An 87,263-nucleotide genomic window follows, 5' to 3' on the forward strand; every position below is an offset into this window, starting at 1 on the left:
GCCAAACTTACCTGATTCCACACAGTCGAAATTTTTTGCTCTCTTATATAGATAACCGGCCATATACGTATCCCCGCATCCGGTTGCATCGACAACCTGATTAGGCTCGTAAGCGGGGATTTCGTAAAAGACGCCCCCTGTGTAAATCAACGACCCCTTACTTCCCAGCGTGACAATCACCTCATTGACGCCAAGCGCAGCGATGATCATGGCGCCCTCCCATATATCGTCGCAACTGGTAAGCACTGCCAGTTCAGCGTCATTGGCTTTCAGAATATCGACGAAGGGTAGTGCTTCGTTCTTTTCCGACCAATCAGTAGCCAGCACAGTCTCATCCTGAACAAGCCTTAGAAATCCCTGCACGTCGAGAGACACAATACCTTTCGCCGATAAGTACTTGATCAAAGAAAGCGGTATATCATCGCCCAACAGAGGACCCAGGTGATACATTCCGGCATCCACATCCAAAAAGGAGTTCATATCAAACGGATCTGCCTTTTGCAGTACCCGTTGTTTCCGGTTATCCTGATTGGTATCGTAAATATTCTCGAAATAGACGGTATGTCTGCTCGAAAGTGCGCTCACACTAATTCCTGCTGCCCGTAATTCGGACACAATATGCATTTCCGATTCCGCGATACCAGTAACCAGACTGTATCGGACATCAAGATTAGCCATTGCGTGCGAGAAGTAAAATGATGTTCCACCCGGCATGTGAACCTGGCCCGAGGGATTGACGACTTTATCCAGTGTAATGTGCCCAATACAGCAAATATCAATCATGTGCTTTCTTTATATCAAAAGGCTGTAAATGTAAGGATAAACTTATATCTAAAGACACCTCCTTAGCCTTCGAGGTTCCTGCGAATGTTCTCCCCTGCAAGAACAATGTCGCTACCGCTGGGAGCCTGGAAAATCTCCAGCTCAAAATGCTTCGCCGCTGCAAAAAGATGGTCGAATATATCCGACTGTATACCTTCATATTCTGCCCAGACAACAGTCGCCGTGAAACAGTACACTTCGATAGGAACGCCCCTGTCATCAGGCGGAAGTTGACGCACCATCAGCGTCATGTCTTTTCGAATATTTTTATGGTGGTTGAGGAAAGCTTGAGTATAGTGCCTGAATACACCGATATTGGTCATCCTTCGCCCGTTTATCAGCTCCGAAGTATCCACATCATGTTCCCTGTTAAATGTTGCGATCTCTTCCTCACGGCGTTCTATAAAGTCCTTGATCAAATAATATTTTTTGAAACGTTCACGCATTTCCGGATTGACAAACTTGATAGAGCGAATGTTGATATGCAGCGCACGCTTTATCCGCCGGCCGCCGCTTTCCTGCATGCCGCGCCAGTTTTTAAAGCTATCGGTTATAAAATAATATGTAGGAACCGAGGTCACGGTTTTATCCCAGTTACTTATCTTAACCGTGTTCAGGTTCATCGCTATCACACTTCCGTCGGCATTAAACTTGGGCATTTCCACCCAATCGCCAACCCTCACCATATCATTCGCGGAGATCTGCACACTCGCAACCAGGCCCAGTATGGTATCCTTAAAGATCAGCAGCACAATAGCCGTCATCGCACCAAACGCACTCAGGAAATAAACTGGAGACTTACCCATCAGAGTGGAGAGCATCAATATGCCAACAGCAATATAAATGACGATTCGAGCCAGTTGAAAATAACTCGCAATAGGTTTGCTTTTGAACAGGGGAGAGCTGGAAAGGATAAACTCCAGCGCTTTCAAAACAGACAAAATAACCTTTGTAATTACCAGGATAATAATAAGATCCAGCAGGATGATCACGCCCGGCAGCGCCTCGGGGAAATTGACAAACACCGCAGGAGTTAGACTTTTTACGATCAGCACGGGAATCAATTGTACCAGGTTGCTGAGTAGCTTAAACTCGATAATGATATCATCCCATTTAGTCGAGGTACGCTTGAAGAAGGAATGAATAAGGTTCTTCGTTATCCACTTCGCTATATACATAAACAAGAAGGCCAAAAGAACAATGATCACCAGGTTGCTGAATATTGCGATATAAGGAACGAACTGTCTCCCGACGCCCGAACGGATAAGAAATATTTCGAAGTAATGTTGCAGATCTCTCATTTTTTAACGGTAATGTATCCCATAAAATGCGTGCAAGTTACCCATTTTATGCTAAAGAGGCGGGGTGAAGGGGCCTTAGCATCAGCGGAGACCTCATCCGGTCAAAATTAATTTACTAATACTGAATAGCTTAAATGTTATTTAAAAAAAAGCAATAAAAGCAATTTGCAAATGAAGCGACTATTTGTACTTTTGTCGCGGAGAGTTGGCAGAGTGGTCGATTGCGGCAGTCTTGAAAACTGTTGACTGTAACAGGTCCTGGGGTTCGAATCCCTAACTCTCCGCAAAAAAAGCCTGTATTGTTGAAAAATGATACAGGCTTTTTTGTTTGGTATTTGATGAAGCCCCCGAACTATCCATACGACATTAGAATTTCGTTGTCAATGGTCCTATTAGAGAAGATCCTGACTAGAAAGCATCCCCTTTTATATGCAGGCGTATTTAAGGAGCCATGCAGCCCAGATGAAACAGGGTTTGCCAGTCCGCTTTCCTAAGTCTGCAGGTCAGCCACAGTGTATGCCGGGATGCAGACGGGAATCTGGAAGTAAGCTTGGGCGGGCTCAAGCCCAAACAAGATGTGAAAAAGGCTGTAGAATATCCTACAAGCGCATCAAATACCGGATACGCCTCATGGTGGTAGCCTTGCATTTCGGGAGGAATATCTGGTGTATCTCTGGATATTAGGATCTGGATGTGCACCGGACAATGGCGGCCAAACCTCTCCGCCTCATCAAAGAGGCTTACCCGAATCGCTCTATGAAGATGCAGGAGATGGGGTATGATGGGAACAGCTTGCTAAGGAACTTGAGCAAACTAATAGAGAAGCAACCAGAGCACCTTAGAAAGAGCACAACGCCGAAGGCAACGCCACCGATTTCCCGGCGACAAAAGATCTTTTTTAATCTCCAGATATAAATTTTCGCCGAGAATACTTATTATTGTTGATTACGACATGCCTATTGAATGAATAACACCTTCGTTGACCTGAACAATTGCAACATTGAGCCGATCCGTATACCAGGTCAGATACAGTCGCACGGGTTCCTAATTGTCATTGATCAAAATCAAATAATTCGTTTCTATAGCGAAAACATACACAATTATCTGAAGCTCCCGGGCGTTGCCCTGCTAGGACAACCCATTAGTTCAATCGAGCCGATTATCGGCAAAAACGAACCGCCTAATTTCATCAACCAGTTAATCGTATTTGGCCGTATAAACGGTTTTGATCAAACAAACCCATTTCAAACTGATATTCAGGGACAGGCATTTCATCTGATCGTCTCACAATCAGAAGAATATTTTCTTTTGGAATTTGAGCCATCTCATTCTGATTTGAGACTTGACATTCAGAAAATGGTGGGCAGATCTATTTCTGAGATGCTGGCGGATAAAAACCTGCAAAATCTGCTGAATAATACGGCGCAGCAGATCAAGAGCATAATCAACTATGACCGCGTAATGATCTATAAGTTCGCGGAAGACGGACATGGAGAAGTCGTGGCAGAAGCCAGGAACACTGACCTGGCTCCCTGGCTGGGATTACACTATCCTGCATCCGATATACCTCAGCAAGCAAGAGAATTATATAAGGTTAATTTAACAAGAATTATTGCTGACGTTCATGCAGAACCTTCTAAAATTCTCGGCGAGGAGCTTGATTCAGAAAAGAGTCTTGACCTCAGTAGCTCACAATTACGGGCAGTCTCGCCAATACACATACAGTACCTGAAAAACATGGGCGTATGCTCGAGCTTTAGCATATCTTTGATTTATCACAAAGAATTATGGGGCTTGATTGCCTGCCATAATTACAGTCCCCGCTTTATTAATTACAAGTCGCGGGAGTCGGCAAAACTTATCGGGCAGATCTTATCATCTGCACTTGAATTCAGACAGGACGAAGAAAACCAGAGCACCTACGAAAGGTACAAGGCAGCAGTTAGTGAGTTGTCCCGAAATATGTTGCAAAGCATGAGTATCGAAGACGCCCTGACGATCAGCGACATTACACTCATGGATGTGGCCGATGTAACCGGGGCAGTTCTTGTTTATGAAAATAATATTACAAAGCTTGGGGTAACCCCCGATACTGAGCGGTTGAGCAACCTGATCTCCTGGATCAATGAGACGGTTAAGGAACCGATCTACTACACTCAGGAGTTGTCGAAATTGTATCCGGAGGCCACAGCCTATAAACAGATGGCCAGCGGAATGTTTGTTTATACGATATCCAAAGAGCTGAGTGAATATGTCATATGGTTTAAACCGGAGCAACTGCAAACGATTCAGTGGGCGGGCAATCCCGAGAAGCCTGCAGAGGTTGATGTCCGAGATGGCTTACTCACCATCTCTCCGCGCAAGTCATTTGAAAATTGGGCGGAAACGGTGGTAGGAACATCAACGTCCTGGAGTAATTCAGAGATTAAATCCATACTTAGACTAAAAGGGGAGATTACCTACGCTATTAACCAGAAAGCGAGCGAGATAAGGATGTTAAATGAAAAGCTCAAGCAAGCCTACGAAGAGCTTGATACATTCAGCTTTACGATTTCTCATGATCTTAAGAATCCGCTGACGACTATCAAAAGCTACTCGCAGATTTTAATGCGCGACAAAAGTATGTCTCCAGAGTCTTTGAAGATCCTGGACCGGATAAACGCTTCTTCAGACAAGATGGATCAGATGATCAGAGAGGTCCTGGAATATTCGAGAATCGGCAAATCCGCGTTGACGAAAGTGCCTATCGATATTCAGACGCTGGTCGAAGAACAGGTTAGAGATCTCTCTGTAGCGTATGAAGCTTGTGATCTGGAAACAACCATCGGTGAAACCCCTGTTCTGCAAGGGGATCCGGTAATGATATCGCAGGTATTTTCTAATCTCCTGAGCAATGCTATTAAGTATTCACGCCGGTCAAATCCCGCGAAGATAAGTATTCATGGCAGCATTACGGATACAGAGATCGTTTACAGTATTACTGACAACGGGATCGGTATAGATATTAAACAGCTTCCAACGGTATTTGAACTATTCAAGCGAATGGATAATGCCAAGGACATCGAGGGTACCGGGGTTGGCCTTGCCATAGTGAAACGGATCGTCGAGAAGCACCAGGGCAAGGTATGGGTGGACAGTGAACTGGACAGAGGCTCTACTTTTTATCTTGCCTTTCGGCGCTAAGAAGTTGTTTTTAACCCAATCCAGCTCTTGAATTTTTTAAATGTATCGTTTGCGGTCTGGATGACAATGGCTTGTTCTTCTTGCCTGTCAACCTGCCGATCTATATTTGACTTGAATGCGTTCCACATTTCCTCTGTTTTTTCGCCATAACCGTCGAAGAATGACATGGATTCACCATCTCTCAGGTTGAGCTGTTTCGCGATCATTTTGCTGATGTAGAGTCCGCCTAGAGTAGAACCCTCCATGACGTATAAAGCGCCGATCGCCTGAAGCTTATCGTTCATTTCCGGAAGATATCGATCCGGTGTCAGTGCGGGTAGTGTCCCGCCGAGAGATAGAATGTCATTGGCAATGGCTTCTTTTTTTCTGCGCAGGTGGTGATCTGGAAGGTGCAGATCAGTTACGGCCTCCACCTTGGCTTCCAATCCACCAAAATAACTGTAAAATAGTTCGAGAATCCGGATGTAATCTCCTGAAGCGCGAATGTCTTTGATCATGGGGATCATCACCTTTTCAAGTGCCGCGTGCAGGTCTTTTGTTTCTTCTTTGAGCGTTATAGATAGCATGGTACAAAGATAAAAATTGTCGGTTGGTATCAAGAAACAAACCTTATTGTTACTTTAATAGACCTTATTAGCAGATTCTAAATCGTAAGTTTGACGCAGATGATGAATTTATCACATAACAGGATTTGGAAGGGCATTTTTTTAATGCTCTTCGCGATGTTCTCATTGTCTCCTTGTTCGGCAAAGCAAAGCGTTCTTCAAACGTTTGACTTAGAGTTTGGTAGAAACGCAAACAAGACTAAAGCGACCGGTAATATGATCAACGGTTGCAGCATTGTAAAGCACTCACGTGGCAAGGCGTTGGTAAATCCATCTGTCATTAAATTATTGCCGCATCACCAATCAGATCATGACACCGTGGAGCGGTCCGAAAGTGCTGTTATAGGTATTTTAGTTAATAACAGTGTCGGCATCAAAACAGCGGGCAGACTACCCCAATATATTCTATTTAAGCGATTTAAGGTTCATCTGGCATAGTAATCCTACGAGCTGATCATACTTTTAATCATTATTACAATAGAATTTCATGAGCAAATCTAGTTTTGCTGGCGGGCCTGCGGAGATGGCCGGCCTATTCACCTTATCGATTCGCCTGGTTATAGGCTGGACCTATTTTTCTGCTTTTTGGCGCAGGCTGATTCTCGACAATAAGCTTATACCTGACGAAGCAGGATATATCGGCGAAAAGTTCAACCATTTTCTGCCGAATGCTTTAGGCATAAAGCCGCTGATAGAATACCTGGTAACGCATCCCGAGGCGCTGCATAAGTCTATGGTGGCGTTTACCATTATTGAGGCGATCGTTGGGCTGTTGATTATTCTGGGAGTATTTACACGACTGATGTCTTTGGGGATATTCGCACTCGCAATGGGAATTCTTCTTGGCTCGGGCTGGCTGGGTACTACCTGCTTGGACGAATGGCAGATCGGGGTACTGGGTATTGCGGGCGGTTTTACCTTGTTCTTAACCGGAAGCGGTTCTTACTCGTTAGACAACTATCTTCTCAGGAACAAAGAAGGACTGCGAGCCAAACGCTGGTTTTCCTGGTTAGGCTCGGGAAATTTCCCGATCGCCAAGGTCAAGCCCTTTGTTTTGACCGTATCGCTGCTGATCTTTGGGCTCACGCTCTATACCAATCAGTTTTTCCATGGAGGTGTTTGGGGGCCTCTCCACAATAAGTCGGTTAAACCAAAGCTGGAAATATCAAACGTATCTTTAAGTAACAATGAACTTCGCTTTGAGGTCTACCGGACGGAGGGTGCAGATGTTTACGGCTCGTTCCTCATCGGCATAGAACTGATAAACGAGAGGGCTGAAGTATTGAAATCCTGGAATAATGTGGAGCTTTCCAGGTTTCCGGAAGCCGATATTCACAATCACTACGTTGCGAAAATTAAGCCTGGCAAACACGCTCTGATTATCCCTCTGGGGGCGAAAGCGGACCTCACACTAAATACTGCAGACATTGCTGACGAAATGGGCAAGGTACAGACACTTAAATTGGTGGATGTTAGCGGAATAGAATGGACAGCCAGGCTGAAATAATATTCATTTTTTTATTTAGATTAGCGTACAAACTAACCCATTCACAAATAACGCCATGCTGAAATCATTCATCTCCTTAGTCGGGATTACTACACTGGTACTGGGCACGCTCACCGGAAGCGGTGATAAAGATAGAGCAGCTCGTCCAGCTAAGTGTCCGGTTCCTGCAATGCCATCTTTTTCATCTCTGACAGCCAATGCCAAGTTGCCCGATCCTTTTTTGTTTATGAATGGTTCCAGGATGAAGAAGAGGAAAGACTGGGATTGCCGACGAGCGGAGATTGCAGGACTAGCACAGGAGTTTGTGTACGGATACAAGCCGGAGACGGCTTATGCCGCTACCACCGGATCATTTGCTGAAGACAAGATCACCGTAAATGTCAATGACAACGGCAAAACGATAGCATTTACTTGCTCAATAACTTATCCGAAGACGGGAAGTCAACCTTACCCGGCGATGATAGGAATGGGTGCCTCCAATCTCAATAACTCGGAGCTTCTCAAAATGGGAGTGGCTATTATCAATTTCCCGAACAATAAGATTGCGGAACAACTGAACGGAGGCTCGAGAGGGAAGGGTTTGTTTTATGAAATGTACGGTAGTGATCATTCCGCCTCGGCGATAATGGCCTGGGCCTGGGGGGTAAGTCGTCTGATCGATGCGCTGGAGAAAACGCCTGCGGCCGGGATAGATCCGGCAAGGCTTGGCGTTACGGGATGTTCAAGGAACGGAAAAGGTGCGTTGGCTGCCGGCGCTTTCGAGCAACGGATCAAACTGACGGTTCCGCAGGAGCCGGGTGCCGGGGGTGCTGCCAGCTGGCGTGTTTCTGATGCACAGAAGGCTGCAGGGAAAAATGTTCAGACACTTTCTCAGATAGTGGGGGAGAACGTTTGGTTCAGATCGGAATTCGGACTATTCGGGAAAGTGTCGGACAAGCTTCCGCTTGATCAGCATATGATAGCGGCGCTTTGCGCGCCAAGGGCTCTTTTGTTTCTGGAAAATACATCCATGGAATGGCTGAGCCCTGCGAGTTCCTGGATAACGGCGAATGCCGCACATAAGGTTTGGGAAGCACTAGGTATTCCGGACCGGATGGGATTTTCGCAGATCGGCGGTCATAATCATTGCGCCCTTCCGGATTCGCAAATGCCTGAGTTGAGAGCCTATGTCATGAAGTTTATGATAGGTAACAGCAGTGACGATACTGTTGTTATGAAAACAGATAGTGACGTTTCGCTGGATGATGGGAGATGGCTGGACTGGAGCGTGCCAAAGTTGAAGTGATATTGAGATTCAAGGAGGTATATTACTTAACTTTCCTCAGAATAGCGTGAGCCTTATCCAGTTGTTTATCTTTTCCCTTTCGAATACTTGAGATATCTGGCTTCACATATACGTCGATTTTAACTCCCACGCGCTGAGCACATATGCCATCCGGATAGTAAACTCCCAGACCCGAAAAAGACGCTGTGATTGCGCCCGGCAGATCGATACTGGTAGTGTTACCGTCCGCGCCTGCTGTCTGACTACCCAGGATGGTAACATTGGCAGCGCTCTGCAGAGCCATAACAACAAATTCTGAATTGCTTTGTGTGTATTCATCCACCAGAACAATTACTCTTCCTGAATAATGTTCGCCTTCGACGCTACCAATTTCTGTGGAGGGCTCAAGCAAGAAAGCGCCGGGTTTGAGCAGTGTTCCATGAGTGAACCGGACAAAAGGTGATACTCCTGACTTAATGTAATTTACAAGGGACTTTGTACGTCCGTTCGAGTCGTAGGTCAATTCGTCTGACGGATATCCTCTAAGGTCGATGATGAGGCCCTTGGTTTTTCCTAAACGATCAACCAGGTCGCGCAACTCTGATGCCTTGAAACTAGGTCCATGCACATAACCAATATTTCCCGGCATCACGAGCAATGTTGAGTCGTAGAAATTATGACTAAAATCAGTACTATACCAGTTCGTCAATGAGTATAGCTTTCCTTGCTGCCTTATAGTTTTGTACTTGCCACTACGTTTAGTTTTAACAACAAACCCGCTATCATTACTTCTCAACAGATAATCTCTTATCATATCTCTGAATCCGGCAGCGCTATTTGACGCAGGAACACGGTCGGAATATGTGTTAATCAGCTTCTTTATTTTTATTCCATTAATGGCAACGATTTCATCCCCCGGTTTAATTTTCTTCCCTAAGCCAAGCGTATCAGAATAAAACCCGGTAACGATCATCTTTCTTTTCAGCATCCGCGCTTTTACAGGGAATATATACTTGCCTTTAATCGCGTCGAGGACTCCGCTACTTATAAAAGCATGAGAATCTCCTGTTTTAGCTACTAATTTGGTCATCGCAATCGTGTATTTATTTACATCAGCTGCAGCAATTATTTCTGGCATATGTTGTCTCAGTGCGGATACCCATGCTTCAGACATTAAATCTCTATAGGGGAAAAAGTATTGGATAGCCGCCCAATACCTGCAAAGCGCCAGATATCGGAGACCTGCGTCGGGGTATATGGAGTTAAAGCTTTCTTCGTGGACGAAACGAGGACTTGGTCCATGAAGATTTACATAATAGTGATTGTCGCCGCAAGGTCTGGACCATGTCCTCAGTTTTTCCTTTAAATCAGCGGATAAGATCGTATTGGTAAATAAAGTACCGTAATCGGATGCAATGAGAACGCGGTCTCCATCGATTTTGAGTTCTTGTGTACAGGGACTTATCGCCTGTAAACCCCCGACCCATTTTTCAAGGACCTGAGACACTTCGGCCTGGCTTGTTGCTTGAATAACCAGAGGCAACGTACGTATCAGCTCATTGTCCCAATTATAACGACCCCTAGCTACCGCCGGATGATGATATTTGAGGTAGCCCCATAATTGACAAAGCACGTCAAGAGATGCAAGCGTGCGTTCATCTGTTGGTATAAAATCTATCTTTGACCCGCGTCTGAATTCAGTGTCTTTCCGGCTGGCAGTTGGGGGGATAACCCGGGCTTTATTAATAGGGGTATTATCTATATAGAGTCGTAAACTGTCTATCCAAATCTTTCCCTGCCCATTTAAGATAACGTGTGTGGATATACTACTACCGCCCACATCGTACGGAACACTAAGCATGTATTCCTTCCAGTCGGTCGTACCACCGGGTCCGTCGGCACCCAGGTCCTGCGAAACAATAACCTCTCTATTTTCGCCATTGATACTCAGATGAATGGTTACGCGACCTCTAACATCCTCTGTTTTGATATTAGCAATGAACATGAGCGACTTGCCTTCAAACTGTTGGCCTATATGACGATACAGATGGGCCTCTCCTGTAACCGCAGCTTTGCTTTCTATTCTAACACTATACTTGCCTTGCTTTCTCGTTAGACTATCAACCGCAATATTGTATTCTTTATGGTTGTCGTGGTATGACCAGCCGACAGGGACTTTATTTTCAGTAAGGACTTCCAGATTGCCATTAAAGTCAAATTGACACTGTGCCTCTACTACCCAAAAACACAAGACGACTAAGAAGTTGATTTTCATGTTACTAAAGATAGCTGCAAAACGAATGCGGCTCTTAATTTTAACATCCATTAACTAAAGGAGAAGGTTTAAGATTAGGTTTAGATGAAGATTGGCTTAGATGATCTTGGTTTAAACAAAAAATGCCACCTTTTTGAGGTAGCATTTTTTTGCGGAGAGTTAGGGATTCGAACCCCAGGACCTGTTACAGTCAACAGTTTTCAAGACTGCCGCAATCGACCACTCTGCCAACTCTCCGCGACAAAAGTACAAATAGTCACTTCATTTGCAAACTGAAACAGGGTAATTTTCGGCCTTTTTAATTAAACCATTAAAAATTAGCGCATTAATTTTCAATGGTGCCAGGGGAGTATTAGAACGTTAGTTTTTTAGGGTCTTTTCGAGCTTCATTTTCGCGATAATATAATCATAAGCTACATTCAGGTAATTATTCTTCTCGAGCTGGTAAGCATAGCTGCTTCGGGCAAGGTCTCCGATCAAGAGCCTGCCGTTATTATATTGTTCTTGAACGATCCGATAGGTGTCGGATGCCAGATCGTAGTTCTCCTTTGAACGGCGATATTTATTCCCCAGGAAAAGAATCTCGCGTTCGGCTTCCAGTCTATCCAATTGATTTTTGTTTTGCTGGGATTGATAGGCCAGACGGTTCGCCTCGGTTTGTAAACGGATTTCGGTTAGCTTTTTTGATCTTTCAATGCTTTCCGTAATGGGCAGACGAACGCCAAGGCTGATGAAACTATTCCCGTACCAGTTATCCCCTTTGAAGATCTCCAAATTATTGTCGAAGTAGCTTGCTCCGTAGTAGCCTCTCAAACTTATGGTCGGAAGAAAACCCTCCTTCGTGTTTCTGATCTGGGACTGTAAAAGATTTTCTTCCTGGCGGAGCTTTTTCAATGTTATGCTTTGAGCCTCAGATGTCGCGTTTCCTTGATAAAATGAATACAAGCTTTCTATGCTGTCTGTTAATTCGATGGAGATAACATCTGAGGGCTCGTATCCCATCAAAAGCATGAGTTCTGCCCTGGTTTGCTGCAAGATTTTCTGAGCTTCCTCGAAACGGTTGAATGCGTTATTGCGATCGGCTTTAACCTGATTCAAGTCCGCCTGGAATAGCCTGCCTGCTTCAAACTGCTCGATACTCATCTTCCACACATCATGAGTGGCCAGTGTATCGTACGCAGCGAGTTTCAGCTGCTCTGTAGCGATTACCGTTGCCGCATAAGCTTGATCCAGGCTATAGCGCAGATCGTTTTCCTCCAATTCCTTTTCCGTCTTTCGTATCTCAGCCTGGAGGCGGGATTCCGCATAGTCAGCGCGCTTCTGGGGGTTGAAGATATCTACGTCGGCGTTTAGGCCTGTATTTGATGTCCACTTTGTAGTGAACCGGAGGGGTATCAACTCGCCTGGAACTGCGTCAGGACGGAAGGCATTAGCAGGGACCGGAGTGACCGGAATGATCAGATTCCGCTGTGTATTGAAGTCGCCGTAAATCTGAGGAATGCGTCTCGATCTTGTTTGTGCGACCTGCGTATCAGCTATGCGAATATCAAGATCTTTGATTTTCAAATCAGGGTTATTTTCCGCTGCAATCTTTCGTGCTTCTTCAAGAGATATCCTGAGAATCGTCGGGGAGGTCTGAGCGTATATAAATGCAGACAAAAATAACGCCGCTAATGTGAATATTTTTTCTTTCATCTGTCTAAACTAAAATATGGAAGCAGGCTCCAGACGACTGATTTTGATAACTGCGAAGAGTGAACCTCCGACCGACATAAACAAGGTAAAGCCGAATAGCAGCAGGGAAAGTGGCCAGTCGAACTCCAGCGTTAGGCTTGAATTGGAAACGGCAGCTTTGAATATCAGCAACAAAGCGAAGGCAATACTAAATCCGATGACGGCGAAGAGGAATGCCTGCGTCAGGATGAGCTTGCTGACGTAACCATTAGTTGCGCCGATTGCTTTCAGTGTTCCGTAGTCGACTAGCCTGTCTAACGCTGAAGAATAAAGAGTAAGGCCGATGATGAAGAAGCCGCTTACGGTTGCGAATATGATTAGCGAGCCAAAGCTGACTCCCATATTCGAGGAGATCAGAATTTCGGAGTATGTCGCTTTTTTCAGATCCTCCGCGTTCCATGCTCTTACTCCATAGAAGGTTGCATTTATACGGTTAATAACCATTGCAGGATCCGCGTCGGCTTTTATTTTGACGACGATGGCATTGACCTTATCTGAAGGAAGATCAGAGAAGTAGCGTACGTTGTCGATACTGGTGTACATATTGTCGCCGCCAAAGCGCTGCGCATTGCGGGTTATCAATCTGGATATGGCCTGTTTTTTATTTAGCTCGAAAGTCTGCCCCTTTTCCGGAGGGATACCAAAGGTTTTGGCGTTGAAATATTCAAGAGTTACAGCGCTGCTTTGAGTCAGATCGGTCAAACTTCCCTCGAGAATCTTTGAAGGGCGGGGACCTGCGATGAAGGCAGGACCGTCGCTTCCAATCAAATTGACCGCCCCGGTTTTACCGTTAGGCAGGGTGATGCTTGCGTTTGCAACAAGAATGCTGTGGCTACTTTCAACGCCATCGATGCTTTTTACCTGCTGAGCAATTCGGCTGTCTATGCGACTCAATACATTTACATTTTGAGTGATGTTGTCAATTACCCAGATATCGCGGGGACCTGCATTGGAGTTCTCAACTAACGCAGTCATCAGGCCGGTCAGAAACCGTAACGTAGCCAACTGCTGACCGATCAAAAAAATACTAATTACGATACCTACCAAGATGCCGACGCTCTTGGGACGATCAAATTTCATGAATTTAAAAGCGGTGATGATCATGTGATGCCGGGATTTACATGGATACTGCATTCCACTTTGTGATTGATCAACAAGGGAACGGCAGAGTCAAACTCGACTTTGAATTCGCGCACGCGCCTGTCCTGTGCCTCCGCAGTGGACTCGTAAAGGATGGACTTATCGGACAAAACAGGAGACAAATACGTCACGCGACCTTGCCCAATCGTATCCTTAACACCTATATACCGGATGGTTACCGCCTGACCGAGTGCTACCCGGCCGGAAAACATTTCGTCGATCTCACCATGAAGGACGAGTTTCCCTTTTGGCGCCAGTGTAGCGAATGACTCAAAAGCCTGTATTGATGCACCGGGCTTCGCGTCCATTCGGGTTATTATTCCATCCTGCTGCGCTTTAATCGTCTTATTGTCAGAGATAACTTGCGATTGGCGCAGTTGTGTTTGAAGTGTAAGAATTTGGCTGCGACTTGCTTTTGCCTTGTTTCTGGCGCTCTGCAAGTTCGCCAGAATAACGTCGCGCTCTTTTTTCTTTTCTGCCACATTCTGCCTTGTCTCTGCTCCGGTCAGGGCAAGACGTTCGCTTGTAAGCAAATCGCGTTCCTTTTCTTCGAGTTCGGCAATGAACTGTTTGACGCTAGCTTCCTCAGCTGCTGCCTGCGACCGTTGGGTAACCATTTCCCGCCTGATGACATCACCCGAGAGAAGCTCGTCTTCAGCATCGAGTAGCAGAATTACTTCGCCTTTTTTTACCGTATCTCCTTCAGATTTTTTTATCGAGACAACATTTCCGGCTACAGAGGAAGATAAGTCGATCAGCCCTGATTCAGGTTCCACTTTAGCAATAGCAGAAACGACAGAGACATTTTCGGGTCGGGCAAGGGAGTCCAGCATAGCTTTCTCTTGTTCCTCGCTCTCTTTTTTGTTTGCGCCACAGGACGACAGAACGAAGACTCCGGTCAGCAATATGGCGTATTTGAACATAAAATTATTTGTAAGCTTCTTCATCTTTTAATTTATCAGATACTTTTCCTTCTTCGACGTAAATAATCCGGTCAGCGAAAGGTCTCAACCGCAAATCATGGGTCACCACTACAACAGCTTTCCCGCCAGCGGCAAGTTGTTTAAGGTCTTCCATTACCAGCGCTGCGCTTTTCGCGTCAAGGGAGGCTGTTGGTTCATCGCATAATATAATGGCCGCATCGCTAACCAATGCTCTGGCAATAGCCACGCGCTGCTTCTGGCCACCGCTCAATTTCTTTGGCAAGTTGTTCTTTCGGTCGAGCATATTTACTTTTTCCAGCGCTTTAAGCGCCTCCTCTCTTGCCCGCCGTTTCGGCTCACCCTTTAACGCAAGCGGCTGCATCACGTTTTCTAAAGCGGTAAGGGGGTTCAACAGATTGAAGTGCTGAAATACAAAACCAATGCTGTTCAGGCGTATGTCGGCCAGTTTTTTCTCAGGCAGATCGGTTACATCTCTATCAAGGATAAAGACACGTCCGCTCGTAGGATATATAACACAGCCTATTAAAGACAGCAGCGTAGTTTTACCCGAACCGGAGGGTCCCATTATGAGCGTCAGCTGGTTGTTCTGAATTTCGATGGATGTCGTATCCAATGCTACGATCGTGGTATCACCAGTCTTGTATTCCTTTTTTACATCTTTAAGTGAAGCAACTACTTCCATGAAAAATTCGGTATATTTAGTAAGCAAACACTGAACAGGCAGCAGAAGTTTCAGCTCCCGCTGTTGGCTTAATGTAAAGCAATTATTACCTCAGTAACCAATTGGCAACCTTCGCTTAACAATGGCTTAACATATGACCTCTAATTTAGCGATTATTAAGATGATCACATGAAACAGCTGCTCGGAGCAATATTACTAATTTTTCTCTCTGCCTGCGGTGGCGAGAACCGCGCGATTAAAGTCAAGGGGTCGGACACGGAAGTAAACCTTGCCGTAAGCCTGGCAGAAGCTTTTTACAAAGTAAACGACGACTTTAGTCTGGCTATCTCCGGAGGAGGATCAGGACTTGGAATTGCCTCGATTATTAACGGACAGGCAGACATTGCCAATTCGTCGCGACCGCTCAGTAAATCTGAAATAGCCTTATTTGAAGAAAAAGGAATTAAGATACGAACGGTAGTTTTCGCAGAAGACGCTACTGCTATAATCGTCAACAAAGATTTTCCGATGGACTCGATAGATGTGGTCACGCTTGGTAAAATCTTTGACGGAACGTACAAAAGCTGGAAGTCAGTAACAGGTCAGGACATGCCGATAACGCTATACGGAAGGCAGAGCAATTCAGGAACGCATTCTTTTATTAAGAAAAAACTGGATATACGCTTCAGTCCCGACGCCAAAGAAATGAACGGCAGCGCCCAGATAATGGGTAGCGTAAAGAGTGATAAGACTGGGATAGGATACATCGGTGCGGGATATTTGCTCCAGAATACCGAGCAACTAACGGTTAAAGCACTTAAGATATATGAGAAGGCAGGAGACGCTGCTGTGTCGCCCATGGACAGAAAGGCAATATTAGAAGGGCGATATTTTCTCCAGAGACCGCTTTATCAGTTCGTTCCGGAAGAATCATGGGAGAAGGTTTCTGCATTTATCGCATTTGAAAAAGGCCTGACAGGGCAAGAAATAATCGAGGATTCAGGCTATTATATTGTAAATGACTAAGCACTCTTTATGAAATTATTACAACGTGAACGGATTGACTTTGCAATGAAACTGATATTCCAGGTAACCGGTTTGCTGGTCATTGCCGTTCTTGGAGGGATTTTCTTTATGCTGATTTGGAACAGCAGCGCCTTCTTTTCGGAAGTAAAACCATGGGATTTCATTACAGGAACTCAGTGGAACCCTTCGGGCGACCCCATCCGGTATGGTATTTTACCTCTTTTGGTCAGTACTTTCCTGGTAACACTTGGAGCAATGATTATTGCGATACCCATAGGCATTGGAACCGCCGCGTTTATGTCTGAGTATGCAGGAAGCCGAATAAAGAATATCATGAAGCCCGCGATTGAGATGCTGGCAGCAATACCCTCAGTTGCGATAGGGTTTCTCGGAATCGTGGTGTTGAGTCCCGGGTTGGCAAGTATCGCTGGGCTATCTAACGGTTTAAATGCACTGAATGGCGCTATTTTATTGGCTGTCATGGCATTACCTACCATTATTACAGTAACAGAAGACGCACTACAGGGTGTTCCTCATTCTTTTAAAGAAGCCAGTTACGGTGTTGGCGCCAGTAAGTGGGAAACATTGACGAAGGTTGTGATTCCATCTGCAGCGCCGGGTATTCTGGCAGCGGTCATGTTGGGCGTGGGTCGTGCCATCGGGGAGACGATGACTGTGTTAATGGCCACAGGCAATGCGGCTGCGTTTCCTCAGGGCTTCTTTCATTCTGTCAGAACGATGACTGCTACAATTGCTATTGAAATGGGAGAAGTCCCTTTCCAGACGACTCACTATTTTGCCTTATTTGCCATAGCTTCGGTGTTATTTCTCATCACGCTAATCGTGAATGTGATCGGCGAGTACTTTGTAAATAAATTCAGAAAATTCCATTCATCATGATGAAGAGACTAACACCTGTAATTGAATGGGGAACGCTGCTGCTGAGTACCGGAATTGTCGTATTCTTCCTGGTTGTTATTCTGCTTGATCTGACCATTAAGGGTATGCCCGCATTATCGTGGGAGTTTATCAGTACTTTTCCAACCGAAGGAATGACAAAAGGCGGAATCCTTCCTGCAATCATTGGCACCGTGCTTCTGACCCTGATCACCGCTGCGGCAGCTGCACCTTTTGGAATCTGTTGCGCCATTTACCTGAATGAATATGCGGCTGAAACCTGGATTACCAAGCTCATACGGGCATCTATACGGAACCTTGCCGGTATCCCCTCAATTATTTACGGTCTATTCGGCCTGGCTTTGTTCGTGCAGGGCCTGGGAATGGGTACCTCATTACTTTCGGCAGGGCTGACGCTTGGTTTGCTGTCTTTACCCTATATCATTACAACCACGGAAGAAGCACTGCGCCGTATTCCTAACAGTACCAGGGAGGCCGCTTTAGCCGTCGGGGCCACGCAGTTTGAGTCGATCCGCGACGTCGTTCTTCCATCCGCATTACCAGGAATCCTGACCGGACTCGTGTTGACGCTGTCAAGGGCGGCCGGAGAAACTGCACCGATCCTTTTTACTGGGGTGGCATTTTACATAAACAACCCGACGGGCTATCTGAATCAGGAGTTCATGGCACTACCTTACCATCTGTATATGCTATCTACGCAGCATCATTCTATCGAAGAAGTGAGGCCGCTTGCCTACGGCACTGCGCTCGTACTGCTTTGCGTGGTATTTTTCCTGAACCTAACGGCCTTTTATATACGCTATAAACATAATAAGAATGGACCAAGAGCACATTAAGTTATCTGCCGAAGGGGTAAACCTATCGTTTGGCAGTAAGCAGGTATTGAAGAACATTGATATCGCTTTCCCTGAGCATCAGATCACCGCTCTTATCGGACCTTCAGGATGCGGGAAAAGCTCCTTACTGAGGGCGTTTAACAGGATGCATGACCTTTCTTCCAACGCGCGGATCGAGGGGAAGTTTAATCTGGAGGACCAGGATCTTTACGAAAAGAACATCTCGGTTACACGTGTTCGGAGTCGAATCGGAATGGTTTTTCAAAAGGCGAACCCCTTTCCGAAGAGTATTTATGAAAACATCAACTACGGCCTCAAGATAAATGGCATACCTAAAGATCAGCGGCCGGGGATTATTGAGAAAGCGCTCAAAGAAAGCTACCTATGGGATGAAGTAAAGGATGAATTGCACAAGCCGGCGATAACACTATCGGGCGGACAGCAGCAACGTCTATGTATCGCACGTACCGTAGCTCTGCGTCCGGAGGTGATCCTGATGGATGAGCCCTGTTCGGCGCTTGATCCATTAAGTACCCTCAAGATTGAGGATCTGATACTGAAGCTTAAAAAGAAATACACGATTGTTATCGTGACGCATAATATGCAGCAGGCACAGCGTATTGCGGACAAGACAGTTTTCATGTATCTTGGGGAGATCATTGAGCAGGGAGATACAGGAGACGTGTTTAACAACCCTAAGAATGAACTTACGGGAAATTACGTACGTGGCCGATTTGGCTAAGCCTGCAAATTTGTGCAGTACTATTTAAGTAAGATGAAGAGAAGAGACTTTTTCAAGAACACATCCCTTACTGCTCTCGGAGCAGCATTTCTTTCTCCGGCTGAGTTATTCGCGTTCAATAGAACTAGAGAGACTGCGGGATCAGGGAAAATAGCCAAAAATATCATTTTTTTGGTCAGTGACGGAATGAGTATGGGGACGCTCACCCTGGCCAATCTCCTGTTGCAACGCAAGGAAGGCAGAAAAAGCAAGTGGATTGAAATGTACGAGCAAAACCGCGTCAGTCGTGCCCTCATGGACACCGCTTCCGCCGATGCTCTGGTAACAGATTCCGCAGCGGCGAGCTCCTCCTGGGGCGGAGGGGTACGCGTTAACAACGGTTCTCTGAACGTAGGTCCACAGGGACAACAATATAAGCCGATCCTGCAGAAGTTTAAATCAGCGGGAAAGTCTGTCGGCTGCGTGACCACAGTTCCGATAACCCATGCTACACCCGCAGGCTTTAGTATTAACTCCGACAAAAGATCCGCACAGGAAGACATTGCTTTGCAATACTTGTCACTAAGGTTCGATGTCATGCTGGGAGGTGGCCTGGAATATTTTTCCGCGCATAAAAGGAAAGACAAGAAGGATCTACTTGCTAATTATAGACAAAGTGGATTCTCTGTTCTGAGAGACAGATCTCAGCTTGCAGATGGTTTAGGTTGGGGGAAAAGACCGGTTATAGGAGTATTCCATGAAGATGGCTTGCCATATTCGCTTGACCGGGAGCAGGATCCGGCACTTGTTGCATCGATACCCACGCTGGCCGAAATGACGACGCAAGCGATAAACCATCTCAGCAAAAATAAAAAAGGTTTTGTGATGCAGGTTGAGGCAGGCAAGGTTGACTGGGCTGCACATGCGAATGATGCAGCTGCTTTGATATATGATCAAATCGCATTCGACGATGCCGTTAAGGCAGCAATTGATTTCGCTGAAAAAGACGGGGAGACGCTGGTGATCATAACCACGGATCATGGAAACGCCAACCCCGGATTATTTGGAGCAGATAGTAATTTTGACAAGCTACATCACTTTAAGCAAACGAACGACTGGCTGCTTAAAGGTATCGACCGAAGTTTCAGCGCGTCGAAAATAATTGAGCGAATGGAGGCAGCGCAGGGGATAGTTATTACAAAGGATGAGGCGGCTTCTCTCCTGAAGCCTTATGAGACAATGGATTCAGATAGTCTTTACAATCCTTACAAACTACCCTTTAAAGAACTGGCAGACATACAGTCGAAATATACCTCTATCGGTTGGGGAGGCATGAACCATTCTGCGGATCATGTTGAACTGGCAATGTTTGGACCTGGAAGTGAGCGATTGAAGCCTTTCGTTAAGAATACCGAGTTACATAACTTTATGCTTGAGGTAGCGGGAATAGACCCGAAAAAAACTGTCTAGAACGAACGAAAGATCAGCCTTATTTGGGCTGATTTTTTTTGTGTATATGAACGGTAGCTTCTTCGTCGCGAAAAGTATTGAATCGGGGTCTGACGATCTTGATGCTTCTTTTTGATAGATCGATACTTGCATTTAATTCAAAGCCAATCAATATGATCAGGGAGTTTAGAAACATCCAGATCATGATCACGATGAGTGTACCGATAGACCCGTATAACTTATTGTAGTTCCCGAAGTTATTGATGTAGTAAGTAAAGCCCCAGGAAATTAAAATAGTCAGCAGCGTTGCAAGCCATGCACCAGGACTAAACAACTTCCATTTTTTTGGATTAGCGGGGGCATATCTGTATATCACGCTGATCGTAAGGAAGTAAACGACCATAAGAATGAGCCATCTTGTTCCGGCGATGACGTAGACCCAGATCCAATCGGTACCCTCGAAAGATAGTTGGGATTGTACCTTTGCTATGATGAATTCGCCTACCGTGATGATCGACAGCCCGGAAACAAGGCCGAGGACAATAACAAAAGTCAGGGTTATAGCCACTATACGCTGTTTTACCCATCCGCGCGTTTCCATCTGCAGCGATGATTTATTAAACGCCGCCATGAGATTGGTTACTCCGTTGGTAGCAAAGAATAAAGCCGCAAAGAAACCGAAGGACAATAATCCGCCGTTCTGCTTTTTGATGATATCTTCGAGGGTAGACTGAACTGCAAGATAAGCTGTTGAGGGCAATATCATCTCGATCAATGACAGCAGTTTTTCCTGAAAGCCCTCTATAGGAATATATGGGATCAGCGTGAATAAAAATATTATCCCCGGAAATATGGCCAGCATGAAATTGTAGGCGAGAGCGGAGGCTTTGTTGACCAGTGAATCCCGCCCGATCTCTTGAAAGAAAAAACTGCCAATAGTATAAATAGGCAAAGGACTGAAAACGGGAAAAACAGCGGATTTCGTCCACTCGATAAACCTGTTGTAAGGCTTGAATTTCAGTAGAAAACGCTGAATGCCTGCCATGTTAATTAATCAAAAAAGGGTTTCATCTTTGACTGAAAATCTTCAGGCGGCATGCATGGACGATTTCTTTTCATATCGACGAATGCCAGCGTGGTTTCTCCCAGATGAATATACTCGTTCTGTTCGTTGAAAAACTCATATTTGAATTCAATACGCACTCCGGGCATCTTTGACACGATGGTTTTGATCAGTAACTCCTCATCGTAACGGGCCGGTTTGATATATTTGGCGTGCATTTCAAGGACGGGCATCATAATTCCTGATTCTTCCATTGAACGATATGTCATCCCTAAACTCCGGAGCATTTCCACACGTGCGACCTCATAAAACTCCGCGTAATTTCCATAATACATGTAACCCATCTGATCTGTTTCCCCATATCGTACCCTTACTCTGGTTTCGTGTATAAACATTATCTTTTGATATTGCGTTCGTTTAAAGCTTGCTGGAACCGTCTGGCATTCGCCTGATGCTCGGCTACCGTCACTGCAAAGTTATGATATCCTGAAAAGTCTTCTTTTGCGCACATATAAATATAATTATGCGTTTCATAATTAAGAACTGCATCTATTGCATTGATACTGGGCATCATTATAGGACCAGGAGGCAGGCCCTTATAAACATAAGTGTTGTATGGGGAGTCTTTAGTAAGATGTCTATTCAGGACGCGACGAATGGTAAAGTCGTTGTTGGCGTAGATCACGGTGGGATCAGCCTGTAGTTTAATGCCCTTCCGTAACCTGTTCAGGTAAAGGCCTGCAATAGTAGGCATTTCCTTATCATGCAACGCTTCAGCATCTACAATTGCGGCAAGTGTACTAACCTGTATGGGGTCAAGACCTACAGCCTTAGCTTTAGCGAGCCTTTCCTTTGTCCAGAACTTTTGATATTCATCATACATGCGTTTAAAAAAAGTGTCGGTACTGATGTTCCAATACATGTTGTATGTATTGGGAATAAACATGGCGTAGACATTATCCTTGTTAAAACCATACTTACTGATAAACGCTATTGAGTCGAGCAAATTCACCAGGGAAGCAGAATCGGGTTCAATCTGTTTTGACACATATGACGCGAAATCCTGTTTCAGGCGGTAGCCGCGGAAACGCATACTTACTTCTTCCTGGTTTCCAGCTTTCAACATGTTAATCAGCGCCCGATTGCTCATGCCTTCCTGAAGTCTGTATTTACCAGGCTTAACGGCAAGAGGGTAATCCATATTTTGGGCTACCCAAAGAAAAACGATTGAATCTCCAACGATTTCTTTCTCGCGAATGGTTCGGTAGACGTCGTCGAAAGAGGAGCCTGTATTGATGTAGAGGTACTTTTCGTTATTTGTGACACTCTTACCCATATATCGTAAATAGTAGTTGAAGACGGTTATGCCCAAAATAACTACTATGACCAATGCAAAGGCAATTAGAAACTTTCTGAAGGGAGAGAGCCCTTTCTTTTTCTCTTCTGTCATTTTATAGGAATGCTTAAAAATTAGTATGAGTTCATTGTTTAAGGGATGGGAGCCGGGTCGTTCGAAAGAATGATGTCGACCGAAGTTCCAATTGCCACCTTATACAAAGAATCGCTTAGGGCCGGATATTGTTTGATGATCCGGGCATTTGCAGTGTCTGTGACCGTTCCTTCGTAGTAAATCGACCCCGGGGTCAGCGAAGAGCCCTTCAGTGAAAATATGGCTTCGGGAAGCGAAAGTCCCACGAGATTTGGTAGATCAACTTCGGAGGCGCCTTTTCCGTCACCAAGAACCATGGAGACAGAGGAGCCTTTGGGAATGGGATCGCCTTTTTGAAGCGATTTGCCCTTGTATGATACCTGCAGAACCCTGTCGCGCATGATATCGGAGGTATAGCTGGTGTCGGCTATTTTAATACCGTAGTTGCTTAGCACGGCCCGCGCTTCGAGGTAGCTGGTATTAAAGATATCTGGAAAACCTACATCAGGTGCATTCAGCGTAATAATGGTAAGATAGATTGTTCTATTCAGCTTAACATTAGTGCCTTCGTCGGGATCCTGTTCGACCACTAAGCCCGGAGCCTTATCCATCTGGTAGACGGAGTCGATCTGGTAGCGGAGTCCTTGTTCTTCCAGAAGAGCGATAGCCTGACCAACAGGCAGACCCTTTAGCTTGGGAACGGCAACACCCTCACCATGACGCGTATAGAATCGGAGACAGAAAAATATCAGAAGTAGAAAGGCGACGACTGATACAATTGCGATAATCAGGTTTTTACGAAATGTGTTTGTCTTAAGGTATGATAAAAACTTACTCATGGATCAAAATCTTTGGCAAAGATGGCTAAACTTAAATAAAAAATGGGATTTTAAAATATATTTGGACCATGAAGAATACCATTGCCCTCGTTACCGGAGGTTTTACCGGTGAATCTTATGTATCGTTCAAAAGCGCAGAAGTAATCGAAAAAAATATAGATCGGGATAGGTTTGATGTTTATACTATTGTGATAACTCGTGAGAGCTGGTATCATGTTGACGCAAATGCAGTAAAGCATCCGGTTGACAAGAACGATTTTTCGATTGTGTTAAACGATTCTGTTATTCGCTTTGACACCGTATTTATCGGCTTGCATGGTTCCCCGGGTGAAGACGGGAAGTTGCAGGGATATTTCGATATGATCGGCCTGCCTTATACTACATGTGACGCGCTGACATCGGCGATCACGATGAATAAGGGTTATACGAAGGCGATAACAGAGGGGATTGAGGATCTGCATGTCGCCAGGTCACTGCAGCTGTTTTCTCATAATGCACTTTCTTCCGAAAGCATCCTTGCACAGCTTAACCTTCCACTGTTCATCAAACCGAATAACGGTGGAAGCAGTATCGGCATGAGCAAAGTTAAGACTGCCGAAGAATTGCCGGAAGCACTTGAGCGCGCGTTTCATGAAGACACCCAGGTGTTGGTTGAAGAGTTTATTTCAGGCCGTGAATTTTCTATCGGTGTATTTAACGGGAAAGATGGGGTGCAAGTTCTACCTGCAACCGAAATTGTCACCACGCGGGAATTTTTCGATTTCGAGGCCAAGTATACTCCGGGTGCAACAGAAGAAATTACTCCTGGCAGAATGACAGAGGAGGAGAAGGAGCGAGTCGAAGCAATTGTTAAGGCCGTTTATGAAAAGTTAAACTGCCGTGGAGTAATCCGAATCGATTACTTCCTGGAAGAAGGTACCCGAAAATTTTTCTTCATAGAGATTAACACAGTTCCGGGGCAGACTGAAACGAGTTTCATCCCTCAACAAGTACGGGCGGCTGGTAGAACCATTCAGGATTTCTATACTGAGCTCATTGAGGTGTCGCTGGAAGGCCCTAAATAGAATAACGTTCGATCATTTCGGGCGTGACCCTGGCGCTACGTCCTGATTTAATTTCGATCAGGACGTAGTCGAACCAGCCATCGGAACATATCTTATTTGTTTTCTTATTCACTATAGTAAAGATGACCTTACATCCGCGCTCCTGAAGTTCGCTTATACCCGTTTCGACGACGAAAGAATCGCCCAGGGTTAAGGGCCGTTTATAGTCGACATAGGCTGTCTTTACTACCCAGCCGAACCCCTGACTAAGGAATTCTTCCATCGACATGCCGTAATGAGCTTCCATCTGCTCGTATCGAGCGGCAAGAACATAATCAAAATAGGTGCTGTTGTGGACGTGATTAAACATGTCTATATCATCCGGCCGGACTTTAAATTCAGTTTTAAATCTACTGTAGGATCGGTTGCTGTTCATTAGCGGAATTATATCTCTGCAAAATTGCTTTAAAATATTGGTTTTAGGGATATATAATCTTATCTTTGCAAGATTATTCACAAAAATTTAAACGCTTTAATATTATTCAGGTAATGTATTTAAGTAAAGAAAACAAGGCAGAGATTTTTGCCAAACATGGAAAAGGAGCAACTGACACAGGTTCAGCTGAAGGACAGGTTGCATTATTTACTACTCGTATTGCTCATTTAACCGGGCATTTGAAGAAAAACAGAAAAGATTTTTCTACTCAGCTAGCTCTTCAAAAACTTGTAGGAAAGCGTCGCGCATTACTTGCTTATTTATTTAAGAAAGATATTAACCGTTACCGTGCGATTATCAAAGCTCTTGAATTAAGAGATATCATCAAATAATTCATCATCCAAAAATTAAAAAGCCGTTCGCTGATGTGAATGGCTTTTTTTATTTTATTTTTGCATCAAATAAAATAAATACATTCGAATGTACTTTAAAGAGGACGAGTACATTGCAATGACGACAAAATGAGTTACAATCTAATTAAAAAGTCTTTCGATTTAGGCGATGGTCGCATAATCGAAATTGAATCCGGTAAACTAGCCAAGCAAGCCGACGGTTCTGTAGTAGTAAAGATGGGTAATACCATGTTATTAGCTACTGTAGTTTCTTCAAAAACAGCGAAAGAAGGTGTTGACTTTCTTCCATTATCTGTAGATTATCAGGAAAAATATGCTGCTACGGGACGCATTCCAGGAGGTTTCCTGCGTCGTGAAGCACGTTTGTCTGATTATGAAGTTCTGATCTCCCGTTTGGTAGATCGTGCCTTACGCCCGATGTTCCCGGAAGACTATCACGCAGACACTCAGGTGATGATCTCTTTGATCTCCGCTGATACGAATATTTTACCGGATTGCCTCGCAGGTCTTGCTGCTTCGGCTGCTCTTTCTGTTTCAGACATTCCGTTTAACGGGCCTATTTCAGAAGTGCGCGTAGCGAAGATTGATGGCCAGTTGGTTATCAACCCCTATCTAAGCGATCTGACCCGCGCGTCTCTTGACTTTATCGTTGCAGGTTCTGAGAATGACATTACGATGGTTGAGGGAGAAGCTAACGAAATCTCTGAGGAAGAGATGATCGAAGCGATCGAGTTCGCTCACCGTGCGATCAAAGTTCAGGTTCAGGCGCAAAAAGAGATGACTGTTGAGGCAGGAAAAACTGAAAAACGTGCTTACTCTCATGAACACAGCAACCCTGAGTTGAGAGAACGTGTTTTTGCTGAAACATACGAAAAAGTGTATGCTGTTGCAAAATCAGGTGTTTCCAAACATGAGCGCTCTGACAAGTTTTCTGAGATTCAAGATGCGTTTATCGTTTCTCTTGGCGAAGGTGTAGATGATATTACGAAATCACTCGCTAAAAAATATTTCCATGATGTACAATACGATGCAGTACGTAACCTCATCCTTGATGAAGGTATTCGTTTGGATGGCCGTGATGTACGTACCGTTCGCCCGATCTGGAGCGAAGTAGGATATCTTCCTGCAGCACATGGTTCGGCTGTATTCACACGTGGAGAGACGCAAGCGCTTACATCTGTAACATTGGGTACAAAGCTTGATGAGCAGATGATTGATGGTGCTTTCTTTAACGGTTATCAGAAGTTTATCCTTCATTATAACTTCCCTGGATTCTCGACAGGTGAGGTGAGACCTAATCGCGGCGCTGGACGTCGTGAGATCGGTCACGGTAACCTGGCTCAGCGCTCGTTAAAAAAGATGATGCCTGCTGACGAGGAGAATCCATACACAGTTCGTGTAGTTTCGGATATTCTTGAATCTAACGGTTCTTCTTCTATGGCAACTGTTTGTGCGGCTACGCTGGCACTGATGGATGCGGGTGTGAAGTTGAAGTCGCCGGTTTCAGGTATCGCAATGGGTTTAATCACGGATGAGAAGACCGGTAAATACGCGGTTCTTTCTGATATCCTTGGAGATGAGGATCATTTGGGTGATATGGACTTCAAGGTTACTGGTACCGATAAGGGTATTGTGGCTTGTCAGATGGACTTAAAAATCAACGGACTAAGATGGGAAGTATTAAGTGCTGCTTTAGCGCAGTCTAAGGAAGGCCGTCTTCACATTCTTAACGAAATTAAGAAAACGCTTGCAGAGCCTAATCCTGAGCTTAAACCACATGCTCCTAGAATTGAAGTACTGAGAATTGATAAAGAATTCATTGGTGCAGTAATCGGACCCGGTGGAAAGATCATTCAGGAAATGCAACGCGAAACAAATACCACGATCACTATTGAAGAGAAAGACAATCAAGGTGTTATCAGTATTTTCGCTCCGGGAAAAGATGCGATCGATAAAGCTGTTAAGCGTATAAAGAGTATTGTCGCTAAGCCAGATGTAGGCGAGATCTACGAAGGTAAGGTAAAGTCAATCATGCCGTTCGGTGCTTTCGTTGAGATCATGCCGGGTAAGGATGGTTTGCTCCATATTTCAGAGATAGACTGGAAACGTTACGAGTCTATGGATGGTATTTTCCAGGTAGGTGATGAAGTAAGAGTAAAACTTCTCGAAGTTGATAAACAAGGTAAATTGAAACTTTCAAGAAAAGCTTTGTTGCCTCGTCCTCCGAGAGAGGATAAGAAGCCTGCTTCTGAATAACCTCAGTAATAGAATAAAAAAAAGCCGCTTATAAAGCGGCTTTTTTTATGCTAGGATGGGAGCACAAGAAAATCAAGTACTCCTTTCAACATTTCTATTTTCAATTCTTGACCTTTTTCCATGAAGATCAGATTATCGTCTATGTGGGCAAGTTTGCCTTCCCATTTAAAGGTGACATTCTTTGCCTTAATAAGCGTTACATTCAAAATTCCCTCTTTACCTTGCTGCTTGTCTTCTATATAAGAGATAAACTCCTTCTTCTGTTTATCGGTTATCAATATCAGTTCAAAAAAGCCGTCTCCAGGATCAGCCATTGGGGCTAAGACCAGATTAGGTCCAATTGACGCGATATTCATGAGTTCTACCATCAGGTATTTTCCCGAATAATCACGCCCATCAGCTTCGATATCGCAATGTTTTGCTTCATAGGTTTGTACGATCTCATGAAGTTTCTCCCGTGCAACCTTCAGGCTCTTTTTTGGTGTATCGATAAGAGAACTATCAACCTCGTTCATGTCTTTAATAAGGCGGGGGAACACACCAAAGCCCATTCCTTCGACGAAGAAATTCGCTGCATCAAAATCTTCGATCTTTCCTACATCAAGCTGACGGACATTTCTTCTCGCCCAGGACCGGATAATCGTTTCCTGATCCGCATGTAATCCGAGGCTTTGGGAAATGTTATTCGCCGTTCCCATCGGCAACACAGCGATGGGATACTTTTTCTCCAGGAGGCCCCGTTGCAACATCTTCTGGACAACGGTACGAACAGTTCCATCTCCCCCTGCCACGACAAGAAAATCGACTTCTTTCTCAATTTCCTTGAGAAATTTTTTGTCCTTTGAGGATGTATATATACAGTCAAATCCTTCTGACTCAATTGTTTTAATAAGCTTTTTCTTGCTGTGGGACTCATCCCCGGCGTCCGGATTATGAACTAGTTTTGCTGTCTTCATGTATGGATTTCGTGCGAATTGTATCTTATTAAAACATGACTGAGGTTTTTTGGTTGGCACTTAGGAGGAATATTTACACTATGAGGATTTTAATAACCAATGATGACGGGATATACAGTCCTGGAATCGCCGCACTGGCACGTATTGCACAGAAGTTTGGAGAGGTCAGGGTTGTTGCACCAGACGTGGAACAATCCTCCATGGGACATGCCGTTACTCATTCCAGGCCTTTAAGCTATAAAAAGTCACCAATCGAATTTCCGGGTATAGAGGCTTATAGGGTGAATGGCACACCCGCAGACTGTGTTGCTTTAGGGACACATCTCTGGTCGAAAACTGATGTTGTTTTGTCGGGCATTAACATGGGTCCGAACCTTGGAAACGGTATGTGGCATTCAGGAACACTGGCGGCGGCAAAGCAAGCAGTACTCTTCGGAATTAAAGGTATTGCACTAAGCACACCTGTAGGTAAAACTGAGCCTGACTTTAAAAAGCTGGAATCGTTCGTCGAGAAGACCCTGGCGCTGCTTTTAGAAGATTCAAAACTCTCGCTTTATAACGTAAACTTTCCTGAGAATCCGGAGGGAATGAGATACACGAGACAGTCGGTCCGTTTATATGATGGAACTATCATACCAGGGCAGGACCCCTTAGGAAGAAAACACTACTGGTTCACCGTATCACCGCTTGAACCAGCTGAAGAGGGAACCGACCGCTGGGCAGTAGAAAACAACTTGGTCTCCATCACGCCCTTGCGGTTGGATCTAACCAACGAGGCAGAACTGGCAAAAGCACTTCAGAGCAATGATTTGGCGATCTGATAATTGAACGACTGAATTCTAAAGTCGTGGCATACACAATTGATACATTTAGTTCTTTTTTCTGTACAATCGTGTATGTCCTTCAGGAATGGACAAGGCGACTCTAAGGGTTTCTTCCAAGCAAGGTGAACGAGGGTACTGTTTGAAAAACTGGCATACATCTTGGTTAGTGTTAGTCATTATGGGAAAGCGAATATTGGCGATAGATGATAACCCTGCAATTCTGGACGTATTGAACGAGATATTATCTTTTGAGGGGTATGAGGTGGTAACCATATCTGATGGGAGGAAAGTGTTTGATACAGTGGAGCAAGTGCACCCTGATTTAATTCTACTCGATGTGATGCTGGATAATCTTGACGGGAGAGAAATTTGTCGTGCGCTCAAGAATAACCGTATGTTTAGTGGAATCCCGGTGATTATGATCTCTGCTACACATGATCTCAAGAGTTTGCTTGATCAGCCAGGAGCGCCTGATGATTTCATTGCAAAGCCTTTTGATATATACTATCTGATCTCAAAAGTAAACCATCAACTTGCTGCATGATTATGAGGCAGTATAATATTCCTCGGTATCAGTTGTATGTAATTTAATGATTCCAGATAGCACAAGGGTCACGAGCAGCCTTTGAGTTCTTCTTCTGGGGAGATTCAAAAGTTTACTTGAGTCGCGGGCAGAGATACGCTCGTTCTCATCGAGATACTGAAGAAGCGTTCTTTCTTTTTCCGAATACTCGATCAAAACACCGGCTTCGCCCTGGCTAGCCTTAAGCACATCGACAACGATCTTACTTGCCAGCAAGCTCTTATCTTTTACTCTGACATACACCCACCATTTTTTATCGTCTCCAAGGGAATAATGAGGCTTGGTGTCACTTTCCTTGACGTCGGCAACCAAAACGAGTTTATTATCAACATATACTTCTTCGAAACCGACCTCTACCATAGGTCTGCAAAAATAGGTTGCAGCTTTAGTAAGCATATATTTTTCTTCTTCTTCGGACCTGACGCCCTTAATGGTGCCGTTATCAGCCACACCAATCAAGAGCTTACCGCCCTTGTTATTAGCAAAAGCTACCAGCGTTTTAGAGATTTTCGAGCAGGAGGTGATCGTTTTTTTAAAGTCTACGAGCATATTCTCACCTCCAAAAATCATTTGCTTTATATTTTGTGGTCTAAGTCTGTTCATAGTTTTGGGTGGTTTATGATCGAATCGAGATTCCTAATATATACCAGATTGGAGATGCGTGCGGTTACATCGCCCTCTCTGTCTGTTATATCCAGTATGCAACGATGCTCCGCTTTTCCATCCGTTTCTATCAGAGAACAGATGTGATCTATTTCTTCAACGCTTATATTGATTTTAAAATATAGGTCTGATCTTCCGGGTTTCAGAAAAGATATCTCAGCCGCCTTTTGCCAAACAATCACCCGGTAGCCTCTTCGAAGCATCAGCTGGTAAAAAAGAACCGCATAGAAGGGGTCGGCAGCCGCGTAAATGGTACCACCAAAGACGGATCTGTTGTAGTTGATATTGAAAATACTCTTAAATACTTTTACTTCCACACCCATAAAGTCGGGATGGAATCTCTTAACCCAAATCCGCTGAAACAGCATCGGCGGATAGAATCGCATCGCCCATTTGAGCATATTTTCGGATATAAGCATTTAGACGAATATCAGAAATTTTGGCAAACTGAGCGTAATCTGTGTGAATAGATGTTAAAGATCTGAACCAAGATTCTTTTGTTAAAAGTCAAAATTAATCTATCTTGTATTAAATACTGAATCATAAAAAACCAGAAAAGCAATGAAAAAGACAAAGGTTCTAGGCTTATTCACTTTTGCGGTATGCGCATTATTATTTTCCTTAAAGGACGTTAACGGACAGGCTAAGCCAGTAGCAAGTCCGGCTGACAGTGTCACCGCCAAGGTTGGAAAGGCCACGATTGAAATTAAATATAGCAGTCCGTCCGTAAAGGGACGTAAGATCTGGGGAGAACTTGTTCCGTTTGACAAAGTTTGGAGGGCAGGAGCTAATAAAGCCACAATTTTCACGACCAGTGAGGACATCCGTGTTGAGGGTAAGCCCCTAGCGGCAGGAAGCTATGCTCTTTTTATGATTCCTACCGCGCTTAATTGGACTGTGATATTCAACAAAGCTTCGGATCAATGGGGGGCTTACAAATACGAGGAAGGCCAGGATGCATTGCGCGTAACTGTAAAACCGAAGAAAGTATCCGCTTCCAAAGAACGGCTGGGCTATACGATCAGCAAGAATGGATTTGTGCTTCATTGGGAGAACATAGAAGTTCCTGTCGGCATTAAATAGGCCGGATCTGCAATTATAGTTTTAAATTTGTCTCGTTGTGCTAGTTGTAACATTCAAATTTAAATAAGCAAGAAATGACGAAAGAAGAGATTTCCGCCCAATACCAGATTATTCAAAACGAAATTTGTGAGGGTCTGGAACTTCTTGATACATCAGGAAAATTCGAAGAAGAAGTATGGTCGCGCCAAGGGGGCGGGGGAGGAAGAACCCGGATCATGCAGAACGGTACCGTCATAGAAAAAGGTGGAGTAAACTTCTCTGCAGTGTTCGGACAACTACCAGAAGTTGTAAAAGCCTCTCTGAAGGTGGATTCCAGCGACTTTTTTGCTACAGGTGTATCCATCGTCATACATCCGAATCACCCATTGATACCGATCATCCACATGAACATCAGGTATTTTGAGATGAACGACGACATCCGCTGGTTTGGTGGGGGAATAGACGTTACACCGCATTATGTCTATCAAGACGATGCCAGATTTTTCCACGGATACATCAAGGAAGTGTGCGACCGCTTTAGCCAGGAGTTTTATTATAAATTCAAAACCTGGGCTGACAACTATTTTCACATCAAGCACAGAGATGAAACGAGGGGTATAGGCGGCATTTTTTATGACCGTTTGAATCCTGAAAACACCGGTATTAGCTGGGAATCTATATTTGAATTTTCGAAGGCCGTTGGCCGTGCATTCGTGCCTATTTACACTGAATTAGTGGAACGGCATCGGCATGAGGCGTTTACTGAGCAGCAAAAGCAATGGCAATACATACGCCGAGGACGCTATGCAGAATTTAACCTTGTGTACGATGCAGGTACAAAGTTTGGGCTGGAAACAAATGGCCGTATAGAATCAATTTTAATGAGCCTGCCCCCGCAGGCAAACTGGGCATATCACCACATTCCGGAGCAAGGATCTGAGGAGGAAAAGACCCTTAAGTATTTGAAAAAAGGAATTAACTGGACATTTTAGTGAAGGCTTCTGAAATTTGCATTCATTATCAATATTTTGCTTCAGTTTCAGTCTGAAAACGGCTCATTTTCCCGCCTAAAGGCGTGTAATCTGCAATAATTTCTTATCTTCGCAAGTCGCAATTTATTACGACTGTACATTTCAAAAACCAACTATCATACGATGGCTGAAGAAACAGAAAACGAAAACTTAGAACCCACCCACGATCGCATTATTCCCATAAACATCGAACAAGAAATGAGGTCTGCATACATTGATTATTCAATGTCTGTAATTGTCTCTCGTGCGCTTCCAGATGTAAGGGATGGTATGAAACCCGTTCACCGCCGTGTGCTTTACGGTATGCTGGACCTTGGCGTTACAAGCGGGAGACCCCATAAAAAATCTGCCCGTATTGTCGGCGATGTATTAGGAAAGTACCACCCACATGGTGATTCATCTGTTTACGGAACAATGGTACGTATGGCTCAGGACTGGAGCCTTCGATATCCTCTTGTTGACGGGCAGGGAAACTTTGGGTCTATCGATGGGGACAGCCCGGCAGCAATGCGTTATACAGAGGCTCGTCTGAAAAAGATAGCCGAAGAAATGCTGGCTGATATTAACAAAGATACTATTGATTATCAGCTAAACTTTGATGATTCGCTAGAGGAGCCCTCTGTTCTTCCTTCGAAGATACCCAACTTGTTAGTAAACGGAGCATCTGGTATCGCCGTAGGTATGGCGACTAACATGGCGCCCCATAATCTTGATGAAGTTATTGATGCAACAATTGCATTCATTGACAACACAGATATTGAGATTTCGGAATTGATGCATCACATCAAAGCTCCAGATTTTCCAACCGGCGGAACCATCTATGGTCATGCAGGAGTGAAAGATGCTTACGAAACAGGCCGCGGCCGTGTAGTTGTAAGGGCAAAAGCGGAAATTGAGAGCTACGGAAATGACAGAGAGCGAATCATCGTTAGTGAGATACCGTACCTGGTAAATAAGGCTACGATGATCGAGCGGACAGCAGAACTCATCAACGAGAAAAAGCTGGAAGGAATCTCAGAAATCCGAGATGAATCTGACCGTGACGGAATGCGTGTGGTTTACGAGATTAAGCGTGACGCCAATTCATCGGTAGTTTTAAATAATCTTTATAAGTACACAGCTCTACAGACACCATTCAGCATTAACAACATTGCGCTTGTAAAAGGCCGTCCGATGCTGCTGAACCTGAAAGATCTGATCAAACATTTCGTTGACCACCGCCATGAGGTGGTGATCCGACGTACCCGATTCGAACTTGCTGAAGCAGAAAAGCGGGCGCATGTGCTTGAAGGTTTATTAATCGCCCTTGATCATATAGAGGAAGTAATACGCCTTATCCGTTCATCAAATACTCCTGATGAAGCGAGGACTGGTTTGATGGAGACGTTTGGCTTATCGGACATTCAGGCACGCGCTATTCTGGATATGACGCTTCGTCGCTTGACAGGTCTGGAGCGGGATAAAATAAAGGATGAATATGATGAGCTGATGAAGTCCATCGAATATCTGAAGTCGGTACTTGCTGATGAAGGTTTGCGTATGGAGATCATCAAAGACGAATTGCGCGAGGTTAAGGAAAAATATGGCGACGCAAGAAGAACATCGATAGTTCATTCAGCCGAAGACATGTCAATGGAAGATTTTATTGATGATGAGGAAGTTGTAATAACTATCTCTTACGAGGGTTACATTAAGCGTACTCCGCTTACTGAGTACCGTACTCAGGGAAGAGGAGGAAAAGGCTCTATCGGCTCTAACTCCAGAGATAAGGATTTTATTGAGCATATTATCATTGCTTCGGCACATAATTATATGCTCTTCTTCACGGAAGCAGGTCGGTGTTTCTGGCTGCGTGTGTTTGAAATCCCTGAAGGGTCGAGAACGAGCAAGGGTAGAGCTATTCAGAATATTATCAATATTCCAAAAGAAGAAAAGATTAAGGCCTATATCAAGGTTAAGAATCTAAAAGATCAGGAATATTTAGAGAACAACTTTATCATTATGTGCACGGCCAAGGGAACGATCAAAAAGACCTCCCTTATGGCTTATTCTCGCCCGCGTGCTAATGGTATCAACGCAATAAATATCAATGACGGTGACCAGCTGTTAGAGGCAAACCTGACAGATGGTAGCAGCGAGATCATTATGGCGTTGCGTTCGGGTCGGGCTATACGCTTTAACGAGAGCACGGTTCGGCCGATGGGCAGAACTGCAACGGGTGTGCGTGGAGTAACACTGGCCAATGAGAAAGACGCTGTTATTGGGATGCTTAGCATTAACAATCCTGAATCAACCATCTTGGTGGTGTCTGAAAAAGGCTATGGAAAGCGTACGGATTTGGAAGACTATCGCGTTACAAATCGGGGTGGAAAAGGAGTGAAGACGCTTAACGTAACAGATAAGACCGGGGAACTTGTGGCGATTAAAGACGTTACGGATACCGACGACTTGATGATTATTAACAAATCAGGTATTGTTATAAGAATTGCCATTGCCGAACTTCGCGTGATGGGTCGTGCTACTCAGGGTGTAAGATTGATTTCACTTAAAGGTGACGATGCAATCGCTTCGATTGCGAAAGTCGAGCATGAAGAGGAAGCAGAAAAGGCGGAAATTCTGAATGAACCTGGTGATGAGGCCGATTCGGAAGCAGAGCCACTGGACGATGAGGCAGGTGAAGATGAAGTGAGCGACGAAGAAGAATCAACTGATGACGCTAATACGAATCCTGAAGACGATACGTTAGAAGATTAATGTCAGCAATGAAAAGGCAAATCATACTAATCACAGTTTTGTGTTGTGCAGGAAGTTATCTTTCTGCACAAACACTTACTAAGGAAGCGATGAATAACTTTGCCCTCTACACATCGACGGCACAGTTTACACATCTGGAAAAAGCCAGAAGCGCAATAGACGGCGCATACAAAACCAAAAAGGATTCCTTTAGTTACAAGAACAATCTAATCAGAAGTCTTGTTTATTCATCACTCGCTTACGCGGATTCGACCAGAAAGTTGAAATATGTTAAAGACCCGATCGAGGAAACAAAATTTTCGTTTGGCAGACTTAAAAGCTCTAAACTCAATGATGAAAACAAACCTGAACTCGACTTTGTGCTCAATCAACTGAGCAAAGCTTATCTCGTTATCGCAAATAAAGCTTCTGCGGCTGAAAAATTCAATGAAGCATTTAATGCCTATCTATCGGTAGACTCCCTTGATAAAACCAATTATTTTGTCAAACATAATCTGGCCATTCTGAGTGAAAGGTTGGGTTATAACAATCGTGCTATTTACTATTATGAGCAGTTAATTGATGACAAAAAGCGCTCATTACCTGCCTATTACCTGGCTTTATCTAACTTATACGATTTTAAAAACAGTAACAGATCTCTTGAAGTGGTCAGAGAGGGTAGAGCACTATTTCCGGGAAATAAAGATCTTCTTTTCAAGGAAATAAATATCTACGTGGAGAATGGCGCTTTTGGTGAAGTTGAAAAGATCGTTGGCGCAGCATTAGAGCTCGATCCTGAAAATGTGAGTCTTAATTATCTTGCCGGGTTCTCCTACGAGACTATGGACAAGAAAGACAAGGCAGTCGGATATTACGAAAAAGTTATCGCTCTAGAACCGAACAACTATGAAGGGAATTATGCCCTTGGACTTTTTTATCTTAATTCATACATCAACCCAAGCAATAACCAAGAATCGAGTCTGAGTCTGGCGAAAAAGTATCTTATCGCAGCTGGCGAAATTAATCCTAACTCAGTTAATGTTTTAAAATCTCTAGCCGTTCTATATAATAATACCGGGGATATGGTAGAACTGGAAAGGGTTAATGAGAAACTGAAACAGTTTATTCTTACAAATTGAAATATATGAAAACCAAGTCTCTTTTACTTGCATTAGCTGTCTCAGGCATATCTGCCACAGCGTTTGCACAAAAATCCGCAGTGAATACTGCAAAATCTGAATATGATAGTTATGCGACGCTTAAGGCAGCTAGCCCTCAACTTGCCACTCCTAAGATTACAGCAGCCAAAGAAGCTGTAGACAAAGCCGTTGCACATGAGAAAACCGCAGCGGATCCAACTGCATGGACGTATAAAGCGTTAATATACGCTGACCTCGCTACGAGCGATACTACCAGTGCATCTGCGACACTTGCAGCTGAAGCTGTGACAGCTTTGGCTAAAGCTAAAGAGTTAGATAAGGAAGGAAAAAATAAGGAAAATATTGGTAAAGTAAACAATTTACTATATATCAGCCAGTTTTCAGCCGGAAAACGTTTCCTGGATAAAGGAGACTATTCAAACGCTTACACTGAGTTTACCAAAGGCCTGGATTACGCACCCGGTGATACCTTATTAAACTATGCTGCCGGAATTTCTGCTATGAACGGCAAGGACTATCCAAGTGCTATTAAAAGGTTTACGGAATTGCTTCCAACGAATTATTCTGCTTTAGAGAATGTCTATTCGAACCTTTCAGTACTTTATGCCGCAACTAAGGACACGGCAAGTGCGATCCGGATAGCAGGAGAGGGCGCAGCAAAGTTTCCAGCTAGTTCAGATCTTGCAACTAGAGAAATTGAGTTTAGTTTAATGACCGGAAAGCAGAAGGAGGTAATTGAAAAAATTACTGCCCAGGCTGCAAAGGATCCGAGCAACAAGCTATTTCCATTTTACTTAGGAATTGCATATAATTCTTTGGAAGAGAACGTTAAAGCTGAGGAGGCTTACAAAAAAGCAATCGAGCTCGATCCATCGTATACAGATGCCTATATTAACATAGGCGGCCTGATTATGAACAATGGTATTGTGATTTACAACAAGGCAAACAAGCTGCCAGCTAACAAGCAGGCAGAATATACAGCGACAATGAAGAAAGCCCAGGAGGAATTTGACCGCGCTTTACCGTATTTGACTAAAGCAGTGGAATTAAACCCTAAGTCTGAGTTATCGTTAAAAAACCTGAAGACTTATTATACAATTAAAAATAATAAAGCGAAGATTGACGAAATCGACGCTAAGATTAATGCACTTTAAAATTCAGCAGTGCCACATTAAAGAAAAGCCAGCGCCTATTGACGCTGGCTTTTTTATTGACGATGTTTGATTTACGCACCTTTTCTTGATCCGCTCAGGCTCTGCATCAATTGGTCATAAAGATCATCACCTGCAGCTTTTTGTGGTTTAAGCTTTTTAATGGTGGGACGTTTGCCTTTTGATTTAGCCTTGATGATTCTTAAAAGCTCGTTATGGTAGTCGTCTTTAAATTTTGTTATATCGAATTTGCTGCTATACTGGTTGATGAGCGCCAATCCCATATCCAGCTCTTTCTTACCGATGGTAAGTTCTTTTCCTTCAGCAGGGATAAGCTCGTCGGAAGACCGGATTTCTTCGGCAAATCTGATCTTCGTAATTACTATTATCTGGTCTACCGGATGGATAACACAAAGATTTTCAGTGCTCCTCAATACAAATCGGGCTAGTCCAGCCTTCTTAGATTTCTGAAGTGATTTTAGTAGGAGGGTATAGGCTTTACGTCCCTGAGTTTCAGGCTGCGCGTAGTAAGATGTTTCATAATACATCGGGTTGATTTCATCAGCCTCTACAAAGTTTTCGATCTCTATTATTTTCGTTTTCTCCGGACTCGCGTCCTCGAAATCTTTGTCTTCCAATATGATGTACTGCTCGTCCATCATATATCCCTTAACTATCTTATCATAAGGAACTTCCTTCTTAGTCTTTTCATTAACGCGCTGATATTTGATTCTGGAGTGATCCCTGGAATCAAGCATATCCAGGTTAAGACCGCTGCTTTGAACCGCCGAGAATAGCTTAACCGGAATATTTACCAGCCCAAATCCTATCGAGCCTTTCCATATTGATCTCATCCGAAAAATCTCCTATAAGCTTGGGTCTTTTTTAAACATATCAAAGTAACGCTTGTCAAGTTCAAGAAACGTTTCGTTGATCTTTAAGCGGGGCTCCATCAGGAAAGATTTAAGTGCAGTATCATAGAGAATTTCACCCTGTAAAACGTCGTCAAACGCATCGAGGGCAGCTTGATCGGCGTTGCGGCAGCTTTCCAATATGTTCTGATCCGTATTGGATGTCAGGGATGCTTTTAAGTTCATCCATCCCCGATGAAGTGCGCCAAGGGCGTCCTCATGATCATCAGGAGTATAGCCGAACTCGGCCATTTTAGCGCCCATCTGGTTAACCAAGACTGCGCGTTCAGAGGCGATTTTTTCAAACAGTATTTTTAGGTCAGGAGACTTTACATGCTCAGCGGCTTCTGTATAACCTTTATGTCCATCCTGAAGAATTCTATAGAGACGTTGTAATTGCTTGTTGTAATTTTCTGAGTAATCCATGGTATCTAATTATACGGACTAAACGAATGACACCAAAAATAGTTTTATGAGCTACAAGAAGGGGCAAGATGACAAGTTCTATTTAACATAATACTAATTATGAAACAAGTCATTTGCCTCTTCTAATGGGCTGAAAATCAATGTTTTTCTAGGTTATTATTTCATGAAAACATCCGCAATGAAATAATAAATCGCTTTATAGATTCCCCGTCTATCTAGTGATACACATCATTTTCTCATCTCGTTGCTATGATGGATTATTGTAGCTGTAAGTGTTCTTTGACATTCGATAAAAATAATTAAGCATCAAAATGATGCTGTGCACTTACATTTTAAACTTATCCTTATGACACTTATTCTTAAAAAAAAGCGCATGACTAAAGCGCAGCTAAAACGGCTCGCTTCATACTTGGAACTTCTCCGTCTTGACATACGGATACCAGACGAGTTTGCACTCAGACACCTGAGCGAACGAAAACAAAAAAAAATTACATTGAACTTTAGGAATTACATTCATTCACTAAACGTTATCGAACATTATGTATTCTCGCATATCCCCGAAAAAAACGTGAAGTATGCTGAACGTCCAAATTTTCGAATCACCAAAGATGCGTTTGTTCTTCATAACGAAATCATCAAAGAGCGTGAAAAAATATCGTCAAGTTCAAAAAGCAAAAAATCTAAAAAATGCGACCGACCTATAATGCAATTGCAAAAGTCGGAAATGAAAAATTTGTCAAGTATCGCAAAATCAATAACATCAGGCATTTCCGTGAATTCTTACTAAAGAATTTTCCAGATTTCAGATACTGTAATTATTACGATTCCAGAACCCGAACGCTCGTGGGTTCTTTTACAAAAAACACCAGGTACATCTAGTCATTCAGTTGGCTACATGTACCGACCTTCCCTCAAAAAACATGACAGTACTAGGCCGTTTTGCCTCTTCTGTTTGTGCCTCCTCCACAGTTTTAACAGTTGTACCAATTAATGAAGCAGATCAAAAGGTTGTTATTTCCTTTTTATCTGCTTTGATTGTACAGGTATGTATCAAGGGCTGGGAGTATATGCAAAAGAAGAGACGTATAAAACGAATTAACCGAACCAAATGAAAGATACAGATAGCAATTCTAAAGTTGTGGCTATTGGCCAACTACGTTATAAACGTACAGTTTATAAAGATCCTCGTATAGTCCGTTTGTATATGGACAAAAAAATGTACTTCGACCTTAACACACTTTCACATTATGCACAAATGACCCCGGATGAACTTATACGGGAGGTTCTAGGGGACTGGATTAAAGAACAAAATGGAAAACCCGGTCTTCAGTAATCAGTCCATTGTCAAGTTTGCACAAATGAAGCTAACGGTAAAACAATGCTTCGTACAGAATGACCAATGGTACTATAAGCTTTACGGATTTTATAAAACGTCCTCTATCACATTGGAGGTTTCCGAAAGTTCACTTTTGGAATATAACTAACACTTAACTTTCTAAACTTATCTTATGAACATTGAAAAAATAGCCTACTATCTAGTTTTAACGGCTGGAATTATTCAGGCTCTAATCATCATCAAAATCATTTTTTTCTAATGGCAAAAAAACCTAAATACAGGGTTGGCAACGAAGTCTTATATCGTGGCAACAAGTACAGCGTAGGCGCTCATATCCCCTCTCCTGTCGGACATTATTACTCCCTAGAGGGTAGACTTGGCCTAGTCGATGAAATCGAATTAACGACAGTTAAAATGGTTCTTACAGGCAATCAAAAAAAGGCTTCATAATTCCTCCTGCAAAATCATAAAACGCAAAAACAAAAAATGGTGTGAAGCTTATAACATACACCAAACTATCCCGTCACTGGGACTCACTTCAACTTTATTCACTTCACTTCACGTAAACATCAAAAACAAAAAATGGCATTCAGACGAAGCTATCGGAAATTTCGCTCCCGTTTTTCGGGCGGAACCTCCAAAGTAAAAAAACAGCTTAGCAGAGCAAAACGCTACGCAAGTAACAACAAAAAGAAAGCTGCAACGATGACGACAATCGTCATGGCATTAGGTGCCTACGTTGCGTATGATAAATTCATTAAAAAATAACACAATGTTCGGACGTAGAAACAACTTCTTTATGTATGCAGCAATCGCAGCTGTAGCAGGTTACTTTTTCAAAGACAAATTACCTGCATCCCTCCAATCAATTTATCAAAAAATCGAAGACAAACTAAAATCCTAAACAATGATTATCAGAGTAGACGAAACAAGAAAACAAACCATTACAGGTAAAACGATTAACGGCTTTTATCTTTCAGTTTTATTATTACATTCTCGCGCAAATGTTTTGATTCCTAAAACACAGTACGGTACAGGATTGGGTTTTGATGCATCGCAGGTGAATTTGAAAGCAACACTTAAACGAGACGGTAAACTTTATTCCTTCTTCAATAACAACTTAGGAATTCTAGGGCATTATAATAGCCTGCTTTCTGGTACAAAAAACTGGCTTTTAGGAACTGATTATGTAAGGCCGACGGCTGAAAACAAACACAGAAATGTAAGAACGCTATTCGTCGAGCTGGGCGGTCATGTCAATTTAAGAGGGACAGATGAAATTGAATTTGAAGTAACGGTAGGTAGAAATACTTTTAATGCTACACATTTAGATCAGTCTGTTTGCTACATTGACGTTAACCCATCTTATTCAATCGGGAAAGAAGTCGGCATTTTTAGCACGTACAGCGAAACTATACAGGCTGGAACGACTTCAGACCGGTTTAACTTGGGCGACAACGTTACAAAAATCGCTCTTGTTAATTTCGATGATACGGACGAAACGCAGCAGATTGTTCAAAATATGCAGATCAGTTCTGACCGTTTTGATCAGTCTTACAATTTGGCCGAACTGATTAACAGACATAATAGAAATTTTGGTAAGGCTGCGTTTAACTATCCGTTTCCTCCTAATCAGCCTGGCAATATTTTAGAAACTTATCGCCCCGCTTACGCACAAAGTTTCGTAGTTCTTAATGATGAGGAAATTGATCAGGCGATTGTAGACTTAACCTTTGACGGTTCAAAGGTCACAAGCAGTAAGAATTACCTTGTGTATACATCTTTTGTCACTTCACTTGAAATCATTCAACGGTCACAGGCTTTAGAGGAAAAACACACTGTAGAAAACCTTAACAAGCTCCCCGTATCACTTTAAAAAATGTCTTTTCTAAAGAACATCTTTACAAAGAAAAAAGGCGGATTCTTAGGTAAAATTGTAAAAGGTGTTACAGGTATTAATAAAATGATACCTGTAAGTTCACTTTCCAAAAAGATTCTTAAACGAGTTACAAAATGAGTTTTTTAAAGAATCTTTTCAAAACGAAAGAAGGCGGTACCAAAATAGGGAACCTTATTAGAAAAGTAGCGAAGCCAGCAGTTAAAGCAATTGCTGGCGGAGTAGGTACTTTGGTAGGTGGACCCGCTGGGGCTGCTCTCGGTGCGAAAATCGGTGGTGCTATTGCAGGGGGTATTGCTAACGGCAAAAACCTAAAACAGGCGCAACCAGAACCGGAATCAGAAAGTACACAACACGAAGTAAGCGCAGAAATGGCGCAAACGTCACAGGAACCTTTATCAGTTAACCCACAAATCATGTCAGATACAAGCGATAAGAGAAGTATTATCGACGAAATCGCAGCGTCCGTAAAATGGCAAGGCTCAGGCGGTAATACAAACGAAGTGTCATTTGGCAGTCAGTCCCCACAGGCTGCCAGCGATGACAAAACTATTTTATTTGCAGTCATGGGACTAGCTGCAATTGTTTTACTTAATAACAAACGTTAAAATGAGATTACCCGAATTTTGTCACTCTTTAGCAGAGCGATTTGCTCCAATGTCTGAACGATCATCAGTAGAATTACAGACAAAAGCATCAGAAAACTACATGAAATTGCTTAATCAAGTAGAAGAAAAGCAAAGGATTATAGAAAGCAATAAAACGATACAAGAAGCAATAGACAGCCCGTCTATCTCCGATGCGGAGAAAACACTTCTACTCGAAAAATTGCAGCATGCACCAAAATTAACAATTACCGAAAAGGTAATTGAATTATCGGAAAAATGGTGGTTTCGCTATATTCTCTCCGCACTATTTGTATATGTGCAACCGAAAATTCAGCAGTATTTAAACCCCGCTCCTGACAGGCAGGAGCCAGAGTACGAGGAAAACAGGTAAACGTTCAACGGTTTAAAATAGGGGTCTAAGACCCCTATTTTAGTTTAAAGCAATATTTATGCAAATCGATAAATTATTAAAAAACAACTGGCTTTTAGTCGCCCTAGGCGGTCTAGGCCTATATACCCTAAAGAAAGCAGCTGACGTTGGTACGGCTGCTGTTAATGGCGTAGGTTCTGCTGTTAATGCGGTCACGCCTGCAGCTGATAAAACCAGTAGCACGACTAATAGCGTAATTGAAACCTTAAATTCACAGACATCAGTTAAAAAGGCTTTAACAGTTGCCGTACAGAATCAGGCTAATATATTATACGGCTATTTAAGAGGGTTTACCATACTTCCCGCAGAGCGCAACAAAGGAATTAAAGCTGTATTTGACGCAATGACTACTACGGATATGATCAAAGCTTTACATGTTGCTTATGGCCTACGACCCACTTACGATAACTGGATTATGTTGGGTTTTAAAAAATATGATATGGTTATGGCGTTGAAATCAGATCTTTCTGAGGCGGACTTTAAAGCCATATGTTACCCTAAACTACATAAAGCAGGCTTAGTATAATGGAAAATCAAGAAATTTTATCACTTGGGTACATTAGACAGTACCTAGAAAAAAACTACGCAGGACGTAGAATAAAAAGTATTACCCCGTACAGCTTCACAGTTGGAAGCGACCATAATAACGAGGGGTTGCAACTACATTTAGGCATTGAAAAGGCATTGTTTTACGGACACTTGTATCTCTCAATCAATCCGAACGATAAAAATTTACAAGAAGAGAAAATTGTAATAAAATACAGGTCTTACTTTAATCACACACCGTACTTCAAACATATTACCCGCTTTGTAGAAAAAGAAAATCTGATAAATGAAAGTAGCTCGTCAATAGAGCTTTTTGATAGCTTGGAAATCGCTCAGCAAAGCACTAAGTATGACTTTTACTTTACATTCATAGGGTTTAAAATCGATTTCATATAATGAGCTATTTCAAATTAGATCGCCCTTTGTACCGTAAGCAGGTGCAAAGGAGAAAAACAATGCAACCCAAAAAAACACAGGGTACTGTTTTTAAGATCATCGGCTATGATGCCTTTGTGAAAAAATATTCAGTAGCCGTCTTTATCAATTCCACATATTACGGTACAAAACTAATGACAAAGGCAGAAATGGAAAGCTTCAAAGTTCGTACTATCGAAAACAAAAAGACAAGAAAATGAGCGGTTTAGCATTTCAAAAACTCAATGGCGAAGGAACCAAAGCCTACGACCAGATACAAAAATTACAAGAACTAATAAACGAAACAGCAAAGCTGAACTTTCCCGACGTTTGGAAAGAAGCAAAAATGTTTGCTGGTGATCGTGTTTTAATACCTGTGTCAAAAACGTGGGTATACACACAGGAAGAGAACGATAACAGGGCAATAGATTTTCAAGGCAGATATTACGGCCGTTTCACTATCTGCCAAAACCTGACCACACAAGCAAAAAATGGCGGTTCCCTCTGTTCAACCCTCCAACTATATGACGGCTTAGAAGTGGTTTTAAGGCGGACGATTTCAAATTTCGAAGACGATGCGTATAGTCAAACAAATGATACCTATTGCTTACAAGGCTTTGCAACTAGTAGCAGATTCTTGAAAACAGGCGGAGGGAAAACAATGGAGGGTTCCGTAACTATATCATTTATAGGGTTTCAATTAGGCGAAGCCGTACCCGCACCTGACGCACCTACGTTAGATGTCTTTTTAAATGGGCTGATGTATGAAGAGTATGAAATCAGTTTCGGAAATGATTACTCCTATCAGACACTAAAACCTACTATGCTCTTTGAGGGCGGTTTATATTACCTTAGAAAAAAGGAACAATTTAGAACCCTTTACGGAGGTCTTTCCCTCGGCACTATTGAAAATCAATTTCAAAATCAAAAGGGCAAAGGAAATGAAGAGTTGATGTCTGGCTATTATTCACCGAATCCCGAAATGCGGTGGGCGTTATCTCTACAGCGTTATTATGCGGGTCAAGCTTGGCATGTGACAAATAACGTTGAATCATTAGCAGGTAAATCCGTTTGCTTTTCAGCTAACGGAGGAATAGACTTTACTCTTCCAGAAACATACGGCAATATTGGAATGATTTCAAACTTCTATGCATGCTATGTCGATGCGGATTTAAACGAGTATATGATATTTAAGCCTGCCGAATCTTGGGGCGAAAATATCCAGATTGAAATAAACGGCACAAAGTATAACAGCAAAGATATCACACCAATACGCAGGGTAATAAATGAAAATACAGGTTATCCCGAACAATTTTGGGTTACAATAACACAGATATGAAGCCATCAAAACAATGCGCAGATTTTATAAAACTTAGGGAAAAATGTACGCTCTATGTAATCAAAGTAGGAGGAATAAATACAATTGGTTGGGGTCACACAATATTAAAATCGGAAAGCCATATGTTAAACAAAGGCTTCCGATTGACCCAAAAACAGGCAGATGACCTATTCTACAATGATCTTTGTAAGCATTCCCCTATTGTAGACAAAGCAATCAAAGTGCCTTTAAACCAGCATCAATACGATGCGCTTGTAAGTATCGCTTTTAACTTCGGCCATATTAAGACGCAATTAGCAAAAGTCCTTAATATGGGATTTCCAGCTAAATCAGTAGCAGAAACAATTATTGCGCTCAATTCCTCGGGCTTTCTTAAAAAGTCAAGGAAGGCAGATGCGCACCTTTTCCTAACAGGGCAATACATTGACCCGCAGAAATTTAAAGCATGAAACAAGTATATTATAACGTAGTGCAGAAACGCTATGGAAACGCAAAAGAATTCTTTAACAAAGTAAATAACATTTGTATTGAGCTAGGTATAAGTAACTCTGACTGGTTATGTGATTTAATGCACGTGGAAACGGCTGGAACCTTTAGAGTTGACATAAAAAACCAATACAGTTCAGCCACAGGCCTAATACAGTTTTTGGAATCGACTGCTATCGATCTAGGTACCACAACTGCAAAACTAAGGCTTATGAGCAATCTAACACAGTTAGATTATGTCAGAAAGTACTTAAAACAAAAGATTGCAAAGCATGGTAAACCCTTAAGCTATTTTGATACTTATTGCCTGGTCTTTTATCCTGCTTGGGTGCGTCAACCAGATTCGGCAAAACTTCCAGATTCTTCCTATGCCGTTAACAAGGGTATAGACCTGAACAAAGATAAAATCATCACACGTGGCGAGTTTCGCCAATGGGCGGAAAAACAAGTCGGTATAGTATCACTACCAATAAGCGACAATTACAACTTGGTTTTTTAGCTGCTGTTGCTGCATCCGTATACTATGCCGTCAAAAAGCGGTAACAGCTCTTTACCTTAAATACTTATTCTTGGGGTGCATCAGTACCCCGTACTACTTTCATTACTTTGCTATGAAAAAGGTTGAAAAAAAACCTAGTAGCTATATTATTGCTGTTGATTATACAGCAGGATTTCAAAAGTTTCACCTCAATTCATTTGAAAACACTTCCCTATTCTTTCTTAGAAAATCAGTAGAAATTGAATTGTTTAGCAGGATTGTAAATCACAAACAATTATCAGCTTTGATTGATAATGCAAAATTTCATGACCCTGCTGATAATGTCAATCTACTAAACTGTGATTCTGATCTGCTGATAGCTGTTAAAAAAGCAATAGATATTGAACTGCAGCTCCGTAACAGTTCGCCACACTTCATAAATGAACGTGCAGAAAAAAAAGATATAGAAAAGCAGGAAAATAAATACAGCCAATTATCTATAGGATTATGATAGATACAGTACATTTTAGGATTCATGACTTACAAAAAAATGCAAAACTTAAACATCAGTTATCAACTACCGACAAAAAAGGAAGTACCACAGCGGAAATTTCACAAAGTACTCTTGAGTCTTTACAAGGCGATAAAATACGCGTACATCTTTTTCACGATAGCGGTAACATTCTGCCTCTTGTTCGCCGTTCTAATCTTAATATCCCCTCTTCTCATTATTCTGTTTCTTATGTTATACATGAGATAAGGGACTACATAGAATTCAACGTTGCAATTCCCAAATATGAATGGGGTACAAACATTTTGCAGTACATCCCCTATTATGATCAATCACCGCAGGCAATGTTTAATTTGCTACGTTCATTCTTCTTTAAGTTCTTTAAAAATTTCACGTGCGATCCAGACACAGCAGATATTGAAATCGTGCGTTTGGATATGTGCTATAATCAATTTTTTGTAGACAAAAATCAAGCCTTAACATATTTAAACTGTCAAAAAGAACTGGCGGTAAAATACGCTCGCAGCTCAAAGAACAATTATAGAACATACGAAACATCTTTGTTTTATCAGACAAGGCGGTACACCTTCAAAATCTATCATAAGGGAACCGAATTCACCGCAAACGATAAAAAAGAATTAGCGAAGCATAAAGTAACAAATCTTAGCATCCCGAAACTACAGTATGAAGCCGATAGGATTTTGCGGTACGAAATGACATTCAGACCCTCCTATTTCGACTATGTACTGAAAAACGATATAGTATTCAAAGAGGGTAAAAAATCATCTTACACAGACGTTTTTACCCGTATGCTGCGCCATAACAACGTAACAGCTTCAAAGGTTATAGATTCATTCAAAAGAAAACAACTATCTTTTTATCTTAAGTCGCTTTGGGACGTTCCCGTCTCCGATCTTAATCAATACATAGAAAATCATCAAGCAACTTTTAACAATGATCTGTTTTTCTGCATGTATGAACGATTCTGGAAAAAAGTACAGGATTATCAGCTAAATATACCGATGACACCTTATGATGTTCTAGCAAAAATTAATGAACATAACGGCTTCGTAGATACTAAAAATCAATTTGCAGCCAAAAAGCAAAAACAAAGCCCAAAAGAACATAACAGGCTTCTAATATTAGCTATGCTTTCGCAATACATGGATGTTGAAAACCTAAAAAAATACCTCCCAAAAAGTAGCTTCTTCAGGATGAAAGCAGAGCTAAACAAACTAGGAATCAATATGTATAATAATAACCATACCATCCCCGCCCCTCCTACGGATTATTTAGAATATAAATATATATTTGGAAATAAATTTAACCTAACCTTAAAATGAAGCGACTTATTTTTGCTGTAGCGTTTATAATGCTTGTAGCAACTGCATTTGGACAAAAGCGGATTTCCGCTACAAATCAAGAACTCCAAAAATTCTGTACCAACTATGTCAATTATATAAGAACTGACAGTCGTACACTCGTGGCGTTACTTATCGACTACCCTATAACGGTTTCTATAGAAAATAAGCAAGTTGAGATAAAAGATTTTCAGGAATTATTGAAGGTATATGATAAAGTATTTTATCCAGCCTTTAAGCGAATAATTTTAAATAGTTCTTTTTCAAATTATAGATACATGGACGGCTATCTAGTAACAGCCAACGGAGAGTTGTTTATTTGTAATGCCAATAACCCTGATGCTGAAGGAACTAAGTTTAAAATTTTCGCAGTACATAATGACCCTTCCTTTTATTATAGTAATGGCATTTTTAAGTAGAAAAATTAAATAAAATGACGAAAGTCATTTTATTTAATTGCTCAAAAGTTTATATTTGATCATCACATTTCGGAAACGGAACACGTTCTTTAACTTACACTAGAAAATCATAATTTATACTTAACGTACTACTAATTATGTAACAAATAGTGCATTGTTGTTGTGAATGCTAAAATGGGGTTTTAAAGCTCCTGCACATACTGAAGATATTTCTGTATCGCGGAACGCTTTTCGGTTGTTAGGTTGAAGTCTAGTTTATTATGGAAATAGTCACCGAGATCAAAGTTTTCAAGCTTGGGCAACCCTTCGAGTACAATATCGATATTGTCTACGCCAAACTTTAGCGCTTTGTTTAATTCGTATACAAAGCCGGGTGCTATTGGCTTATTTGAAGCCCATACAGCAAATGCGAACGGAAGGCCTGTAAATTGAAACCATTGTTCACCTAAATCATAGGAAAAAGGAAAAACATCGATATGAGGAAATGTACGATCGCCGATCTCCACGAATGCATCGGCTTCGCCTTCTAAAACAAACTCGACAGGTACTTCCCAGTAATTTTTTAACAAGACTTTCGCCAGGTTATTCGAAGTTCTCGATTGAGGATCCAACCGAACTGTCTTAACTTCACTAATGGGCTTTTCACTAAAGATAAAAACTGAGTTTACAGCGCCAACTGAGCCGATACAGTAATCTCCCAGAATATAGTAATTTGGAATACTTAGTAAAGCTGCTACAGGAATGAGACCTATATCACACTTATTATCAATTAGTTTCTGAGCACAATCCGAAGGAATGTCATATGTTAACTCTATTTTATCCCTTAGTTCTGAATGTTCAATTCCGAAGGCGAAAGGTTTTGTGTTTGTGTATGATACTGCTGATATTCTAATTTTACTCACGCTTAAGTCAGATGGTCGGTGTTGTTAAACTCAATAATTGAAAACTTTTTTCCGTCATACTCAAGTTTGTATAACGTTGTGTTGGAATGAGGAAATTCGTCCATCTCGGACAAAGGCCTGTCAAGTAATACGCATAAAAGTATTCTCATGGCGCGTCCATGCATACACACAAGAATATTTGATGCCAGCTCGTTTTGGAGTATATGCTCGAATGCTTCCAGCTGTCTAAGCTTCACATCCTCGGGACTTTCACCATTTTCAAACTTTTGTGCTAACCGTCCCGATACCCAACTGCCAAGCATATCTGCAAATGCCAGTTTTACGGCGTCGCTGCTTTCCACTCCCTCGTATATCCCCCATCCTATTTCGTCCAAACCGGAGAGTTGAGTCCAGGGAATATCCTTCTCTATAAAGTTACGGACAGTCTGGTGGGTTCTCTTCAATGTTGAGGTGTAGATATGATCGAAGGGAACATTTTTATAATATTGATAAAATGCCTCAGCCTGAGATCGGCCAAGGTCGTTCAAATCAGTGTCCATCCCTCTTCCTTGAACAACGCCCCTGAAATTGAGGTCTGTTTGTCCATGGCGGATAATGTATATGGTTTTATTCATTTTTTATACCTCCGCTCCCGTCGAGTTTAAAACCGGGAGCTTGTAGAATTGAGGCTTTACTTCTTCTTCTTCCTCAAATGTATAGTTTGCGTAGTCTGTTACCACGTTGTATAATGTATCTCTTTCGATGGGGTGACGACCTGCTTGCTTTATCAAATTGACAAGTTCTTTAGTCGACATTGCTGGATTTTGCTCTTCAGCACCAGCCATAGAGTAAATTTTAGTAGTATCATCGAGAGTACCGTCAATGTCATCAACACCAAAATTGAGAGATAATTGAGCCGTGTTGCGACTAATCATCGCCCAATAAGCTTTTATGTGGTCAAAATTATCCATGTAAATACGAGAAATTGCGTAATTACGCAGATCTTCGATGACAGATACCTCATCTATATTCGACATCTGATTGTCTTTGTTCCTGAATTTCAACGGGATAAAAGTTTGAAAACCTCCGGTACGATCTTGCAACTGCCGAAGTTGCTCCATGTGATCTACGCGATGCCAGTACTTCTCTATATGTCCGTATAACATTGTAGCATTTGAACGCTGACCCAGTTTATGCCATTCCTCGTGTATCTGCAGCCATTGATCACCTGTACACTTGTCTTTGGCTATCAAATCTCTAACTTCGGGATGGAATATCTCTGCGCCGCCGCCGGGCATGGACTCCAGTCCGGCTTCTTTCATAAGACGCATTCCGGTAGCATAATCCAGCTTGGCTTTCTTAAAGATATAGTGATACTCAACCGGCGTCAAAGCCTTGACGTGCAGTTCGGGGCGATGTCTTTTTATAGCACTAAACAAATCGCTATAGAATTTCATGTCGTACTGCGGTAGTACGCCGCCCACTATATGAACCTCAGTGACAGGCTGACCATCGTATTTTTTTACCATATCGAGCATTTCGTCCATGGTAAATTCCCAGCCATCAGAACGCTGTTTAATTAAACGGGAATACGAGCAAAATTTGCAATCGTATACGCAAAGATTCGTCGGTTCAATATGAAAATTCCGGTTGAAATAGGTTTTATGACCATGAAGCTTCTCCCGAATATAGTTTGCCAATATTCCGAGGTATCCTAACTCGCCCTTCTCATAGAGAATAACACCTTCATCGAAGGAGATACGTTCACCGGCTTCAACCTTTTCTGCAATCCTTTTGAGGTCAGGATCTATTGTCAAATCACTTAAGATCAGATTCAATGCATGTTGATTGGTATCCATCATTTTCAAAAATACAACAAACACTGTACTTACACTATCATTTTCTTGTAAGAATGAATAAGTAGCTGAATATGAATTTGCATATTTGTTATCATTGGAAAAAGATAAACGGCATTTTAACGATATAAAATGAAAATTGAGACAATAGCTATTCACGAAGGGAATAAATCAGATTCATCGGATAAAGCGGTTATTCAACCCATTACGTTGTCTACCACATTCGAACGGGGCCGAGATGGTAATTATCCAGGTGGCCACATTTATACACGTGCAAGCAATCCGAACCGGACATCACTCGAAAACGTTGTTGCCAAGCTCGAGCAAGGTACGGACGCTGCCGCATTTTCCTCCGGAAACGCGGCTGGATCGGCGGTATTTCAAGCGTTAGAGCCAGGAAGTCATATCATCGCCCCGGAAGATATGTACCACGGTCTCAGAAATCTGCTGAAGCAAGTTTATGCCGGTGTCCTCGAGGTTGATTTTGTTGATCTTACTAACCAATCGCTTGTACGTGAATCGGTAAAAGAAAACACAAAGCTCATCTGGATCGAAACACCTTCCAACCCTTTGCTTAGAGTGACTGATATATCCGGAATATGCAGCATTGCAAAAGAGATGAACGTGCTTGTTTGCTGCGATAACACGTTTGCCACCCCCGTCTTCCAATTACCCTTGAACTTAGGTGCGGATCTTGTTATGCATTCCTCAACAAAATATATGGGAGGGCACAGTGATGTCCTTGGAGGAATTCTGATCACGAAGGAATTAACACCTTTTTGGAGTAAGATTCGAGATGTTCAGACGCTTTCGGGCGCAGTCCCCTCTCCTTTCGACTGTTATATGATCGTAAGAGGAATTAAGACTTTGCCGTACAGAATGCGAGGGCACGCGGAAAACGCAAGAAGAATCGCATCATTCTTAGACGCTCATCCTTCCGTCGACAAGGTCTACTATCCAGGTTTGGTTCAACATGAAATGCATGAGGTCGCTGCCAGCCAAATGTCCGACTTTGGGGGTATGATGTCATTTACGATTCATGGATCAGAAGAGAAAGCGAGGGATACAGCTTCCAAACTCAAGATTTTCACACAGGCAACAAGCCTTGGCGGAGTTGAGAGCCTTGTAGAGCATCGTGCTTCTGTAGAAGGTCCGGATACGAAGACTCCTGTAAATCTGCTAAGGTTATCCGTGGGATTAGAGCACATCGATGATCTTATAGCAGACCTTGATCAGGCTCTTTAAGAATACGGAGATGTTTTGAAAGAATATTTTGCAAATTTCAAAATCAAGATTATATTTGACACCAATTGATAGTAATATCAATCTGTCAACACCTCCATAAAGGTTTTGATTTATAAAGAAGCGGTGAGAGATCAGGCTCAGTGACCCGCTGACAACCTTCCTAGAATGGAAAAGGTGCCAAATCCTGTTCCAGCGTAAAAGCTGGAAAAATATAAATTAATACAACCATGAACAAAGAAAAGATTCATCATCGTCCCCTTGCGGACCAAAGGGATTCAACCCTGATTACTGGTTTTAAAGCTACACGTTTCCTCGAAGTGCTTACTACCAGCCAATGTTGTTGCTGCTAATTTCAATTGTTTTGTTATCACAATTGACCAACTCTTGCGAGAGTTGTTTATGCAATTCATTTTCCATATCCATTTCATTAATTAAACCTTCGTTATGTCATCAAACAATTTAAGATTCGAAACACTGCAGGTACATGCAGGTCAGGAAGTTGACCCAACAACTGGCTCCAGGGCAGTTCCGCTATATCAGACATCTTCCTACGTTTTTAAAAGTTCTGAACACGGCGCCAACCTTTTCGCGTTAAAGGAATTTGGCAATATTTACACCCGTATAATGAACCCCACTACAGATGTTTTCGAGAAGCGAATAGCTGCACTAGAGGGGGGAATTGCTGCATTAGCTGTGGCTTCCGGACAAGCCGCACAATTTATTGCCCTGAATAACATACTTGAAGCGGGAGACAACTTCGTCACTTCGTCCTTTCTTTACGGTGGTACATATAACCAATTTAAAGTTTCATTTAAGCGTCTGGGCATCGAAGCTCGCTTCGCAAACGGCGACGATGCATCTAGCTTCGAACAACATATCGATGATAATACTAAAGCTATTTACCTGGAGACGATCGGCAATCCCAGCTTCAGTGTTCCTGATTTTGAAGCATTCGCTCAACTGGCAAAGAAGTACGACCTTCCTCTCATCGTAGACAATACCTTCGCAGCCGGAGGATACCTTTTCAAGCCTTTGGAGCATGGAGCACACATTGTTGTTGAATCAGCTACAAAGTGGATTGGCGGTCATGGCACAAGCATAGGTGGTGTTATCGTTGACGGAGGTACCTATAATTGGGGAAATGGCAAATTTAAAGCATTCACGGAGCCGTCTGACGGATATCATGGATTAGTTTTCAATGACGTATTTGGCTTGGGTGGTCCTTTCGGAAACATTCAGTTTATCATTCGGGCACGGGTCGAAGGCTTAAGAGATTTTGGTGCTGCATTGTCCCCATTTAACTCTTTCATGTTCATTCAGGGTCTTGAAACACTTTCCTTGAGAGTTCAACGCCATGTAGACAACGCTCTGGAACTTGCGAAATGGCTGGAGAAGCATCCTCAGGTTGAAAGTGTAAACTATCCCGGTCTAGAAAGCAATCGTTACCATACCATTGCGAAAAAATATCTTCGTAACGGATTCGGTGCAGTATTGTCATTTGAGATAAAGGGTGATAAAGAAAATGCCGTTAAATTCGTCGACGGACTGGAGCTTACCAGCCACCTGGCGAATGTAGGTGATGCCAAGACACTGATCATTCAGCCTTCTGCAACCACACACCAACAGTTGAGCGAAAGCGACCAGTTACTGGCCGGGGTTAAACCTGCCGAACTACGCGTTTCTGTAGGAATTGAGCATATTGACGATATAAAAGCTGATTTCGAGCAGGCTTTTGCAAAAATAAAAGCATAAAGCAAAAAGTTCTGTATAAACAAAGTCCCGGTTCACACGGCCGGGACCTGCTAATAAATAATGAACATCAAAAAATACACATACAAGGGGACGTTTAAGCTGGAAGATGGTTCGGAATTACCCGAACTTGAAATTGCATATCAAACCTTCGGTACGCTCAATGAAAAGAAAGACAATGTCGTCTGGGTATGTCATGCCTTGACAGCAAATGCGGATGTCTTTGATTGGTGGAAAGGCTTGTTTGGAGAAAACGAATTATTTAATCCTGGGGAACACTTTATTGTATGTGCGAATATTCTCGGTTCTAACTACGGAACAACGAATCCTCTCTCCATAAACCCGACGACTGGCGAGCCCTGGTATTTAAGTTTCCCGCCATTCAACATCAGAGATCTGGTAATGGTCCAGAAGTTGCTGGCTGATCATCTTGATATCCAAACCATCGATGTCCTTATCGGGGGCTCCCTTGGAGGTCAGCAAAGTCTTGAATGGGCAATTTTGGAGCCAAACAGGATCAATAAGCTGATCATTATGGCTACCAATGCACAACATTCGCCATGGGGAATTGCGTTCAATGAAAGTCAGCGTTTAGCACTTAGTGCAGATCCTACTTTCCATTCTAACACACCCGAAGGAGGAAGTCAGGGTTTGAAAGCGGCAAGAAGCATAGCTCTCCTCTCTTACCGACATTACGATACCTACGCAATTTCACAACAGGAAATTACGCATGATAAAACGGACAATTTCAAAGCTTCGTCTTATCAGAATTATCAGGGCGACAAGCTTGTAAAGAGATTTAACGCCTACAGTTACTGGTATCTTACCAAGGCAATGGACAGTCACAATATTTTTCGTGGCCGTGAGCACCATGCAGACATCTTGGGGAAAGTAAAAGCCCGCACCCTCGTACTAGGCATAACATCCGACATTTTATTCCCTCCGGTAGAGCAACGCTTAATCGCTGAGGGAATTCCGGGGGCCGAATACTTAGAGATCAGCTCCTTTTATGGTCATGACGGATTCCTTGTTGAGACGGAAACGTTGACGCATGAAATAGGCAAATTTCTTAAAGGCACGGCCGGCGTTTCTACCGCCAGCCATTATACAAAATCACACCATTAATGAGTACAAAATTAACTATCGGTCTATTCGGCTTTGGAGTAGTAGGTCAGGGCTTAAATGATATCATCCGTACCAAAGATCTCAATCTGGAGATAAAAAAAATCGCTATCAAGAACCCTGAAAAGAAGCGTTCGCTTCCTGAAGAGCTTTTTACTACCGATGCCTCGGTTATTCTTAATGACCCTGAAATTAACACCATTGTAGAGCTCATTAATGACGCAGATGCTGCTTATTCGATTGTAAAAGCAGCACTAAAGAGCGGAAAGAATGTGGTTTCAGCTAATAAGAAAATGGTCGCCACTCACCTCGAGGAGTTTCTTCATATTCAGGAGCAATACGGAACGTCCCTTTTATATGAAGGAGCAGTGTGTGGAAGTATTCCCATCATTAGAAATCTCGAAGAATACTACGATAATGAGCTACTCTATTCTATCAGAGGTATATTCAATGGATCTTCGAATTACATTCTTTCCAAAACATTCACCGAGAACCTTGATTATGCAACTGCATTGAAACAGGCTCAGGACCTTGGTTTTGCAGAAACAGATCCTATACTAGATGTGGGAGGTTTTGATGCGAAGTATAAACTGGTCATCGCAGCTTCACATGCATATGGCGTCTTGCCAAACCCCGATGATGTCTTCAATATCGGAATCCAGAACCTGTCGTCGAAGGATATACAGTACGCAAAAGAAAAAAATTACAAGATCAAGCTTGTTCCCACTGCACTCGAGTTTGGTGAAAGGCAGGTAGTACTATATGTGTTGCCTAAAATGATTAAAGCTGATGATTTTCTATTTAATGTAGAAAATGAATACAACGGAGTCATCGTGCAGGCTGCCTTTGCAGATCAACAGTTTTTCTTCGGGAAGGGTGCTGGCGGTCATCCAACGGGATCAGCAGTTCTCTCCGATATAACGGCTTTACGGTATGAGTATAAATACGAGTACAAGAAATACAGGTCGAATAAAGGCTTTATTTTATCTAACGACTATCAACTAAACGTGTATTTACGATACACCGATGAGAGCATTCTCTCGAAACTCAAGCTTTCAGAAGTAACCGAAAGATTTTACTCTCCAGATTTCAGTTATGTAATTGGAAAAGTTGCTTTAAGTGAACTGTTTGCCAATGCAGATCTTTTGGATAACAAACATACATTTATAGCAGAGATAAATACTTTGGCGACGCCAACCATATAAAATCGCTTAATAACCGAGCTCAACTGCTAGGGCTCGGTTGTTACTTTCTACTTATAAATTGATTTCCTTTGATGTAAAATCGCCAGGGAATGTCTCGATAAACGCCCTGGATGTTTAGACCTATTCTGGACGTTTCGACAATACTTTCCGCTTTTAAATCGTCAGCGTCTTCAATCCAGATTGCATCACTTTGCAGCGACACCCCGTTGTGCAACTTATTAAGCCCAAGTGCTTTTGCAAGCGCCCCCGGGCCTTTGCACAAACGCTTCAGATCCTGAATTCCGCGTCGCTCACACATATGATAGACGCCATCAGCGGGTTGTAGTGCTCTGATGAGCACCGCATGCGAACTTCCCTCCTTTCCGGTTACAATGTTTAACATGTCATGTATGCCGTAGCAGATGTACATATAAACAACCCCTCCCTCTGAATACATCATGTCATTTCTTGCTGTCCTCTTCTGGTTATAAGCATGCGAACCAAGATCTTCAGGACCGCGGTATGCTTCTGTCTCGACAATTATGCCCGATGTATAAACTCCATCAATTGAAGTGCAAAGCTTTTTGCCAAGTAATTGCCTGGAAACCTGCAAGGTATCTTCCTGCATATAGAAATGCGGCGGTAATTTCGAAGATATTGACATGAATTAAAACTCAATCAAACGAATGATCTCCTCAAGATAACGGTGGTCAACCGCGTCAAACGCGCCGAACTCAGCGCTATCAACATCCAGGACCCCTATTACCTCAGCACCGCTAAACAATGGGATAACTATCTCCGACTTCGACAGGGAACTACAAGCAATATGTCCGGGAAAAGCATCCACATCAGGTACAATTAGGGTTTCGCCTCTCTCCCATGCTGCCCCGCAAACACCTCTGCCTTTGGAGATACGGGTGCATGCAACTGGCCCCTGAAAAGGTCCAAGCACCAGTTCATTATCCTTAACTAAATAAAAACCTACCCAGAAAAACTGGAATTGCTCTTTCAAGGCGGCACTTACGTTAGCGAGATTGGCTATCAGGTCGCTCTCACCCTGCAGCAACGCACATATTTGCGGAATAAGTGACCTGTATTGCTCTTCCTTACTACCTGTATTTATATTCAGATCCTCTGCCATGCCGTAAAAGTACTTTATTAAATTTATTTTTGTCAATTGATAAACACATATATGATGACTAACAAAAAGAAGAGAGTTTTGATTACCTCATTGCTCGTTCTACTGATCGGGGGCTCGGCTTACGTCCCGCCTGATGAGGGAATGTTCCCATTAAGCGAACTTAAAAATGTTAATTTAAATAAAGCAGGTTTAAAGATTGACCAAAAGGAAATCTACAATACCGAGACTGCAAACGCAAGCCTGGTGGATGCACTTGTCCGTGTGGGCGGATGCACCGGGTCATTTATTTCTGACGCCGGCCTTATTATTACCAACCATCATTGTGCATTCAGTGCTGTGCAACTGGCCAGTACACCCGAACACGACTACTTGGAGAATGGATTCGTTGCCCAGGATAAAGCTTCCGAAATCGAGGCAAAGGGCATGACTTGTCGTATTACCGACAGCTATGAGGATGTATCAGACAAAATTCTTTCTTCCGTAGCCAGCGTATCCGATCCAGCATCACGTATCCGGATCATCAACGCAGAGATGAAAAAACTGGCTTCTGAAGCAGAAGCACAGGATTCAACCATCGAAGCAGAGGTATCAGAAATGTTCATTGGAAAAACCTATGTCCTTTTTCGCTATAAGACTATAAAAGATGTACGACTGGTTTACGTTCCGTCTCGCAATGTTGGTGAATTCGGCGGAGAAACAGATAATTGGGTTTGGCCAAGGCACACAGGTGACTTTTCTTTCATGCGTGCATACGTTGCGCCTGATGGCTCACCCGCCTCTTACTCGAAATCAAACGTCCCTTACGAACCAAAGAAATTCCTGAAGGTTAACGCCGATGGTGTAAATGAAAACGACTTTGTTTTCATCCTCGGATATCCTGGCAGAACATTCAGGCATCGCCCTGCCCAATTTATAGAGCACCAGCAAAACTTCCTCCTCCCTTACGTATCGAATCTATACGAATTCCAGAACAAAATGATGGCGGAAGCCGGAAAGAAAAGCAGGGCTACCGACATTAGACTGGCTACTCGCGTGAAACGAAATGCCAACGTAATGAAAAACTATAACGGAAAGTTAAAAGGGCTCAAGGGCCTGGAGCTCGTTAAAGAGAAAAAGCAGGAAGATGAGGCCTTGGCCGCCTATATCAATGAAAACGTCGAGCTCAAGGCGAGATACGGCAGCTTAATGTCGGACATTGACAACTTATACAAGCTCATTTTCAACGATGCTTATCGTGAAATGTGGCTTGCTCAAATTTATGCTAGTACAAGTTTATTGGACATCGCCAGGCAGATAAACAGTTTCAAGGTTAATATGAATTCTAAGCCTGTTGCGGATAGAAACCAGTACTTTGCTGAGAATGTTGGGAGCATAAAAAAGTCACTTCTCGGCAAGTATGACAGCTTTGATATTGATGCTGATAAGGCGATATTCACACGTATGCTGGAAGATGCGGCTAAACTTCCTAAGAACCAAAGAATAGCTGTTGTTGACAAGCAGGTTATCAAAGGGTTCAACGCCGAAGAGCAAATTGATAAGTTCGTAAGCAGCCGTTACCAGTACACACGCCTGAAGGATAAGAACTATGTGATGAGTTTGATTCTTAAATCACCTAAATCCCTGTCGGATTATAGTGATCCTCTCCTTCTGTTTGAAAGTGAAATTTCTGATCAAATCAATGTCCTCCAACCTGAAAAAGAACGCCGTGAGGGTCAATTAAACAAATTAATGGGAGACTATGTCGCGGTTAAAGAAAGGTTTAAACAGCGGGACTTCATTCCGGATGCTAACAGCACCTTGCGTCTCACCTATGGCTACGTAAGAGGTTTTTCGCCCGCTGATGCTACTTATATGAAACCATTTACGACCATAAAAGGGATGCTCGAAAAAGGCAGTACAGATAATCCGGAATTCACTTACCCTCCAAAGATTAAGCAATTATGGTTGGCTAAGGATTTTGGTCCATTTGTCAAAAAAGATCTCAACGATGTTCCCGTTTCTTTTTTATACAATCTTGATACTACAGGCGGAAACTCCGGTTCACCAGTAATGAATGACAAAGGTGAACTTATCGGCGTTAATTTTGACAGAGCATACGAAGCTACAATCAACGACTACGCATGGAATGAAAATTACAGCCGATCAATTGGCGTTGACATCCGATATGTATTATGGGTTGCTTCTAAAGTTGACAATGCTAATTTCCTCCTCGAAGAGATCGGCGTGAAGCCGTAACGGTATATTTTATAAACAGAAAAGGGGTGTGTCATTGGATTATGACCACCCCTTCTTTGCTTCCTGGTATGGACAAGGTTTATATGAAGCCCATAATAAACCGTGATTCTCCCGTGTTGAGTCCGACTTAATAATTGTAAAGTCGGACTCAACACGCACTTTTGCCGGGTTATATACGCCTTCCTATAGACGCGGTCTAAGCTTAGTATAGAGCAAAGGCAAATTGCTAGTCAGGGTTTAAGCTCCTGCTGCATGCTGCAAATCCCCCGTAAAATTCCTCGTAAACAAAAAAGGCTGATCACTTCTTCAATGATACAGCCTCTTTTGTTTTTGGTATCTATTAAATTAAATACTCGGCTCTTGCTGACTCAGGCAATGAAAGCTGCCCAAGCCCCATATAATATCGGTAGAATCTAAGCCGACTACCTTCCTTTCCGGGTAGCAGGTGGTGATAATATCCAGTGCTTTATCGTCGGCAGCACAACGATAAGTTGGCACGATTACATACTCGTTGCTGATGTAGAAGTTGGCGTACGACGCTGGTAAGCGCATATCATCGTAAACTACCGGACCAGGCATAGGAAGTTCCACCACGTTAAGTTGTTTGCCATCCAGCAAACGAAGCTTACTCAACGACGCAAGATTCTGTTGGAGCAAGGAATAGTTCTCGTCGTAGATATTGGTTTCTACTACAGACAACACCGTATCTCTGTTTACAAAACGAATGGTATCATCAATATGACCATCAGTGTCGTCTCCTTCTATCCCTTCATCAACCCATAAGATTTGTTCAGCACCATAGAACTCACATAGATATTCTTCAATCTGTGCCTGATTAAGATGCGGATTACGGTTCTCGTTGAGAAGGCAACATGTGGAGGTGAGTATTGTGCCATCTCCATTAAATTCAACTGAACCGCCTTCCATTACAATCCCCGGATGAAAAACCGGAAGATGAAGTGATTGCCCAATTAGCGTGGGGATAACATCGTCCTGACCATACGGAGGATATTTACCCCCCCATGCATTATAGCCCCAATCTACGATGACCTTCTTATGCTCAGCCTCGGGATTAATTAGAAATGCCGGACCGTGATCGCGACACCAGGCATCGTCTGTTCTATGGTAGAAAAATTCGATCTTAGTTAAGTCAGCGCCTGCCAGTTCGATATGTTTTAAAGCAAAGCTTTTCATCGCTTCATCTAAAACATTGATTCGCACCCTTTCGCTTAGAGATAAGATCTTAATAAATTGAGCGTATTGACTGAATATAGCATCTAACTTACCTGGCCAACTCGCTTCTTTATGCGGCCAACTCAGCCACGTAGCCTCATGTCGCTCCCATTCTGCAGGAAACTTATAGCCTAGTGATTTGGGGGTATTACCGTTTGCAAAATCGGGATATCCCGCCGATATAAAGTTACTCTTCATCGATATAACGTTTGGTTATCGGTGCATAAGAGTCTATTCGCCTATCTCTAAGAAACGGCCAGTGGGTACGGTAACGGTCAGACTTACTTAAATCTAATTCCTGGACGTGATTTTCTTCCTCAGTGTGAGACGCCTGATATAAAACGGTTCCAAAAGGATTTGCTATAAAAGATCCCCCCCAGAACTTCATATGTCCTTCGTCACCAGTACGGTTAACCGATACTACATGAACTCCGTTTGCAACTGCGTGGCTACGCTGTATCGTCTGCCATGCATTGTACTGCTCGGTGTTTGTGTCGATCTCCTGAGAAGACGCCCAACCGATGGCGGTAGGGAAGAATAATATCTCTGCCCCCATGAGAGCGGTAATTCGCGCGGCTTCAGGATACCATTGATCCCAGCATATAAGAACCCCTATCTTAGCATACTTAGTATCGAAAACCTTATACCCCATGTCTCCCGGGGTAAAATAAAATTTTTCGTAATAACCGGGGTCGTCGGGAATATGCATCTTACGATATTTCCCAAGGTAAGCTCCATCCGCATCCAGAACTGCTGTTGTATTATGATATAATCCCTGAGCTCTCTTTTCAAATAGCGAAGCGATAATTACGACATTGAGTTCCTTTGCCAATTCCGAGAGTGAGTCGGTTGATGGACCAGGAATCGTTTCTGCCAACAAAAAGTTGTCATAATCTTCAACATCACAAAAATATAGAGAAGTGAATAATTCCTGTAAGCAAACTATTTGAGCGCCCTGGCCTGCAACCTCTCTGATTTTAGAGATTGTTTTTTTAAGATTGTCCTCCTTACCCGAAGTGCAACTCATCTGCACCAATCCAACTTTGACTTTCTGATCCATCTAATATTTTAATGTTTCGCAAAAATAATCAAACTTGTATAATATTCATCTATAGTATTAAACCAAAGCAATTTAATATATTAGATAAAAAACTATCTACCTGAATTTCCGTTTACTGCATACCAACTTTATAAACTTGAAAACCGATATCAAAAACAATAACCCGGAACCTCCGAGAGACGAGGTATTTCGAGACCAGATTAATCGTGTCTCAGACTTTAAGTTCGGCACCAAAGTTGTCAGTGTTTTTGACGACATGGTAAGCCGCTCAGTTCCTTTCTATGACGAAATGCAGCGGATGATCTCAGAACTTGCGGCTGAACATGCACTCCCTGATACAGCGGTTTATGATCTTGGGTGCTCTACAGGAACCACCATGATCGGGATGAATGAAACAGTCTCAGCCGATATTAAGTTCGTTGGCATTGATGATGCATCGGAGATGCTGAAGAAATGTGATGGTAAATTGAAAGAGGCTGGCTTCCAACGCCCTTACGAATTGATTGAAGCGAATATCCAACAAGATTTCGAAATTAAAAATGCATCCGTGGTTGTACTATGCCTGACGCTACAGTTCATCAGACCCATATGCCGTGAAAAGGTGTTGCGCAAAATTGTCGACGGATTGGTACCTGGAGGGGTGCTTATTCTTGTCGAAAAAATATTAGCGGAAGAAAGTTCTTTCAACCGCAGCTTCATTAAATATTATTACGACTACAAGAGACGGAATAATTATAGCGAAATGGAAATATCGCAAAAGCGTGAAGCATTGGAAAATGTCCTAATCCCCTATAAGTTATCGGAAAATATTCTTTTACTTAAGGAGGCCGGCTTTTCGCAATGCGAGGTTTTTTTCAAATGGTATAATTTTTCAGGCATCGTAGCGGTAAAAGATTAACATGGTCTCGATTGGTAACTTTTTCTTCAGATATAGGAATGTACTCTTTATTTTTCTGTATCTCACTCTTTTTATTCCTTCTCCCCGCATCTTTACAGAAGAAGCACTAGGTCAAAATTATTATATATGGCCAATTATTTTGGGACTGATAATCACTGTCAGCGGACAGCTTATCAGGGGCCTGACCATCGGGCTGGCTTACATAGTTCGCGGAGGACAAAACAAGAAAGTCTATGCGGATCATCTGGTTACAGAGGGCATTTTCCGTCACTGTAGAAACCCACTTTATGTCGGAAATATTTTGATGCTTTTAGGTGTCGGAATCCTTTCCAATTCTATCTTATTCGTGGGAGTTTTGATGCCTCTTTTCCTGTTTATATACCAGGCTATAGTTCTTGCTGAGGAAAACTTTCTGAGAAACAAGTTCGGGAAAGACTTCGAAATGTATTGCCAGCGCGTTAACCGGTGGTGGATAAACTGGAAGGGTATCGGACGGACATTCCAGGGCATGCGGTTTAATATAAGAAGATGGATCCTCAAAGAATACAACACGCAGTTCATCTGGTTGGCAGGAATCACGCTTATTCTTCTTCTTTACTATCCCCAGATTACGAATGATGACCATGACTTGAGAAATATCTTAATTGCCGTGTTTCTCGCCGCACTAACACTGATCTATCTGTTTGTAAGATATCTCAAAAAATCAGGCAAGATGGTAGATTAACAACAGCCCTAAACCTTCAATTTATAACTAACCAATCGATCACTATGAACTTTCTGTACGCAAACTTAATCTACCTCATCCCCGTGTTGGGAATTTTCGGAATAATCGTCATGTTCTCAAAATCGAAGTGGGTTGTCAGGCAAGACCCTGGTGACGCTGAAATGCAAAAGCTTTCTGGGTACATAGCTGCCGGTGCTATGGCTTTTTTAAAGGCAGAATGGAAGGTCCTCAGTTATTTTGCGCTTGTAACCGGTGCTTTATTGTTCTGGTCAGGCACTCTTGTAGAGACTTCAAGCTGGATGATCTCCGTTTCATTCCTGATCGGTGCTTTTACATCGGCTCTTGCAGGATACATAGGAATGAATATCGCGACGAAAGCTAATGTGCGCACAGCTCAGGCCGCTAAAACGAGCCTTGCAAAAGCATTTCGAGTCGCGTTCAATGGAGGAAGCGTTATGGGATTAGGTGTCGCGGGCCTCGCTGTTCTCGGTCTGGGCTCCCTCTTCATTGTATTTTATCAGCTCTATGTTGTTCAAACTGGCGCTGAAGTTAACGGAAAAAGCATGGAGAAGGCGCTTGAAGTACTTGCGGGATTTTCATTGGGGGCAGAGTCAATTGCACTTTTTGCGCGTGTAGGCGGAGGGATATACACCAAAGCTGCGGATGTTGGCGCTGACCTGGTTGGCAAAGTCGAAGCAGGTATTCCAGAAGACGATGTCAGGAATCCGGCTACAATTGCCGACAACGTAGGTGATAACGTAGGTGACGTCGCGGGCATGGGTGCCGATCTTTTCGGCTCGTACGTCGCTACAATACTTGCAACCATGGTATTGGGCCGCGAAATAACTTCGGTAGATAATTTTGGTGGAATCGCCCCTATTCTGCTTCCTATGCTCATTGCTGGTTTAGGACTCATTTTTTCGATCGTCTCTACTTCTTTTGTGAGGATTAAAAATGAATCGGATAGCGTTCTCGCTGCTCTAAATTTAGGAAACTGGTCTTCTATAATCTTAACAGCCATCGCATCCTACTTCGCCGTTATCTGGATGTTACCAGATACCATGCTCATAAGAGGGTTTTCTTTCACCAAGGAGGATGTCTTTTACTCCATTTTGGTTGGTCTGATAGTAGGCACACTGATGAGTCTGATTACTGAGTATTACACAGCAATGGGCAAAAGACCTGTTCAATCGATAGTTAATCAATCCTCAACGGGGCATGCTACCAACATCATTGGCGGGCTTTCCGTTGGAATGGAATCCACCTTACTTCCCATCCTCGTCTTAGCATTTGGAATTTATGGATCCTATTATTTCGCAGGACTCTACGGGGTCGCCATAGCTGCGGCAGGAATGATGGCAACTACCGCCATGCAATTAGCCATTGACGCGTTTGGCCCGATTGCGGATAACGCCGGTGGTATAGCAGAGATGAGCAAATTACCTGCAGAGGTAAGAGAACGAACAGATAATCTCGATGCCGTAGGCAATACAACCGCGGCTACCGGGAAAGGCTTTGCAATCGCCTCCGCCGCACTTACCTCTCTCGCACTCTTCGCAGCATTTGTCGGCATTGCCGGAATCGATTCTATAGATATTTATAAAGCAGACGTACTCGCTGGGCTGTTTGTGGGAGGCATGATACCCTACATATTTTCTTCCCTTGCGATCGCTGCTGTTGGAAGGGCTGCGATGGATATGGTACAGGAAGTTCGCAGACAGTTTCGCGAAATTCCGGGCATAATGGAATATAAAGCACGTCCCGAATACGAGAAATGTATAGCAATTTCTACCAAAGCCTCCCTAAGAGAAATGATGCTTCCAGGCGCAATTGCCCTGGTTGTGCCGGTACTGGTTGGTTTCACCCTCGGTCCAGAAGTTCTGGGTGGAGTCCTGGCTGGAGTTACTGTCTCGGGAGTGCTTATGGGTATGTTCCAGTCCAATGCGGGAGGAGCCTGGGACAATGCCAAGAAATCGTTCGAAAAAGGCGCCGTAATTAACAACGAAACCTTTTACAAAAACTCAGAGCCCCATAAAGCATCGATTACTGGCGATACTGTAGGAGACCCTTTCAAAGACACCTCCGGGCCCTCAATGAATATTCTTATTAAACTAATGTCAATCGTTTCTTTAATTATCGCTCCGCATATTGCTGATTCACAAAGTCAACATGCGATTAAGGATTTTCCAAAGTCAGAAAAAGCAGCTCACATTATCCCTGTAGCTCCTCTCGAGAACATCATTCCGAACAACTAAAAAAGGGCAGTTGATTGCAAATCACTTGTAATTTCCAAGGAAAAAGCATTAGGTTTGTCTCTATTTTTATCATTATGTTCCATAAAAAGTCTATTGAACAGCTACTATTAGAAGCAGGTGCGAGTGGTGAAGGTCATCTTAAACGAACGCTTTCTAGCTTTAACCTTATCGCCTTGGGTGTTGGCGCCATTATTGGTGCCGGATTATTTTCACTCACTGGCATAGCAGCTGCAGAAAACGCTGGTCCGGCCGTAACTATATCTTTCGTTCTGGCTGCTGTAGCCTGCGCTTTTGCCGGGTTATGCTATGCGGAGTTTGCATCAATGATTCCTGTGGCGGGAAGTGCCTACACTTATTCTTATGCTACTCTTGGAGAATTCATGGCTTGGATCATCGGATGGGATCTTGTTCTTGAGTACGCCTTAGGCGCAGCTACTGTCTCGGTGAGCTGGTCGAGATACCTGTTGGAAATTCTTCATAAATATAACATCGATCTCCCTCATCAACTTGTTGTCTCTCCCTGGGAAACAGTGCGTCTTGGAGACGGGACCATCATAGACGGAGGTTTGATCAACCTTCCTGCGATATTAATAGTTTTGCTTCTGTCTTTTGTACTTATGCGCGGAACGCGCGAATCAGCAGCTATTAATAATGTTCTGGTAGTAGTCAAAATCACTGTAGTTGTGCTCTTTATTGTATTGGGCTGGAACCACATTAATCCTGATAACTATGTTCCTTATATTCCAGAAAACACAGGGGCATTTGAGAACTTTGGCTGGACGGGTATATCTACAGGTGCTGCCGTAGTTTTCTTTGCGTTCATAGGTTTTGATGCGGTATCGACTGCTGCACAGGAAGCGAAAAATCCTCAAAAAGGCATGCCGATAGGAATTATTGGCTCGCTGATAGTGTGTGTAATACTCTACGTCTTGTTCGCACATGTAATGACGGGCTTGGTGAATTACAAAGACTTCGCAGGCGACGCTAAACCAGCTGCTACTGCCTTTGCAATGACTGGATATTCTTTCTTGCAGGATGGATTGATTATTGCAATTCTTGCAGGTTACACGTCCGTCCTTCTGGTAATGCTAATGGGGCAGTCACGGGTATTTTATACTATGGCTAAAGACGGCTTGCTGCCTCAGTTTTTTTGTGCAATACATAAGAAATTTTATACGCCCTGGAAGACAAATCTTTTCTTTATGGTGTTCGTCAGCTTGTTTGCCGGATTTGTTCCGGTATCAGACCTGGGCCACATGGTAAGCATAGGTACACTATTTGCTTTTGCACTGGTTTGCTTTGGAATATTAGTACTCCGAAAAAGATTGCCTAATGCCGAACGACCTTTCAGAACTCCCTGGGTACCTGTTGTACCTATTCTGGGGATACTCGTTTGTGTTTACCTAATGTACTCTTTACCTTCCGAAAGCTGGATCAGATTGGCTGGATGGATGCTGTTGGGGATATTGGTATATTTCTTCTACGGCAAGCGACACAGCAAAATAAGACAGGTGCGCGAAGAAAATAATTCATAAAGATTTTGTAATCTTAATATCTTTGCGCGCACTTACGGCACCAAATGATGACAGAATACTTCGACTTCGACCACAAACAGATCTTATCTGTTACCATGATCCTGTTTGCCATTATCGACATTATAGGCGCAATACCTGTAGTGATTGAGCTAAGAAAAAAGGCAGGTCATATCCAGTCGGAGAAGGCAACAATCGTATCCATGATATTAATGACTCTGTTCCTTTTTCTAGGAACAGAGCTTTTAAATATTATCGGATTAGATGTCGCATCCTTTGCTATAGCAGGTTCTTTCGTCATCTTCTTCATCGCTATGGAAATGATATTAGGGATCAACCTGTTTAAGGAAGACGTTCCGGAAAGCGTCTCTATTGTTCCTCTGGCCTTCCCTCTTATCGCGGGTGCAGGCACGATGACTACACTTCTATCTTTGAAGTCTGAGTACGATACCCAGAATATCCTTGTAGGTATCGTACTGAATATGGTTTTCGTCTACTTCGTTCTGAAGAAAGTTATCTGGCTGGAACGTCTGTTAGGGAAATCAGGATTGAATGTGCTGCGTAAAGCATTTGGTATTATTTTGCTCGCAATTGCTATCAAGCTGTTTAAAAATAACACGGGGCTATAGACTATATTAGCGAATGAGCCTAGCCACAAACATGCTGTCAGCGCGTCTGTCGTAACCTTTGATAAGCTCCATACTTTCAATTTTAAGATTATAGGCCTCTACGAGATAGTCGACATTCGCTTCATTTTCTTCTTTAAAAACTGAGCATGTGATGTAAACTAGTGGTTTACCTTCTTTTAGAAACTTTACTACGTTCCCCGCAATCATTCGCTGAAGACGTTGAAAGGTTAATATTTGACGAGCCTCAAACTGGCTGATAAGCTCAGGACTTCTACCCCATGTTCCTGACCCTGTGCAGGGTGCATCCAAAATGATACCATCAAACTGATAGCTGTTCAGGAAAAGAGATGGATCTTTGGTCAGATCTAATATCTTTTTCTGATAGGTCTTGATTCCCGCATTCGCGAAACGCTCATCCAAATTCGCCAGAATATTCTCGCGAATATCGGAGACCAGTAGTTTGATATCAGGTTGCTGATGGTATAGGTGTAATGACTTTCCTCCTGAAGCCGCACACGCGTCCCACCAATAGTCGTATTTTAGAGGCTTGAAGAAATCTCCCGCACGTTGGGATGACAGATCTTGGACTTCAAACTGCCGTTTTCCCATTGATTCAGGGAATAAATGATCGAGCTTCGTCCCATTTGGTAATGCCAGACAGTGCTCGTTGGTGCGCCGATAGGTAACGCCGTTCTCCGAAAGTTTTGCTTCCACGCCCTCAGACCTACCAGGATGTATTCTGATAAATAGATCTGGTTGCTCAAAGAAAGAGGTAAGAAAACTACGCAGCTCGACACCTTTGGAAAGATGATTAGTAAAAGGATACACATCTTCTAATGAAAATCTGTACTCTGCTCCTTCTAAATAGGAAATACGCTTCTCAAGAGGAAGATCTGCATAAGCGTAGAGCTCGGGTTTCAGAGACTGAAGAAAAAGACTTTCCCTGCCCTCGCAAAGAAACTCGGCAAGCATAAGCCGCTCTTCAGGGGGAAGGGAGCTGCAGGCATTTCCGAGCCTGTGGTAGTTATAAAGAAGGCGACTGGCTGTACGCCTGTCGCCTGATCCCATTTGTTTGTGTTCACGAAAATATCCCGGAAGAAAACGCGATAACTGCGTTGTCTTGGGGTAAGCTTCCAGTATCCTTAAAAAAGTCCTTAGCTGATTCTCGTATTTATTTGACATGTATTATTCCCACTCAATAGTTGCAGGTGGTTTAGATGATATGTCGTAAACAACCCTATTGATTCCTTTTACGTTATTAATAATTTCATTTGATATCTTTCCAAGCAGATCATACGGAAGGTGACTCCAATCAGCCGTCATACCATCCATTGAGCCAACAGCCCTCAGACAGATAACATGCTCGTATGTCCGCTCATCGCCCATCACACCTACCGACTGAACCGGAAGGAATATAGCACCCGCCTGCCATACCTTATCGTACCATCCTGAGCTCTTCAGGTTGTTGATGTAAATTGCGTCCGCGTCTTGTAGAATAGCAATACGTTCAGGAGTTATCTCACCGATAATTCTGATAGCCAGGCCCGGACCGGGGAATGGATGACGACCAAGAAGTGCCTGGTCAAGTCCTAAAGCTTTACCGACCCGTCTGACTTCATCTTTGAAAAGAGTATTTAAAGGCTCTACAACCTTAAGTTTCATAAAATCAGGCAAGCCTCCAACATTATGATGAGACTTAATAGTAGCTGACGGTCCATTAACCGAAACTGACTCAATGACATCCGGATATATAGTACCTTGTCCTAGCCATTTAACGTCCTGAACCTCATGTGCCGCATTGTCAAATACTTCGATAAACGCTGCACCTATGATCTTTCTTTTTTGTTCAGGATCCTTAATACCGGTTAGCTGTCCGACGAACAACTCCCGGGCGTTAATGCCGCGAACGTTAAGACCCATGTGCTGATATGAGTCAAGTACTTGTTCATACTCACCCTTTCTAAGCAGTCCGTTGTCGACAAAAATACAATGCAGATTCTTACCAATAGCCTTATGTAACAGAACCGCAGCTACAGATGAATCAACACCTCCAGATAGACCGAGAACAACCTTATCATCTCCCAGTTTCTCTTTCAGTTCTTTTATCGTACTGTCAATAAAGGAATCAGGATTCCAATCCTGAGAACATCCACAGATCCCAACCAGGAAATTTTCCAATAACTGCTTTCCGTCGGTGCTATGTGTAACTTCCGGATGAAACTGGATACCGAAAGTTTGAGTTCCTTTGATCTGATAAGCGGCCACACGCACAGTGTCAGTACTCGCAATTACTTCGAAATCATCGGCGATTTCTGCAATAGTATCTCCATGAGACATCCATACCTGCGAATTTGAACCGATGTTCTTTAACAGAGGATTATTATCGTTTACGTAGTGCAAATGTGCGCGTCCGTATTCACGTATAGTCGACGGTACTACATCGCCACCTGATTTGTAGGCCAAATACTGCGCTCCATAACAAACCCCAAGTAATGGGTATTTTTTATGAAATAAATTGAAGTCTATTTGCGGAGCATCAGTTTGTCTCACAGAGGCGGGACTACCTGAAAAAATAATGCCTTTTACACTTTCGTCAACCACAGGAATATGGTTGTACGGATGGATTTCACAGTAAACGTTTAGTTCTCTAACCCGGCGAGCAATAAGCTGAGTATATTGCGAACCGAAGTCAAGAATGATAATTTTCTCTTGCATGGGCGAAACTACAAAATATCAATAAAATACACAAATATAAGGCTTAGGACACTGAACCACGATTGTGCTCGGCCATTAGGTTCTTCAAAAATGCGCCTATCTGAATCATCACTTCGAAGTTCAAATAAGCACCATCCGGGTTAAAAACATATTCCTTCTGAGAAAGTGAATACCGGATAATGCCAAGCGGAAAATCTTCAAATGATTTAACATAATAGATCTTCGTGTTGACAAACTTATCAGCGAGAATGAAATTGACAGGTCTTTCCATAGGAGCGCTAAAATATAAAAATACCTATTTTTTACCGGTAATAACTTTGTTAAAACGATCAAAGTGCCAGTACTTGTTCGCGAGACTTAGCAAGTCTTCAGAACTTATTTCCTTAATCACTTGAATATAACGCGTATAATAGTCGTAGTCTAACCCTGATAGAAAAATACTTTTAAATTTCTCTGCGTGTGAAAATGCATTCTCCAGACTTCCCAGAAAGGACCCTAGCATGTAATTTCGTACAAGTTCGAGCTCGTCGTGTGGTATAAGTTCTGTTCGGAGTAAGTTGATCTCCTTTTCTATCTCGGCCATCGTGGAAGAACAAACATCAGCACCAACTTCCGAAGCAATCAGAAAGTATCCGGCATTCAAAAGTGACACTTGCGCCGAGCCGATGCCATAGGTATAACCTTTGTCTTCGCGAATATTTGCCATTAGTCTGGAACCAAAGTATCCACCCAACACCGTATTAAGAAACTGAAGACCCGGAAAATCCGGATGCGTTCTGGACACAGAGATTTGCCCCAACCTGATTGCCGACTGCAACGAGTCTGGTTTCTCTGTATAAAGCGTACTTCCCAATGTTTCAGAGAACTGAAAAGAATTCACAACGAAATCGTCGTTGGCTGACCACTCTGATCCAAAAAAAGAGTTGATTTTCGAAACTGTATGGTTATCAACTTTCCCGGACGCTATGATCGTGCAGTTATTGGGCTGGTAAGCTCTTTTATAGTACTCAAGCAACTGTTCGCGGTCAATGCTGTCGTAATCTTCGGCGACTACAAGATGACCATAAATAGTGTCTCCAAACAATGAATGGTTAAATACTCGTCGCGTGACGACATCGTTTTTTTCTAAGCTCACGAGCAGCTTTTGCTTCTGGTTCCGGATCAGCGTATCCAGTTCTTCTGGTGGAAACACTGCGTCAGTGAGGATATCCTTGATGATTGGGAGAACTGCATTCAGATGTTTACTTAAAGTGTAAAGCGTGAATGATGAATAATCAAAGCTATATTCGGGTTGAACAAAAGCGCCATAGCTGTCAATACTATCAGAAATCTGAAAGGATGAACGTTTGCTTGTGCCCTCTATCAAAAGTGCGTTTGTCGCATAAGCCTGAAGTGGGCGTAACACATCCCAGTTGACGTTGCGAAAAATAAATTCTATGCGGACGAGTTCCTGCTCACCAGCGTCAACAATAAAAAGCTTTATTCCGTTGTCAAGAAGCCTTGGAGAAGCCTGGATGAGACTTATTTCTTCTATCTGTTTAAATTCCGGCGCTATAGTTCTGTTTATCATGAATTGGACAGATATAATAAGGTAGAAGAGTTTTCTTTTCTAAAAATAGACTGGGCACGACGTTGGATGTCTTCTGAGCTAACCTTGAGGTAACGTTCGGTTTCTTTGTTTAATGCCTCTGCATCACCGAGCACTTCGAAATACGCTAAATTCATAGCCTTATCCAGCAAGCTCATTTCCGCGAACACCATGGTCGACTCAATCTTGTTTTTGACTTTGTCAAGTTCAGTTTCAGGAACAGGCTCTTCAGATAATTGTTTTAAGACCTCCCAAATGGCTGCCTCGGCTTCCTCGATGGTAACCCCCTCCGATGGTCTTCCATCTATAATCATCAAGCCAGGATCAGAGCTCCCGGTCAGTGAAGCGTTTATATCCGTAAAGAGTTTGCGATCTTTGATCAGACTTTTATACAGACGTGAGGAGTTGCCTCTTGACAGAAGATCACCGATTAAATCGGCTTCGTAATATCCCTGATCGTTCTTCGCGGGAACATGCAGGGCTATGTAGATCGCATTTACAGGAACATCCGCATAGTGAACAAGCCGTCTGGGTTCGAGCTGGATTGGCTCCATTGGAAGGTTTCGATTGTACTTTTCCCCGGAAGGGATGTCGCCGAACCACTTCTTTGCAAGCCTTTCAACATCCGCTGTTTTCACGGCACCGCCTACTACCATTATCGCGTTAACCGGACTGTAATGCTTTTTGAAAAACGCCTTAACGTCTTCCATCCTGGCTTCCTCTATATGCGCTAGCTCCTTCCCTATTGTCGGCCATGAATACGGGTGCATGGTATAGGCGAGCGGTCGCAGTTTAAGCATCACGTCGCCATACGGCTGGTTTAGGTATCGCTGCTTAAACTCCTCGCAAACAACGTTTCTTTGTACTTCAAGACTCTTATCTGAAAATGCTAGACTGAGCATCCTGTCGCTCTCTAACCAGAATGCTGTCTCCAGATTTACCGCCGGTAAAGTCACGTAATAATTAGTGATATCGTTACTTGTAAAAGCGTTATTCTCGCCCCCCACGCGTTGTAGAGGTTCATCATAAGAAGGTATATGTAGAGACCCACCGAACATCAGATGCTCAAAAAGATGCGCAAAGCCGGTCTGAGAAGGATTCTCATCCCTTGCCCCTACATCGTATAATGTATTAACTACCGCCATCGGCGTAGTCGGGTCCTCATGAACAAGAACCGTCAATCCGTTATCTAGTGTAAATCTGTCAAATTTTACCATTAAGGTCAATTTCAGTTAAGCATCAAAGGTAAACGATTTAATTTAAGCGGTGTAACAAATTACCTATTAGAAATGTAATCAATTCTTTCAGATCGTCCTTTTTTTCGTAGTTTTGTAACCCGTACAAAAGAACGTAGAAACTAGCGCTTATGCTCGTGTTTTACGTTTAAATTCATCACACTCATGACCAAATACATATTTGTTACGGGCGGCGTCACTTCGTCGTTAGGAAAAGGCATTATTTCCGCTTCATTAGCAAAGCTGTTACAAGCCCGTGGCTATCGCGTCACAATTCAAAAATTCGATCCCTACATCAACATTGATCCCGGAACGCTTAACCCTTATGAGCATGGCGAGTGTTATGTTACTGAGGATGGAGCAGAGACAGACCTCGATTTGGGTCATTACGAACGATTCTTAAACGTCCCGACGTCTCAGGCGAACAATATTACCACCGGGCGGATTTATCAGAATGTGATAAACAAAGAACGTGAGGGTGCTTATCTAGGGAAAACTGTTCAGGTGGTACCTCATATCACAGATGAAATCAAGCGAAACATGGTCCTTCTTGGTCAGGGTGATGACTTTGACATTGTGATCACTGAGCTCGGCGGAACCGTTGGTGATATTGAGTCTCTTCCATTCATTGAAGCAGTTCGTCAGTTACGCTGGGAATTAGGAAGCAGCAACTCGCTTGTTATACATCTTACATTGGTACCTTTCCTGGCTGCCGCCGGAGAACTAAAAACGAAGCCTACGCAGCATTCAGTTAAAATGCTACTTGAATACGGTATCCAACCCGACATTCTTGTTTGCCGTACGGAGCATCATTTATCTGCCGACATCAGGAGGAAAGTCGCGTTATTTTGTAATGTTAACATCAATGCTGTAATTGAGTCAATAGACGCATCAACCATATATGATGTGCCTTTGATGATGCTTAAGGAACAGCTTGACAAAACCGTTCTTTCAAAACTAAAGCTTCCCTTAAAAAGTGACCCTAATCTGGAGAACTGGAAAAACTTCCTTGGCAGACTTAAAAACCCTACCTCAGAGATAAAAATAGGTCTCGTAGGAAAGTATGTAGAGCTACCTGACGCGTATAAGTCCATTACTGAAGCCTTTATTCATGCCGGAGCGAGCAATGAATGCAAAGTAAAAGTCGTCTCCATCCATTCTGAAAGCATTACGACGGAAAACGTCGCAGAACGCTTGAGCGGCTTAGACGGCGTATTAGTAGCGCCAGGTTTCGGAAGCCGCGGTATTGAAGGAAAGATTATTGCCATCCAACACGTTCGCGAAAACAATATTCCATTCTTCGGTATCTGTCTTGGTATGCAGTGCGCGGTAGTAGAATTTGCCCGTAACGTTTTAGGGTTGAAAGATGCGAACAGCAGCGAGATGGACGAAAATACTCCGGATCCCGTAATCTCGATGATGGAAGAACAGAAGAAAATTAAGAATAAGGGAGGCACAATGCGTCTCGGATCTTATATCTGTGACCTTAAGAAAGGAAGTAAGGCATATAATATTTACGGCAAATCTCAAATCACCGAGAGACACAGGCACCGATATGAGTTTAACAATGAATATCTTAAACAATTCGAAGAAGCTGGAATGATAGCATCTGGTATCAACCCAGACAACGGTCTTGTTGAGATCGTAGAGCTTAAAAATCATCCCTTTTTCGTTGCCGGCCAATTTCACCCCGAATTAAAATCAACAGTTGCCAATCCACACCCTCTTTTTGTTAACTTTGTCGCCGCTTCTTTAGCAAATTCCAGGAAAAACAACAAAAAATAAGAATAGATATCACGAATAAATGGATAGAAATACATTCACGGGACTCTTTTTAATCTTAATCATTTTCATAGGTTCTATGTATCTGATGAACCCGTCAGAAGCAGAACTTAAAAGAGAGAAAATATTACAAGACTCTATTGCCCGTGCAAAATCTGGGATCCCTGCTCCGGCCAAAACAGCAGACAAAGCAACAGAAGAAGCCGCAAAAACGGTGGTCATTGACTCCAATGCATTCAAGGGAGCTTTTGGAGCTGCGCTTAGCGGAGTATCCGAAAGCGTTGTGTTACAAAACGAACTCTTAAAGGTTAACCTAAGCACGAAAGGTGGACGTGTAGCTTCAGTCGAGCTAAAAGGCATGAAGACTTTCGATGGCAAGCCTTTGATTATGCTCGATAGTGCAGACAATAAATTCGGTTTAACGTTATCCGCTTCCAATCAGGAAGTCAACACTGAAAACTTTTACTTCACACCTTCTGCAAAAGCTTTAACTGTTTCCCAAAGCGATTCATCAAGCCTGACCATGCGGCTTAGCTATTCTGCTAATCAGTACGTCGATTACATCTATTCCTTAAAAGGAAATAGCTATAATTTAGGACTTACTATCGTGACGCATGGTTTAGACAACGTTATAGGGTCAAAGCCGATCACGCTTAACTGGCAAGCAACGCTTAAGCAGAAAGAGAAGGATTTGTCGAGTGAACAACGCTATTCAAGTGCCTACTTTAACCACGGAGAAAATGAAGTAGATCATATCGGTGTTAGCGAAGACGAAAAGAAGGAATTGGGCGAAGATGGAAAGATCCAGTGGATTTCGTTTAAGCAGCACTTCTTCTCCAATGTCTTGATTGCGAAGAATGGCTTTGAGAAAGGCACCCTGGATGTTAAGGTTCCCGCTCAACTAGGTCTTGTAAAATCGTTTTCTGCTAATATGCAGTTGGCTAAAGGAAAAGATTCAAACTCTTACCCACTTGAATTCTATTTCGGTCCGAACAGGTTTAACACCCTCAAAGATCAAGGATACAATATAGAAAAACAGGTTGATCTGGGATGGGGTCCATTAAAGTGGATAAACCGCGTAGCAGTATTACCGATCTTTAACGGTCTGGAAGGAATGGGATGGAACTACGGGCTGATTATCCTCATCCTGACAATCATCTTGAAAGTAGTTCTTACGCCTCTAACCTATAAGTCTTATCTGTCGATGGCTAAGATGAGGGTTCTGAAGCCAGAAATGGATGAAATAAAAGGTAAAGTTGGCGAGGATAACCCTACGTTACTTCAACAGGAATATCTGAAATTATATAAAAAAGCTGGTGTAAACCCACTTGGAGGATGTATTCCGATGTTGTTACAGCTTCCTATCGTGATGGCGTTCTTCTTCTTCTTTCCTAATCTATTCGAACTCCGTCAGGAAAGCTTCCTATGGATGAAAGATTTGTCAACTTACGACTCGGTCATCAATTTCCCGACGATTCCACTGTTGAACGTAAACCACATCAGTCTGATGTGTTTACTGATGACGGTATCGACGTTGGCTACTACTTACATAAACAATCAGACCTCAGGTGTCACCGGACAAATGAAATATATCGGCTACATTACTCCGATTATTTTCCTGACCGTTTTGAATAGCTACCCTTCAGGTTTGAATTACTATTACTTCTGCGCTAACGTCCTTACGTTCGCTCAACAGTTAATTATCAGACAACTTGTGAACGATGAAAAAATACATGCTCGGATTCAGGAAAACAAGAAAAAGCCTGAGACTGAGAAGAAAAAATCAAAGTTTCAGCAAAGAATGGATGATTATATGAGGCAACAACAGCAAGAAGCTAAAAAGAAGAATAAATAATTTCAGATTTATATGAAAGGCCGGTTATTCCGGCCTTTTTTTTGTACAAACATTTCCATAACGCCTCCCATTAAACACATGGGAATGAGGTAAATAAATATTACGTGACCACTATCAGGCTCCTACAAAACATCGTATCTGCGAAAAGGCATCATCAAGAGTCATAGAATTTTAATTTAATCAAAAGAACGTTCGGAAATTTGACATATTTTCAACTTATCCGTAATTTTATACGATCATTCTCAACGAAATACATCAACCGAGAGAAAGAAGCAAATGGCAAGCTAGCGTCTAGCCTTTACCGAAGCAAACATTATAATGGACACAAATAAGAATTCTTTTCAGAACGAACCCGACGTCGTATTGATTGGTGCCGGGATAATGAGCGCCACTCTCGCGGTGTTGCTTAAGAAGTTAGAACCTAATCTGACGATAGAAATATTTGAACGTTTGGATGCTGCCGCTGCTGAGAGTTCAGACGCATGGAACAATGCCGGTACGGGGCATGCTGCTTTCTGCGAATTAAACTACACACCGCAATTAGCAGACGGCTCGATCGAAACGTCTAAAGCTGTCAAAATAGGTGAGTCATTTGAAATCTCGCGCCAGTTTTGGGCGCATCTTGTCGAGACTGGCTTCATTTGTCCGCCGAAGAATTTCATTAAAAGTATACCGCATATGAGCTTCGTTTGGGGCGAAGAGAATGTGGATTATCTCCGCAGGCGTTATGAAGCACTTAATGAGCTTCCTCTGTTTCACGGCATGGAGTACTCTGAAGACGCGGCAACACTCAGGGAATGGATTCCCCTTGTTATGGAAGGTCGCCCTGAGAATCAAAAGATAGCCGCGACAAGGATGACGATAGGTACCGACGTCAACTTTGGTTCTCTTACAAAATGTATGTTCGGCGCAGTTAAGGCTCTTGATGGCGTTAACATGCATTTCTGCCAGGAGGTAACAAAATTAAAAAAAGATGACAGCTCTCGTTGGACCATATCACTTAAGGATGAAAAAACTGGCAAGAAACGAAAAGTCAGAGCGCGCTTCGTATTTATTGGCGCAGGTGGTGGCTCCTTGCATTTACTGCTGAAATCGGGAATTAAAGAAGGGAAAGGATTTGGTGGTTTCCCTGTGAGTGGGCAATGGCTGGTTTGTACAAACCCGGATGTGATTAGGAGACACGAAGCGAAGGTTTACGGAAAGGCTGAGGTCGGCTCACCTCCGATGTCAGTGCCGCATCTCGACTCCAGAGTTATAAATGGTAAAAAGGCCCTGCTGTTTGGTCCTTACGCAGGATTTTCTACCAAGTTTCTCAAACAAGGTTCATTCTTCGACTTACTTTCATCTCTACGAATAAGTAATATAGTGCCAATGCTAGCGGCTGGCATACAAAATATCCCGCTAACCAAATATTTGATCGATCAGGTAAGACAGTCCAGCGACGAAAGAATGGCCGCTCTAAGGGGCTACTATCCTGATGCGAAAATGGATGACTGGAAACTGGAAGTTGCAGGTCAGCGGGTTCAAGTAATCAAAAAAGACGCTAAAAAAGGGGGAATTCTCGAGTTCGGGACTGAAGTCGTGACCGGTTCTGAAGGCAGCATTGCGGCTCTCTTAGGAGCTTCGCCTGGCGCCTCAACCGCGGTGTCCATCATGCTTGGTTTAATTAAAACCTGCTTTCCTGAAAAATACAACTCTGTCGAATGGCAGTCGAAATTGAAAGAGATGATTCCTTCCTTCGGCAAGTCATTGAACGAAGATCCTGAACTTTGCGCTGAACTTAGATCGTGGACAAGCCAGGTTCTTAATCTGAAGAATGTTGTTTCTATCCCGGAAGATAACGAGATAGCGTAAAAAATAATACTGCGTATTTCAAATTATAACTAAGGCTGTCCCTGCAAAGACAGCCTTAGTTATTTGGTCGCTTTTGAAAGCGTTCTCTCCCGAATATATAAATGAGAGCTGCCACACAAGCGCCTGAAGATATGTAGAAGATCATCGGAATCATAGTCACTACATCCTTATAGAGTGCGCCTGCCAGTAGCGCTCCCGCGCCAATACCTATCTCAAGAGCAATATACATCGTAGCCATGGCCTTTCCTCTGTGATCGGGGTGACTTAAATCAACTGTCCAGGCATTCGTCGCCGGAGAAAATATTCCACCCGCAATTCCATAAGCGACAGAACCAACCAAAAGATCAGTAACCGATTGAGCATTTCCTATCAAATAGAAAGAAACACATAGCATCACCAACGCAACTTTTATCACAGAAACACGGCCAAAGCGATCGGAAACTTTCCCAGCAACAAAACGGATCATGAGGGAAGACACCGTGAACGTCATGAAGAACAAACCCTTATTTGTTACGCCCAAATACTCGCCCCAGTCCGGGATCAGCGTCAACAATACACCATAGCCTAAATAGGAAAGCAGGATAATTAGGGCCGCAGGTATGACACGCCACTCGATGATTTCCGTGCGGGAAATCTTCAAATGAGACAGCTTAAACGACTCTCTCGATTTTAGGGTTTCCTTCATGTTGAGCAATATCAGGATAGAAAGCATCGCAAACACCGAAGAGCTGTAAAACAAGACGTTGATCGAATAGTAGCTGGTGATCAGACTGCCGATAGCAGGCCCAATGGCCATACCGGTGCTAAAACATAAACCGTGAATCCCAAGAGCTTCGCCCCACCTTTTTACCGGAACAATGTCTGCTACATATGCTGCAGTTGCCGTGGGTTTAAATCCTGTAGAAAAACCATGTAAAAGCCTTAAGAATAAAAAGCCATTTATTGTACCGAGCACCGGATACAAAAACCCGCAAACAAAGCAGACTATCGAACCAACCGCCATCACGGGAACACGACCTATCGTGTCTGTCAGCTTTCCACTGAAAGGACGCGAAATGCCAGCCGTCAAGGTAAATAACGCGATGATCAACCCTTTGTATTCAGCGCCTCCCAAGCTACTTAAATAAGCAGGCAACTCGGGGATTAGCATATTGAAGCTAGCGGAGAAGAGTAATGAGCTTAAGCATAACAGGCCAAAAGACCATGTATAAAGACGAGTGTTGTTATCCGACATATTAAGATGCGCGCAAAAATAATGATAATATAGCTCAGAGCCCTACTTCGTTATCCATATCTTTGTACGATGTACAATAATGCGGGGAGATACAGTCAGCTAATTAAAGAGGAGGCGCGCAGGCTTGGTTTTATGTTCTGCGGTATCTCAAAAGCAGGTTTTCTGGATAAGGAGGCCCCCCGATTGGAGAACTGGCTCAAAAACGGATATCATGGGAAAATGTCGTACATGGAAAATCACTTCGACAAACGACTCGATCCAACCAAACTGGTTGAAGGGTCTCGCTCAGTGATCTCTTTGGCCCTTAATTATTATACAGACGAAAAGCAGCATGATCCTGCTGCTCCTCGCATTTCCAAGTACGCTTACGGCGCTGACTACCATGATGTCATAAAATCAAAGCTCAAAGATCTTCTTCAATTCATAAAGGAGCACATTGGTGATGTTTCCGGAAGAGCGTTCGTTGATTCTGCTCCGGTTCTCGACCGCGCATGGGCGATACAGTCAGGGTTCGGATGGATAGGAAAAAACAGCAACCTAATTAACAAAAAGTCTGGATCCTTTTTCTTTTTGGCAGAACTCATTACAGACCTCGACCTCCAATATGATCTGGCATCGGATAAAGATTATTGTGGCACCTGCACGAAGTGTTTAGATGCATGTCCCACCGATGCGATCGTCTCCCCACAAGTGGTGGACGGCTCTAAATGCATATCTTACCTAACCATAGAGCTAAAGGATGAATTGCCCAACGAATTCAAAGGTAAGACCGACAACTGGATGTTTGGATGCGATATATGTCAGGACGTTTGTCCCTGGAACCGATTCTCAAGTCGTCATGATGAACCTGCCTTTGAACCGTCTTTTGACTTACTGAAAATGTCTGCGTCAGACTGGGAAGAAATCACCGAAGATGTCTTTAAACAATTATTCAAAGGCTCCCCCATCAAACGAACAAAATTTACGGGACTTAAAAGAAATATCGAGTTTCTAAAACCCATAAAACAATAAAAAGCCGGTTAAACCGGCTTTTTTATTCAGGCTATTTGCCAAACTTCTTCTTTAACTCATCGAGCATCGAATCGGTCACCGGCGCTGCAGACTCCTTCTTTTTGAAGACAGGTCTGGCCTCAATATCTTTTTTAGGCGTAACCGTCCTCGGGCTTTCCACCTCTATTTTCGTCTCTGTTGTCTTTTTTACAAGAACCTTTTTCTCATTCCATCTCATCCAGATCTTCTCAAGGCACTTCTTGGTATACAGTGGAAAATCGCCATTCTGCATCCAGGCATAATAGCTGGGTTCTGATTGGAACACCTCCTCCACACATTTTCCTTTATGCTTGCCAAAATTAAACACCTCTATACCTTTGTCGTTAAAAACCAATCGGCCAGCAAAATCTACCGGATTGTGGAGATTGGTGAATTCGTGAAGAGCATCCACGTCGTTCTTAACGGGGACGGAAACATTACCTTTCTTATCAACGAACTCCACATCCTTATACCTTTCCAGCTGACCCAATAGTACTTCATACGTGGCCATGGTATCCGCATCAGCGTTATGTGCATTTTCAAGCGACTTACCGCAGTAGAATTTATAAGCAGCTTTTAAAGTTCGCTGCTCCATTTGATGGAAGATGTTCTGTACATCAACGAACTTCCGGTTGTCGATATCAAAAGGAACACCCGCGCGAAGAAACTCGTCCATCAGCATCGGTATATCAAATTTATTAGAGTTATATCCCGCCAAGTCGCAATCATCAAGAAACGCTGCAAATTCAGGACCAGCCTGCTTAAAAGTCGGAGCATCCTTTATATCCTCATCATATATTCCATGAATCAATGAAGTTTCCAAAGGGATCGGCATTTCCGGATTAATACGAGCATTTTTCATCTCCTTTGTACCATCAGGAAATACCTTTAGGACAGCAATTTCAACGATTCTGTCGAAGCCAATAATTGTACCTGTAGCTTCAAGGTCGAAGAAAGCAAGAGGGCGTTTCAGATTAAGTTTCATTTATTAAATCATTAAAGGCTTAGAGTTCAATCTTTCTCCACCACCACAGCAAAAGTCGTAAAAATAATCTTATATGCCTAGCATCCGTTTCTAAAGCGATTATTTCGGAAAGACTATCTACTTAACGGAGCCACAACGCGAAAAGTACTTGTAATACCATGGATCTCTTAGGTCGCTGATAATTACCCCTTTACTCGTGGATACATGCACAAACTTATTGTTATGAAGATATATACCGACATGATTAAAGGGCTGACCACCGAAATCAAAAAACACAAGATCACCTTCCTTCAGGTCTTCTTCATACAAACGCTTAACCTGTTCTGCCATTTCACGTGCCGTACGGGCTACACTCTTCTTATAAATTTCTTTTTGCAAGATGGTGGTGAAGCCTGAACAATCTATTCCACCTTTGTCCATACCTCCCAACCGATGAGGAGCCCCCATCCAGCTATCAATAAACTTATATAAGCGCTGGTCTTTGATATCCTTTTCCTGTACGCCCAACAAGGTAGCGTAGCGTTGTTCGATAGTTCCGCTCAACTCCTTCCCGCGAGCACTGGAAGCATCAGTGATGATTTTTCTTGATTTACAGGATGTGAAAAATAAACATGCTATCATCAAAAAACCACATGCTCTTAAAATCTTCCCAGTTACTCTCATCCCTTTAGAATTCGTTGAATATCATCCAGCTTCATTAATGCCTCTACTGGCGTTAATGTGTTCACATCAAGATTATTCAGCATATCTCGTATTTTTACGAGTACCGGATCATCTATCGAGAACATCTGAAGCTGATATGCCTGCTGCTGTACCTTTTTTATGCTGTCTTTGATATGTTCTCCACCCGTTCTCTCCTGCTCGAGCCTGCGTAAAATTTCATTAGCTCTGGAAATAAGCTTCGGAGGCATTCCAGCCATCTTCGCAACATGAATACCGAAACTGTGTTCACTACCCCCAGGCACCAGTTTACGCAAGAATATAACTTTGTTCCCAACCTCTTTAACAGTCACGTTAAAGTTCTTTATTCTGCTAAACGAGTTTGACAGCTCATTCAACTCATGGTAATGTGTCGCAAAAAGCGTTTTCGCCTTGGAGGTCGGATGGTTATGAAGAAACTCTGCAATAGCCCACGCAATAGAGATTCCATCATACGTAGAAGTACCCCGACCGATCTCATCCAAAAGAATAAGACTTCGCTCTGAAAGGTTATTCATAATACTGGCCGTCTCATTCATCTCCACCATGAAAGTTGACTCTCCCGATGATAAATTGTCTGACGCGCCTACACGGGTAAAAATCTTATCAACAATGCCGATACAGGCTGCTTTTGCAGGAACGAAACAGCCCATCTGAGCCATCAGCACAATTAAGCCGCACTGACGAAGGAGAGCCGATTTACCAGCCATGTTGGGCCCGGTTATGATAATAATCTGCTGAGAATCGTTATCAAGATGTACATCATTTGTGATATAATCCTCTCCTAGGGGAAGATTTTTTTCTATCACCGGATGCCGTCCCCCTTTAATATCCAGAACGTGGTCATCTGTAATAACAGGCTTCACGTAGAAGTTCTTAATTGCAAGCGTTGCAAAGCAAAGAAGTACATCCAGCTGAGCTGTAAGTTGAGCATTCAGCTGAATCGGACGTATATAATCTGAGAGAGAATAAACGAGTTCTGCGTACAATCGGGTCTCCAGCGCATGTATCTTTTCTTCAGCACCCAGAATTTGCTCTTCATACTCCTTCAGCTCAGGTGTGATATAACGTTCTGCATTGACCAGAGTCTGCTTTCTTATCCACTCCGCGGGCACCTTATCCTTGTGAGAATTAGTAACTTCCAGATAATATCCGAAGACATTGTTGAAGGCAACCTTCAGCGATGGTATTCCGGTAAGTTCCGCTTCGCGTTTTTGGATTTCAACAAGATAGCCCTTTCCACCAAACGCAATTTTACGAAGGCGATCGAGCTCCTCGTTAATGCCGTCTGCTATAACACCGCCCTTTAGAACCAAAGCCGGAGGTTCAGGATGAAGTTCTTTTTCGATTCTTTCACGAATGAGCATACAGGGATTGAGCTGTTCGGCGATTCGTCTTAAAGCCTCGCTGCCAGAGCTGTCGCAATTATTCTTTATACTTTCAATCGCTATTAACGCTCGTTTTAGCTGACAGATCTCCCTTGGATTTGCTTTCTGAAGCCCAACTTTAGATATGAGCCGTTCCAGATCTCCAATCTGACCGATTTCATGAATTAAAGCTTCGCGAAGAGCCTCGTTATTAAGAAGGAATTCGACCACATTCAGCCGTTCCTCTATAGGCCTGCGTTCCTTCAATGGCATGACGATCCAACGACGAAGCATCCTGGCTCCCATTGGAGAACGCGTTTGGTCCAAGACGTCAACCAATGTAACGGCGTTCTCATTAGCAGACCCGATAAGTTCAAGATTTCTGATCGTGAAACGATCAAGCCACATGTATCGATCCTCTTCAATACGCGCAATGGACGAGATATGCTGGAGATTACGGTGTTCCGTCTCGTTAAGATAATGCAAGGCAACGCCCGCAGCTATATTAGCTACTGCCAGTCTCTCGATACCAAAGCCTTTCAGCGATTTTACCTCAAAATGCTTAAGCAAATTTTCATAGGCGAAGTCTCCTGCGTATGCCCACTCATCCAGGGTATAGGTATAAAAGCGATCGCCAAAGGCCTCTTTGAACTCATGAGACCGACTTTTCGGAAAAATCACCTCGCTCGGTTTCAGACTCTGCAGCAGTTTATCGATATATTCGTTAGTGCCCTGAGCAACTAAAAACTCGCCGGTAGAAATGTCTATAAATGCAACACCGGTGACATTCCTGTCAAAATATACCGAAGCCAGGTAGTTATTTGACTTCTGTTGAAGTATATTATCACTATATGCCACTCCGGGTGTTACCAGCTCCGTTACGCCCCGCTTCACAATCGTTTTGACTGTTTTGGGATCTTCCAGTTGATCACATATAGCAACTCGCTGACCTGCCCTGACTAACTTTGGAAGGTACGTTTCAATAGAATGGTGAGGAAACCCGGCAAGTTCAATATGCGAAGCCGAGCCATTAGCTCTCTTGGTAAGCACGATACCTAAAATTCCGGCGGCCTTTACAGCATCCTCTCCGAATGTTTCATAAAAATCTCCAACGCGAAACAGCAATAAAGCACCAGGATATTTCGCCTTGATCGTATTATACTGCTGCATTAGCGGGGTTTCCTTCGTAGTACTCTTAGCCAATACCTCTCCTTTTAGTCGCTAAATTAATCAGATTCCCCAGCTTTACAGTATATGTTGAAAAATGATACACTAACCCCAAAAGCAATAGTACTCGTCTTGCTCTACCAACGCGACAAAGTCGCGAATATTCGGAACCAACGGTTCCGGTGTATAGGCATGCCATCTGAGATCACCTTGCTTCCAGAAAACCTTCCACATTTTTTTTGACATGACATACGTTGCTTTAGCTACCGGTATCTCAACAATCTCTTCAGGTCTATCCCACCGGGGGCGTATCTCATGAATAATCACGCTTTGCTTTTCGATGACATAGGAAAGATCTATCTGAGATCTAAATTCCTCCTCAGGTCTTTTGCGCACAAGGAAGTTTTCCATCGCCTCAATTATCTCCAGAGTATGTAATGTTTCAATTGCCATTTGCCATAGGTTTCTGAATCAAATATGGAAAAATATCCTACAATATGAAATAATTAGTTAAAATTAATTAAAACTATAATGATAGTGTAAAAGCAACACTTCCGTCACATTATCTGCACAAGTATTACCCAGGATCGAGACCTGAAGACATCCCGAAATTGCCGTAACACTAAACTAAAGCAAACATGAAAGGTACCGTTGCAATAACCGAAGAAGAGATTTGAAGAATGGAATGAACCGGTGCTGGATTTCTGTCTATACAACAAAAGCATAACGCACAAAAAAGCCCGGTAGTACTGAAACTACCGGGCTGATTTAAGATTTGGCACCGACCTACTCTCCCACATGTTACTGCAGTACCATCGG

Annotated in this window: 81 protein-coding genes, 2 tRNA genes and 1 riboswitch (1 of these 84 only partly in view); of the genes, 47 read left to right on the forward strand and 36 right to left on the reverse strand. The window is 42.9% G+C overall.

Annotation, left to right across the window (positions count from 1 at the left end):
* Positions 1 to 783 carry the 5' portion of a PfkB family carbohydrate kinase gene (locus B0I27_RS13850; protein ID WP_106294365.1) on the reverse strand. 84 nt of this gene lie to the left of the window's left edge, so only the first 783 of its 867 coding nucleotides appear in the window; the start codon lies at positions 781 to 783; its stop codon lies off the left edge, out of view.
* A 62-nt stretch (positions 784 to 845) separates the two neighbouring features.
* Positions 846 to 2,123, reverse strand: coding sequence for a mechanosensitive ion channel family protein (locus B0I27_RS13855; RefSeq protein WP_106294367.1), 1,278 nt, complete (start codon positions 2,121 to 2,123; stop codon positions 846 to 848).
* Between the two features lie 199 nt (positions 2,124 to 2,322).
* Here B0I27_RS13855 and B0I27_RS13860 point away from each other — a divergent pair.
* Both B0I27_RS13860 and B0I27_RS13870 read left to right on the forward strand, forming a co-directional pair.
* Positions 2,323 to 2,407: transfer RNA gene (locus tag B0I27_RS13860), tRNA-Ser, on the forward strand.
* Between the two features lie 679 nt (positions 2,408 to 3,086).
* Positions 3,087 to 5,306 (forward strand): ATP-binding protein, encoded by a 2,220-nt coding sequence (locus B0I27_RS13870; RefSeq protein WP_106294371.1) that lies wholly within the window; start codon positions 3,087 to 3,089, stop codon positions 5,304 to 5,306.
* On the opposite strand, the gene B0I27_RS13875 is transcribed toward B0I27_RS13870, so the two are convergent.
* Positions 5,303 to 5,872 carry a biliverdin-producing heme oxygenase gene (locus B0I27_RS13875; protein ID WP_106294373.1) on the reverse strand — a complete coding sequence of 190 codons (570 nt, stop codon included), beginning with the start codon at positions 5,870 to 5,872 and terminating at the stop codon, positions 5,303 to 5,305. The two genes, B0I27_RS13870 and B0I27_RS13875, sit on opposite strands and share 4 nt — an antisense overlap.
* Before the next feature lie 99 nt (positions 5,873 to 5,971).
* Between B0I27_RS13875 and B0I27_RS13880 the strand changes: the two genes are divergently transcribed.
* From B0I27_RS13880 to B0I27_RS13890, 3 genes are read left to right on the forward strand one after another with little or no spacing between them, the layout of a single operon-like run.
* Positions 5,972 to 6,349 carry a hypothetical protein gene (locus B0I27_RS13880; protein ID WP_106294375.1) on the forward strand — a complete coding sequence of 126 codons (378 nt, stop codon included), beginning with the start codon at positions 5,972 to 5,974 and terminating at the stop codon, positions 6,347 to 6,349.
* 49 nt (positions 6,350 to 6,398) lie between these two features.
* A complete protein-coding gene (locus tag B0I27_RS13885) occupies positions 6,399 to 7,418 on the forward strand; it encodes a TQO small subunit DoxD (RefSeq protein ID WP_181276790.1) in 1,020 nt (339 codons plus the stop codon).
* 55 nt (positions 7,419 to 7,473) lie between these two features.
* Positions 7,474 to 8,703 carry a glucuronyl esterase domain-containing protein gene (locus B0I27_RS13890; protein ID WP_106294377.1) on the forward strand — a complete coding sequence of 410 codons (1,230 nt, stop codon included), beginning with the start codon at positions 7,474 to 7,476 and terminating at the stop codon, positions 8,701 to 8,703.
* 22 nt (positions 8,704 to 8,725) lie between these two features.
* Here the strand turns inward: B0I27_RS13890 and B0I27_RS13895 are convergent, their stop codons facing one another.
* The 6 genes from B0I27_RS13895 to B0I27_RS13920 form a co-directional block, all read right to left on the reverse strand.
* Positions 8,726 to 10,957, reverse strand: a complete 2,232-nt coding sequence (locus tag B0I27_RS13895; protein ID WP_181276791.1) for a S41 family peptidase — start codon at positions 10,955 to 10,957, stop codon at positions 8,726 to 8,728.
* Positions 10,958 to 11,109: 152 nt separating this feature from the next.
* A tRNA-Ser gene (locus B0I27_RS13900) sits at positions 11,110 to 11,194 on the reverse strand.
* 123 nt (positions 11,195 to 11,317) lie between these two features.
* Complete coding sequence (locus B0I27_RS13905; RefSeq protein ID WP_106294381.1) at positions 11,318 to 12,652, reverse strand: TolC family protein; 1,335 nt, start codon at positions 12,650 to 12,652, stop codon at positions 11,318 to 11,320.
* 9 nt (positions 12,653 to 12,661) lie between these two features.
* The gene (locus B0I27_RS13910; protein ID WP_219905026.1) at positions 12,662 to 13,771 is read right to left on the reverse strand and encodes an ABC transporter permease; all 1,110 of its coding nucleotides are present in this window, start codon (positions 13,769 to 13,771) and stop codon (positions 12,662 to 12,664) included.
* Positions 13,772 to 13,791: 20 nt separating this feature from the next.
* Entirely contained in the window at positions 13,792 to 14,778 is a 987-nt protein-coding gene (locus tag B0I27_RS13915; RefSeq protein WP_106294385.1) for an HlyD family secretion protein, read from the reverse strand.
* Complete coding sequence (locus B0I27_RS13920) at positions 14,759 to 15,457, reverse strand: ABC transporter ATP-binding protein (protein ID WP_106294387.1); 699 nt, start codon at positions 15,455 to 15,457, stop codon at positions 14,759 to 14,761. Before B0I27_RS13920 ends, B0I27_RS13915 begins: the two co-directional genes overlap by 20 nt.
* Positions 15,458 to 15,625: 168 nt before the next feature.
* Here B0I27_RS13920 and B0I27_RS13925 point away from each other — a divergent pair, with 168 nt between their 5' ends.
* Genes B0I27_RS13925 through B0I27_RS13945 form a run of 5 tightly spaced genes read left to right on the forward strand, consistent with a single transcriptional unit; the run spans position 15,626 to position 20,407 of the window.
* Entirely contained in the window at positions 15,626 to 16,462 is an 837-nt protein-coding gene (locus B0I27_RS13925; protein WP_106294389.1) for a PstS family phosphate ABC transporter substrate-binding protein, read from the forward strand.
* Positions 16,463 to 16,471: 9 nt separating this feature from the next.
* Positions 16,472 to 17,362, forward strand: a complete 891-nt coding sequence (gene pstC / locus B0I27_RS13930; RefSeq protein ID WP_106294391.1) for a phosphate ABC transporter permease subunit PstC — start codon at positions 16,472 to 16,474, stop codon at positions 17,360 to 17,362.
* Positions 17,359 to 18,216 carry a phosphate ABC transporter permease PstA gene (pstA, locus tag B0I27_RS13935; RefSeq protein WP_181276792.1) on the forward strand — a complete coding sequence of 286 codons (858 nt, stop codon included), beginning with the start codon at positions 17,359 to 17,361 and terminating at the stop codon, positions 18,214 to 18,216. Before pstC ends, pstA begins: the two co-directional genes overlap by 4 nt.
* Complete coding sequence (gene pstB, locus B0I27_RS13940; RefSeq protein ID WP_106294393.1) at positions 18,197 to 18,958, forward strand: phosphate ABC transporter ATP-binding protein PstB; 762 nt, start codon at positions 18,197 to 18,199, stop codon at positions 18,956 to 18,958. Before pstA ends, pstB begins: the two co-directional genes overlap by 20 nt.
* Before the next feature lie 33 nt (positions 18,959 to 18,991).
* Positions 18,992 to 20,407, forward strand: coding sequence for an alkaline phosphatase (locus B0I27_RS13945; protein WP_106294395.1), 1,416 nt, complete (start codon positions 18,992 to 18,994; stop codon positions 20,405 to 20,407).
* A 19-nt stretch (positions 20,408 to 20,426) separates the two neighbouring features.
* Here the strand turns inward: B0I27_RS13945 and B0I27_RS13950 are convergent, their stop codons facing one another.
* From B0I27_RS13950 to B0I27_RS13965, 4 genes are read right to left on the reverse strand one after another with little or no spacing between them, the layout of a single operon-like run.
* Positions 20,427 to 21,431, reverse strand: coding sequence for a YihY/virulence factor BrkB family protein (locus tag B0I27_RS13950; RefSeq protein WP_106294397.1), 1,005 nt, complete (start codon positions 21,429 to 21,431; stop codon positions 20,427 to 20,429).
* Between the two features lie 5 nt (positions 21,432 to 21,436).
* Positions 21,437 to 21,844, reverse strand: a complete 408-nt coding sequence (locus tag B0I27_RS13955) for an acyl-CoA thioesterase (RefSeq protein ID WP_106294399.1) — start codon at positions 21,842 to 21,844, stop codon at positions 21,437 to 21,439.
* Positions 21,844 to 22,899, reverse strand: coding sequence for an endolytic transglycosylase MltG (gene mltG, locus B0I27_RS13960; protein WP_106294401.1), 1,056 nt, complete (start codon positions 22,897 to 22,899; stop codon positions 21,844 to 21,846). The genes B0I27_RS13955 and mltG overlap by 1 nt, the downstream gene beginning before the upstream one ends.
* A 38-nt stretch (positions 22,900 to 22,937) precedes the next feature.
* Positions 22,938 to 23,717 carry a PASTA domain-containing protein gene (locus B0I27_RS13965; RefSeq protein WP_106294403.1) on the reverse strand — a complete coding sequence of 260 codons (780 nt, stop codon included), beginning with the start codon at positions 23,715 to 23,717 and terminating at the stop codon, positions 22,938 to 22,940.
* 68 nt (positions 23,718 to 23,785) lie between these two features.
* On the opposite strand from B0I27_RS13965, the gene B0I27_RS13970 reads away from it, so the two are divergent.
* On the forward strand, positions 23,786 to 24,781 hold the full coding sequence (locus B0I27_RS13970) for a D-alanine--D-alanine ligase (RefSeq protein WP_106294405.1): 996 nt from the start codon (positions 23,786 to 23,788) through the stop codon (positions 24,779 to 24,781).
* On the opposite strand, the gene B0I27_RS13975 is transcribed toward B0I27_RS13970, so the two are convergent.
* On the reverse strand, positions 24,774 to 25,196 hold the full coding sequence (locus B0I27_RS13975) for an acyl-CoA thioesterase (protein WP_106294408.1): 423 nt from the start codon (positions 25,194 to 25,196) through the stop codon (positions 24,774 to 24,776). The genes B0I27_RS13970 and B0I27_RS13975 overlap by 8 nt on opposite strands.
* 113 nt (positions 25,197 to 25,309) lie before the next feature.
* Between B0I27_RS13975 and rpsO the strand changes: the two genes are divergently transcribed.
* Entirely contained in the window at positions 25,310 to 25,588 is a 279-nt protein-coding gene (gene rpsO / locus B0I27_RS13980; RefSeq protein WP_106294410.1) for a 30S ribosomal protein S15, read from the forward strand.
* A gap of 129 nt (positions 25,589 to 25,717) precedes the next feature.
* Complete coding sequence (gene pnp / locus B0I27_RS13985) at positions 25,718 to 27,865, forward strand: polyribonucleotide nucleotidyltransferase (protein WP_106294412.1); 2,148 nt, start codon at positions 25,718 to 25,720, stop codon at positions 27,863 to 27,865.
* A gap of 50 nt (positions 27,866 to 27,915) precedes the next feature.
* On the opposite strand, the gene B0I27_RS13990 is transcribed toward pnp, so the two are convergent.
* Positions 27,916 to 28,821, reverse strand: coding sequence for a diacylglycerol/lipid kinase family protein (locus B0I27_RS13990; protein ID WP_106294414.1), 906 nt, complete (start codon positions 28,819 to 28,821; stop codon positions 27,916 to 27,918).
* Positions 28,822 to 28,901: 80 nt separating this feature from the next.
* Here B0I27_RS13990 and surE point away from each other — a divergent pair, with 80 nt between their 5' ends.
* Both surE and B0I27_RS14000 read left to right on the forward strand, forming a co-directional pair.
* A complete protein-coding gene (gene surE / locus B0I27_RS13995) occupies positions 28,902 to 29,642 on the forward strand; it encodes a 5'/3'-nucleotidase SurE (protein ID WP_106294416.1) in 741 nt (246 codons plus the stop codon).
* Between the two features lie 181 nt (positions 29,643 to 29,823).
* A complete protein-coding gene (locus B0I27_RS14000) occupies positions 29,824 to 30,189 on the forward strand; it encodes a response regulator (protein WP_106294535.1) in 366 nt (121 codons plus the stop codon).
* Here B0I27_RS14000 and B0I27_RS14005 read toward each other — a convergent pair whose 3' ends face one another.
* Positions 30,190 to 30,831, reverse strand: a complete 642-nt coding sequence (locus tag B0I27_RS14005) for an AlbA family DNA-binding domain-containing protein (RefSeq protein ID WP_106294418.1) — start codon at positions 30,829 to 30,831, stop codon at positions 30,190 to 30,192.
* On the reverse strand, positions 30,828 to 31,310 hold the full coding sequence (locus tag B0I27_RS14010) for a DUF4442 domain-containing protein (RefSeq protein ID WP_181276793.1): 483 nt from the start codon (positions 31,308 to 31,310) through the stop codon (positions 30,828 to 30,830). The genes B0I27_RS14005 and B0I27_RS14010 overlap by 4 nt, the downstream gene beginning before the upstream one ends.
* Before the next feature lie 142 nt (positions 31,311 to 31,452).
* Here B0I27_RS14010 and B0I27_RS14015 point away from each other — a divergent pair, with 142 nt between their 5' ends.
* From B0I27_RS14015 to B0I27_RS14035, 5 genes are all read left to right on the forward strand, one after another.
* A complete protein-coding gene (locus B0I27_RS14015; RefSeq protein WP_106294420.1) occupies positions 31,453 to 31,974 on the forward strand; it encodes a DUF2911 domain-containing protein in 522 nt (173 codons plus the stop codon).
* Positions 31,975 to 32,048: 74 nt separating this feature from the next.
* A complete protein-coding gene (hemF, locus tag B0I27_RS14020) occupies positions 32,049 to 32,945 on the forward strand; it encodes an oxygen-dependent coproporphyrinogen oxidase (protein ID WP_106294422.1) in 897 nt (298 codons plus the stop codon).
* 162 nt (positions 32,946 to 33,107) lie between these two features.
* Positions 33,108 to 35,738: a DNA gyrase subunit A gene (gene gyrA / locus B0I27_RS14025; RefSeq protein WP_106294424.1), complete on the forward strand. Its 2,631-nt coding sequence runs from the start codon at positions 33,108 to 33,110 to the stop codon at positions 35,736 to 35,738.
* Between the two features lie 8 nt (positions 35,739 to 35,746).
* Entirely contained in the window at positions 35,747 to 36,856 is a 1,110-nt protein-coding gene (locus B0I27_RS14030) for a tetratricopeptide repeat protein (RefSeq protein WP_146133138.1), read from the forward strand.
* 5 nt (positions 36,857 to 36,861) lie between these two features.
* Positions 36,862 to 38,031 (forward strand): tetratricopeptide repeat protein, encoded by a 1,170-nt coding sequence (locus tag B0I27_RS14035; protein WP_106294426.1) that lies wholly within the window; start codon positions 36,862 to 36,864, stop codon positions 38,029 to 38,031.
* A gap of 71 nt (positions 38,032 to 38,102) precedes the next feature.
* On the opposite strand, the gene ku is transcribed toward B0I27_RS14035, so the two are convergent.
* Together ku and B0I27_RS14045 are read right to left on the reverse strand one after the other, a co-directional pair.
* A complete protein-coding gene (ku, locus tag B0I27_RS14040) occupies positions 38,103 to 38,882 on the reverse strand; it encodes a non-homologous end joining protein Ku (RefSeq protein ID WP_106294428.1) in 780 nt (259 codons plus the stop codon).
* Between the two features lie 12 nt (positions 38,883 to 38,894).
* Positions 38,895 to 39,365 carry a ferritin-like domain-containing protein gene (locus B0I27_RS14045; protein ID WP_106294430.1) on the reverse strand — a complete coding sequence of 157 codons (471 nt, stop codon included), beginning with the start codon at positions 39,363 to 39,365 and terminating at the stop codon, positions 38,895 to 38,897.
* A 1,108-nt stretch (positions 39,366 to 40,473) separates the two neighbouring features.
* Between B0I27_RS14045 and B0I27_RS14055 the strand changes: the two genes are divergently transcribed.
* From B0I27_RS14055 to B0I27_RS14125, 13 genes are all read left to right on the forward strand, one after another.
* On the forward strand, positions 40,474 to 40,698 hold the full coding sequence (locus B0I27_RS14055) for a hypothetical protein (RefSeq protein WP_106294434.1): 225 nt from the start codon (positions 40,474 to 40,476) through the stop codon (positions 40,696 to 40,698).
* Positions 40,699 to 41,283: 585 nt separating this feature from the next.
* Complete coding sequence (locus tag B0I27_RS14065; RefSeq protein WP_106294438.1) at positions 41,284 to 41,469, forward strand: hypothetical protein; 186 nt, start codon at positions 41,284 to 41,286, stop codon at positions 41,467 to 41,469.
* 139 nt (positions 41,470 to 41,608) lie between these two features.
* Positions 41,609 to 42,577 (forward strand): hypothetical protein, encoded by a 969-nt coding sequence (locus tag B0I27_RS14070; RefSeq protein WP_106294440.1) that lies wholly within the window; start codon positions 41,609 to 41,611, stop codon positions 42,575 to 42,577.
* 137 nt (positions 42,578 to 42,714) lie between these two features.
* Positions 42,715 to 43,206: a hypothetical protein gene (locus tag B0I27_RS14075; RefSeq protein ID WP_106294442.1), complete on the forward strand. Its 492-nt coding sequence runs from the start codon at positions 42,715 to 42,717 to the stop codon at positions 43,204 to 43,206.
* Between the two features lies 1 nt (position 43,207).
* The gene (locus B0I27_RS14080; RefSeq protein WP_106294444.1) at positions 43,208 to 43,597 is read left to right on the forward strand and encodes a hypothetical protein; all 390 of its coding nucleotides are present in this window, start codon (positions 43,208 to 43,210) and stop codon (positions 43,595 to 43,597) included.
* A gap of 58 nt (positions 43,598 to 43,655) precedes the next feature.
* Positions 43,656 to 44,162, forward strand: a complete 507-nt coding sequence (locus B0I27_RS14085; RefSeq protein ID WP_106294446.1) for a hypothetical protein — start codon at positions 43,656 to 43,658, stop codon at positions 44,160 to 44,162.
* Positions 44,162 to 44,578, forward strand: a complete 417-nt coding sequence (locus B0I27_RS14090) for a hypothetical protein (protein WP_106294448.1) — start codon at positions 44,162 to 44,164, stop codon at positions 44,576 to 44,578. The genes B0I27_RS14085 and B0I27_RS14090 overlap by 1 nt, the downstream gene beginning before the upstream one ends.
* Positions 44,579 to 44,813: 235 nt before the next feature.
* Positions 44,814 to 45,935, forward strand: coding sequence for a hypothetical protein (locus tag B0I27_RS14100; protein ID WP_106294452.1), 1,122 nt, complete (start codon positions 44,814 to 44,816; stop codon positions 45,933 to 45,935).
* Entirely contained in the window at positions 45,932 to 46,384 is a 453-nt protein-coding gene (locus B0I27_RS14105) for a lysozyme (RefSeq protein WP_106294454.1), read from the forward strand. The genes B0I27_RS14100 and B0I27_RS14105 overlap by 4 nt, the downstream gene beginning before the upstream one ends.
* A complete protein-coding gene (locus tag B0I27_RS14110; protein WP_106294456.1) occupies positions 46,381 to 46,920 on the forward strand; it encodes a hypothetical protein in 540 nt (179 codons plus the stop codon). The genes B0I27_RS14105 and B0I27_RS14110 overlap by 4 nt, the downstream gene beginning before the upstream one ends.
* Before the next feature lie 112 nt (positions 46,921 to 47,032).
* Complete coding sequence (locus B0I27_RS14115) at positions 47,033 to 47,410, forward strand: hypothetical protein (RefSeq protein ID WP_106294458.1); 378 nt, start codon at positions 47,033 to 47,035, stop codon at positions 47,408 to 47,410.
* Complete coding sequence (locus tag B0I27_RS14120) at positions 47,407 to 48,753, forward strand: phage/plasmid replication domain-containing protein (RefSeq protein ID WP_106294460.1); 1,347 nt, start codon at positions 47,407 to 47,409, stop codon at positions 48,751 to 48,753. Before B0I27_RS14115 ends, B0I27_RS14120 begins: the two co-directional genes overlap by 4 nt.
* Positions 48,750 to 49,190: a hypothetical protein gene (locus tag B0I27_RS14125; RefSeq protein ID WP_106294462.1), complete on the forward strand. Its 441-nt coding sequence runs from the start codon at positions 48,750 to 48,752 to the stop codon at positions 49,188 to 49,190. The genes B0I27_RS14120 and B0I27_RS14125 overlap by 4 nt, the downstream gene beginning before the upstream one ends.
* A gap of 182 nt (positions 49,191 to 49,372) precedes the next feature.
* Here the strand turns inward: B0I27_RS14125 and B0I27_RS14130 are convergent, their stop codons facing one another.
* Genes B0I27_RS14130 through mqnE form a run of 3 tightly spaced genes read right to left on the reverse strand, consistent with a single transcriptional unit; the run spans position 49,373 to position 51,930 of the window.
* Entirely contained in the window at positions 49,373 to 50,092 is a 720-nt protein-coding gene (locus tag B0I27_RS14130) for a menaquinone biosynthetic enzyme MqnA/MqnD family protein (protein WP_106294464.1), read from the reverse strand.
* A 2-nt stretch (positions 50,093 to 50,094) separates the two neighbouring features.
* A complete protein-coding gene (locus B0I27_RS14135) occupies positions 50,095 to 50,706 on the reverse strand; it encodes a histidine phosphatase family protein (RefSeq protein WP_106294466.1) in 612 nt (203 codons plus the stop codon).
* Between the two features lie 3 nt (positions 50,707 to 50,709).
* Positions 50,710 to 51,930, reverse strand: a complete 1,221-nt coding sequence (gene mqnE / locus B0I27_RS14140; RefSeq protein ID WP_106294540.1) for an aminofutalosine synthase MqnE — start codon at positions 51,928 to 51,930, stop codon at positions 50,710 to 50,712.
* A 129-nt stretch (positions 51,931 to 52,059) separates the two neighbouring features.
* Between mqnE and B0I27_RS14145 the strand changes: the two genes are divergently transcribed.
* The 4 genes from B0I27_RS14145 (at position 52,060) to B0I27_RS14160 (ending at position 57,248) form a co-directional block, all read left to right on the forward strand.
* Entirely contained in the window at positions 52,060 to 53,172 is a 1,113-nt protein-coding gene (locus B0I27_RS14145; protein WP_106294468.1) for a trans-sulfuration enzyme family protein, read from the forward strand.
* A gap of 107 nt (positions 53,173 to 53,279) precedes the next feature.
* Positions 53,280 to 53,390: riboswitch (SAM riboswitch) on the forward strand.
* A gap of 226 nt (positions 53,391 to 53,616) precedes the next feature.
* Positions 53,617 to 54,924 (forward strand): O-acetylhomoserine aminocarboxypropyltransferase/cysteine synthase family protein, encoded by a 1,308-nt coding sequence (locus B0I27_RS14150; RefSeq protein ID WP_106294470.1) that lies wholly within the window; start codon positions 53,617 to 53,619, stop codon positions 54,922 to 54,924.
* 60 nt (positions 54,925 to 54,984) lie between these two features.
* The gene (locus tag B0I27_RS14155) at positions 54,985 to 56,046 is read left to right on the forward strand and encodes a homoserine O-acetyltransferase family protein (RefSeq protein WP_106294472.1); all 1,062 of its coding nucleotides are present in this window, start codon (positions 54,985 to 54,987) and stop codon (positions 56,044 to 56,046) included.
* Positions 56,046 to 57,248, forward strand: a complete 1,203-nt coding sequence (locus B0I27_RS14160) for a homoserine dehydrogenase (protein WP_106294474.1) — start codon at positions 56,046 to 56,048, stop codon at positions 57,246 to 57,248. The genes B0I27_RS14155 and B0I27_RS14160 overlap by 1 nt, the downstream gene beginning before the upstream one ends.
* Positions 57,249 to 57,288: 40 nt before the next feature.
* Here B0I27_RS14160 and B0I27_RS14165 read toward each other — a convergent pair whose 3' ends face one another.
* Both B0I27_RS14165 and B0I27_RS14170 read right to left on the reverse strand, forming a co-directional pair.
* The gene (locus B0I27_RS14165) at positions 57,289 to 57,891 is read right to left on the reverse strand and encodes a DNA-3-methyladenine glycosylase (protein ID WP_106294476.1); all 603 of its coding nucleotides are present in this window, start codon (positions 57,889 to 57,891) and stop codon (positions 57,289 to 57,291) included.
* Positions 57,892 to 57,894: 3 nt separating this feature from the next.
* Entirely contained in the window at positions 57,895 to 58,368 is a 474-nt protein-coding gene (locus tag B0I27_RS14170; RefSeq protein ID WP_106294478.1) for a GAF domain-containing protein, read from the reverse strand.
* A 51-nt stretch (positions 58,369 to 58,419) separates the two neighbouring features.
* On the opposite strand from B0I27_RS14170, the gene B0I27_RS14175 reads away from it, so the two are divergent.
* The gene (locus B0I27_RS14175; protein WP_106294480.1) at positions 58,420 to 60,603 is read left to right on the forward strand and encodes a S46 family peptidase; all 2,184 of its coding nucleotides are present in this window, start codon (positions 58,420 to 58,422) and stop codon (positions 60,601 to 60,603) included.
* Between the two features lie 345 nt (positions 60,604 to 60,948).
* Here B0I27_RS14175 and B0I27_RS14180 read toward each other — a convergent pair whose 3' ends face one another.
* Entirely contained in the window at positions 60,949 to 62,034 is a 1,086-nt protein-coding gene (locus tag B0I27_RS14180) for an agmatine deiminase family protein (RefSeq protein ID WP_106294482.1), read from the reverse strand.
* Positions 62,024 to 62,896 carry a carbon-nitrogen hydrolase gene (locus B0I27_RS14185; protein ID WP_106294484.1) on the reverse strand — a complete coding sequence of 291 codons (873 nt, stop codon included), beginning with the start codon at positions 62,894 to 62,896 and terminating at the stop codon, positions 62,024 to 62,026. The genes B0I27_RS14180 and B0I27_RS14185 overlap by 11 nt, the downstream gene beginning before the upstream one ends.
* Positions 62,897 to 63,032: 136 nt before the next feature.
* On the opposite strand from B0I27_RS14185, the gene cmoA reads away from it, so the two are divergent.
* The 5 genes from cmoA (at position 63,033) to B0I27_RS14210 (ending at position 68,934) form a co-directional block, all read left to right on the forward strand.
* Complete coding sequence (cmoA, locus tag B0I27_RS14190) at positions 63,033 to 63,794, forward strand: carboxy-S-adenosyl-L-methionine synthase CmoA (RefSeq protein ID WP_245925523.1); 762 nt, start codon at positions 63,033 to 63,035, stop codon at positions 63,792 to 63,794.
* A gap of 1 nt (position 63,795) precedes the next feature.
* Complete coding sequence (locus tag B0I27_RS14195; protein WP_106294488.1) at positions 63,796 to 64,518, forward strand: methyltransferase family protein; 723 nt, start codon at positions 63,796 to 63,798, stop codon at positions 64,516 to 64,518.
* A gap of 44 nt (positions 64,519 to 64,562) precedes the next feature.
* Entirely contained in the window at positions 64,563 to 66,773 is a 2,211-nt protein-coding gene (locus tag B0I27_RS14200) for a sodium-translocating pyrophosphatase (protein ID WP_106294490.1), read from the forward strand.
* 74 nt (positions 66,774 to 66,847) lie between these two features.
* Positions 66,848 to 68,308 (forward strand): amino acid permease, encoded by a 1,461-nt coding sequence (locus tag B0I27_RS14205; protein WP_106294492.1) that lies wholly within the window; start codon positions 66,848 to 66,850, stop codon positions 68,306 to 68,308.
* 47 nt (positions 68,309 to 68,355) lie between these two features.
* Positions 68,356 to 68,934: a MarC family protein gene (locus B0I27_RS14210; RefSeq protein ID WP_106294542.1), complete on the forward strand. Its 579-nt coding sequence runs from the start codon at positions 68,356 to 68,358 to the stop codon at positions 68,932 to 68,934.
* A gap of 6 nt (positions 68,935 to 68,940) precedes the next feature.
* Here B0I27_RS14210 and B0I27_RS14215 read toward each other — a convergent pair whose 3' ends face one another.
* From B0I27_RS14215 to B0I27_RS14235, 5 genes are read right to left on the reverse strand one after another with little or no spacing between them, the layout of a single operon-like run.
* Positions 68,941 to 70,116: an RsmB/NOP family class I SAM-dependent RNA methyltransferase gene (locus tag B0I27_RS14215; RefSeq protein WP_106294494.1), complete on the reverse strand. Its 1,176-nt coding sequence runs from the start codon at positions 70,114 to 70,116 to the stop codon at positions 68,941 to 68,943.
* 3 nt (positions 70,117 to 70,119) lie between these two features.
* A complete protein-coding gene (gene guaA, locus B0I27_RS14220) occupies positions 70,120 to 71,649 on the reverse strand; it encodes a glutamine-hydrolyzing GMP synthase (protein ID WP_106294496.1) in 1,530 nt (509 codons plus the stop codon).
* Between the two features lie 43 nt (positions 71,650 to 71,692).
* On the reverse strand, positions 71,693 to 71,920 hold the full coding sequence (locus B0I27_RS14225; RefSeq protein WP_106294498.1) for a hypothetical protein: 228 nt from the start codon (positions 71,918 to 71,920) through the stop codon (positions 71,693 to 71,695).
* A 24-nt stretch (positions 71,921 to 71,944) separates the two neighbouring features.
* Positions 71,945 to 73,219 (reverse strand): M16 family metallopeptidase, encoded by a 1,275-nt coding sequence (locus B0I27_RS14230; protein WP_106294500.1) that lies wholly within the window; start codon positions 73,217 to 73,219, stop codon positions 71,945 to 71,947.
* Positions 73,216 to 74,454 carry a M16 family metallopeptidase gene (locus B0I27_RS14235; protein ID WP_106294502.1) on the reverse strand — a complete coding sequence of 413 codons (1,239 nt, stop codon included), beginning with the start codon at positions 74,452 to 74,454 and terminating at the stop codon, positions 73,216 to 73,218. Before B0I27_RS14235 ends, B0I27_RS14230 begins: the two co-directional genes overlap by 4 nt.
* A 183-nt stretch (positions 74,455 to 74,637) precedes the next feature.
* Between B0I27_RS14235 and B0I27_RS14240 the strand changes: the two genes are divergently transcribed.
* The 3 genes from B0I27_RS14240 to B0I27_RS14250 all read left to right on the forward strand — a co-directional run bounded on the left by B0I27_RS14240 (position 74,638) and on the right by B0I27_RS14250 (position 79,963).
* Positions 74,638 to 76,257 (forward strand): CTP synthase, encoded by a 1,620-nt coding sequence (locus tag B0I27_RS14240; RefSeq protein ID WP_106294504.1) that lies wholly within the window; start codon positions 74,638 to 74,640, stop codon positions 76,255 to 76,257.
* Between the two features lie 19 nt (positions 76,258 to 76,276).
* Positions 76,277 to 78,109, forward strand: a complete 1,833-nt coding sequence (gene yidC / locus B0I27_RS14245; RefSeq protein ID WP_106294506.1) for a membrane protein insertase YidC — start codon at positions 76,277 to 76,279, stop codon at positions 78,107 to 78,109.
* Between the two features lie 318 nt (positions 78,110 to 78,427).
* Complete coding sequence (locus tag B0I27_RS14250; RefSeq protein ID WP_106294508.1) at positions 78,428 to 79,963, forward strand: malate:quinone oxidoreductase; 1,536 nt, start codon at positions 78,428 to 78,430, stop codon at positions 79,961 to 79,963.
* Positions 79,964 to 80,018: 55 nt separating this feature from the next.
* Here B0I27_RS14250 and B0I27_RS14255 read toward each other — a convergent pair whose 3' ends face one another.
* Positions 80,019 to 81,197: an MFS transporter gene (locus tag B0I27_RS14255; RefSeq protein ID WP_106294510.1), complete on the reverse strand. Its 1,179-nt coding sequence runs from the start codon at positions 81,195 to 81,197 to the stop codon at positions 80,019 to 80,021.
* 69 nt (positions 81,198 to 81,266) lie between these two features.
* On the opposite strand from B0I27_RS14255, the gene queG reads away from it, so the two are divergent.
* A complete protein-coding gene (gene queG, locus B0I27_RS14260) occupies positions 81,267 to 82,208 on the forward strand; it encodes a tRNA epoxyqueuosine(34) reductase QueG (RefSeq protein WP_106294512.1) in 942 nt (313 codons plus the stop codon).
* 31 nt (positions 82,209 to 82,239) lie between these two features.
* On the opposite strand, the gene B0I27_RS14265 is transcribed toward queG, so the two are convergent.
* From B0I27_RS14265 to B0I27_RS14280, 4 genes are all read right to left on the reverse strand, one after another.
* Complete coding sequence (locus B0I27_RS14265) at positions 82,240 to 83,211, reverse strand: 3'-5' exonuclease (RefSeq protein ID WP_106294514.1); 972 nt, start codon at positions 83,209 to 83,211, stop codon at positions 82,240 to 82,242.
* 117 nt (positions 83,212 to 83,328) lie between these two features.
* Positions 83,329 to 83,832: a C40 family peptidase gene (locus tag B0I27_RS14270; protein WP_245925524.1), complete on the reverse strand. Its 504-nt coding sequence runs from the start codon at positions 83,830 to 83,832 to the stop codon at positions 83,329 to 83,331.
* Between the two features lie 38 nt (positions 83,833 to 83,870).
* Positions 83,871 to 86,480, reverse strand: coding sequence for a DNA mismatch repair protein MutS (gene mutS, locus B0I27_RS14275; RefSeq protein ID WP_106294516.1), 2,610 nt, complete (start codon positions 86,478 to 86,480; stop codon positions 83,871 to 83,873).
* Between the two features lie 69 nt (positions 86,481 to 86,549).
* The gene (locus tag B0I27_RS14280) at positions 86,550 to 86,897 is read right to left on the reverse strand and encodes a DUF3024 domain-containing protein (protein ID WP_106294518.1); all 348 of its coding nucleotides are present in this window, start codon (positions 86,895 to 86,897) and stop codon (positions 86,550 to 86,552) included.
* Between the last annotated feature and the right edge of the window lie 366 nt (positions 86,898 to 87,263).

The organism is Arcticibacter pallidicorallinus (assembly GCF_003002875.1).
Classification (GTDB): Bacteria; Bacteroidota; Bacteroidia; order Sphingobacteriales; family Sphingobacteriaceae; genus Arcticibacter; species Arcticibacter pallidicorallinus.

What these genes read in the sequence shown, in the direction of transcription:
- B0I27_RS13855 (WP_106294367.1), bottom strand. Translation starts at nt 2,123, where the DNA reads ATGAGAGATCTGCAACATTACTTCGAAATATTTCTTATCCGTTCGGGC.
- B0I27_RS13870 (WP_106294371.1), top strand. Translation starts at nt 3,087, where the DNA reads ATGAATAACACCTTCGTTGACCTGAACAATTGCAACATTGAGCCGATC.
- B0I27_RS13875 (WP_106294373.1), bottom strand. Translation starts at nt 5,872, where the DNA reads ATGCTATCTATAACGCTCAAAGAAGAAACAAAAGACCTGCACGCGGCA.
- B0I27_RS13880 (WP_106294375.1), top strand. Translation starts at nt 5,972, where the DNA reads ATGATGAATTTATCACATAACAGGATTTGGAAGGGCATTTTTTTAATG.
- B0I27_RS13885 (WP_181276790.1), top strand. Translation starts at nt 6,399, where the DNA reads ATGAGCAAATCTAGTTTTGCTGGCGGGCCTGCGGAGATGGCCGGCCTA.
- B0I27_RS13890 (WP_106294377.1), top strand. Translation starts at nt 7,474, where the DNA reads ATGCTGAAATCATTCATCTCCTTAGTCGGGATTACTACACTGGTACTG.
- B0I27_RS13895 (WP_181276791.1), bottom strand. Translation starts at nt 10,957, where the DNA reads ATGAAAATCAACTTCTTAGTCGTCTTGTGTTTTTGGGTAGTAGAGGCA.
- B0I27_RS13905 (WP_106294381.1), bottom strand. Translation starts at nt 12,652, where the DNA reads ATGAAAGAAAAAATATTCACATTAGCGGCGTTATTTTTGTCTGCATTT.
- B0I27_RS13910 (WP_219905026.1), bottom strand. Translation starts at nt 13,771, where the DNA reads ATGAAATTTGATCGTCCCAAGAGCGTCGGCATCTTGGTAGGTATCGTA.
- B0I27_RS13915 (WP_106294385.1), bottom strand. Translation starts at nt 14,778, where the DNA reads ATGAAGAAGCTTACAAATAATTTTATGTTCAAATACGCCATATTGCTG.
- B0I27_RS13920 (WP_106294387.1), bottom strand. Translation starts at nt 15,457, where the DNA reads ATGGAAGTAGTTGCTTCACTTAAAGATGTAAAAAAGGAATACAAGACT.
- B0I27_RS13925 (WP_106294389.1), top strand. Translation starts at nt 15,626, where the DNA reads ATGAAACAGCTGCTCGGAGCAATATTACTAATTTTTCTCTCTGCCTGC.
- pstC (WP_106294391.1), top strand. Translation starts at nt 16,472, where the DNA reads ATGAAATTATTACAACGTGAACGGATTGACTTTGCAATGAAACTGATA.
- pstA (WP_181276792.1), top strand. Translation starts at nt 17,359, where the DNA reads ATGATGAAGAGACTAACACCTGTAATTGAATGGGGAACGCTGCTGCTG.
- pstB (WP_106294393.1), top strand. Translation starts at nt 18,197, where the DNA reads ATGGACCAAGAGCACATTAAGTTATCTGCCGAAGGGGTAAACCTATCG.
- B0I27_RS13945 (WP_106294395.1), top strand. Translation starts at nt 18,992, where the DNA reads ATGAAGAGAAGAGACTTTTTCAAGAACACATCCCTTACTGCTCTCGGA.
- B0I27_RS13950 (WP_106294397.1), bottom strand. Translation starts at nt 21,431, where the DNA reads ATGGCAGGCATTCAGCGTTTTCTACTGAAATTCAAGCCTTACAACAGG.
- B0I27_RS13955 (WP_106294399.1), bottom strand. Translation starts at nt 21,844, where the DNA reads ATGTTTATACACGAAACCAGAGTAAGGGTACGATATGGGGAAACAGAT.
- mltG (WP_106294401.1), bottom strand. Translation starts at nt 22,899, where the DNA reads ATGACAGAAGAGAAAAAGAAAGGGCTCTCTCCCTTCAGAAAGTTTCTA.
- B0I27_RS13965 (WP_106294403.1), bottom strand. Translation starts at nt 23,717, where the DNA reads ATGAGTAAGTTTTTATCATACCTTAAGACAAACACATTTCGTAAAAAC.
- B0I27_RS13970 (WP_106294405.1), top strand. Translation starts at nt 23,786, where the DNA reads ATGAAGAATACCATTGCCCTCGTTACCGGAGGTTTTACCGGTGAATCT.
- B0I27_RS13975 (WP_106294408.1), bottom strand. Translation starts at nt 25,196, where the DNA reads ATGAACAGCAACCGATCCTACAGTAGATTTAAAACTGAATTTAAAGTC.
- rpsO (WP_106294410.1), top strand. Translation starts at nt 25,310, where the DNA reads ATGTATTTAAGTAAAGAAAACAAGGCAGAGATTTTTGCCAAACATGGA.
- pnp (WP_106294412.1), top strand. Translation starts at nt 25,718, where the DNA reads ATGAGTTACAATCTAATTAAAAAGTCTTTCGATTTAGGCGATGGTCGC.
- B0I27_RS13990 (WP_106294414.1), bottom strand. Translation starts at nt 28,821, where the DNA reads ATGAAGACAGCAAAACTAGTTCATAATCCGGACGCCGGGGATGAGTCC.
- surE (WP_106294416.1), top strand. Translation starts at nt 28,902, where the DNA reads ATGAGGATTTTAATAACCAATGATGACGGGATATACAGTCCTGGAATC.
- B0I27_RS14000 (WP_106294535.1), top strand. Translation starts at nt 29,824, where the DNA reads ATGGGAAAGCGAATATTGGCGATAGATGATAACCCTGCAATTCTGGAC.
- B0I27_RS14005 (WP_106294418.1), bottom strand. Translation starts at nt 30,831, where the DNA reads ATGAACAGACTTAGACCACAAAATATAAAGCAAATGATTTTTGGAGGT.
- B0I27_RS14010 (WP_181276793.1), bottom strand. Translation starts at nt 31,310, where the DNA reads ATGCTTATATCCGAAAATATGCTCAAATGGGCGATGCGATTCTATCCG.
- B0I27_RS14015 (WP_106294420.1), top strand. Translation starts at nt 31,453, where the DNA reads ATGAAAAAGACAAAGGTTCTAGGCTTATTCACTTTTGCGGTATGCGCA.
- hemF (WP_106294422.1), top strand. Translation starts at nt 32,049, where the DNA reads ATGACGAAAGAAGAGATTTCCGCCCAATACCAGATTATTCAAAACGAA.
- gyrA (WP_106294424.1), top strand. Translation starts at nt 33,108, where the DNA reads ATGGCTGAAGAAACAGAAAACGAAAACTTAGAACCCACCCACGATCGC.
- B0I27_RS14030 (WP_146133138.1), top strand. Translation starts at nt 35,747, where the DNA reads ATGAAAAGGCAAATCATACTAATCACAGTTTTGTGTTGTGCAGGAAGT.
- B0I27_RS14035 (WP_106294426.1), top strand. Translation starts at nt 36,862, where the DNA reads ATGAAAACCAAGTCTCTTTTACTTGCATTAGCTGTCTCAGGCATATCT.
- ku (WP_106294428.1), bottom strand. Translation starts at nt 38,882, where the DNA reads ATGAGATCAATATGGAAAGGCTCGATAGGATTTGGGCTGGTAAATATT.
- B0I27_RS14045 (WP_106294430.1), bottom strand. Translation starts at nt 39,365, where the DNA reads ATGGATTACTCAGAAAATTACAACAAGCAATTACAACGTCTCTATAGA.
- B0I27_RS14055 (WP_106294434.1), top strand. Translation starts at nt 40,474, where the DNA reads ATGAAAGATACAGATAGCAATTCTAAAGTTGTGGCTATTGGCCAACTA.
- B0I27_RS14065 (WP_106294438.1), top strand. Translation starts at nt 41,284, where the DNA reads ATGGCATTCAGACGAAGCTATCGGAAATTTCGCTCCCGTTTTTCGGGC.
- B0I27_RS14070 (WP_106294440.1), top strand. Translation starts at nt 41,609, where the DNA reads ATGATTATCAGAGTAGACGAAACAAGAAAACAAACCATTACAGGTAAA.
- B0I27_RS14075 (WP_106294442.1), top strand. Translation starts at nt 42,715, where the DNA reads ATGAGTTTTTTAAAGAATCTTTTCAAAACGAAAGAAGGCGGTACCAAA.
- B0I27_RS14080 (WP_106294444.1), top strand. Translation starts at nt 43,208, where the DNA reads ATGAGATTACCCGAATTTTGTCACTCTTTAGCAGAGCGATTTGCTCCA.
- B0I27_RS14085 (WP_106294446.1), top strand. Translation starts at nt 43,656, where the DNA reads ATGCAAATCGATAAATTATTAAAAAACAACTGGCTTTTAGTCGCCCTA.
- B0I27_RS14090 (WP_106294448.1), top strand. Translation starts at nt 44,162, where the DNA reads ATGGAAAATCAAGAAATTTTATCACTTGGGTACATTAGACAGTACCTA.
- B0I27_RS14100 (WP_106294452.1), top strand. Translation starts at nt 44,814, where the DNA reads ATGAGCGGTTTAGCATTTCAAAAACTCAATGGCGAAGGAACCAAAGCC.
- B0I27_RS14105 (WP_106294454.1), top strand. Translation starts at nt 45,932, where the DNA reads ATGAAGCCATCAAAACAATGCGCAGATTTTATAAAACTTAGGGAAAAA.
- B0I27_RS14110 (WP_106294456.1), top strand. Translation starts at nt 46,381, where the DNA reads ATGAAACAAGTATATTATAACGTAGTGCAGAAACGCTATGGAAACGCA.
- B0I27_RS14115 (WP_106294458.1), top strand. Translation starts at nt 47,033, where the DNA reads ATGAAAAAGGTTGAAAAAAAACCTAGTAGCTATATTATTGCTGTTGAT.
- B0I27_RS14120 (WP_106294460.1), top strand. Translation starts at nt 47,407, where the DNA reads ATGATAGATACAGTACATTTTAGGATTCATGACTTACAAAAAAATGCA.
- B0I27_RS14125 (WP_106294462.1), top strand. Translation starts at nt 48,750, where the DNA reads ATGAAGCGACTTATTTTTGCTGTAGCGTTTATAATGCTTGTAGCAACT.
- B0I27_RS14135 (WP_106294466.1), bottom strand. Translation starts at nt 50,706, where the DNA reads ATGAATAAAACCATATACATTATCCGCCATGGACAAACAGACCTCAAT.
- mqnE (WP_106294540.1), bottom strand. Translation starts at nt 51,930, where the DNA reads ATGGATACCAATCAACATGCATTGAATCTGATCTTAAGTGATTTGACA.
- B0I27_RS14145 (WP_106294468.1), top strand. Translation starts at nt 52,060, where the DNA reads ATGAAAATTGAGACAATAGCTATTCACGAAGGGAATAAATCAGATTCA.
- B0I27_RS14150 (WP_106294470.1), top strand. Translation starts at nt 53,617, where the DNA reads ATGTCATCAAACAATTTAAGATTCGAAACACTGCAGGTACATGCAGGT.
- B0I27_RS14155 (WP_106294472.1), top strand. Translation starts at nt 54,985, where the DNA reads ATGAACATCAAAAAATACACATACAAGGGGACGTTTAAGCTGGAAGAT.
- B0I27_RS14160 (WP_106294474.1), top strand. Translation starts at nt 56,046, where the DNA reads ATGAGTACAAAATTAACTATCGGTCTATTCGGCTTTGGAGTAGTAGGT.
- B0I27_RS14165 (WP_106294476.1), bottom strand. Translation starts at nt 57,891, where the DNA reads ATGTCAATATCTTCGAAATTACCGCCGCATTTCTATATGCAGGAAGAT.
- B0I27_RS14170 (WP_106294478.1), bottom strand. Translation starts at nt 58,368, where the DNA reads ATGGCAGAGGATCTGAATATAAATACAGGTAGTAAGGAAGAGCAATAC.
- B0I27_RS14175 (WP_106294480.1), top strand. Translation starts at nt 58,420, where the DNA reads ATGATGACTAACAAAAAGAAGAGAGTTTTGATTACCTCATTGCTCGTT.
- B0I27_RS14180 (WP_106294482.1), bottom strand. Translation starts at nt 62,034, where the DNA reads ATGAAGAGTAACTTTATATCGGCGGGATATCCCGATTTTGCAAACGGT.
- B0I27_RS14185 (WP_106294484.1), bottom strand. Translation starts at nt 62,896, where the DNA reads ATGGATCAGAAAGTCAAAGTTGGATTGGTGCAGATGAGTTGCACTTCG.
- B0I27_RS14195 (WP_106294488.1), top strand. Translation starts at nt 63,796, where the DNA reads ATGGTCTCGATTGGTAACTTTTTCTTCAGATATAGGAATGTACTCTTT.
- B0I27_RS14200 (WP_106294490.1), top strand. Translation starts at nt 64,563, where the DNA reads ATGAACTTTCTGTACGCAAACTTAATCTACCTCATCCCCGTGTTGGGA.
- B0I27_RS14205 (WP_106294492.1), top strand. Translation starts at nt 66,848, where the DNA reads ATGTTCCATAAAAAGTCTATTGAACAGCTACTATTAGAAGCAGGTGCG.
- B0I27_RS14210 (WP_106294542.1), top strand. Translation starts at nt 68,356, where the DNA reads ATGACAGAATACTTCGACTTCGACCACAAACAGATCTTATCTGTTACC.
- B0I27_RS14215 (WP_106294494.1), bottom strand. Translation starts at nt 70,116, where the DNA reads ATGTCAAATAAATACGAGAATCAGCTAAGGACTTTTTTAAGGATACTG.
- guaA (WP_106294496.1), bottom strand. Translation starts at nt 71,649, where the DNA reads ATGCAAGAGAAAATTATCATTCTTGACTTCGGTTCGCAATATACTCAG.
- B0I27_RS14225 (WP_106294498.1), bottom strand. Translation starts at nt 71,920, where the DNA reads ATGGAAAGACCTGTCAATTTCATTCTCGCTGATAAGTTTGTCAACACG.
- B0I27_RS14230 (WP_106294500.1), bottom strand. Translation starts at nt 73,219, where the DNA reads ATGATAAACAGAACTATAGCGCCGGAATTTAAACAGATAGAAGAAATA.
- B0I27_RS14235 (WP_106294502.1), bottom strand. Translation starts at nt 74,454, where the DNA reads ATGGTAAAATTTGACAGATTTACACTAGATAACGGATTGACGGTTCTT.
- B0I27_RS14240 (WP_106294504.1), top strand. Translation starts at nt 74,638, where the DNA reads ATGACCAAATACATATTTGTTACGGGCGGCGTCACTTCGTCGTTAGGA.
- yidC (WP_106294506.1), top strand. Translation starts at nt 76,277, where the DNA reads ATGGATAGAAATACATTCACGGGACTCTTTTTAATCTTAATCATTTTC.
- B0I27_RS14250 (WP_106294508.1), top strand. Translation starts at nt 78,428, where the DNA reads ATGGACACAAATAAGAATTCTTTTCAGAACGAACCCGACGTCGTATTG.
- B0I27_RS14255 (WP_106294510.1), bottom strand. Translation starts at nt 81,197, where the DNA reads ATGTCGGATAACAACACTCGTCTTTATACATGGTCTTTTGGCCTGTTA.
- queG (WP_106294512.1), top strand. Translation starts at nt 81,267, where the DNA reads ATGTACAATAATGCGGGGAGATACAGTCAGCTAATTAAAGAGGAGGCG.
- B0I27_RS14265 (WP_106294514.1), bottom strand. Translation starts at nt 83,211, where the DNA reads ATGAAACTTAATCTGAAACGCCCTCTTGCTTTCTTCGACCTTGAAGCT.
- B0I27_RS14270 (WP_245925524.1), bottom strand. Translation starts at nt 83,832, where the DNA reads ATGATAGCATGTTTATTTTTCACATCCTGTAAATCAAGAAAAATCATC.
- B0I27_RS14280 (WP_106294518.1), bottom strand. Translation starts at nt 86,897, where the DNA reads ATGGCAATTGAAACATTACATACTCTGGAGATAATTGAGGCGATGGAA.